Annotated in this window: 108 protein-coding genes, 1 tRNA gene and 1 other annotated feature (1 of these 110 running past the window's edge); of the genes, 65 read left to right on the top strand and 44 right to left on the bottom strand. The window is 51.2% G+C overall.

Annotated features, from left to right (window positions below):
* The 6 genes from opgB to ACLJRH_RS21495 form a co-directional block, all read right to left on the bottom strand.
* Positions 1-1,555, bottom strand: the 5' portion of a protein-coding gene (gene opgB, locus ACLJRH_RS21520; RefSeq protein WP_023137542.1) for a phosphatidylglycerol--membrane-oligosaccharide glycerophosphotransferase. It extends 737 nt beyond the left edge of the window; 1,555 of the gene's 2,292 nt are visible here — the first part of the coding sequence; its start codon is at positions 1,553-1,555; the stop codon falls past the left edge of the window.
* A gap of 282 nt (positions 1,556-1,837) precedes the next feature.
* Positions 1,838-2,329: a DUF2501 domain-containing protein gene (locus ACLJRH_RS21515; protein ID WP_023137541.1), complete on the bottom strand. Its 492-nt coding sequence runs from the start codon at positions 2,327-2,329 to the stop codon at positions 1,838-1,840.
* A 57-nt stretch (positions 2,330-2,386) separates the two neighbouring features.
* Positions 2,387-3,124 carry a DNA replication protein DnaC gene (dnaC, locus tag ACLJRH_RS21510; protein ID WP_000799924.1) on the bottom strand — a complete coding sequence of 246 codons (738 nt, stop codon included), beginning with the start codon at positions 3,122-3,124 and terminating at the stop codon, positions 2,387-2,389.
* A 2-nt stretch (positions 3,125-3,126) separates the two neighbouring features.
* The gene (dnaT, locus tag ACLJRH_RS21505) at positions 3,127-3,666 is read right to left on the bottom strand and encodes a primosomal protein DnaT (RefSeq protein WP_023137540.1); all 540 of its coding nucleotides are present in this window, start codon (positions 3,664-3,666) and stop codon (positions 3,127-3,129) included.
* A gap of 92 nt (positions 3,667-3,758) precedes the next feature.
* Positions 3,759-4,232, bottom strand: coding sequence for a threonine/serine exporter (locus tag ACLJRH_RS21500; RefSeq protein ID WP_000511329.1), 474 nt, complete (start codon positions 4,230-4,232; stop codon positions 3,759-3,761).
* A complete protein-coding gene (locus tag ACLJRH_RS21495; RefSeq protein WP_001674846.1) occupies positions 4,223-4,999 on the bottom strand; it encodes a threonine/serine exporter ThrE family protein in 777 nt (258 codons plus the stop codon). The genes ACLJRH_RS21500 and ACLJRH_RS21495 overlap by 10 nt, the downstream gene beginning before the upstream one ends.
* Before the next feature lie 711 nt (positions 5,000-5,710).
* On the opposite strand from ACLJRH_RS21495, the gene ACLJRH_RS21490 reads away from it, so the two are divergent.
* Positions 5,711-6,436 (top strand): response regulator transcription factor, encoded by a 726-nt coding sequence (locus tag ACLJRH_RS21490; protein ID WP_000936659.1) that lies wholly within the window; start codon positions 5,711-5,713, stop codon positions 6,434-6,436.
* Positions 6,397-7,071, top strand: a complete 675-nt coding sequence (bglJ, locus tag ACLJRH_RS21485) for a DNA-binding transcriptional activator BglJ (protein ID WP_000431546.1) — start codon at positions 6,397-6,399, stop codon at positions 7,069-7,071. The genes ACLJRH_RS21490 and bglJ overlap by 40 nt, the downstream gene beginning before the upstream one ends.
* 50 nt (positions 7,072-7,121) lie before the next feature.
* Here the strand turns inward: bglJ and ACLJRH_RS21480 are convergent, their stop codons facing one another.
* From ACLJRH_RS21480 to ACLJRH_RS21470, 3 genes are all read right to left on the bottom strand, one after another.
* On the bottom strand, positions 7,122-7,580 hold the full coding sequence (locus ACLJRH_RS21480; protein ID WP_000058269.1) for a YbaK/EbsC family protein: 459 nt from the start codon (positions 7,578-7,580) through the stop codon (positions 7,122-7,124).
* Positions 7,581-7,730: 150 nt separating this feature from the next.
* Positions 7,731-8,519 carry a siderophore-iron reductase FhuF gene (fhuF, locus tag ACLJRH_RS21475; protein WP_001645896.1) on the bottom strand — a complete coding sequence of 263 codons (789 nt, stop codon included), beginning with the start codon at positions 8,517-8,519 and terminating at the stop codon, positions 7,731-7,733.
* Positions 8,520-8,639: 120 nt separating this feature from the next.
* Entirely contained in the window at positions 8,640-9,704 is a 1,065-nt protein-coding gene (locus tag ACLJRH_RS21470; RefSeq protein WP_023137539.1) for a GGDEF domain-containing protein, read from the bottom strand.
* Between the two features lie 250 nt (positions 9,705-9,954).
* Here ACLJRH_RS21470 and ACLJRH_RS21465 point away from each other — a divergent pair, with 250 nt between their 5' ends.
* The gene (locus tag ACLJRH_RS21465) at positions 9,955-10,191 is read left to right on the top strand and encodes a DUF1435 domain-containing protein (protein WP_000941877.1); all 237 of its coding nucleotides are present in this window, start codon (positions 9,955-9,957) and stop codon (positions 10,189-10,191) included.
* A 31-nt stretch (positions 10,192-10,222) separates the two neighbouring features.
* Here ACLJRH_RS21465 and ACLJRH_RS21460 read toward each other — a convergent pair.
* Together ACLJRH_RS21460 and rsmC are read right to left on the bottom strand one after the other, a co-directional pair.
* Positions 10,223-10,309 (bottom strand) — tRNA-Leu (locus ACLJRH_RS21460).
* A 190-nt stretch (positions 10,310-10,499) separates the two neighbouring features.
* Positions 10,500-11,528 (bottom strand): 16S rRNA (guanine(1207)-N(2))-methyltransferase RsmC, encoded by a 1,029-nt coding sequence (rsmC, locus tag ACLJRH_RS21455; RefSeq protein WP_023137538.1) that lies wholly within the window; start codon positions 11,526-11,528, stop codon positions 10,500-10,502.
* A gap of 102 nt (positions 11,529-11,630) precedes the next feature.
* On the opposite strand from rsmC, the gene ACLJRH_RS21450 reads away from it, so the two are divergent.
* From ACLJRH_RS21450 to ACLJRH_RS21415, 8 genes are all read left to right on the top strand, one after another.
* Entirely contained in the window at positions 11,631-12,068 is a 438-nt protein-coding gene (locus ACLJRH_RS21450) for a DNA polymerase III subunit psi (protein WP_000203996.1), read from the top strand.
* Positions 12,013-12,459 carry a ribosomal protein S18-alanine N-acetyltransferase gene (gene rimI / locus ACLJRH_RS21445; protein ID WP_001092435.1) on the top strand — a complete coding sequence of 149 codons (447 nt, stop codon included), beginning with the start codon at positions 12,013-12,015 and terminating at the stop codon, positions 12,457-12,459. The genes ACLJRH_RS21450 and rimI overlap by 56 nt, the downstream gene beginning before the upstream one ends.
* A 21-nt stretch (positions 12,460-12,480) precedes the next feature.
* Positions 12,481-13,158 (top strand): pyrimidine 5'-nucleotidase, encoded by a 678-nt coding sequence (gene yjjG / locus ACLJRH_RS21440; protein WP_000870686.1) that lies wholly within the window; start codon positions 12,481-12,483, stop codon positions 13,156-13,158.
* Positions 13,159-13,249: 91 nt separating this feature from the next.
* Positions 13,250-14,839 (top strand): peptide chain release factor 3, encoded by a 1,590-nt coding sequence (gene prfC / locus ACLJRH_RS21435; RefSeq protein ID WP_000175965.1) that lies wholly within the window; start codon positions 13,250-13,252, stop codon positions 14,837-14,839.
* 401 nt (positions 14,840-15,240) lie between these two features.
* Entirely contained in the window at positions 15,241-15,858 is a 618-nt protein-coding gene (gene osmY / locus ACLJRH_RS21430) for a molecular chaperone OsmY (RefSeq protein WP_000178963.1), read from the top strand.
* A 128-nt stretch (positions 15,859-15,986) separates the two neighbouring features.
* Complete coding sequence (locus ACLJRH_RS21425; RefSeq protein WP_000490276.1) at positions 15,987-16,148, top strand: DUF1328 domain-containing protein; 162 nt, start codon at positions 15,987-15,989, stop codon at positions 16,146-16,148.
* 123 nt (positions 16,149-16,271) lie between these two features.
* Positions 16,272-17,345, top strand: a complete 1,074-nt coding sequence (locus ACLJRH_RS21420) for a patatin family protein (protein WP_000531540.1) — start codon at positions 16,272-16,274, stop codon at positions 17,343-17,345.
* Positions 17,342-18,115, top strand: coding sequence for a metal-dependent hydrolase (locus ACLJRH_RS21415; protein ID WP_000119005.1), 774 nt, complete (start codon positions 17,342-17,344; stop codon positions 18,113-18,115). The genes ACLJRH_RS21420 and ACLJRH_RS21415 overlap by 4 nt, the downstream gene beginning before the upstream one ends.
* Positions 18,116-18,147: 32 nt before the next feature.
* On the opposite strand, the gene ACLJRH_RS21410 is transcribed toward ACLJRH_RS21415, so the two are convergent.
* On the bottom strand, positions 18,148-19,011 hold the full coding sequence (locus tag ACLJRH_RS21410) for a YjjW family glycine radical enzyme activase (RefSeq protein ID WP_001064948.1): 864 nt from the start codon (positions 19,009-19,011) through the stop codon (positions 18,148-18,150).
* The gene (locus ACLJRH_RS21405) at positions 18,983-20,533 is read right to left on the bottom strand and encodes a YjjI family glycine radical enzyme (protein ID WP_023137534.1); all 1,551 of its coding nucleotides are present in this window, start codon (positions 20,531-20,533) and stop codon (positions 18,983-18,985) included. Before ACLJRH_RS21405 ends, ACLJRH_RS21410 begins: the two co-directional genes overlap by 29 nt.
* 259 nt (positions 20,534-20,792) lie before the next feature.
* On the opposite strand from ACLJRH_RS21405, the gene deoC reads away from it, so the two are divergent.
* From deoC to deoD, 4 genes are all read left to right on the top strand, one after another.
* Entirely contained in the window at positions 20,793-21,572 is a 780-nt protein-coding gene (gene deoC / locus ACLJRH_RS21400; protein ID WP_001519713.1) for a deoxyribose-phosphate aldolase, read from the top strand.
* A gap of 123 nt (positions 21,573-21,695) precedes the next feature.
* Positions 21,696-23,018, top strand: a complete 1,323-nt coding sequence (gene deoA / locus ACLJRH_RS21395) for a thymidine phosphorylase (protein ID WP_000477840.1) — start codon at positions 21,696-21,698, stop codon at positions 23,016-23,018.
* Positions 23,019-23,069: 51 nt separating this feature from the next.
* Positions 23,070-24,293, top strand: a complete 1,224-nt coding sequence (gene deoB / locus ACLJRH_RS21390; RefSeq protein WP_000816454.1) for a phosphopentomutase — start codon at positions 23,070-23,072, stop codon at positions 24,291-24,293.
* Positions 24,294-24,502: 209 nt separating this feature from the next.
* Complete coding sequence (gene deoD / locus ACLJRH_RS21385) at positions 24,503-25,222, top strand: purine-nucleoside phosphorylase (RefSeq protein WP_000224864.1); 720 nt, start codon at positions 24,503-24,505, stop codon at positions 25,220-25,222.
* A gap of 160 nt (positions 25,223-25,382) precedes the next feature.
* On the opposite strand, the gene ACLJRH_RS21380 is transcribed toward deoD, so the two are convergent.
* Genes ACLJRH_RS21380 through ACLJRH_RS21370 form a run of 3 tightly spaced genes read right to left on the bottom strand, consistent with a single transcriptional unit; the run spans position 25,383 to position 27,372 of the window.
* The gene (locus tag ACLJRH_RS21380) at positions 25,383-25,646 is read right to left on the bottom strand and encodes a helix-turn-helix domain-containing protein (protein WP_000018735.1); all 264 of its coding nucleotides are present in this window, start codon (positions 25,644-25,646) and stop codon (positions 25,383-25,385) included.
* A gap of 31 nt (positions 25,647-25,677) precedes the next feature.
* Entirely contained in the window at positions 25,678-26,694 is a 1,017-nt protein-coding gene (lplA, locus tag ACLJRH_RS21375) for a lipoate--protein ligase LplA (protein ID WP_000209778.1), read from the bottom strand.
* 33 nt (positions 26,695-26,727) lie between these two features.
* On the bottom strand, positions 26,728-27,372 hold the full coding sequence (locus ACLJRH_RS21370; protein ID WP_000090067.1) for a YtjB family periplasmic protein: 645 nt from the start codon (positions 27,370-27,372) through the stop codon (positions 26,728-26,730).
* A gap of 116 nt (positions 27,373-27,488) precedes the next feature.
* On the opposite strand from ACLJRH_RS21370, the gene serB reads away from it, so the two are divergent.
* The 3 genes from serB to nadR all read left to right on the top strand — a co-directional run bounded on the left by serB (position 27,489) and on the right by nadR (position 31,306).
* On the top strand, positions 27,489-28,457 hold the full coding sequence (gene serB / locus ACLJRH_RS21365) for a phosphoserine phosphatase (RefSeq protein WP_001132983.1): 969 nt from the start codon (positions 27,489-27,491) through the stop codon (positions 28,455-28,457).
* Between the two features lie 83 nt (positions 28,458-28,540).
* Positions 28,541-29,923, top strand: coding sequence for a DNA repair protein RadA (radA, locus tag ACLJRH_RS21360; protein ID WP_001029710.1), 1,383 nt, complete (start codon positions 28,541-28,543; stop codon positions 29,921-29,923).
* A gap of 150 nt (positions 29,924-30,073) precedes the next feature.
* Positions 30,074-31,306 carry a multifunctional transcriptional regulator/nicotinamide-nucleotide adenylyltransferase/ribosylnicotinamide kinase NadR gene (nadR, locus tag ACLJRH_RS21355; RefSeq protein WP_000093829.1) on the top strand — a complete coding sequence of 411 codons (1,233 nt, stop codon included), beginning with the start codon at positions 30,074-30,076 and terminating at the stop codon, positions 31,304-31,306.
* Positions 31,307-31,423: 117 nt separating this feature from the next.
* On the opposite strand, the gene ettA is transcribed toward nadR, so the two are convergent.
* Complete coding sequence (gene ettA / locus ACLJRH_RS21350) at positions 31,424-33,091, bottom strand: energy-dependent translational throttle protein EttA (protein ID WP_000046773.1); 1,668 nt, start codon at positions 33,089-33,091, stop codon at positions 31,424-31,426.
* Between the two features lie 208 nt (positions 33,092-33,299).
* Between ettA and sltY the strand changes: the two genes are divergently transcribed.
* A complete protein-coding gene (gene sltY / locus ACLJRH_RS21345; RefSeq protein WP_023137532.1) occupies positions 33,300-35,237 on the top strand; it encodes a murein transglycosylase in 1,938 nt (645 codons plus the stop codon).
* A 57-nt stretch (positions 35,238-35,294) separates the two neighbouring features.
* The gene (gene trpR / locus ACLJRH_RS21340; RefSeq protein WP_000192003.1) at positions 35,295-35,621 is read left to right on the top strand and encodes a trp operon repressor; all 327 of its coding nucleotides are present in this window, start codon (positions 35,295-35,297) and stop codon (positions 35,619-35,621) included.
* 101 nt (positions 35,622-35,722) lie between these two features.
* Here the strand turns inward: trpR and yjjX are convergent, their stop codons facing one another.
* Positions 35,723-36,238, bottom strand: coding sequence for an inosine/xanthosine triphosphatase (gene yjjX / locus ACLJRH_RS21335; protein WP_000554308.1), 516 nt, complete (start codon positions 36,236-36,238; stop codon positions 35,723-35,725).
* Positions 36,239-36,286: 48 nt separating this feature from the next.
* Between yjjX and gpmB the strand changes: the two genes are divergently transcribed.
* Positions 36,287-36,934 carry a 2,3-diphosphoglycerate-dependent phosphoglycerate mutase GpmB gene (gene gpmB, locus ACLJRH_RS21330; protein ID WP_000942363.1) on the top strand — a complete coding sequence of 216 codons (648 nt, stop codon included), beginning with the start codon at positions 36,287-36,289 and terminating at the stop codon, positions 36,932-36,934.
* Here the strand turns inward: gpmB and robA are convergent.
* Positions 36,931-37,800, bottom strand: coding sequence for an MDR efflux pump AcrAB transcriptional activator RobA (gene robA, locus ACLJRH_RS21325; protein ID WP_000371685.1), 870 nt, complete (start codon positions 37,798-37,800; stop codon positions 36,931-36,933). The genes gpmB and robA overlap by 4 nt on opposite strands.
* A gap of 211 nt (positions 37,801-38,011) precedes the next feature.
* Between robA and creA the strand changes: the two genes are divergently transcribed.
* From creA to creD, 4 genes are read left to right on the top strand one after another with little or no spacing between them, the layout of a single operon-like run.
* Positions 38,012-38,485 (top strand): protein CreA, encoded by a 474-nt coding sequence (creA, locus tag ACLJRH_RS21320; protein ID WP_000875811.1) that lies wholly within the window; start codon positions 38,012-38,014, stop codon positions 38,483-38,485.
* 12 nt (positions 38,486-38,497) lie between these two features.
* The gene (creB, locus tag ACLJRH_RS21315) at positions 38,498-39,187 is read left to right on the top strand and encodes a two-component system response regulator CreB (protein WP_001187046.1); all 690 of its coding nucleotides are present in this window, start codon (positions 38,498-38,500) and stop codon (positions 39,185-39,187) included.
* On the top strand, positions 39,187-40,611 hold the full coding sequence (gene creC / locus ACLJRH_RS21310; protein WP_023137531.1) for a two-component system sensor histidine kinase CreC: 1,425 nt from the start codon (positions 39,187-39,189) through the stop codon (positions 40,609-40,611). The genes creB and creC overlap by 1 nt, the downstream gene beginning before the upstream one ends.
* 57 nt (positions 40,612-40,668) lie before the next feature.
* Positions 40,669-42,018: a cell envelope integrity protein CreD gene (gene creD / locus ACLJRH_RS21305; RefSeq protein ID WP_023137530.1), complete on the top strand. Its 1,350-nt coding sequence runs from the start codon at positions 40,669-40,671 to the stop codon at positions 42,016-42,018.
* A 57-nt stretch (positions 42,019-42,075) separates the two neighbouring features.
* On the opposite strand, the gene sthE is transcribed toward creD, so the two are convergent.
* The 8 genes from sthE to arcA all read right to left on the bottom strand — a co-directional run bounded on the left by sthE (position 42,076) and on the right by arcA (position 50,351).
* Positions 42,076-43,161, bottom strand: coding sequence for a fimbrial major subunit SthE (gene sthE / locus ACLJRH_RS21300; protein WP_023137529.1), 1,086 nt, complete (start codon positions 43,159-43,161; stop codon positions 42,076-42,078).
* Between the two features lie 40 nt (positions 43,162-43,201).
* Positions 43,202-43,759 (bottom strand): fimbrial protein, encoded by a 558-nt coding sequence (locus tag ACLJRH_RS21295; protein WP_001056984.1) that lies wholly within the window; start codon positions 43,757-43,759, stop codon positions 43,202-43,204.
* Between the two features lie 17 nt (positions 43,760-43,776).
* Positions 43,777-46,314 carry a fimbrial outer membrane usher protein gene (locus ACLJRH_RS21290; protein WP_001160701.1) on the bottom strand — a complete coding sequence of 846 codons (2,538 nt, stop codon included), beginning with the start codon at positions 46,312-46,314 and terminating at the stop codon, positions 43,777-43,779.
* 45 nt (positions 46,315-46,359) lie between these two features.
* On the bottom strand, positions 46,360-47,043 hold the full coding sequence (gene sthA / locus ACLJRH_RS21285; RefSeq protein WP_000680526.1) for a fimbrial biogenesis chaperone SthA: 684 nt from the start codon (positions 47,041-47,043) through the stop codon (positions 46,360-46,362).
* A gap of 70 nt (positions 47,044-47,113) precedes the next feature.
* Complete coding sequence (locus ACLJRH_RS21280; RefSeq protein ID WP_000482239.1) at positions 47,114-47,659, bottom strand: fimbrial protein; 546 nt, start codon at positions 47,657-47,659, stop codon at positions 47,114-47,116.
* A gap of 338 nt (positions 47,660-47,997) precedes the next feature.
* The gene (locus ACLJRH_RS21275; RefSeq protein WP_000811635.1) at positions 47,998-48,669 is read right to left on the bottom strand and encodes a winged helix-turn-helix transcriptional regulator; all 672 of its coding nucleotides are present in this window, start codon (positions 48,667-48,669) and stop codon (positions 47,998-48,000) included.
* Positions 48,670-49,053: 384 nt separating this feature from the next.
* Positions 49,054-49,368, bottom strand: a complete 315-nt coding sequence (locus ACLJRH_RS21270) for a hypothetical protein (protein WP_000749517.1) — start codon at positions 49,366-49,368, stop codon at positions 49,054-49,056.
* A gap of 266 nt (positions 49,369-49,634) precedes the next feature.
* Positions 49,635-50,351, bottom strand: a complete 717-nt coding sequence (arcA, locus tag ACLJRH_RS21265; protein ID WP_001194359.1) for a two-component system response regulator ArcA — start codon at positions 50,349-50,351, stop codon at positions 49,635-49,637.
* A 95-nt stretch (positions 50,352-50,446) separates the two neighbouring features.
* Here arcA and yjjY point away from each other — a divergent pair, with 95 nt between their 5' ends.
* From yjjY to thrC, 6 genes are all read left to right on the top strand, one after another.
* Positions 50,447-50,587 carry a protein YjjY gene (gene yjjY / locus ACLJRH_RS21260; protein ID WP_001541509.1) on the top strand — a complete coding sequence of 47 codons (141 nt, stop codon included), beginning with the start codon at positions 50,447-50,449 and terminating at the stop codon, positions 50,585-50,587.
* A gap of 399 nt (positions 50,588-50,986) precedes the next feature.
* Positions 50,987-51,673 carry a tRNA/rRNA methyltransferase gene (locus ACLJRH_RS21255; RefSeq protein ID WP_001266769.1) on the top strand — a complete coding sequence of 229 codons (687 nt, stop codon included), beginning with the start codon at positions 50,987-50,989 and terminating at the stop codon, positions 51,671-51,673.
* A 213-nt stretch (positions 51,674-51,886) separates the two neighbouring features.
* Positions 51,887-51,952, top strand: a complete 66-nt coding sequence (gene thrL / locus ACLJRH_RS21250; RefSeq protein ID WP_001575544.1) for a thr operon leader peptide — start codon at positions 51,887-51,889, stop codon at positions 51,950-51,952.
* Positions 51,888-52,008: a sequence feature (Thr leader region), on the top strand. It overlaps the preceding gene by 65 nt.
* Before the next feature lie 25 nt (positions 52,009-52,033).
* Positions 52,034-54,496 carry a bifunctional aspartate kinase/homoserine dehydrogenase I gene (thrA, locus tag ACLJRH_RS21245; RefSeq protein WP_001264678.1) on the top strand — a complete coding sequence of 821 codons (2,463 nt, stop codon included), beginning with the start codon at positions 52,034-52,036 and terminating at the stop codon, positions 54,494-54,496.
* A gap of 1 nt (position 54,497) precedes the next feature.
* A complete protein-coding gene (gene thrB / locus ACLJRH_RS21240; protein WP_000241685.1) occupies positions 54,498-55,427 on the top strand; it encodes a homoserine kinase in 930 nt (309 codons plus the stop codon).
* Between the two features lie 3 nt (positions 55,428-55,430).
* Positions 55,431-56,717, top strand: a complete 1,287-nt coding sequence (gene thrC, locus ACLJRH_RS21235) for a threonine synthase (RefSeq protein ID WP_000781100.1) — start codon at positions 55,431-55,433, stop codon at positions 56,715-56,717.
* Positions 56,718-56,810: 93 nt separating this feature from the next.
* On the opposite strand, the gene yaaA is transcribed toward thrC, so the two are convergent.
* Entirely contained in the window at positions 56,811-57,584 is a 774-nt protein-coding gene (gene yaaA, locus ACLJRH_RS21230) for a peroxide stress protein YaaA (RefSeq protein WP_000906175.1), read from the bottom strand.
* Positions 57,585-57,662: 78 nt separating this feature from the next.
* Positions 57,663-59,093: an alanine/glycine:cation symporter family protein gene (locus tag ACLJRH_RS21225; protein ID WP_001642372.1), complete on the bottom strand. Its 1,431-nt coding sequence runs from the start codon at positions 59,091-59,093 to the stop codon at positions 57,663-57,665.
* Between the two features lie 268 nt (positions 59,094-59,361).
* Here ACLJRH_RS21225 and tal point away from each other — a divergent pair, with 268 nt between their 5' ends.
* A complete protein-coding gene (gene tal, locus ACLJRH_RS21220) occupies positions 59,362-60,315 on the top strand; it encodes a transaldolase (RefSeq protein ID WP_000130179.1) in 954 nt (317 codons plus the stop codon).
* Between the two features lie 110 nt (positions 60,316-60,425).
* Entirely contained in the window at positions 60,426-61,016 is a 591-nt protein-coding gene (gene mog / locus ACLJRH_RS21215; protein ID WP_000380373.1) for a molybdopterin adenylyltransferase, read from the top strand.
* A 55-nt stretch (positions 61,017-61,071) separates the two neighbouring features.
* Here the strand turns inward: mog and satP are convergent, their stop codons facing one another.
* The 3 genes from satP to ACLJRH_RS21200 form a co-directional block, all read right to left on the bottom strand.
* On the bottom strand, positions 61,072-61,638 hold the full coding sequence (gene satP / locus ACLJRH_RS21210) for an acetate uptake transporter (RefSeq protein ID WP_000528525.1): 567 nt from the start codon (positions 61,636-61,638) through the stop codon (positions 61,072-61,074).
* A 149-nt stretch (positions 61,639-61,787) separates the two neighbouring features.
* Positions 61,788-62,501 carry an acidic protein MsyB gene (msyB, locus tag ACLJRH_RS21205; RefSeq protein WP_023137528.1) on the bottom strand — a complete coding sequence of 238 codons (714 nt, stop codon included), beginning with the start codon at positions 62,499-62,501 and terminating at the stop codon, positions 61,788-61,790.
* 35 nt (positions 62,502-62,536) lie between these two features.
* Positions 62,537-62,941 (bottom strand): DUF2541 family protein, encoded by a 405-nt coding sequence (locus ACLJRH_RS21200; protein WP_001258082.1) that lies wholly within the window; start codon positions 62,939-62,941, stop codon positions 62,537-62,539.
* Positions 62,942-63,289: 348 nt separating this feature from the next.
* Here ACLJRH_RS21200 and dnaK point away from each other — a divergent pair, with 348 nt between their 5' ends.
* The 4 genes from dnaK to ACLJRH_RS21180 all read left to right on the top strand — a co-directional run bounded on the left by dnaK (position 63,290) and on the right by ACLJRH_RS21180 (position 68,130).
* On the top strand, positions 63,290-65,206 hold the full coding sequence (gene dnaK / locus ACLJRH_RS21195) for a molecular chaperone DnaK (protein ID WP_000516126.1): 1,917 nt from the start codon (positions 63,290-63,292) through the stop codon (positions 65,204-65,206).
* 85 nt (positions 65,207-65,291) lie between these two features.
* Positions 65,292-66,431: a molecular chaperone DnaJ gene (gene dnaJ / locus ACLJRH_RS21190; RefSeq protein ID WP_001119009.1), complete on the top strand. Its 1,140-nt coding sequence runs from the start codon at positions 65,292-65,294 to the stop codon at positions 66,429-66,431.
* Positions 66,432-66,711: 280 nt separating this feature from the next.
* Positions 66,712-67,659 (top strand): LysR family transcriptional regulator, encoded by a 948-nt coding sequence (locus ACLJRH_RS21185; protein ID WP_000534916.1) that lies wholly within the window; start codon positions 66,712-66,714, stop codon positions 67,657-67,659.
* A 126-nt stretch (positions 67,660-67,785) separates the two neighbouring features.
* A complete protein-coding gene (locus ACLJRH_RS21180) occupies positions 67,786-68,130 on the top strand; it encodes a phage holin family protein (protein ID WP_000026889.1) in 345 nt (114 codons plus the stop codon).
* Positions 68,131-68,190: 60 nt separating this feature from the next.
* On the opposite strand, the gene ACLJRH_RS21175 is transcribed toward ACLJRH_RS21180, so the two are convergent.
* Both ACLJRH_RS21175 and ACLJRH_RS21170 read right to left on the bottom strand, forming a co-directional pair.
* Entirely contained in the window at positions 68,191-68,724 is a 534-nt protein-coding gene (locus ACLJRH_RS21175) for a glycoside hydrolase family 108 protein (protein ID WP_001527317.1), read from the bottom strand.
* A gap of 16 nt (positions 68,725-68,740) precedes the next feature.
* Positions 68,741-69,184, bottom strand: coding sequence for a transcriptional regulator (locus ACLJRH_RS21170; protein WP_000860681.1), 444 nt, complete (start codon positions 69,182-69,184; stop codon positions 68,741-68,743).
* 380 nt (positions 69,185-69,564) lie between these two features.
* On the opposite strand from ACLJRH_RS21170, the gene ACLJRH_RS21165 reads away from it, so the two are divergent.
* The 12 genes from ACLJRH_RS21165 (at position 69,565) to ACLJRH_RS21110 (ending at position 84,142) form a co-directional block, all read left to right on the top strand.
* Positions 69,565-71,664 carry a glycosyl hydrolase family 18 protein gene (locus ACLJRH_RS21165; RefSeq protein WP_000235809.1) on the top strand — a complete coding sequence of 700 codons (2,100 nt, stop codon included), beginning with the start codon at positions 69,565-69,567 and terminating at the stop codon, positions 71,662-71,664.
* 92 nt (positions 71,665-71,756) lie between these two features.
* Entirely contained in the window at positions 71,757-74,753 is a 2,997-nt protein-coding gene (locus ACLJRH_RS21160; protein ID WP_023137527.1) for a hypothetical protein, read from the top strand.
* Positions 74,754-75,033: 280 nt separating this feature from the next.
* Positions 75,034-75,738: a winged helix-turn-helix transcriptional regulator gene (locus tag ACLJRH_RS21155; protein WP_000738619.1), complete on the top strand. Its 705-nt coding sequence runs from the start codon at positions 75,034-75,036 to the stop codon at positions 75,736-75,738.
* Between the two features lie 428 nt (positions 75,739-76,166).
* Positions 76,167-76,709, top strand: a complete 543-nt coding sequence (locus ACLJRH_RS21150; RefSeq protein WP_000743357.1) for a fimbrial protein BcfA — start codon at positions 76,167-76,169, stop codon at positions 76,707-76,709.
* A gap of 99 nt (positions 76,710-76,808) precedes the next feature.
* Positions 76,809-77,495, top strand: coding sequence for a fimbrial biogenesis chaperone BcfB (gene bcfB / locus ACLJRH_RS21145; protein ID WP_023137526.1), 687 nt, complete (start codon positions 76,809-76,811; stop codon positions 77,493-77,495).
* A 4-nt stretch (positions 77,496-77,499) separates the two neighbouring features.
* On the top strand, positions 77,500-80,121 hold the full coding sequence (gene bcfC, locus ACLJRH_RS21140) for a fimbrial usher BcfC (RefSeq protein ID WP_023137525.1): 2,622 nt from the start codon (positions 77,500-77,502) through the stop codon (positions 80,119-80,121).
* The gene (locus ACLJRH_RS21135; protein WP_000701256.1) at positions 80,122-81,129 is read left to right on the top strand and encodes a fimbrial protein BcfD; all 1,008 of its coding nucleotides are present in this window, start codon (positions 80,122-80,124) and stop codon (positions 81,127-81,129) included.
* Positions 81,130-81,675 (top strand): fimbrial protein BcfE, encoded by a 546-nt coding sequence (locus tag ACLJRH_RS21130; RefSeq protein ID WP_001082038.1) that lies wholly within the window; start codon positions 81,130-81,132, stop codon positions 81,673-81,675.
* Positions 81,676-81,690: 15 nt separating this feature from the next.
* On the top strand, positions 81,691-82,209 hold the full coding sequence (locus tag ACLJRH_RS21125; protein WP_001632109.1) for a fimbrial protein BcfF: 519 nt from the start codon (positions 81,691-81,693) through the stop codon (positions 82,207-82,209).
* A complete protein-coding gene (gene bcfG / locus ACLJRH_RS21120; protein ID WP_077909935.1) occupies positions 82,175-82,906 on the top strand; it encodes a fimbrial chaperone BcfG in 732 nt (243 codons plus the stop codon). The genes ACLJRH_RS21125 and bcfG overlap by 35 nt, the downstream gene beginning before the upstream one ends.
* Before the next feature lie 64 nt (positions 82,907-82,970).
* Positions 82,971-83,816 carry a DsbA family protein gene (locus tag ACLJRH_RS21115; protein WP_023223267.1) on the top strand — a complete coding sequence of 282 codons (846 nt, stop codon included), beginning with the start codon at positions 82,971-82,973 and terminating at the stop codon, positions 83,814-83,816.
* Between the two features lie 38 nt (positions 83,817-83,854).
* Entirely contained in the window at positions 83,855-84,142 is a 288-nt protein-coding gene (locus tag ACLJRH_RS21110) for a hypothetical protein (RefSeq protein ID WP_000839834.1), read from the top strand.
* Positions 84,143-84,241: 99 nt separating this feature from the next.
* Here ACLJRH_RS21110 and ACLJRH_RS21105 read toward each other — a convergent pair whose 3' ends face one another.
* Positions 84,242-84,691, bottom strand: a complete 450-nt coding sequence (locus ACLJRH_RS21105; protein ID WP_001601508.1) for a transcriptional regulator — start codon at positions 84,689-84,691, stop codon at positions 84,242-84,244.
* A gap of 369 nt (positions 84,692-85,060) precedes the next feature.
* On the opposite strand from ACLJRH_RS21105, the gene ACLJRH_RS21100 reads away from it, so the two are divergent.
* Entirely contained in the window at positions 85,061-86,065 is a 1,005-nt protein-coding gene (locus ACLJRH_RS21100; protein WP_001247389.1) for a LysR family transcriptional regulator, read from the top strand.
* 7 nt (positions 86,066-86,072) lie between these two features.
* Here ACLJRH_RS21100 and ACLJRH_RS21095 read toward each other — a convergent pair whose 3' ends face one another.
* Positions 86,073-86,510 (bottom strand): transcriptional regulator, encoded by a 438-nt coding sequence (locus ACLJRH_RS21095; protein ID WP_000158343.1) that lies wholly within the window; start codon positions 86,508-86,510, stop codon positions 86,073-86,075.
* Between the two features lie 522 nt (positions 86,511-87,032).
* Between ACLJRH_RS21095 and ACLJRH_RS21090 the strand changes: the two genes are divergently transcribed.
* Positions 87,033-88,751 (top strand): aryl-sulfate sulfotransferase, encoded by a 1,719-nt coding sequence (locus tag ACLJRH_RS21090; protein ID WP_023137522.1) that lies wholly within the window; start codon positions 87,033-87,035, stop codon positions 88,749-88,751.
* A gap of 45 nt (positions 88,752-88,796) precedes the next feature.
* On the opposite strand, the gene ACLJRH_RS21085 is transcribed toward ACLJRH_RS21090, so the two are convergent.
* Both ACLJRH_RS21085 and ACLJRH_RS21080 read right to left on the bottom strand, forming a co-directional pair.
* The gene (locus ACLJRH_RS21085; RefSeq protein ID WP_000262866.1) at positions 88,797-90,368 is read right to left on the bottom strand and encodes a bifunctional metallophosphatase/5'-nucleotidase; all 1,572 of its coding nucleotides are present in this window, start codon (positions 90,366-90,368) and stop codon (positions 88,797-88,799) included.
* A gap of 98 nt (positions 90,369-90,466) precedes the next feature.
* On the bottom strand, positions 90,467-91,228 hold the full coding sequence (locus ACLJRH_RS21080; RefSeq protein ID WP_000791534.1) for an outer membrane protein OmpK: 762 nt from the start codon (positions 91,226-91,228) through the stop codon (positions 90,467-90,469).
* 594 nt (positions 91,229-91,822) lie between these two features.
* Between ACLJRH_RS21080 and ACLJRH_RS21075 the strand changes: the two genes are divergently transcribed.
* From ACLJRH_RS21075 to nhaR, 6 genes are all read left to right on the top strand, one after another.
* Positions 91,823-93,316, top strand: a complete 1,494-nt coding sequence (locus tag ACLJRH_RS21075) for a sulfatase (protein WP_000831886.1) — start codon at positions 91,823-91,825, stop codon at positions 93,314-93,316.
* Between the two features lie 98 nt (positions 93,317-93,414).
* Entirely contained in the window at positions 93,415-94,605 is a 1,191-nt protein-coding gene (locus tag ACLJRH_RS21070) for an anaerobic sulfatase maturase (RefSeq protein WP_001601528.1), read from the top strand.
* 18 nt (positions 94,606-94,623) lie between these two features.
* The gene (locus ACLJRH_RS21065; RefSeq protein ID WP_001601530.1) at positions 94,624-95,877 is read left to right on the top strand and encodes a hypothetical protein; all 1,254 of its coding nucleotides are present in this window, start codon (positions 94,624-94,626) and stop codon (positions 95,875-95,877) included.
* A 126-nt stretch (positions 95,878-96,003) separates the two neighbouring features.
* On the top strand, positions 96,004-97,719 hold the full coding sequence (locus ACLJRH_RS21060) for an aryl-sulfate sulfotransferase (protein WP_023137520.1): 1,716 nt from the start codon (positions 96,004-96,006) through the stop codon (positions 97,717-97,719).
* Positions 97,720-97,881: 162 nt separating this feature from the next.
* Positions 97,882-99,048 (top strand): Na+/H+ antiporter NhaA, encoded by a 1,167-nt coding sequence (nhaA, locus tag ACLJRH_RS21055; RefSeq protein WP_023137519.1) that lies wholly within the window; start codon positions 97,882-97,884, stop codon positions 99,046-99,048.
* A gap of 61 nt (positions 99,049-99,109) precedes the next feature.
* Positions 99,110-100,009 carry a transcriptional activator NhaR gene (nhaR, locus tag ACLJRH_RS21050; protein WP_000062872.1) on the top strand — a complete coding sequence of 300 codons (900 nt, stop codon included), beginning with the start codon at positions 99,110-99,112 and terminating at the stop codon, positions 100,007-100,009.
* 54 nt (positions 100,010-100,063) lie between these two features.
* Here nhaR and ACLJRH_RS21045 read toward each other — a convergent pair whose 3' ends face one another.
* The 3 genes from ACLJRH_RS21045 to rpsT form a co-directional block, all read right to left on the bottom strand.
* Entirely contained in the window at positions 100,064-102,103 is a 2,040-nt protein-coding gene (locus ACLJRH_RS21045; RefSeq protein WP_001116451.1) for a TIM-barrel domain-containing protein, read from the bottom strand.
* Between the two features lie 39 nt (positions 102,104-102,142).
* Positions 102,143-103,516, bottom strand: coding sequence for an MFS transporter (locus ACLJRH_RS21040; RefSeq protein WP_000099988.1), 1,374 nt, complete (start codon positions 103,514-103,516; stop codon positions 102,143-102,145).
* Positions 103,517-103,976: 460 nt separating this feature from the next.
* On the bottom strand, positions 103,977-104,240 hold the full coding sequence (gene rpsT, locus ACLJRH_RS21035) for a 30S ribosomal protein S20 (protein WP_001518655.1): 264 nt from the start codon (positions 104,238-104,240) through the stop codon (positions 103,977-103,979).
* A gap of 105 nt (positions 104,241-104,345) precedes the next feature.
* Between rpsT and ACLJRH_RS21030 the strand changes: the two genes are divergently transcribed.
* From ACLJRH_RS21030 to rihC, 8 genes are all read left to right on the top strand, one after another.
* The gene (locus ACLJRH_RS21030) at positions 104,346-104,561 is read left to right on the top strand and encodes a DUF2575 family protein (protein WP_001538903.1); all 216 of its coding nucleotides are present in this window, start codon (positions 104,346-104,348) and stop codon (positions 104,559-104,561) included.
* Between the two features lie 7 nt (positions 104,562-104,568).
* Positions 104,569-105,507 carry a bifunctional riboflavin kinase/FAD synthetase gene (gene ribF, locus ACLJRH_RS21025; protein ID WP_000767311.1) on the top strand — a complete coding sequence of 313 codons (939 nt, stop codon included), beginning with the start codon at positions 104,569-104,571 and terminating at the stop codon, positions 105,505-105,507.
* Between the two features lie 44 nt (positions 105,508-105,551).
* The gene (gene ileS / locus ACLJRH_RS21020; protein ID WP_001670710.1) at positions 105,552-108,386 is read left to right on the top strand and encodes an isoleucine--tRNA ligase; all 2,835 of its coding nucleotides are present in this window, start codon (positions 105,552-105,554) and stop codon (positions 108,384-108,386) included.
* On the top strand, positions 108,386-108,886 hold the full coding sequence (gene lspA, locus ACLJRH_RS21015) for a signal peptidase II (protein ID WP_000042736.1): 501 nt from the start codon (positions 108,386-108,388) through the stop codon (positions 108,884-108,886). Before ileS ends, lspA begins: the two co-directional genes overlap by 1 nt.
* Before the next feature lie 154 nt (positions 108,887-109,040).
* Positions 109,041-109,490: an FKBP-type peptidyl-prolyl cis-trans isomerase gene (gene fkpB, locus ACLJRH_RS21010; protein ID WP_023137518.1), complete on the top strand. Its 450-nt coding sequence runs from the start codon at positions 109,041-109,043 to the stop codon at positions 109,488-109,490.
* A gap of 2 nt (positions 109,491-109,492) precedes the next feature.
* Positions 109,493-110,443, top strand: coding sequence for a 4-hydroxy-3-methylbut-2-enyl diphosphate reductase (gene ispH, locus ACLJRH_RS21005; protein ID WP_001166426.1), 951 nt, complete (start codon positions 109,493-109,495; stop codon positions 110,441-110,443).
* 199 nt (positions 110,444-110,642) lie between these two features.
* Entirely contained in the window at positions 110,643-111,845 is a 1,203-nt protein-coding gene (locus ACLJRH_RS21000; protein WP_000516311.1) for an XAC2610-related protein, read from the top strand.
* 15 nt (positions 111,846-111,860) lie between these two features.
* Positions 111,861-112,781 carry a ribonucleoside hydrolase RihC gene (rihC, locus tag ACLJRH_RS20995; protein WP_000741408.1) on the top strand — a complete coding sequence of 307 codons (921 nt, stop codon included), beginning with the start codon at positions 111,861-111,863 and terminating at the stop codon, positions 112,779-112,781.
* A gap of 21 nt (positions 112,782-112,802) precedes the next feature.
* On the opposite strand, the gene ACLJRH_RS20990 is transcribed toward rihC, so the two are convergent.
* The 3 genes from ACLJRH_RS20990 to ACLJRH_RS20980 form a co-directional block, all read right to left on the bottom strand.
* Positions 112,803-113,489, bottom strand: a complete 687-nt coding sequence (locus ACLJRH_RS20990) for a response regulator (protein WP_000377415.1) — start codon at positions 113,487-113,489, stop codon at positions 112,803-112,805.
* Position 113,490: 1 nt separating this feature from the next.
* A complete protein-coding gene (locus tag ACLJRH_RS20985; protein ID WP_001563099.1) occupies positions 113,491-115,110 on the bottom strand; it encodes a sensor histidine kinase in 1,620 nt (539 codons plus the stop codon).
* Positions 115,111-115,244: 134 nt separating this feature from the next.
* Positions 115,245-115,343 (bottom strand): sodium ion-translocating decarboxylase subunit beta (locus tag ACLJRH_RS20980; RefSeq protein ID WP_023198761.1); only part of this gene is annotated, 99 nt, incomplete at its 5' end.

Below are 115,343 nucleotides of genomic sequence, written 5' to 3'. Positions count from 1 at the left end.
ATACGCGCAGTAGTAACGGCAGGCGGAAGTGGCTCCCGGAAAACGCGATCATGTTTTTGTCCCGATCGACGGTAAAATCTTTTATCTCTTTCGGGAAATTCCACAGGCGAATGATATCCGGCTTCATCGCCAGCACTTTCTCTTTTACATTCAGGAACACTTCCGACAGCGACTGCCCGGAAAGGCTGCTACGTCCCAGACCGATAAAATTATCGCCGCCGAGAATATCCAGCACCGTTGCGCCGTTGTCCATCGTGTTGCGTTTGACCGCCAGCGTCTCCTGCTGTGGTTTATCGCCGCGCAGAATGAAAAACAGATTGTTGCGATCTTGCTTATTCAGGTATTTCCAGGCGGTATTGTTCATCGCCAGATGGTCGGAAGAGACGACGATAACGGTATCTTTAAACCACGGTGACGCTTTGATTTTGTTGATAAACTCGGCGATGTTTTCCTGGCTGCAACTTACGGCGCTAAAGGACTGGTTGGGCTTGCCGTCGTAATCGTAGCGTTTGCGGTTGCAGGTGCGTGAGATAAACCCGTCCGGGTGGTGAGTATCTACGGTCAGCGTAAACAGCGAAAAACGCTGGCCTGAGCGGGAAAGCGCTTCAAATTTCTTCCATGCCTCATCAAGCACCGTATCGTCGTAGAAGCCCCAGTCGTTACGATAAGACGGGTCTGCCACCACCGTTTTCAGCTCTTCAGCGCCGTACAGATGATCAAATCCGTGTGATTTCAGGAACACGTCTTTCCCGGCAAAACGCAGGTTAGCGCCCTGCACGAAATAGTTCTGGTAGCCGGAGTTTTTCAGAATATCGCCGAGGCAGATATTCTGCGGGAAGAAGCTGGAAACCGACGCTGAGGCATTGCCCTCAAACGGCGCAAACAGCGGAATACCGCACTGGGAAGCCACCATCCCGGCGATGGTGTAATCCGTTCCCGGCAGTTGCATGGTATGGCTGAAATCCAGCCCTTCATTTTTAAGCGCGCCCAACTCTGGCGTGAGATTGGGGAAAGCGTCATTATCAAAATAGGTCCGTTCCAGGCTCTCGCCGTAGATATAGACCAGATTGAGCTTCGGATGAGGAATGGTTTTTGCTGGTTCTTTATAATAAACGGCAAAATCCGGATCGCCATCGCGCATTTGTGATTTTACCAGTTCGGTAATCTGGCGAAACGCCGGACTGGCGTCGACCGAACCCAACGCCAGCAGTAACGCCAGCAGGCTGTAACCGACATGATGCGGATGGTGACGGCGGCGGCGTAGTACCCATCCCAGCGCGCCGAATACCGCCACTAACGCCAGGGCAATGCCGATTCCCGGCAGAATATATTTGCCGACTCCCGCTCCCGTCAGACTATTCGTGAGCGTATAAAGCACTGCGTCGTTGATCCCGTCGCCGGTAAAATAGTCGCTGGCATACAGGGTAATATTCAGAATGACAAAAAGTCCCAGCACCGTGAGAGTGGCGGCAAACCACCAGGTGTTACGGCCCGCCTTCCAGGCATATATCAGCACAGAGGCGAGAAACAGAGCGACAGAGAGCAACTCGGACAACTGACGATCCTCAATAAACCAGGCTTATCGCTGGCAGGAAAAAATTTCTAACAATGTAATAGCGATGTCACATTGCTGCAATTCTAATGACTTTACACGGCGCTATTATTTAGAATGAGTTTAGAAAGTTGTTTTTTTGATCGTCATCACTTCCTGACATAGCGGTTAATAACAGGAAAAGACGAAAGGAAAAGTCGGGTTAATGCCGTGCTGGCGGGTAAAGGGCCAAAACACGGCTTTTATCAGGACGTCCCAGCGTGGCGCACGGTCAGAAAAACGCAGTCAGGAAAGGAAATTCAGCCCTTGCTGCAACACCAGATCGCAAGCTTTGGTTTTCACCTTTTCCGCCAGCGGCGTACTGCCGATATTATTGAGGTTCAACTGCTGGCCGTCCTTCGTCTTGAGCAACCCTTGCAGGCCGTTCAGGTAGTTAGTGTCCTGCTCCTGCTGTGTAGTATCCAACCCCAACTTGTTCAGAATCTGATTTTTAACGTTTTCCACATTGGTGGCGGACGCCAGCTTCTGTTTGGCGCAGTACTGCAAAATACCGGCGGCATTATTCATATTATCGGCGCTGAGCGACTGGGTGCCGTTGCTGAGCAGACCGGTTAGCGCCGAAAGCGACATCCCGCCCTGCTGTGAGTTCGCGCCCTGAGCGCTTAACTGACTGGCGGCGCTGGAAAGCGAATCCTGCCAGGAGGCGGCGATACCGCTGGTGGAAATCAGTACGCAGGCGACCGCCGCGCAGCACAGAACATGTTTCGCTGTATTCATGGTAATCACCTGTGTTATGCCAGCCAGGCGTAGTATCGCCCTGGCGCACGTTGCAATTTAATACTCTTTACCCGTCACCCGGCTGCGGTAACTGTCCCAGGTAAAATTAACCCATAAACTGTTGCCGAGGCGCATACGGTCCATGACGCGTTCGCCAAGCATTTTCGTCATCTCTTCCATATTGCTGTTCGTCAACATGCCGGTGGGACGTTTTGACGAGGAACGACGATCGACAATTTGATTGATGATCACTTTTTCATAGCGGGATTCGGTCTGCACGCCGATCTCGTCGATCACCAGCAGATCAACGTTACTCAGATCGTTAAGCAACTGCTCTTCGCTGGTTTCCCGATTGCTGAACGTGTCTTTCATCGCTGACATAATATCCGCTACGGTGATAATCAGTACCGACTTTCCGCGCAGCAGCAGCTCATTACAAATAGCCGCGGCGAGATGATTTTTACCGGTTCCCGGCTTGCCGGAAAAGACAAAGCTGGCGATATTGCCGTCAAATTCATCAACGTATTGTCGGGCTTTACTTAACGCGTTCATTTGTCCGTCGCACTCAACCCGATAGTTATCAAACGAGCAGTTTTGATGCAGCGGTCGAATGCCGGAACGGTTAAAGGTGCGCTGCATTTTCATCGCCCGATTTTCCCGCGCCAGCGCCGCCGCCCGGATCTCGCCTTGCTCTTTCTGCCACGCCAGCAGTTCTTCGCCCGTTTTAAACGCCGGTGTAATATGCGCAGGCATCATTTTTTGTAGACGCTGCATCAGGTCGCCAACATTTTTCATCGTTACCCCCTAAAACCTGGTGGAATATGATTGTCAGGTTCGCTGACGCTATTGATGTCGCGCTGCGGCATTCCGCCATTGCTGGAACGGCTGATTTGCACGCTGCGCGCCAGCTTTTGCTGCCACTGGATATGGTGAAAAACCTTACCTTCCGCCTGCCAGTAGGCGATAAACGCCGCTAGCTCTTCTGCGGTGACCGGCTCCCGAAGCGCCACGCCCCAAAGGGCAGCCTGACGCTGAAAATCCGCATCCGGTTGCCAGGCGGGATACATGGCGAATTTTCCGCAGGGAATCGCAACGGGGGCGGCTTCGGGTTCTTCGTAAAATTGCGCGTCTAACACCACATCGCTTCCCGGACGTGATAACTTTTCTTCAAGCGCCAGCAGTTCAGCCATGCGTGCAGGCGTCACGGCATAAAAGGCAGGCGCATTATTAGCGAATACCGCCACTGCGCCGCCCGTTGACTTCGCCAGCACAGCATGATGATCGTGTAAAAGGACGTCAATACCGATGACGTCCGACGTTAAAATTCTGGAAGACATAATGTTTCTCAATATGGAACAACAACCGAGAAGGGCGACTGTTTTTATAGTACCACACAGACCCGTAAGAACAGCAGGAGGCGTTCCACCGATCACACGCGGGGGCGTTTGCGGTACAGCCATAATCCCGGTACAGAGAGGCCAATTGAGAGCGCGCCAACAATGGAAGAGGCTTTCAGAAAATTGGTTAGCAGCGTAATCATCATCGGTTCGCTATAGCCCAGATGGCTAATTTTTACTGCGGAAATCATCGCGGTATAGGCGGAAATCCCCGGAAACATCGGGATCACGGCCGCGACGGTAAACACTTTAGGGTGAGCGAGATACCAGCGTGACCACTGAATACCAATACTGCCGACCAGCAGCGAAGCCATAAACGTCGACCATTCGATATTAAAGCCAGCGCTCATCATCAGCATACGCGAGCCATGACCCAGCGCCCCCAGTAGCGCGCACCACGGAAGTGCCCGGTGGGGAACATTAAAGACCATCGCAAACCCGACGGCGGGGATCGCAGACAAGATCATGTCCTGCATTAGCGCCAGTAAAAAGTCGATTATACCCATCCTCGTAGCCCCCATACTGTCATTGACATCACTACGCCCACACAGGTGGCCAGTGTCAACAGGCTGGCGATAGCCCAGCGCGCCAGCCCGGTATTAATATGTCCTTTAAACATATCTGCGACGGAATTAATCAGCGGAAAGCCCGGCACCAGTAGCAGTACGCTCGCCGCCATGGCGATAGTGGGCGTCTGGCTAAAGGCGGGGAGGGTGAGCATCAGCCCGGAAATCGTGGTAGCGACAAAGGCGGTAATGCAAAAATTGATCTGCGGATGTAAATGCCGCTGCGCCAGCATCTGGCGAATATACATGGCTATCATACTGGCGAAAAAGGTGATAACCGCGCCATCCCAGCCGCCATTATTCAGCTTACAAAAGCAGGAGCAGGAAAGACCGACCATAAACGCCACCAGCCAGCGCGGATAACGCAGCGGGCGGAGCTGGCTAAAACGTTTTTCCACGCCTTTGTAATCCAGCAGACGATGTTCCGCGAGGATAACGATATGCTGAACCTCCGTGACGACGTGCATATTAATGCCGCGATCCTGGTTTTTACGTGTCGATGTCAGACATTGTCCGTCTTTAATGGTCGTCAGTACAATGGCGTTAGAGGAGATCGCGCTTTCGACGCTATCCATACCGAGCGCCAAACCGAGGCGGGTGGAAAGCTCATCAACCAGTGCGCTTTCCGCCCCGTGCTGCAATAAAAACAGCCCGCATTGAATACATAACCGTGTTACTGCTCGTTGAATTGATTGCTCTTCTTGCATGACTCGTCCTGTCCGAAAAGACATTCTATGCGCCGCCACTATGACAGAGGCTTTCTTTTTAACACGAAGCGCAGGCATGGTGGCGTTGGTTAAGATCAATTTCTTGTTGATAAAAACGTCAACCGCCAGACGCAACGCATAAGCTTTCTGAGACGTGCGCTTCGTCACAGGCAGGATATCCTTATGGGCGACGGTTCTCGTATGTCCGTTTCCAGAATAGAGACATTATGCCAGCCTGGCCGTTCATTTTTGAATCAATGATGTGGTGAATTTTATCAACTACATGCATTAATCGTTTTACAACAATGGCGTGAGCAGCAGGTGTAAAAATAGGCGTGACTTAGTGTAATTTGCAGATATTACATGGATTTTATGGGTGACAGTCAGTATTGTTGGGCTTTTATTTCAGGATTCAGTAATATGAATGAAGGACGAACTCATATTTTAAATTTATTAATATGATGAGTTTCGTTAGAATTACTAATGTGCAAATTTAGTTAATTTAATTGTCTTGCTTCTGGTTTTATGAGTAACTATGCGATAGTGATTTCATGTTTTTGTGCTATGTGGATTGTAGCGCAATCAATGTTATATTTTTAAAAATAAAACAAGGATAATTAATCCACTCGGCTTATATTTCTTTGCGCTCATTGTTAATAGTATTTTTATTAATGGGACAATGAAAAGGGGCGGCGTGGGTGCGGAGGAATTATGCTGCCAGGATGCTGCAAAAATGGACTTATTATCAGTAAAACCCCCCTTATACAGGAAGGCCTTAAAGGGGCTATAACAGGTAATTTCCCCGATTATAAACTGGCGTATTGCCGTACGATAGAAGAGCTAACGCTGCTACAACTACGTCGAAGTAATTTAGTTATTGCTGATTTAGCAGTTAACAATGCCTCTCCCCGTGCTATCTGCGAATATTTTTATAGCTTACTCTCGCAATATCGCGACATACATTGGGTATTTCTGGTTCCTAAATCCAGCTATCCACATGCGGTTGATCTCCTGATGGGCCCCGTCAGCACCTTGCTTTCAGACGAAGAGCCAATCGAGAATCTTATTAGCGTTATCCATGCGGGAAACGCTCGTTCAGAAAGAATAAGCAAAACGTTATTATCGCCTCAGGTACCGTCTGAAATTCAGCAGTCCCACGACAGGCCGATTGTCCTTACGCTGTCTGAACGAAAAGTATTACGCCTTTTAGGAAAAGGGTGGGGCATTAACCAAATTGCGGCATTACTTAAAAAAAGTAATAAAACAATTAGCGCCCAAAAAAATAGCGCCATGCGACGCTTATCAATACACAGTAATGCAGAGATGTATGCATGGATAAACAGTTCTCAGGGAGCCAGAGAATTGAACCTACCTTCGGTATATGGAGAAACCATGGAATGGAAAACAGAATCAGCAAGAGAAATGTTGCGCTCGTAGAAAAATGCGTGATGAGCACCATTGGTATTAAAGGGCTATTTGATGCAATGCCGGATTGCCGACATACGCTTCATATTTTTTCAAAACCATCCGCGTTTTATAAGGCTGCGCTAAAGACGCCGTTTTCTGCCGTTATTTTTTCTCTTTCTGCGTTAAGAACTGAACGCCGGACAGGATTATCCAGCCTGACGGAACTGGCGATAAATTATCCCCATATGCGGCGTCTGGTGATTGCAGATGATGATGCTGAAGCCCGCTTAATCAGCGCGCTATCCCCGCTGCCGCTGGATGGGGTCATCAGCAAAGCGTCGCCGTTGGATGTTTTACAGGATGCCTTATTTACATCGCTTAATAGCGCCCGGCGGACAACGGAGCGTACAGATAATCTTTGGGAACTTCACCAGAATTGTATGCTTAGTCCAACCGAGCGGGAGATTCTGCGTTTTATGTCGAACGGCTACTCAATGCCGCAAATTGCCGTCCAGTTAGAACGTAACATTAAGACTATCCGGGCGCATAAGTTTAATGTGATGTCCAAGCTGGGCGTGAGTTCTGATGCCGGGTTACTCGATGCGGCGGATATTCTGTTATATCTGCGCGCCGGAGATGCTACCGCGCTCCAGCATCGGGTATAGCCCGCGCCGGATGCGCCGTGCTTGTTCGGGGAATCCGGGGGTCAGGCACGTTATTGGCACACGTCTACCCAGGTCGCCGATGTCAGTTCAGCCATTCTTTCCGGCGCGATGCGTACTGCGCTGTGCGTGGCGCCTGCGGCAGGCAATACTTCGTTATACCCCTTCAGAGAGATGTCGCAATAAACGGGCAGCGGGTGCTCCAGCCCAAAGGGACATACGCCGCCGACAGGATGTCCGGTTGCATTGACCACTTCATCGCTGCTCAACATACGGGCTTTTGCGCCGAAAGTGCTTTTAAGCTTCTTATTATCCAGGCGGGCATCGCCTTTGGCGACCACCAGGATAATAGTGTCTTTTACTTTAAGCGAGAGCGTTTTAGCTATCTGCCCTGGCTCTACATTGTGCGCTTTGGCTGCCAGTTCGACTGTCGCTGTACTTTGATTTAATTCGATAATTTCAATATCGGGAGCATGATCGGCCAGAAATTGCCGTACAGATTGCAGACTCATTCTTCTCTCCTGAGACCTTACCAATAGCCACGGTAGACCCAAAAATGGCAAAACGTAATTTGGCATACGGAGAGCGCAGCTGTAAATATAATAATGTGACAGGCCAGCAGCAGTAAGCCGTGACGATAACTGAAGGCAACGTAACGCAGTTTACTTTAGCGTGCAGTCGCCGCACTGCTGTACGTCAGGTAAGCGGTAACGTTGGCAGCAGGTTCTGCGTACCAGAAGACCGTCGCGCATTACGACGGTCCGCCACAGCGGGTTATCCTGACCGTCGGATAGCTGCTTTTCAAAAAAACAGCGCTGGCGTAGCGTTGCCAGCAGGGCTTCGCCAAGCAGCGGTTTCATCTCAGTCAGATACCAGTTGATTAAATAACCGGTATTGTTCCAGATAAGTTTCGCGTTGATGTCGCCAGTCGCCTCCAGCGCCTGAATGACCGGCTGTAGTGCGGAGACTACCAGCGTTTCCATTCGTTCTTCCGGGGAACGCCCCGTTGTCAGGTTATCCTGATGCACATCAAGCCAGAAACATGCGGCGCGCCCGGTTTCATGAAATTCAACGTGAATATGTTCTGCCGAGACATTGATAGCGCGCGCTTGCGTCAGTAATGCCAGCATCAGCGGCGGCGTCATCAGCCCGATATACCATTGCGCCCACAGGGAGAGTAACGGCTTATTTTCACGTGGCAGGCCTGGCGTGTGGCGATAGATGTGATCGGAATAGGCGGCCAGCAATGAACGAAACGTCGCGGGGCGCGTCCACTGGGCAAGAGTCATCGCCGTTGGCGGCGGCGTTTCATCCAGCCGAATGAAGTCCAACAGGTGCTCACGGGTAGAGGCGATCGTCTCGCGTACTGCGTCCGCCAGCGAGGCGTCTTCCGGCTGGGGAGCGGCTCGCCAGATAATATCGTCAGCAATCGGTGCGGAACGGTAGGCCATAGCGCAGTTTAATGATGTTAATCTAAATGATAATGATTGCTAATCCTATCGATAGCGATAAACGATGGCAAGCGGTTTATGGTTAACGCTGTTGGCGTAGCACGATTACGCCAGCAGGATTCATAGGGCGCGCATGTCGTCGCTGACCAGAATGTGGTTACGTCCAAGATGCTTGGCTTCGTAGAGCGCTTTATCCGCTTTTTCGATAGCGTCTCCGATATTGCGATCCGTCAGGGGCGCAATGCCGATACTGACAGTGACATTGGTGGCGACGCTTTCGTTAAACATATGCGGGATTTTAAGATCGTATACTTCCTGTCGGATACGTTCTGCGGTAGCGCGGGCTTGCTGTGGTTCGGCGGTGGTCAGCAACACCAGAAATTCTTCCCCGCCAAAACGGCAGACGACATCGCGCGATCGCACGGCGTCCCGAATTGCCGCTGAGACGCGAATTAACGCCTGATCGCCCATCATATGACCGTAGTGATCGTTGTACGCTTTGAAATGATCGATATCCAATAGCAGGACGTAGTGTTCATGGCTGCCCGGCGCCTGTAACGTATCCAGCCGATTTTGCAGGCCACGGCGGTTATATAAGCCGGTTAATGGATCAAGCATACTCAGGCCATTGAGGGTTTCCCGCTCGGCCAGCAGCTTAAACATGAGCTGTTGGGCAAAATTATCGTAGCGTTTCTGGATAACATGTTGAATAGCGATTCCCACCATTGGCAGGACCAGCAAATAGAGAATTCGCAAACCTTGTTCATTACCGTTCAGCCACAGGCAGACCGCGACTGGCGGTAGCGAATAGAGCGTAAACGCGACGATATTCGCGGCAAAGGCTATCGAGCCGATAAACAGAACGCTAAGCAGGGAAATCAGTAAAAAAGAGAAATCATAATGGCCTAACGCCGGATACTTTAGCGCAATATGCGCCGCCCATATTCCCCCAAAGAGTAGGGAGATAAAGGGGAGATTAATTCTTTTTTGCCCATATTTCCCATGCCATATCAACAGTAATACGCTCAGGACCACTATCCCGATCATTGGCGTGCAAAATACATTGATCTGATAAAGGGGGAAAACGAGAGTAAATAGCGCCGACACGGCGTTGAGAAACAAGAAAAGACGTAAAGAAAACTGATACTTCTTAATACGAAGCGACCGCCAGGATGGTGTTGTCATGGGTAATTGTCGTTATTTATCGGTGATATACACGGAATCGGGCGCCAACATGAAAATAACGTATGAGAAAAGGTCGCCTAAAGCGAGGTGTTGTTGTTTTTACGTTAACAGTCGGACAATTTATCACCTTACTGAATACGTGTCATCAACCGTTAAGTAAAACTCATCTCTTTAGCTTTCTCCCTGGCTGACAAATGAGAAAATATATCATATGATATTGGTTATCATTATCAATTCCAGAGGTGAAACCATGTTGCAGCGGACGTTAGGCAGCGGATGGGGCGTATTATTGCCTGGAGTGATTATCGTTGGACTGGCGTTTATCGGCCTGTCAGCTGATGCGCTGAAGCTGTTGATTGTATCAGGATTGCTACTGTCTGCGCTGATGTTGTATCACAAACAATTACGGCATTTTGTACTGCTGCCATCGTGTATGGCGCTTATTGGCGGCATGATGTTGGCAATGATGAACTGGAATCAGGGATGAAAATGAAGAGACAAAGGAAGGATAAGATAATTGGTGCGAGGGGGGGGACTTGAACCCCCACGTCCGTAAGGACACTAACACCTGAAGCTAGCGCGTCTACCAATTCCGCCACCTTCGCATACCATCGATTCTTGAAAAGAATCACTACCACGGAGGCGCATTCTAGTGGTTTTCAGCTATTCGTCAATAGTTAATTGCATGGGACAGATTGATTGCTGCAAAAATGGGCGCGAGACGTAGGTTGGATAAGACGCCTGGCGTCGCCATCCGGCACATGCAACCAGATGGCGCTGCGCTTATCAGGCCAACTATTTCTTCGCCTGACGGGTCATCACGGTACGATAAACCTTAAAGCGCCCGGTTTGCGCGATGACTTCATGGAAGCCAAAAGTCTCATCCAGAATCTTAGGATAGGGCAGAAAGGCGTTCGCCACGATGCGTAACTCTCCGCCGCTGTTCAGATGGCGCACTGCGCCACGAATGAGCGTTTGCGCCGCATCGAGGCTGGTTTGCATTCCGTCGTGGAACGGCGGGTTGGAGATGATCATGTCAAAACGTCCTTTGACTTCCGAAAAGACGTTGCTGGCGAATACCTCGCCTTCAAGGCCATTAGCGGCAAGCGTGGCGCGGCTGGCTTCCACCGCCGGAGCGCTGACGTCACACAGCGTCAGGCGCACTTTCGGCGAATGGCTGGCCAGCGCGGCGGAAAGCACGCCAGCGCCGCAGCCGACATCCAGCACTTTACCTTTGGTGTGCGGCGTCAGCGTAGACAGCAGCAGTTGGCTACCGACATCCAGTCCGTCGCGGCTGAATACGCCCGGCAACGTTTTGATAGTCAGCCCGTCGATGTTGTACTCGGCCCACCAGGATTCAAGACTAAACTGCGGCTGCTTTTCCAGACGACCATGGTAAAGGCCGCAACGTCGCGCGCTATCTACTTTGTTCAGCGGCGCATAGTCCGCCAGCATCGGTTCGGCGCTACGCACGCCGCTGCGGTTTTCCCCCACGACGAAAACATCGCTGCCCGACGGCATCAGCGACAAAATATTCATCAACTGGAACTGCGCTTCGGGTTTATTTTTCGGCCAGTAGTAGATCAGCGTATCGCAGTCAGCGACATCGCTGGCTTGCGCGACCAGGCTAAAACGGACGTTATCGCCCATCTGGCGGCTTAACGCCTGCCAGTGGTGAAACTGTTGCGTATGCGCGCGGCTGGCGGCGCATTCAAAGCGCGCGGGCAGGTCATCCTGCAAATCTCCGGCAAAAAGAATACGGCTTTGTTCGAAATCATCACTGTGGCGCAGCAAGACTTCACTTGCCGGGGTAAAAGCAGACATGGAATGCTCCTTAATTCAGACTGGCGGCGATTATAGTAGTTTGATGGCGGAGATTCGACAGATTTGCTATATTTGCGCCCCTGATTACAGGAGCGTTTCGCTATGACATCCCGACGAGACTGGCAGTTACAGCAACTGGGTATTACGCAGTGGGCGCTGCGACGTCCTGGCGCGCTACAGGGCGAGATTGCGATTTCCCTTCCCGCGCACGTTCGTCTGATCGTGGTTGCAGAGGAATTACCCGCGCTGAACGAGCCGCTAATGCGCGATATTTTACGCGCGTTGACCGTGAGTCCCGATCAGGTTTTACCCCTGGCGCCTGAGCGCGTCGCCATGCTGCCGCAGGGCAGCCGTTGTAATAGCTGGCGGTTAGGAACTGACGCGCCGCTCCAACTCGAAGGCGCTCAGGTCACGACGCCGGCGTTTAATGAACTCCGGGCAAACCCGGCGGCACGCGCCGCACTATGGCAACAAATCTGCGAACATGAACACGATTTCTATCCTCAGCACGACCGATCTCCCCGCAGCCTGGCAGATTGAGCAACGCGCTCATGCGTTTCCGTGGAGCGAAAAAACGTTTTTCGGCAACCAGGGCGAACGGTATCTCAACCTTAAGCTGACCGCTGATGACAGAATGGCCGCGTTTGCCATTACACAGGTGGTGCTGGACGAAGCGACGCTGTTCAATATTGCCGTCGATCCGGATTTTCAGCGTCGGGGGCTGGGGCGTATGCTGCTTGAGCATCTGATTGATGAACTGGAAAAACGCGGTGTTGTAACGCTATGGCTGGAGGTACGCGCCTCTAACGCTGCCGCCATCGCGCTGTATGAAAGTCTGGGGTTTAACGAGGCGACGATTCGCCGCAATTACTATCCCACGGCACAAGGGCATGAGGACGCCATCATCATGGCGTTACCGATAAGCATGTAATAAAAGAGGCAAGGTGTAATGATGAAGTGGGACTGGATTTTCTTTGATGCCGATGAAACGCTGTTTACGTTTGATTCTTTTACCGGCTTACAGCGGATGTTCCTTGACTATAGCGTCACCTTTACCGCTGAGGATTTCCAGGATTACCAGGCCGTGAATAAGCCGCTATGGGTGGATTATCAGAACGGCGCGATTACCTCATTACAATTGCAGCACGCGCGCTTTCAAAGTTGGGCTGAACGGCTAAACGTTGCGCCGGGGCTGCTGAATGACGCTTTTATTAGTGCGATGGCGGAGATCTGTTCTCCTTTGCCGGGCGCCGTTTCGCTACTTAATGCGATTCGCGGGCAGGCTAAAATCGGTATTATTACTAACGGTTTTACCGCGCTACAACAAACTCGTCTGGAGCGCACCGGGCTGCGTGAGTATTTCGATCTGCTGGTGATTTCCGAGCAGGTTGGCGTCGCGAAGCCCGATCCGAAAATCTTTAACTACGCCCTGGAGCAGGCGGGGAATCCTGACCGCTCGCGCGTATTAATGGTTGGCGATACCGCGGAGTCCGATATTCTTGGCGGCATTAACGCCGGGCTGTCGACCTGCTGGCTTAACGCGCATCATCGCGAGCAGCCCGCGGGTATTCATCCAACCTGGACTGTGGCGTCATTAAGCGAACTGGAGCAGCTCCTGTGTAAACACTGATTGCCTCCCCCTGGTTGATGGGTAAAATAGCCGCATTTTTCGTATTCAACATGCGTGGTCAAACGCCGCGCTTACTCAAGAAGATTTGACTATGACGTTGTCTCCTTATTTGCAAGAGGTGGCCAAACGCCGCACTTTTGCCATTATTTCTCACCCGGACGCCGGTAAAACCACCATTACCGAAAAAGTGTTGCTGTTCGGACAGGCGATTCAGACTGCCGGTACGGTAAAAGGCCGTGGCTCCAGCCAACATGCAAAATCTGACTGGATGGAGATGGAAAAACAGCGTGGTATCTCTATCACCACCTCGGTGATGCAGTTCCCGTATCACGACTGTCTGGTGAACCTGCTGGACACCCCGGGGCACGAAGACTTCTCCGAAGATACCTACCGTACCCTGACGGCGGTGGACTGCTGTCTGATGGTGATCGACGCCGCAAAAGGCGTTGAGGACAGGACTCGTAAGCTGATGGAAGTTACCCGTCTGCGTGATACGCCAATCCTGACCTTTATGAACAAACTCGACCGTGATATCCGCGACCCGATGGAGCTGCTGGATGAAGTCGAGAATGAGCTGAAAATCGGCTGCGCGCCGATCACCTGGCCGATTGGCTGCGGCAAGCTGTTTAAGGGCGTTTATCACCTTTATAAAGATGAAACTTATCTGTATCAGACCGGTAAGGGCCACACCATTCAGGAAGTGCGCATCGTTAAAGGGCTGAATAACCCGGATCTGGACGCCGCCGTGGGTGAAGACCTGGCGCAACAGCTGCGCGACGAGCTGGAACTGGTGCAGGGCGCGTCTAACGAGTTTGATGAAGAGCTATTCCTGGCAGGGGAAATTACCCCGGTATTTTTCGGTACCGCGCTGGGTAACTTTGGTGTTGACCATATGCTGGATGGTTTAGTGGCGTGGGCACCCGCGCCGATGCCGCGTCAAACCGATACCCGCACAGTGGAAGCCTCGGAAGAGAAGTTCACCGGTTTTGTCTTTAAAATTCAGGCCAATATGGACCCGAAACACCGCGACCGCGTGGCGTTTATGCGCGTGGTTTCCGGTAAGTATGAGAAGGGCATGAAGCTACGCCAGGTCCGTACCGGCAAAGATGTGGTGATTTCCGACGCGTTAACATTTATGGCGGGCGATCGTTCGCACGTTGAAGAAGCGTACCCGGGCGATATTTTGGGTCTGCATAACCACGGCACCATTCAGATCGGCGATACCTTCACTCAGGGCGAGATGATGAAGTTTACCGGTATCCCGAACTTTGCGCCGGAACTGTTCCGTCGTATTCGCCTGAAAGATCCGCTCAAGCAGAAGCAGCTACTGAAAGGGCTGGTGCAGCTTTCTGAAGAGGGGGCGGTTCAGGTATTCCGTCCCATCTCCAACAACGATCTGATTGTCGGCGCCGTGGGCGTTTTGCAGTTTGACGTTGTTGTCGCGCGTCTGAAAAGCGAATACAACGTTGAGGCGATTTATGAATCCGTCAACGTGGCGACGGCGCGCTGGGTGGAAAGCGCCGATGCGAAGAAATTCGAAGAGTTTAAGCGTAAGAATGAAACGCAGCTGGCGCTGGATGGCGGCGACAACCTCACCTATATCGCCCCCACGATGGTTAACCTGAACCTGACCCAGGAACGTTACCCTGACGTTCAGTTCCGTAAAACGCGCGAACACTGATCCCTTTCCGGGCGCGGCATCCGCCGCGCCTTCGTACTTTCCCTGCCTTTTTAACCGCTTACGGAATGTTCTTAAATCCCGCGTTTTTTCTCCGATCTGCCTGTTTTTTATACGCACCGACAAGCGATTTTAAAATTGTGATCTATATTTAACAAAGTGATGACATAAATGTCGGCTTTAATGCCTGTTCAATGCGTGAATATGAGAGCTTAAAGCTGAGATTTGTTTCAGTCACGATATTAATAACTGAAACGGAAGGGTGGCAGGCGACGCGTCGTTACAAATTCACGAATGTGATGCCAGTCATTGACTTCAGAAACCGGTGAGTTTCACCGCATTCAGCAATGCAACCTCGTGTTGCCTGAGCTCAAATTACGAGCAAACTATACAGGACAAAATCGATGACTATGACAAGACTGAAGATTTCTAAAACTCTGCTGGCCGTAATGTTGACCTCTGCCGTTGCGACAGGTTCTGCCTTTGCAGAAAACGCAACAACGGACAAGGCGCAAAGCGGAACCGAAACCGCAGGGCAAAAAGTCGATAGCTCTATGAATAAAGTCGGTAACTTCATGGATGACAGCGCTATCACTGCGAAAGTCAAAGCTGCGCTGGTAGACCATGACAATATTAAAAGCACCGATATTTCTGTCGAAACCAATCAGAAAGTCGTCACCCTGAGCGGCTTTGTAGAAAGCCAGGCGCAGGCTGAAGCCGCCGTGAAAGTGGCGAAAGGCGTAGAAGGCGTGACCTCCGTTAGCGACAAACTTCACGTTCGCGACAATAAAGAAGGTTCCGTGAAAGGTTATGCCGGCGATACGGCCACGACCAGTGAAGTCAAAGCCAAGTTGCTGGCGGACGATCTCGTCCCTTCCCGTAAAGTAAAAGTGGAAACGACCGATGGCGTCGTACAGCTCTCCGGTACTGTTGAAACTCAGGAACAAAGCGACCGCGCTGAAAGCATCGCGAAAGCCGTTGATGGCGTAAAAAGTGTTAAAAACGATCTGAAAGTTCAGTAATTCGTCGTAATTCGTCCTCCCGACGTTTGTCGGGAGGCGTAATGTGCACCACACTAAAAATATCGCGAATGAGTAGCCTGAGCGCTCATATTTAGCGGTCGACATTAACTATGGTAAAGGAGAGGCTTATGTTTCGTTGGGGCATTATATTTCTGGTTATCGCGTTAATTGCCGCCGCATTGGGTTTTGGTGGACTGGCTGGTACGGCTGCCGGCGCGGCGAAAATCGTCTTCGTCGTCGGGATCGTGCTCTTCCTGGTCAGCCTGTTCATGGGCCGTAAACGACCCTAGCAGGCAGCTGTAAAGATATATTGCTATCAAGCCAGTCCAGCGGACTGGCTTTTACGGTTTTAGCCGTTAACGTTTTGCGTTACCTTGTCAGCCTGGAAAAAAATGAAAAACAGGAAGGCAGAGGTGGGCCAGCGAATACCGGTTACGCTCGGCAATATTGCGCCGTTATCATTAACACCGTTCCGGCCAGGCCGTATGGCGCTGGTCTGCGAGGGCGGGGGGCAGCGGGGCATCTTTACCGCAGGCGTGCTGGATGAGTTTATGCGTGCGCAGTTTAATCCTTTCCATCTCTACTTCGGCACATCAGCCGGTGCGCAAAATCTCTCGGCGTATCTCTGCAACCAGCCCGGCTACGGGCGTAAAGTCATTATGCGCTATACCACCAGGCGCGAATTTTTTGATCCGCTGCGATTTGTACGCGGAGGAAACCTTATTGACCTCGACTGGCTGGTGGAATCCACCGCCGCCCGAATGCCGCTGCAGATGGATACCGCAGCGCGCCTGTTCGACAGCGGAAAATCCTTTTATATGTGCGCCTGCCGGGGGGATGATTACACGCCGGGCTATTTCTCGCCGACAAAACAAAACTGGCTTGATATCATTCGCGCCTCCAGCGCCATACCGGGTTTCTACCGTACCGGCGTTACGTTAGAGGGCATCAACTATCTGGACGGTGGCATTAGCGACGCCATTCCGGTTCAGGAGGCGGCAAAGCGGGGGGCGAAAACCATTGTGGTGATCCGCACCGTACCCTCGCAAATGTATTACACGCCGCAGTGGTTTAAGCGTATGGAGCGCTGGCTGGGGGAGAGCAGTCTACAGCCGTTGGTCAACCTGGTGCAGCATCATGAAACGTCCTACAGCGCGATCCAACAATTTATTGAAAAGCCGCCGGGTAAGCTGCGGATCATTGAAATTTATCCGCCGAAACCGCTGCACAGCATGGCGCTGGGCAGCCGTATCCCGGCGCTGCGTGAGGATTACAAAACCGGGCAATTATGCGGGCGTTATTTCCTTGCCACCGTTGGTAAATTGCTCGCCGCAACGCCGCCTCTCCTGCGCCATACGTCGCGGATTGCCGTGCCGGAAACGGTGGTCGTGCCTCCGGCGCCGGTGGCCAATGATACGCATGTGGCGGAGGTCATTAGCGCGCCGCAGGCAAACGACACCACATTTACCGACGAGGATCTGGCGTGAGCTGGCGCTTTATTGATACGCATTGCCATTTTGATTTCCCGCCCTTTACGGGCGATGAGCGCGCCAGTATTCAGCGTGCCTGTGAGGCGGGCGTTGAAAAAATCATCGTGCCGGCGACCGAGGCGGCGCACTTTCCCCGCGTGCTGGCGCTGGCGGCGCGTTTCCCGTCGCTTTATGCTGCGCTGGGATTGCACCCCATTGTGATTGAGCGTCATGCCGATGACGATCCTGATAAGCTGCAACAAGCGCTGGCGCAACAACAGAACGTCGTGGCGGTAGGCGAGATCGGTCTCGATCTTTATCGCGACGATCCGCAGTTCGCCAGGCAAGAGCGATTTTTAGACGCGCAGCTGCAACTGGCAAAACGCTACGATCTGCCGGTGATCCTGCACTCGCGGCGCACGCATGACAAACTGGCGATGCACTTAAAGCGCCAGGATCTGCCGCGAACCGGTGTGGTGCATGGTTTTGCCGGCAGTCTGCAACAGGCCGAACGCTTTGTGCGACTGGGCTATAAAATCGGCGTCGGCGGCACCATCACCTACCCGCGCGCCAGTAAAACCCGTGATGTTATGGCGCGGTTGCCGCTGGACGCGCTGTTGCTGGAGACCGATGCGCCGGATATGCCGCTAAAGGGGTTTCAGGGGCAGCCGAATCGCCCGGAGCAGGCGGCGCGAGTATTTGATGCGCTCTGCGAATTACGTCCGGAGCCCGCAGAGGTGATAGCCGATACGCTGTATCGCAATACCATTACCTTGTTTCGGCTCTGAGGGCATCGCAGCCGCTGTCCGGTAGGTGACGCTTACAAATATAGCGCCGGCAAAATCAGTTTCGCCACCCCACGCGCGCGCAATCCGTCAGCCAGCTGTTCCACCTCTTGCGGCGTCGCGCCTGGCCAGGCTTTCGCTTCGCCATAGACGCCATGCGCATGAAAGGCATTCAAACGCACCGGAACCTCGCCCAGCGAAGTAATAAACGCCGCCAGTGAATCGATATGCGCCGCATAGTCCACCTGACCCGGGATAACCAGCAACCGCAGCTCCGCCAGTTTTCCCCGCGCAGCAAGAAAGCGGATACTGCGCTTAATATGCGTGTTATCACGTCCGGTCAGACGGTGATGACACTCGCTCTTCCAGGCTTTCAGATCGAGCATTACGCCGTCGCAAACCGGCAGTAGTTTTTGCCAGCCGGTCTCGCTTAACTGACCATTACTGTCCACCAGGCAGGTCAGCCGTTGTAACTGCGGATCGGCTTTGATCGCCGTAAATAGCGCCACAATAAACGGTAATTGCGTGGTCGCCTCTCCGCCGCTGACGGTAATACCTTCAATAAACAGCGATGCTTTACGAATATGACGCAGCACATCGTCAACGCTCATGGTCTGCGCCATTGGCGTTGCCTGCTGTGGGCACATTTTCAGGCAGGTATCGCACTGCTCGCAGACGTCCGACCGCCATACCACTTTCCCGCCATCAACGCTGAGGGCGTGATGCGGACACTGCGATACGCATTCCCCGCAGTCGTTACAGCGACCCATCGTCCACGGGTTATGGCAATTCTTACAGCGCAAATTGCAGCCCTGTAAGAATAATGCCAGGCGGCTGCCTGGCCCATCGACGCAGGAAAACGCAATGATCTTACTGACTAAAGCGCATCTGTTGTTCATGGCTGACTACGCGTGGCTGTCGTTCCAGGATGCGGGTATTACGTGCGGCTTCTTCTCCCAGCCAGGTGGTATTCGTGCGCGAGCCTTCGGCGCGAAATTTCGCCAGATCCGACAGGCGCACCATATAACCGGTGACGCGCACCAGATCGTTGCCGCTGACATTGGCGGTAAATTCCCGCATCCCGGCTTTGAACGCGCCAAGACAAAGCTGGACCAACGCCTGCGGATTACGCTTGATGGTTTCGTCCAGCGTCAGAATGTCGCTGATCCCGGCATGATAAAAGGCATGGTGCGGTGCGACGGTTTGCAAATGGGTGATAGGGTCCGGTTCATCGCCATACGGCAGACGCGCGCCCGGCGTAGTGCCGATATCGGAACTTATGCCAGACTGGGCATGGAGCAGCGCCCGTTGCTTCCAGCCATACTTCACTGGCGTATTTTCGACGAAATCCGCCAGTTGGGCGCTAATACGGTAGCCCAGCTCGTTCGCCGTTTCATTCTTGCCGTAACGGGCGGTCAGGCCCGCGTTTTCGCACAGCAGATTCACGGCTTCCGCCAGCCCGTACATACCGAACATCGGCGCAAAACGTTCGGGATCGATCAAACCTTCCTGTACAAGAAAGCTATTCTCAAAGAAATGTGACTTTTCATAGAGGAATTCACATCGTGAATTAATGATGGCGATCTGCTGTCGGCAGTAGTGCGGTAGCGTACGTGAAAAGAAGTCATCGACAGACGTACTGCGTTCTGCCACGGCTTTCAGGTTGAGACGTACCAGCGTACTGCCGCCGCCGCCAAGCGGTAGCGAGTTATAACAACTGACGATGCCATAATGGCCTTTTGTGAAAATTTTATCATTTACAGGGCCGTTGGAAATGTGTGGCTTACTGCATTCGCAAATGTTTTTGGCGACTTCCAGCAGCAGATCGTCCGGCGTAATTTCCGCATCGTAGATAAACGTCAGGTTAGGCACCACCTGCTTTAGCTCGGCATCAGCGCGCAAAATCGCTCGTGTGACAGGCGTATCGGCAGGGCCAATATTGGCATGCATAAAGGCGTCTGGCAGCGTTCTGTCGAGATAACGCCAGAAACGTTTTATTCGAATATCGATCGCATCTTGTGTTAGAATTCTAACATACGGTTGCAGCAACGCATCAAGCTGGCCGAGATAAACCGGCATGGACGTCACGGAAGGTACGTGATGATACAGAATGGTGAGTAGTGATAACGCATCATCCAGATCTTTCGCGCCTTCCAGTTCCAGCCACTGTGAACCGTTAGCCAGAAATCGGGCGTAATCGGGCAACACGTAGCGCGGTTTGAAGGGGGCGTGCCCCTCAAACATATCGCAAATGACGCCTTCATCCAGCGCCTGGCGGGCATCTTCCGGCAGGGTGGGATAAGGCAGGGCGTTTTCAGCTTCCAGCGCCAGAAAATGGCGTTTTTGTTCAGGCGTGAGCACCGGGCTGGTCACAATTTGCTGGCAACGCTGCTGGAGCGCAGTTTCGCATGAGGCAGGCATCTTCGTTTCCTCTTTATGCCGGGACGATGCGCTATTGTAGAAAATGGCGGCAAACCGACTTTGATCCTGATGCGCTTATCGCTCGAAGAACAGACGGTGACGGCGGGATAATTTGATTCAGATCTCATTACAGTAATGCAAATTTGTACGTAGTTTTCATTAACTGTGATGTATATCGAAGTGTAATCGCGAGTGAATGTTAGAATATTAACAGACTCGCAAGGTGAAATTTTATACGGCAATGCCGTTGGAGAATGTCATGACTGATTTAAAAGCAAGCAGCCTGCGTGCGCTCAAACTGATGGATCTGACCACTCTGAACGATGACGACACCAATGAAAAAGTGATCGCGTTGTGTCATCAGGCAAAAACCCCGGTCGGGAATACGGCGGCGATTTGTATTTACCCGCGTTTTATCCCGATTGCGCGTAAGACTCTGAAAGAACAAGGTACGCCGGACATCCGCATTGCAACGGTGACTAACTTCCCGCATGGCAATGATGACATCGATATTGCGCTGGCGGAAACCCGTGCGGCGATCGCCTACGGCGCTGACGAAGTGGACGTGGTATTCCCGTACCGTGCGTTGATCGCCGGTAACGAGCAGGTGGGTTTTGACCTGGTAAAAGCCTGTAAAGACGCTTGTGCCGCAGCGAACGTATTGCTGAAAGTGATTATCGAAACCGGCGAGCTGAAAGAAGAGGCGCTGATTCGTAAAGCCTCTGAAATCTCCATTAAAGCCGGTGCGGATTTCATCAAAACCTCTACCGGTAAAGTGCCGGTAAACGCTACGCCGGAAAGCGCGCGCATCATGATGGAAGTGATCCGCGACATGGGCGTTTCCAAAACCGTTGGCTTCAAACCGGCGGGCGGCGTACGTACGGCGGAAGACGCGCAGAAATTCCTCGCGATTGCAGACGAACTGTTTGGCGCTGACTGGGCAGATTCTCGTCACTACCGCTTTGGCGCATCCAGCCTGCTGGCAAGCCTGCTGAAAGCGCTGGGTCACGGCGACGGTAAGAGCGCCAGCAGCTACTAAGCTCTGATTTGCCGGATGGCGCTGCGCTTATCCGGCCTACAAATCCAGGCCTGTAGGCCGGATAAGGCGTTAACCGCCATCCGGCGATGTAAGCCTTCTACTCTTTTCCCTCAGGAGGGTACCGTGTTTCTCGCACAAGAAATTATTCGTAAAAAGCGTGATGGTCATGCGTTGAGTGACGAAGAAATTCGTTTCTTTATCAATGGTATTCGTGACAATACTATCTCTGAAGGGCAGATTGCCGCCCTGGCGATGACCATCTTCTTCCACGATATGACCATGCCGGAGCGTGTTTCGCTGACCATGGCGATGCGGGATTCCGGTACTGTCCTTGACTGGAAAAGCCTGAATCTCAATGGCCCGATTGTCGATAAGCATTCGACCGGTGGCGTAGGGGACGTGACGTCTCTGATGCTGGGGCCAATGGTAGCGGCCTGCGGCGGTTATGTACCGATGATCTCCGGTCGCGGCCTCGGACATACCGGCGGTACGCTCGATAAACTGGAAGCGATCCCGGGCTTCGACATCTTCCCGGACGACAACCGTTTCCGCGAAATTATTCAAGACGTGGGTGTGGCGATTATTGGGCAAACCAGCTCGCTTGCACCGGCGGACAAACGTTTTTACGCCACCCGCGATATTACCGCGACGGTGGACTCTATTCCGCTGATCACTGGTTCCATCCTCGCCAAGAAACTGGCCGAAGGGCTGGATGCGCTGGTAATGGACGTAAAAGTCGGCAGCGGCGCGTTTATGCCAACCTATGAACTTTCTGAAGCCCTTGCTGAAGCGATTGTCGGCGTGGCAAACGGCGCGGGAGTTCGCACTACGGCGTTGTTAACCGATATGAACCAGGTGCTGGCTTCGAGCGCCGGTAACGCGGTGGAAGTGCGTGAAGCCGTGCAGTTCCTGACCGGTGAATACCGCAATCCGCGCTTGTTTGACGTTACCATGGCGCTATGCGTGGAGATGCTGATCTCCGGTCAGCTGGCGAAAGACGACGCCGAAGCGCGTGCCAAACTGCAGGCGGTGCTGGATAACGGTAAAGCGGCAGAAGTCTTTGGTCGTATGGTGGCCGCGCAGAAAGGGCCGAGCGATTTCGTTGAGAACTACGATAAATACCTGCCGACTGCCATGTTGAGCAAAGCGGTATATGCTGATACCGAAGGGTTTATCAGCGCAATGGATACGCGTGCGCTGGGGATGGCGGTCGTCTCGATGGGCGGTGGGCGTCGTCAGGCGTCTGATACCATTGATTACAGCGTTGGCTTTACCGACATGGCCCGTCTGGGCGACAGCATCGACGGGCAGCGCCCGCTGGCGGTGATTCATGCCAAAGACGAAACCAGTTGGCAGGAAGCGGCGAAGGCCGTCAAAGCGGCAATTATCCTTGACGATAAAGCGCCAGCAAGCACACCTTCGGTCTATCGTCGAATTACTGAATAGTTGTATACTGATCTGATCAATTATTTTTGAAGCACTAAGTACGGAGAAGATATGAAACGTGCATTTATTATGGTGCTGGACTCATTCGGCATCGGCGCTACTGAAGACGCGGATCGTTTTGGCGACGTAGGTTCCGACACTCTGGGCCACATCGCAGAAGCTTGCGCCAAAGGCGAAGCTGACAATGGCCGTAAGGGCCCGTTGAATCTGCCTAACCTGACTCGTCTGGGGCTGGTGAAAGCGCATGAAGGCTCTACCGGTAAAATTGCCGCTGGCATGGACGGCAACGCGGACGTTATTGGCGCATACGCATGGGCGCACGAACTGTCTTCCGGCAAAGATACGCCGTCCGGCCACTGGGAAATCGCTGGCGTGCCGGTGCTGTTCGACTGGGGCTATTTCAGCGATCACGAAAACAGCTTCCCGCAGGAACTGCTGGATAAGCTGGTAAAACGCGCCAACCTGCCGGGCTATCTCGGTAACTGCCACTCTTCCGGCACCGTTATTCTGGACCAGCTCGGCGAAGAGCACATGAAAACCGGCAAGCCGATTTTCTACACCTCCGCTGACTCCGTGTTCCAGATTGCCTGCCACGAAGAGACCTTTGGCCTGGATAAACTCTACGAGCTGTGCGAAATCGCCCGTGAAGAGCTGACCGAAGGCGGCTACAACATTGGCCGCGTGATCGCGCGTCCGTTTATCGGCGACAAGGCCGGTAACTTCCAGCGTACCGGCAACCGTCACGACCTGGCCGTAGAACCGCCAGCGCCGACCGTGCTGCAGAAACTGGTCGATGAAAAACAGGGCCACGTGGTGTCCGTCGGTAAGATTGCCGACATCTACGCCAACTGCGGCATCACTAAGAAAGTGAAAGCGACCGGTCTGGACGCGCTGTTCGACGCGACCCTCAAAGAGATGAAAGAAGCGGGCGATAAAACCATCGTCTTCACCAACTTTGTTGACTTCGACTCTTCCTGGGGCCACCGTCGCGACATCGCGGGCTACGCCGCAGGTCTGGAGCTGTTTGACCGCCGTCTGCCGGAGCTGATGGAGCTGGTGGGTGAAGATGACATTCTGATCCTGACCGCTGACCACGGCTGTGACCCGAGCTGGACCGGTACTGACCATACCCGTGAGCACATTCCGGTGCTGATCTACGGTCCAAAAGTCAAACCGGGCTCTTTAGGTCACCGTGAAACCTTCGCGGATATCGGCCAGACGCTGGCGACCTACTTTGGTACATCGCCAATGGATTACGGTAAAAACATGCTGTGATACCCGTTGTCTTTCGCGCTGTAGATGCGTTGACTTCATTCGCTCACCCCGGTCACATAGTTTATCTATGCTCCCGGGGATTCACGAATTCGTCGCCTTCCTACAACGCGAAATCCTTAGGGTATTTCACTGTTTTTACAGACGTTTTGTAGGCCTGATAAGGCGTAGCCGCCATCAGGCAATAACAACAAATTTAAAGGGAACTGAAGATGGCAACTCCACATATTAATGCAGAAATGGGTGATTTCGCTGACGTCGTATTGATGCCGGGCGACCCGCTGCGCGCGAAGCACATTGCTGAGACTTTCCTCGAAGATGTTCGCGAAGTGAACAACGTTCGCGGCATGTTAGGTTTCACCGGGACTTACAAAGGCCGTAAGATCTCCGTGATGGGTCACGGTATGGGTATCCCGTCCTGCTCCATCTACACCAAAGAGCTGATCACCGATTTCGGCGTGAAGAAAATCATTCGCGTCGGCTCCTGCGGCGCTGTGCGTATGGACGTCAAACTGCGCGACGTGGTGATCGGTATGGGTGCCTGCACCGACTCCAAAGTGAACCGTATCCGTTTTAAAGATCATGACTTCGCGGCTATTGCTGACTTCGACATGGTACGTAACGCAGTTGATGCGGCAAAAGCGCTGGGCGTTGACGCGCGCGTGGGCAACCTGTTCTCTGCAGACCTGTTCTACTCTCCGGACGGCGAAATGTTCGACGTGATGGAAAAATACGGCGTACTGGGCGTAGAGATGGAAGCGGCGGGCATCTACGGCGTTGCGGCTGAGTTTGGCGCGAAAGCGCTGACTATCTGCACCGTGTCCGACCACATCCGTACCCACGAGCAGACCACTGCCGCTGAACGTCAGACGACCTTCAACGATATGATCAAAATCGCGCTGGAATCTGTGCTGCTGGGCGATAAAGAGTAAGTGTGTTTCGCTGAAAGGCGATTGTCGTGTTAAGCCGGAGCGGGAGACCGCTCCGGCTTTTTAGTATCTATTCATCAATAGTGACTGATTTATAGATTTACTATTATTTTTCATATGGATAGGAAATTAAATCCATTCAAGTATCTATTCACGAATCTATTCATTTATGTTCAGCCCTCATCCAGTAAGGGCATATCAGCAACTCTGGCGGACAACCATAAATTCCTGCCATTTTGTTTTTAATGTTTGAGTCAAGCCGTTCCGTCTTTTCGATCCGTTTTAGAGAATTAATAGAGATACCTAACATTTCACTTACTTCAGCAAGCGATAATTTATGCCTGATACGCACGGCGGCTAGCCAGGAAATACGCTGGCTGAACATTAAATTGATAATCTCCCGTTCCTGGTTTTCCAGATGGCTCATATTCCCTTCCTTTGGTATTTTAAACGGTGAGCTACCGCACCGCCCCCGCCATCCACGCCGATAATTCCCGCAGTTCTTTTTCCTGCTCCGGGAAATCAACCAGTAACGCCTCGCACTCCTGTTGCAGCATATCCGCGCGGTATAAACACCCTTGCAGTCGCCCCGCCAGTGCTTCCAGCGGGGCCGGATTCAGGCTATCGGTAAACACCTGAGTGCGGGTAATCACGCCTTTCTCAACGTCGAAATGTAGCTCGACGCCACCCCAGGTAAAACGTTCATCCAGCAGATGGCTGAACGCCGGCGCCTGGCCGAAATTCCACTCCCAACTGCTTTGTCGGGCAAAGGTTTCGGCGAAGTTGGGCAGGTCTGGCACGTTATCCGGCGAGATAATTTCAGCTTCGACGCGCTCACCGTAGTGGCGGAAAAACGCTTCGGTTACGGCTTCGCAAATTTGCTGGTGGGTAATATCCGGCAGCAGTTCAACCAGGTTCGCCACGCGCCCACGCACGGAGGTAATCCCCTTTGCCTGGAGCTTTTTCTTGTCTGGATTCAGATAATTGGCCAGTCGGCTGAGGTCTGCATTCAGCAGTAGCGTGCCGTGATGGAAGCCGCGATCTTTGGTTTCGCGATAGGCTGAACCGGAGACTTTGCGATCGCCGTCCGGCGTTTTTACGACCAGATCGTTGCGTCCTGAAGCATCGGCCATGACGCCCAGCGAATTCAGCGCCGCGAGCACAATATGGGTGGAGATGGTTTTATCGTACTCCGGTTTACCCGCCATAAAGGTAAAGCAGGTGTTGCCAAGGTCGTGGAACACCGCGCCGCCGCCGCTGCTGCGACGCGCCAGGCGGACGTTATCTTCTTCCATACGTCGGGTATTGCACTCTTTCCACGGATTCTGCGCGCGGCCGATAACGACCGTGTCCGCGTTACGCCACAGGAACAGCACGCGCTGGGTGGCGGGCATCTGGCGGAAAATGCACTCCTCGACCGCCAGGTTAAACCAGGGATCGTAAGAGTCAGAAATAAGCAGGCGTAATGTAGTCATGGTGGTTTTCCTTACCTTTATTAAGCCGTCATTTTACTCTTTTTCCTCACGCTCTTCCTCTTCCGGAACAGGCTTGCTGGCCGTTAGCAGGAAGGGCGACTGCTGCCAGCGGGTGCGTTTACCTTGTAGCAAGGTGCGCGTCAGCACCACGCCTATCGCCAGCGAGAGTAGCAGCATCAGGCGTAGAATGTTGGTGGTGTTATCGACCTGCTTTGCTTCGGTGGCCAGCGTGTGGGTATCCAGCGTCAGACGCAGGTAACCCAAGGGGCCGTTTTTCCCCTGGATAGGCTCGACAATTTGTTGGTTAAAATAGCTGCCCGCTTTTTTGCCATCCAGCGCCAGCCTGTCGCGCACATTGACGCTTTCGCCAGCGCGAGTAATAAGATCGCCCTGTTCATCATAGACGCCGGCATCCAGAATACGGCTCTCTTGCGTGAGCTGACGCAGCACGGCGTTGATGCGATTTTCATCCGGTGTTTCGCTGCGCATCAGCGGGGCGATGTTGAGCGTCACCTGGCGCGCCAGCGTGCGGGCCAGCTCTTCCAGCTGCGGATTGCGCTGTCGCTGGTGGTTTTGACTAAACCAGGACGCGCCCTGCATGAGCGCGACGAGCAGTGTGAGACAGAACAATACAATGACTGCACGATGCAGCCGAAATTTCAGTTTTGCGCGAGCCATATTCCACCTGCTGAAAATTTGAGGCTTAATGTTGCCAGAAGCGATGGTTACAAGGTAGCCTCATGCGTTATTTTCCGCGGGGCGGTTACCGGCCTGAACGATTTACAGGAGCTTTAATGCCTAACATTACCTGGTGCGATCTGCCTGAAGATGTCTCTTTATGGCCTGGTTTGCCTCTTTCTTTAAGCGGCGACGAGGTGATGCCTCTGGATTACCATGCAGGCCGCAGCGGTTGGCTGCTGTATGGGCGCGGGCTGGATAAGCAGCGTTTAACTCAATATCAGACCAAACTGGGCGCCGCAATGGTGATTGTCGCCGCCTGGTGCGTGGAGGATTATCAGGTCATTCGTCTGGCGGGGTCGCTGACGCCGCGTGCGACGCGGCTGGCGCATGAGGCGCAACTGGATGTCGCGCCGCTGGGTAAAATTCCGCATCTGCGCACGCCGGGGCTGCTGGTCATGGATATGGATTCAACGGCGATCCAGATTGAGTGTATCGATGAAATCGCTAAGCTGGCCGGTACCGGTGAGAAGGTGGCTGAAGTGACGGAGCGCGCGATGCGCGGCGAGCTTGATTTTACCGCCAGCCTGCGTAGCCGCGTGGCGACGCTGAAAGGCGCGGATGCCGATATTTTGCGTCAGGTGCGCGGGAATCTGCCGCTAATGCCAGGATTAACGCAGTTGGTGCTAAAACTGGAAGCGCTTGGCTGGAAAATCGCTATCGCCTCCGGCGGCTTCACTTTCTTTGCCGACTATCTGCGTGACCAGCTACGTCTGACGGCGGCGGTCGCCAATGAGCTGGAGATCATGGACGGTAAATTTACCGGTCACGTTATCGGCGATATTGTGGATGCTGAGTATAAAGCCAATACCTTGCTTCGTCTGGCGCAAGAGCATGATATCCCGCTGGCGCAGACGGTGGCGATTGGCGACGGCGCTAACGATCTGCCAATGATCAAAGCGGCAGGGTTAGGTATTGCCTTCCATGCCAAGCCAAAAGTAAACGAAAAGACGGAGATTACGATCCGCCACGCTGACCTGATGGGCGTGTTTTGCATTCTCTCCGGCAGCATGAACCAGAAATGATTAACCTGCCCAATGGCAAGGCGACCGTAGGCCGGATAAGCGTCAGCGCCATCCGGCAACAGCGTTAACGAAAGAGGTAAAACGTGGCAAAAGCTCCAAAACGCGCCTTTGTTTGTAATGAATGTGGTGCCGATTACCCGCGCTGGCAGGGGCAATGCAGCGCCTGCCATGCCTGGAACACCATTACCGAGGTGCGCCTTGCCGCATCGCCGACGGTGGCGCGTAACGAACGTCTGAGCGGATACGCCGGCAGTGCGGGCGTATCAAAAGTGCAGAAACTGTCTGACATCAGTCTTGAGGAACTGCCGCGCTTTTCTACCGGTTTTAAAGAGTTTGACCGCGTGCTGGGCGGCGGGGTGGTACCCGGCAGCGCCATTTTGATTGGCGGTAACCCCGGCGCGGGCAAATCAACGTTGCTGCTGCAAACGCTGTGCAAGCTTGCCGAGCAGATGAAAACGCTGTACGTCACCGGCGAAGAGTCGCTACAGCAGGTGGCGATGCGCGCGCATCGGCTTGGCCTGCCGACGGCGAATCTGAATATGCTGTCGGAAACCAGCATCGAACAAATTTGCCTGATTGCCGAAGAAGAACAGCCGAAACTGATGGTGATCGACTCCATACAGGTGATGCATATGGCGGACATCCAGTCGTCGCCGGGCAGTGTCGCTCAGGTCCGCGAAACGGCAGCCTACCTGACGCGCTTCGCCAAAACGCGCGGCGTGGCGATCGTGATGGTCGGCCACGTCACCAAAGACGGGTCGCTGGCGGGGCCGAAAGTGCTGGAACACTGTATCGATTGCTCAGTATTGCTCGACGGCGACGCCGATTCTCGTTTCCGCACGCTGCGCAGCCACAAAAACCGCTTTGGCGCAGTCAATGAGCTGGGCGTCTTCGCCATGACCGAACAGGGGTTGCGCGAAGTGAGCAATCCGTCCGCCATCTTTTTAAGCCGTGGCGATGAGGTCACTTCCGGCAGTTCAGTGATGGTCGTCTGGGAAGGTACGCGACCGTTGCTGGTGGAGATTCAGGCGCTGGTCGATCACTCGATGATGGCGAACCCCAGGCGCGTGGCGGTCGGTCTGGAACAAAACCGTCTGGCAATCCTGCTGGCGGTGCTGCACCGACACGGCGGTCTGCAAATGTCGGATCAGGACGTCTTCGTCAACGTGGTCGGCGGCGTGAAAGTCACCGAAACCAGCGCGGATCTGGCTTTACTGCTGGCGATGGTCTCCAGCCTGCGTGACAGGCCGTTGCCGCAGGATCTGGTGGTGTTTGGCGAAGTGGGGCTGGCAGGCGAGATTCGTCCGGTGCCGAGCGGGCAGGAGCGTATTTCCGAGGCGGCGAAACACGGTTTTCGTCGGGCGATTGTGCCTGCCGCCAACGTACCGAAAAAGCCGCCGGAAGGAATGCAGGTGTTCGGTGTTAAAAAGCTCGCAGATGCGTTAAGCGTGTTTGACGACTTATAATTCGCTGTATGCAGCGATGTTGTATAATTTGCCGGATGGCGATGCAATGCGTCTTATCCGGCCTACGGATTGATACGGATTGATGTTGTAGGCCTGATAAGCGAAGCGCCATCAGGCAGTGTTATGCGATTTTTCCAGCAGGAGGCTCTTGTGTCATCGTTCGACTATCTCAAAACCGCGATTAAGCAGCAAGGTTGCACTCTGCAACAGGTGGCTGACGCCAGCGGTATGACCAAGGGGTATCTGAGTCAGTTACTTAACGCCAAAATCAAAAGCCCCAGCGCGCAAAAACTGGAGGCGCTACACCGTTTTCTCGGGCTGGAGTTTCCCCGCCGACAGAAAAACATTGGCGTGGTGTTCGGTAAATTTTATCCATTGCATACCGGACACATCTACTTGATCCAGCGGGCCTGTAGCCAGGTGGATGAGCTGCACATCATTATGGGATATGACGATACGCGCGACCGCGGGCTGTTTGAGGATAGCGCCATGTCGCAGCAGCCCACCGTGTCGGATCGCCTGCGCTGGTTATTGCAAACCTTCAAATACCAAAAAAATATTCGCATCCACGCCTTTAATGAAGAGGGGATGGAGCCTTATCCGCATGGCTGGGACGTCTGGAGCAACGGCATTAAAGCGTTTATGGCAGAGAAGGGAATACAGCCGAGCTGGATCTACACTTCCGAAGAGGCTGATGCGCCGCAGTATCTTGAGCATTTAGGGATTGAGACGGTGCTGGTCGATCCTGAACGCACGTTTATGAATATCAGCGGGGCGCAAATCCGCGAAAATCCGTTTCGTTACTGGGAATATATTCCTACCGAAGTGAAGCCGTTTTTCGTGCGTACCGTCGCTATACTGGGCGGGGAATCAAGCGGCAAGTCTACGCTGGTCAATAAGCTCGCCAATATTTTTAATACCACCAGCGCCTGGGAATATGGCCGCGACTATGTCTTTTCGCATCTGGGCGGCGATGAGATGGCGTTACAGTATTCCGATTACGATAAAATCGCGCTGGGTCATGCACAATATATTGATTTTGCAGTGAAATATGCGAATAAAGTGGCGTTTATCGATACCGATTTCGTCACCACCCAGGCATTTTGCAAAAAATACGAAGGGCGCGAGCATCCCTTTGTCCAGGCGCTGATCGACGAGTATCGCTTCGACCTGGTGATTTTGCTGGAGAATAATACGCCGTGGGTAGCTGACGGACTGCGAAGTCTGGGCAGTTCAGTGGATCGCAAAGCGTTCCAGAACCTGCTGGTCGAGATGCTGAAAGAGAACAACATTGAGTTCGTTCACGTTAAAGAGGCTGATTACGATGGCCGCTTTTTGCGCTGTGTGGAACTGGTGAAAGAGATGATGGGCGAGCAGGGATAAGAACCAATGCCTGATGCGACGCTTACCGCGTCTTATCAGGCCTACAGTTTCACAACGTACTGGAATCGCTGGGTTTGTAGGCCGGGTAAGCGCAAGCGCCACCCGGCATTCAGACATTTATTTGGCAATACGCTTGTACTTGATACGCTTCGGCTCCAGCGCCTCGGCGCCCAGCGTGCGTTTCTTGTACTCTTCGTATTCGGTAAAGTTACCTTCGAAGAATTCCACCTTACCTTCATCCTGATAATCCAGAATGTGGGTGGCGATACGGTCAAGGAACCAACGGTCGTGCGAGATAACCATCGCGCAGCCAGGGAACTCCAGCAGGGCGTTTTCCAGCGCGCGCAGGGTTTCGATATCCAGGTCGTTCGTCGGTTCGTCGAGCAGCAGGACGTTGCCGCCCACCTGCAGCAGCTTCGCCAGGTGCAAACGACCGCGCTCACCGCCGGACAGTTCGCCAACGCGTTTGCCCTGATCGACGCCTTTGAAGTTGAAGCGGCCTACATAGGCGCGGCTTGGCATTTCAGTGTTGCCGATCTTCATGATATCCAGCCCGCCGGACACTTCTTCCCAGACGGTTTTGCTGTTGTCCATCGCGTCGCGGAACTGATCGACCGAGGCCAGCTTGACGGTTTCACCCAGCGTAATGGTGCCGCTATCAGGCTGCTCCTGACCGGACATCATGCGGAACAGGGTCGATTTACCCGCGCCGTTTGGCCCGATGATCCCGACGATAGCGCCTTTCGGCACCGAGAAGCTCAGGTCATCGATCAGTACGCGGTCGCCGTAGGATTTACGCAGGTTGCTGACTTCAATGACTTTGTCGCCCAGACGCGGTCCTGGTGGAATAAACAGTTCGTTGGTTTCGTTACGTTTCTGATACTCAACGCTGTTCAGTTCTTCAAAGCGAGCCAGACGCGCCTTACCTTTCGACTGACGGCCTTTCGCGCCCTGACGCACCCACTCCAGCTCTTTCTCAATGGATTTACGGCGAGCTGCTTCCTGAGACGCTTCCTGCGCCAGACGCTGATCTTTCTGCTCCAGCCAGGAGGAGTAGTTGCCTTCCCACGGAATACCTTCGCCGCGGTCAAGTTCCAGAATCCAACCGGCGACGTTATCGAGGAAGTAACGGTCGTGGGTAATCGCCACGACCGTGCCTTCGAAGTCGTGCAGGAAACGTTCCAGCCATGCAACAGATTCGGCATCCAGGTGGTTGGTGGGTTCGTCGAGCAGCAGCATATCCGGCTTTTCCAGCAACAGACGGCACAGCGCCACGCGGCGGCGCTCGCCGCCGGACAGTTTTTCGACTTTGGCATCCCAGTCCGGCAGACGCAGAGCGTCAGCTGCGCGCTCAAGCTGCACGTTCAGGTTATGACCGTCGTGCGCCTGGATAATCTCTTCAAGCCGGCCCTGCTCTGCGGCCAGCTTGTCGAAGTCGGCATCCGGATCGGCATACAGCGCGTACACTTCATCCAGACGTTTGAGGGCGTTAACCACTTCCGAAACGGCCTCTTCAATCGACTCGCGTACCGTGTGTTCCGGGTTTAGCTGAGGTTCCTGCGGCAGGTAGCCAATCTTAATGCCGGGCTGCGGGCGCGCTTCGCCCTCGATATCTTTATCGAGACCCGCCATGATGCGCAGCAGGGTAGACTTACCGGCGCCGTTAAGGCCCAGCACGCCGATTTTGGCGCCAGGGAAGAAGCTCAGCGAGATGTTTTTCAGAATATGACGTTTCGGCGGAACCACTTTGCCGACACGATGCATGGTATAAACGAATTGAGCCACGTTGGACTTCGCCTCTATGTTTATCGTGATGGTGAATAGATGTCAAAGGCGAAGTGTAGCCTTTTTCCCTGCCTAAGCCCAGCCAGCAGATCGCACTCGCAATAAAAGTAAAAAAGTGTCCGTAACGTGGCGCAAATGGCTATGACTGGTTAGCATAAATTCATTACGCGGCATGATGCTGCATTGGATAACAATTGAGGAAGTGCTTGTGGATAGAGCCAAACCATTTGTCTGGCGTCTCGTCGCCGCCAGCGTATGCCTGCTGACCTTTTGTCACCTCGCGCGGGCCGACTCACTGGAAGAGCAGCGTAACCGCTATGCGCAGATTAAGCAGGCCTGGGACAACCGCCAGATGGATGTGGTAGAGCAGATGATGCCGGGTCTGAAAGATTATCCGCTCTACCCGTATCTGGAATACCGTAAGATCACCGACGATTTGATGAACCAACCGGCGATTGCTGTCACGCAGTTTGTGCGCGCCAATCCTACGCTTCCGCCTGCGCGTACGCTGCAATCACGCTTCGTCAATGAGCTGGCGCGTCGTGAAGACTGGCGCGGCTTGCTGGCGTTTAGCCCGGAGAAACCCGGCACCACGGAAGCGCAATGTAACTATTACTACGCGAAATGGAGTACCGGGCAAACGGAAGCGGCCTGGCAGGGCGCGAAAGACCTTTGGCTGACCGGCAAAAGCCAGCCGAATGCCTGCGATAAACTGTTCAGCGTCTGGCGGGCCTCCGGCAAGCAAGACCCGCTGGCGTACCTGGAACGTATTCGGCTGGCGATGAAAGCCGGGAATACGGGGCTGGTTACGGTGCTGGCCGGACAGATGCCGGCGGAATATCAAACGATCGCCTCAGCGATCATTACCCTGGCTAATGACCCTAATAACGTATTGACCTTCGCACGCACCACCGGCGCCACCGATTTTACCCGCCAGATGGCGGAAGTCGCGTTTGCCAGCGTCGCCCGCCAGGACGCGGAAAATGCGCGTCTGATGATCCCCTCGCTGGTACAGGCGCAGAAACTTAATGAGGAACAAACGCAGGCGCTGCGCGATATCGTTGCCTGGCGACTGATGGGCAACGATGTGACCGATGCGCAGGCGAAATGGCGCGATGACGCGATTATGCGCTCGCAATCGACGTCGCTTATCGAGCGGCGCGTGCGTATGGCGCTGGGGATGGGCGATCGTCGCGGTCTCAATACCTGGCTTGCCCGACTGCCGATGGAGGCGAAAGAGAAAGACGAGTGGCGTTACTGGCAGGCGGATTTATTGCTGGAGCGCGGTCGTGACGCCGAAGCGAAAGAGATCCTTCATGCTTTAATGCAGAAGCGCGGTTTTTATCCGATGGTCGCGGCGCAGCGTTTAGGCGAAGAGTACACGCTTAAAATCGATAAAGCGCCCGCCAACGTAAACAGCGCGTTGACGCAGGGGCCGGAGATGGCGCGTGTACGGGAGCTGATGTACTGGAACCTGGATAACACGGCGCGCAGCGAATGGGCGAATCTGGTAAAAAGCCGTAGTAAATCTGAACAGGCGCAGCTGGCGCGCTATGCGTTTAACCAGCACTGGTGGGATCTGTGCGTACAGGCGACGATCGCCGGAAAACTGTGGGATCATCTGGAGGAGCGTTTTCCGCTGGCGTATAACGATCTTTTTACCCGCTATACCCGCGGAAAAGATATCTCACAAAGCTATGCCATGGCGATTGCCCGCCAGGAGAGCGCCTGGAACCCGAAAGTAAAATCGCCGGTAGGGGCCAGCGGCTTAATGCAGATTATGCCGGGAACGGCCACCCATACGGTGAAAATGTTTTCGATTCCGGACTACCGCGGCCCCGGCCAACTGCTGGAGCCGGAGACCAACATCAACATTGGCACCAGCTATTTGCAGTATGTCTATCAGCAGTTTGGTAATAACCGTATTTTCGCCTCGGCGGCGTATAACGCTGGGCCGGGGCGCGTGCGCACCTGGCTTGGCAATAGCGCCGGGCGTATCGATGCCGTAGCGTTTGTCGAAAGCATTCCCTTTTCGGAAACGCGCGGCTACGTGAAAAACGTTCTGGCCTATGACGCTTACTATCGCCACTTTATGGGGCAGAAAGAGGCCTTAATGAGCGACTCTGAGTGGCAGCGGCGGTATTAATGCAGACGGGTTATGTTATCATTTGTACTCGTGTAACAGTACAAACGGCGGTATAACATGACCCAGCATTCCCCTTATTCATCGGCTATCGCCGAACAACGTAATCAGGAGTGGCTTCGTTTTGTGGAGTTACTCCGTCAGGCATATGCAGAGGATCTGCATCTGCCTTTATTACAACTGATGCTTACGCCGGACGAGCGTGAAGCGCTGGGAACGCGCGTGCGCATTATTGAGGAGTTGCTGCGTGGCGAAATGAGCCAGCGCGAGTTGAAAACCGAGCTGGGGGCGGGCATCGCCACCATCACGCGCGGGTCAAACAGCCTGAAATCCGCGCCGGTTGAACTGCGTCATTGGCTTGAGAATGTACTGCTGAAAAACGCCTGATTTGCTCGTAGGCCGGATAAGGCGAAGCGGCCATCCGGCGACATCGCCGCGAAATGCCTGATGGCGCTGTGCTTATCAGGCCTACAACATAGCGCAAATAATTATCGATACACCGCGTTATGAAACGGGCTTAACGCCAGGATCACCGCCTGGTAGTAAACGCTGGAGCGCGTTAATTTTCCGGCGGTAAATACGCCAATGGCGCCCTCTTTGCGACCAATCTCGTCAATACCTGTGTACTGCGACATCACCGGGCCAAGCGCTTCCCCCTGGTGGACTCTGTCGAGAATGACGGCGGGCAGCGGCAGCGTGGCCGATCGCGCTTCACCGCGCTGAACGCCGTTATCAATCACCACCCAACTGAAGGTGGCGTCATCGTCAATTCCGGCTTCAATGGCTACCCAGAAATCAGCTTGTGGATGCAGGCGTCGCGCATTATCCACGCGATTTCGTGCGCCAGCACGCGTTTCCTCGCTTCCGAAGGGCTGCTCCGGTACGCCGCTCTCGACGGCGACGGGCGTAATATGGCACGATCCTTCGCCGAAAATCTCTTCAAATGCCTGTAGAATTGCCTGAATTTTGGCAGGATTGGTGGTCGCAGAGATAACCTGGTGCATAATTAAGCTCAGTTTTAAAAATTTATCGCAGTATAACGGAAAAAAAACATGTTACAGGTATACCTTGTTCGCCACGGTGAAACGCAGTGGAACGCCGAGCGACGTATTCAGGGCCAATCGGACAGTCCCCTGACAGCAAAAGGCGAGCAGCAGGCCATGCAGGTAGGAGAACGCGCCCGCAGCCTCGGCATCACCCATATCATCAGCAGCGATTTAGGCCGCACAAAACGCACGGCGGAGATTATCGCCCAGGCGTGCGGGTGTGATATCACCTTTGACTCCCGCCTGCGCGAGCTGGATATGGGCGTGCTGGAAAAGCGCCAGATCGATTCGCTGACGGAAGAAGAAGAGGGCTGGCGTCGTCAGTTAGTCAACGGCACGCAGGATGGCCGCATTCCCGGCGGGGAATCGATGCAGGAGTTGAGCGATCGCGTTCATGCCGCGCTGGCGTCCTGTCTGGAGCTACCGCAGGGCAGCCGACCTTTATTGGTCAGTCACGGTATCGCGTTGGGCTGTCTGGTCAGTACTATACTGGGACTACCCGCCTGGGCGGAACGCCGGTTACGTTTGCGCAACTGCTCTATTTCCCGCATCGATTACCAGGAAAGTCAGTGGCTGGCGTCTGGGTGGGTGGTAGAAACCGCAGGGGACGTTTCGCATCTGGACGCCCCTGCATTGGATGAGCTACAGCGTTAACGGCGAATCGGGATCAGAAATTCGCAGCGCAGGTTGATAGGGCGATCGCCGGTTTTGGTATCTTCTGACGGGTAGTATCGCTCTATATCCTGCCCTTTACGACGGGTCAGATTCAGCATTGGCATACAGGTGCCGTAAACGGTCAGGATAAAATCCTGCACGCCGGTTCCTAACCCTTCATAGGTGAACATGACGTATTCACCACCCTGCAACAGCACAGGATGCGCCGACTGAACATAGCCATCGGCCTGCTCTTGCGGCAGTGCGGTGGTATAGAATACTTCCTGCTCATCGTCTTTCTCCATGCTGGGGCGCGTTTCATTAAGCCCATAAAGCACTGGCGGAATAGTTGGCGAATGACCGAGGAAATCATGCCAGAATTGCACGCGCATTTCGTGGCGGAAGTCGGAAATCTGTTCTAGTGAGCAGGAATAGCTCTGCGTGACGCCAAGGAGCGGCGTATCTTCCAGCGTAACGAACTGATGTTCCGGCACGGTAAACTCGCCCAGCCGTAATGGCGGGCGAATGCCAAAGGCGCTCCATTCCGAGGAGCGACGATACAGCGCTGGCGTCTGGGAAAACTGTTTCTTAAAGGCGCGCGTGAAGGTTTGCTGAGAATCGAAGCGGTACTGAAGAGCAATATCCAGAATTGGACGCGCGGTCAAACGCAGCGCCACTGCTGATTTCGATAAACGACGGGCGCGGATGTAAGCGCCAATGGCGTGGCCCGTCACGTCCTTAAACATTCTCTGCAGGTGCCACTTGGAATAGCCTGCTTTTGCCGCCACATTGTCAAGTGACAGCGGCTGATCCAGATGACCTTCCAGCCAGATTAACAGGTCGCGAATTATGCCAGCCTGATCCATAAAATATCCCCATCCTTTCAACAACGAGCACCCGATATAAGGTAAGAGGATAATAGCATTTTTTGTTCTTTTAGCATTCAGTGTTTTTTTTGAGCTTAAATGCTTTTTTTAGGCAACGTGACAGGTAATTATTCTAATCCTGTGATCTATAACCATTTTATTTTAGAATGTCTAATAATTACGCAACGTAACTTTTATGAATGGTAACAATATGAAATACAAGAGCTTAGTACTTTTCTCAATTTTGTTGCTGCTGGGGCAGAGCGCCCGCGCGGAACAAATTGGTTCAGTCGATACGGTATTTAAAATGTTCGGTCCTGACCATAAAATCGTGGTGGAAGCTTTTGACGATCCTGATGTCAAAAACGTGACGTGCTATGTTAGCCGGGCGAAAACGGGCGGCATAAAAGGCGGATTGGGGCTGGCGGAAGATACGTCTGACGCCGCTATCTCTTGCCAGCAGGTCGGGCCTATTGAACTGAGCGACAAAATTAAGAACGGCAAGGCGCAGGGAGAGGTGGTTTTCAAAAAACGCACCTCATTGATATTTAAGTCATTGCAGGTCGTGCGTTTCTATGATGAGAAACGCAACACGCTGGCGTATCTGGCCTACTCCGACAAAGTAGTCGACGGGTCGCCGAAGAACGCCATCAGCGCGGTGCCGGTCATGCCGTGGCGACAATAACAGGGAAAGAGTATGCAGCAACCGCAGGTCTGGTTAGTCGAGGATGAACAGGGAATCGCCGATACGCTCATCTACACCCTGCAACTGGAAGGGTTTACCGTTGAGCTATTCGCTCGCGGGCTGCCCGCGCTGGAAAAAGCGCGTCAGCAACGGCCGGATGCGGTGATTCTCGATGTGGGACTACCGGATATCAGCGGCTTTGAGCTGTGTCGGCAGTTGCTGGAACGCCATCCTGCGCTGCCGATTCTTTTCCTGACTGCCCGTAGCGATGAAGTGGATCGATTGCTTGGTCTGGAGATCGGCGCAGATGATTATGTCGCCAAGCCGTTCTCGCCGCGCGAAGTGAGCGCCCGCGTGCGCACGCTGCTGCGCCGGGTGAAAAAGTTTGCTGCGCCGTCGCCGGTGGTGCGTACCGGACATTTTGAACTCAATGAACCGGCGGCGCAGATCGCCTGGTTTGGTACGCCGCTCTCGCTGACGCGTTATGAGTTTCTGCTCCTTAAAACCCTGCTGCTGTCGCCGGAGCGCGTGTACTCGCGCCAGCAATTGATGGATATTGTTTGGTCTGATGCCCAGGAGACCTTCGATCGGACGGTCGATACACACATCAAAACCCTGCGCGCTAAGCTACGCGCGATCAACCCGGATCTCTCGCCAATTAACACGCATCGTGGGATGGGATACAGCCTGAGGAGCGTCTGATGCGCATCGGAATGCGTTTGCTACTGGGCTACTTTCTTATTGTCGCCGTCGCCGCCGTGTTTGTGCTGTCTATCTTCGTTCAGGAGATAAAGCCGGGCGTCCGCCGCGCGACGGAAGGGACGCTGATTGACACAGCGACGCTGCTGGCGGCGCTGGCCCGCGACGATCTCCTTTCCGGCAACCCGACTAACGGCCAGTTGGCGAAGGCATTCGCCCAACTGCAACATCGCCCGTTTCGCGCCAATATCAGCGGGATCGTCAAAGTGCGCAATGAATACCATGTCTACATGACGGATGCGCAGGGTAAGGTGTTGTTTGATTCGGAAAACAGAGCTGTGGGGCAGGATTATTCTCGTTGGAATGACGTCTGGCTTACGCTGCACGGACAGTATGGCGCCCGCAGCACGGCAAAAGATTCTGCCGATCCCAATAGCACCGTGATGTACGTAGCCGCGCCGATAATCAGCGATGGACGGATTATCGGCGTCCTGACTGTCGGCAAACCGAATGCGGCAATGGCGCCGGTGATTAAGCGCAGCGAACGGCGCATTCTGTGGGCCAGCGCCGTTTTACTGGGGATTGCGCTGGCGATTGGCGCGGGGATGGTCTGGTGGATTAACCGCTCCATCGCCCGGTTGACGCGCTATGCGGATTCTGTCACCGAAAACCGCCCGCTTGCGTTACCTGCATTAGGCAGCAGCGAGCTGCGTAAACTGGCGCAGGCGCTGGAGAGTATGCGCATTAAGCTGGAAGGCAAGAATGACATTGAGCAGTACGTGTATGCGTTGACTCATGAGCTGAAAAGTCCGCTGGCGGCGATACGCGGCGCGGCGGAGATTCTGCGTGAAGGACCGCCCGCGGATGTGGTTACCCGCTTTACAGAGAATATACTGGCGCAAAATACGCGAATGCAGGCGCTGGTAGAAACCCTGCTGCGCCAGGCGCGGCTGGAAAACCGACAGGATATCCCTCTCGCGCCGGTTGCTGTTGATGAGCTATTTACGCAGCTTAGCGAGGCGCGCAGTATTCAGTTGGCGGCAAAAAATATCACCCTTACTCTACGGCCTTCCTCGCTGGTTGTCGTCGCCGACTCGGAGCTTCTGGCGCAGGCGCTGGGCAATGTGTTGGACAATGCCATCGACTTTACGCCTGAAAATGGCGTTATCACATTAAGCGCTCAGCCGATGGGGGAGAAAGCGATCCTGCAGGTGACGGATTCCGGCTGTGGTATTCCTGATTTTGCGCTGCCGCGCATTTTCGACCGGTTCTATTCGTTGCCCCGTGAAAATGGACGTAAAAGCAGCGGGCTTGGGCTGGCGTTTGTCAGCGAGGCGGCGCGGCTCCTCAACGGTGAGGTGACGTTGTGCAATCGTCCCGAAGGCGGCGTGCTGGCCTCGTTGACACTTCACCGTCACTTCACATAACTTCAAATTCTCCCCACATCGCGTTCTTACACTGCTGGCATTGCAAAGGAGAACGCTATGTTGAAATCCCCCCTGTTGTGGAAAATGATTACGTTAGGCGGCGCCATGATCCTGCTGTTAATTCCCCTGATGATGGTACGGCACACCATCGTGGAACGTGCTGATTATCGAAGCCATGTAGAAGCCGCTATTCGTCAGAGTACCAGCGGCCCGCAAAAGGTTGTCGGCCCGCTGGTGGCGGTTCCGGTGACAGAGCTCTATACCGTGCTGGAAGAGGAGAAAGAGGTCCAGTATAAGCGCAGCTATCTCTATTTTTGGCTGCCAGAGTCGCTATTGGTTGAAGGCAATCAAAACGTTGAAGCGCGAAAAATAGGTATTTATCAGGGGCAGGTGTGGCATACCGATATGGCGATAAAGGCAGAGTTTGATGTGGCCCGTCTGCATGAGCTGAACAGACCGAACATTACCCTTGGAAAGCCCTTTATCGTCGTAGGCGTCGGCGATGCGCGCGGTATCAGCGTAGTAAAAGCGCCGCAGGTGAATGGTGAAACGCTCACTGTAGAACCGGGGACCGGCTTACCGGAAAGTAGAGAGGGCATTCATATCCCGCTGCCGGACAGTCAGTGGGCGACGCGCAACCTGACGTTGGCGATGTCGCTAAATTTAAGCGGAACCGGCAGCTTTTCACTGGTTCCCGTCGGGCGTAGCAGTGAAATGACCCTGACCAGCAACTGGCCGCACCCAAATTTTGTGGGGGATTTTCTTCCCGGTAAACGCGAAATCAGCGGTTCAGGATTTCAGGCCCAGTGGCAAACCAGCCGGTTTGCCACGAATCTCGGCGAACGGTTTGCTGATGTGCAAAAGGTGGATTGGGACAACTTACCGGCGTTTAGCGTCGCTGTATCGACGCCAGCCGATCAGTATCAACTGACGGACAGAGCGACGAAATATGCCATTTTGTTGATTGCGCTAACGTTTATGGCTTTCTTTGTCTTCGAAACCCTGACGGGACAGCGGTTACACCCGATGCAGTATCTGCTGGTGGGGTTATCGCTGGTGATGTTCTACCTGCTGTTGCTGGCACTGTCGGAACATATCGGTTTCACGCCAGCCTGGATCGCCGCAAGCCTGGTGGGCGCGTTGATGAATAGCGTTTATTTGCAGGCGGTGCTGAAAGGATGGCGCAATAGCGTGCTGTTTACGTTAGCGTTATTGGCGCTGGATGGCGTGATGTGGGGATTGCTGCGTTCGGAAGATAGCTCGTTGCTTCTGGGTACCGGCGTTCTGCTACTGGCGCTTGGCGGCGTGATGTTCCTGACGCGCCATCTGGACTGGTATTCGCTCTCTTGTCAGCAACGTAAGTCATTACCGCCAGTAAAAGATGACGAATTACGTTTGTGGAAATAAATCTAACGGGCGCGCGCGTTAACGTTTTCCCGCGCAGCGCCAGAAACTGTGATGCCGTTAGTTATAGGTCAGGTTTAATGTTGCCGTGGCATTCGCTTGCCCGGCCGTTACCGTGGCGGCGGTTTTATAGTAGCGCGCGCTAATTTTCAGGGTGGTCGACATATTCATGGTTCCGCCGCTAACCGTCTGGCTGCCATCGGCATTGGTGGTAATAGCGTGAGTAAAGAGATCAATTTTTTGATTGATTGGCAAACTGTCGGTAAAGAAACCAGCGTCCGGCGCCTGAATACCCAACTGTACGCCAACGCCGGTTGCGCTGGTTGGCGCGCTTGCATTGCTCAACTGGATGACTGAATTATCAGGGTTATTTCCGCTGGCAGGTTGGGCGCTTAACGATGCGGAAATAGCGGTGCCTTGTTCGCAGGTCAATAAGATATCCTGCTCGCCTGTGCCCGCGGTTTGACTATTAGTGAAACTGCCTAAATTGACGCTGCCTAAATCCACGGTGATGGCAGGTGTTTCTACCCGACATCCCATTGCTTTCATAATCAATTGCGTATTCCCCAAATACAGATGGGTCAGGATATCGCCGCCGGAGTCTTCCGTTGCGCTATCGCGAAAAGATACGCGCGCCAGTGGACTTTGGAATGTCGCGGTACCGGAGGTGATCGGACCGCCTAAGGCGACCAGTTCAACATTGTAGGCGGGAGCCATCGCATGGTGTGTTTTATTGCCATCGCCATTATGGTAGGTATTATCGATTGGCATGACATTATCGTAAGGGCCAGCATTCGTTTGGGTTTTAATCGCAATGCCCACGCCGGAAATACCGGTGCTAAATACCGGCGTGTTGTTCCCGTCATTCGCATTGATTGTCGCCGATGTATTTGACTGCGCGCTACCGGGTTCATATAAAAAACCGACCTTATAATCGCGACTACAGCCATCCATTGTGACTTCGGAGGTGGAAACCCAGCCCGATTGCCACAACACTTCGCCTGCGGTATAGGCGTGGCTATCCACCACAAGCTGCGACGGCGGGGTGATAGTGATCGCGCCTTCATTTCCGGAACGTTTACAGGAGGCGTAACCATGACCGGAATACGCGAACAGCAGAATAAGCGCCAGATATAACCTTCTCATGAAAAATTCCTGCTTTTATACCAGGTGAAATAGAAAGATGTTATTGCCATGCGATAGTGATCGTCACAACGGACGTGAAATCCCCTGCCGTGACTTTTCCATACGGGGTATACATCCTTGCGGCGACAGGCAAATTGGCTTCATGGGTATTACTGTTGATATCCACCGTGTAAGTGACGTTGTTGGCCAGATTGACCAGACTTTTACCGTCCAGGTTAAAAAGCTGTAATCCTAAATCCTGCGCCGGATTGGCCGCGCTGTTTGCATAAATCGCAGAAGCATAATTTGGATCGGGATAAGGTACGCCGTTAAATGAAATCGCGGCTTTTGTGGTCGTTGCCGGGCAATTCGTCATTTTTATGGTGAAAGGAATGGTGGCGGTATTGCCACCGGCCACGGCGATATCCGCCCGGGCATATTGTCCAAGAGAGAGCGTGTCGGGGACCGTCACGGTACACGGATCGGCATAAATTAATCCCGTAACGTTAATGTCTACGGCATCTGCGGTATTGTATGCCGCGCTGATCGAGGGCGACCATAATGCCAGACCCGTGAACGTTAACAGGGCGGCTAATGCAGCAAATCTGTTCATATTCATCTTTTATCCCACCAGAATCACTGGCATTGCTCGTGTAAGATTTCTACGCCAGAAGCGGAGGGGGAGCTCGGTATACGGTAAGAGACCTGACACCGGTCTGCTGCTGTTGGTCCCCACTTCACTAATAACCGCCCTTGTTTTTCCAGTCCGGTTAACCAGGCTTGCCCCGCATCACCAACAAAACTGCTGTGATTGTCTGGTTTTGTTAAAGACGAGACGGTCGCGCCAAAAGGAACAGGCAGATTGTTTATGCGGGTTAATACCATCAATGCCTTGTAACCAATATTGGTTTTATATTCGGCCCTGACCACCGCGCCACGGGTAGGCACCAGCGTTTTACTGGTATCAATGAGCTCAATATTTTTTCTAATGCCTGTCGTATCTAAAGACACTTCATTACGATGGTAAGGCGAAGCATAAGGTACGACGGCATAGCCCCGAAAATCGGTGTCCACGCCCGTTTCGTTATTCACGGGGACACCCGCTGCGCCAGGGGCTTTAACCAATATGATGGTGTCGTCCATTGGCTGGGATAGTGTCAGGCCATTTCGATGTAACAGTACGCCGCCCTGAACGCCATAATTCAGGCGACGCATATGATTATCGTAGCTATACCCGCCGTTAATATCCGCATACGTCCCGTTATAGGTTGCGCTCACATTACCGCTGGTGGCTTTCTCTTGAGAGGAATAACCTTCCTGAACGCTCCATGAGAGATTTTTCTGTGCCAGCGCTGTGCCGTTTAAACCGACAGTATGCGTGGTATCGCCGTCTTTCGCGGAGTTCATATTGTAGGTGACATACGTTGACGGCATAAAAGCCTCTAACGGAATACTAATATTGATTGAAATTTGCTGGTCATTACTGTCTTCCGTATCGTCGTCTTCATCCTGAGAATTATCGGCGTTCAGCGTATAAGAATAGTTAATGCCATAGCTTACGTTATGCCATGTGTTGTTATAGCCAATACCTAATGATGTGGTATGAGTGTCATTCCAGTAATCTTCATTATATAAAGTGAGTGAAATGGAACCGTAGATAATGTCTTGCGACAACGACAGGTCGGTGCGATTACGTACATGATCATAGTGACTATTATCGCTATAGGTATCCAGTACATCCTCAAGAGCATAGTAATCTTTGGTCGAATAACGGTAGCCGGCGACAGTGAAGTTGGTGCCTGTTGACTGAATATCTTTGCTGTAACGAATACGCCAGGATTGTCCGGTAAGCGTATCGCTAACCACATCGCCTGCTTTAATTTTTGACCATGAGTTGGTGACGTCTAAAGACAATGCGCCCAGATCGCCAAGGTTTAAACCTGTCCCGATGAGCGCCGCATGATAAACATCATTGCTCAGCGTACTCTCTATTCCGCCATAGGCGGTTATGCCGCCTGCTAATCCGTATAAGGCCGTCAGTTCTGCGAAATTCTGTTGCGCGGAATGCGTATCTGATGAACGCGTGCGGCCTACCGTCAGGTCGTATTTCAGGTGGCCTTCACGCTGTAATACCGGAACGCTGGCGTAGGGCACAATGAAATGCTGCTCAGAACCATCGGATTCTTTGATGGTGACGTACAGGTCGCCCGAACCGCCGGTTGGATAAAGATCATTGATGGCGAATGGACCCGCCGGAACGTTAGTTTTGTAGATGGTATAACCGTTTTGTTCAACGGTTACCTGCGCGCTGCTTTTGGCCACCCCGCGAATGACCGGGGCGAACCCTTTCATACTGTCCGGCAACATATCGTCATCAGAAGAGATCTGTACGCCCTTAAATGAAATACTGTCAAAGACGTCCGCGGGCGTGTTATTTTCCCCGGCGATCAGCTGTCCTTTTAAAAATTCGATATCGCGAGAAACATAGGTGTAGGCAGAATCCCAGCTATTTTGCCCATCGCTATCATGATTCCAGGTTGAGTAGTTACGAAAACGCCATGCGCCAATGTTAATACCTGGGCGCAGGTTAGCGTATTCGCTATTTTCCGTCCGGTTTTCATCAATATCGTGATCCTGCGATCCGGTAAAACTGTAGTTCAGCAAAAAAGCATTAATGCCTTCATCCCATTCGCTGGTAGGGACGAATTCTCGCGGGGCGGCGATCAACGCGATTTGAGGGATCGCTAAATCCAGCCGGTTACCGATGACATTAAACTTTGCTACAGCGCCAGCCAGCAGACTAAGATCGGTACACCCGTTTGGGGCATTTTTAAGCTCGGGGAAGTTTTCTGTTTTTACGCCCCACTGCTTGAGTTGTTCAACGCTAAGACACGGCTGTAGGGAGAGCTTATTATCTGCTGATTTTTTATTTTTAAAGGCAATATTTTTTGTTTCAATACTGGTGTTATTAATATAAATATCAACATTATAGGTGCCTTCTGCCTGCCCCCCCTTTTCGAAAACAGATAGATCGACATTCTCCACGCCCGGTTCATCATTTTCCAACGATAATGGATTAAAATGATCATGCGCTAACGCTGGTTTTATGGAACAGCATATAAAGAGAAACGATAACGCTAATTGAGAACGGGGCTCTACTCTGGAGAATTGCACAGTAAAAGTCCTGAAAGGGTAAAAGTAAAGTGAAGTCGTTAATGGCTAGAATGAACCGGAATGCGGCTCTAAACTCATCCCATAATCGCTGATTAATCGCCACGTTACCGTGCCATGAGGGGCGGCAGTAGAACTCAATTTAAATGACGCTGATGATTTTGGTGGAACGAAGGTCGCTGATTTCACTTCATGGCTGTTAAGCGTCACACTGGCAAAGTTCATATAATAGGGCGTGGGGTTATTTACGGTAATAACATCACCTGCCGTCTGCCATTTTAATTGTTGGCTCTGGCTATCAGGCGTCGATTTTGTTAATGCTGGCGGCCGATATATAAGCTTTATTTGGGTATTAATGGAGATTTCCACGCGGTTCGCGGAGGCATTATCATCAATAGAAGGAATACCCTTAATATTGAGCCAGTACATAGATTCTCGATCTGTAGGTAGAGGGGCGCCAGAGCGAATAACTCGAATGCTGTTCTTTTGCCCGGCATCAAGGCGAAAAAGAGGCGGGGTGATAATAAACGCCTGCTTATTTGTGACCTGGGGATCGGCAACCGATAACCATGACTGAACAAGATTCGCTTTGCTGTCTTTATTCTCTACATTGATTGACGACTCATCATTATTGCCGTCGAAAACCAGTCGGGTTCCGCCAACAACAATGCTGGCATGGGCAACATGGCTTGTCAGTAATACGACCAACACGGATTTCTTTATGTGTTTCATTTTTTACTCTGTAAAGATGTTTTACGCTATGGACTGGCATCCTGCCTGTCCATATCAGGATGAGAATGCCTTACTGATACGAAACGGTATACGTAACCTGAGTGCTAACATCTCCACCGGTTACGGTTGCGGAACCATCGTTTGCCATGGCGGCGTAATAGGTAAAGTCTGCTGTCGAGCCGTCGGTTGGCAGGTTTACTGCGGCATCATCCGTGTTATCTGTCACATCGCTATGTGAAGCGTTCTGAATAGAAATACCGACACCCGCGGCGCCCGTTTCCGATCCTTCGTCCGCGTTTTTGAAGTACGTTGGGTTAGAATCATCTGTTGCGCCGTGGAAGCGGAACATGGCCTGGGTTGGTACGCCAGTCCCTGCTTCCGGGCAGCTAACCAGGCTTACGGTAAACGGCACGTAATCGGTTGTGGCGCCTTTTTCCGCGATGCGTTCTTTGCTGTAATTACCTAAATCAATGGTGGTATCCGTGGAGCCATTAACCTGAACCGTACACGCCTGATCGTAAATTTTGCCATTGAACGTAATCGTGTTCTGGGCAAATACCGGTGTGGATGCTACGGCAGTTAACATTGCCAGGATGATAATTTTCTTATTAAACATATTAATTGTTGCCTGATTCTATTCGCTGAAAAATAAAGATAGCTATATAAAATAAAATATTATATTTTACTCTGTATGCGCTTCTTTCTGTTCTGTAGATAAGCAGGCGGCTATTCTACGTATATCAACTATGAACTCAATAAAAATTCTGATGCAATATTGAACGGCAGTCCAGTTTCGGACCCGGTAACAAAGTTTAATAAAATACCACTAAAGAAGTACGGTTGATGACTGGATTTATAGAGCAAGATCTCTTTTTTGATAATAGTTATTATTTCCTGGAGGGTTTATTTAACTCTATATTGCTTTATTTTTAAGAATATACGACGCTTGTCCGTTTAAAATGAAACCGGCAGGTTTCGAAGCTCTAACAGTCTTCCATGCAGTATTTTTATATAGTCCCCCGCTTTTAGTTCTGAAAGTACCTGCATGATACGGCTGCGTGAAAGCCCGGTTCTCTGCTGTATGAAGTTCTGTGCGTTGATCTCAAATCGTGAGCTTTCAGGATACGACCACAGTTCAAGTAACAGCGCTTTTATCTGGCTATAGGCGTCCTGCCCGATAAGGTTTCTGTCACGGTTAGTCATGAAAGCAATGCGGTACATCAGGATGTTCGAAATGTCACGCCAGAGATGCTTTTCATCGGCTATTTCCACAAAATCTTTTACTGGGACAGGATAATATTCACAGGTGGTTTCGGCGATAAAAAAGACGTCTGAATTCTCTTCTAACTGGTATAAGTCAGCATAGGCATCTACAAGGCCTAAAATCATTGGTGAGACACCGCAGCCCATTACAATGCTGTCGATACGCCGACATACTTTAATAGCGCCTTTAGTGATTAACAGGATGTGGGATTGATTATCAATCTTGATATCCAGTGTTTTACCGGCCGTAATAGTGACAGGAGAGATGTTTTGAATAACGTGCCGATGAATATTTAAAATGGCTTGCAGGTTTTTTTCTTTCCCTGTGGGACGATACACATTCCCGCCGTTTAACTGCTTCATATCTTCCCCATTATTATGGCTGATAAAGTGGTTGACTATTAAAAGGTAAACATAAATTTAATATTCACTTAAAATTATAATTAAGTAAATTAAAATAGCCAACAAGAATATTTAAGTCAATGTATTCACCTTATCAATGCATGAGCGACAACGCTGTTTGTAAGGTTAACCATAGTAAATGTGATGATTTTATTTGCAATCATTTTATGACAGCTATCATAGGTACCGTGCTTAACGAGCGCGTAGAGCGTACAGGATAGCGAAGCGATGTTCATCGCTGTTGTAGGATACGAATGAGAGAAAAGTACAAAATGCAGGCGGGCGGCGTTTTACTGAGCGAAATCGCCGCCTGCCGGAACTCCTCCCGGCGGGAGCCATAAGCGGTTAGCGGTACTGGACGATCAAACTTTGAATCTCCGGATGATCTTTTAACGACACGTGCCATACCGTGGCGATTCCATTCATCAACGAAATAGCGTTTCCAGACGGTGTGGCGACTGTCTGCAAATGGGGGATATTATTCCGCGAACATGATACCTCGATATTGCGATCGTGAGGCGCAAGGTTACAACCATATTCGACAATCTGGCCTTTGAAATGAATAACGCCTGCGGAGACCGGCGCGGTAGCAGCCAGCGCGGCTGATGAAGCTGACATCGCTGCACAAAACAGGTAGCAGCATAATGGTGATTTTTTCATCCTTTGAAACCTCACGTCCTGTGAGCATCCCCTTATTTTTTGGGGACCAACAAATCCCGTGTATTACTCTTTAATGTTAATACACAAACTACCTTAACTTTCGCAAGCTGAGATAAACAGCGCTACATGACAATTTTTATGTAAAAGAGTACGTCATAACGGCAGGTCAGGAGGGAAAGCGGGGCCGCTTAGCGGAAGGGGAGCATAAGAAACAGCCAGTAAGAATAACTTACCGGCTGTTTTTACAGTTTGGCACCTGGGCCGAATTAATCCTGCAGGTCGCCGCAGAAGCGATAACCTTCGCCGTGAATGGTGGCGATGATTTCCGGCGTATCCGGCGTGGATTCGAAATGCTTACGAATACGACGAATGGTAACGTCAACAGTACGGTCATGCGGCTTCAGCTCGCGCCCGGTCATTTTCTTCAACAGCTCTGCGCGCGACTGAATTTTGCCAGGGTTTTCGCAGAAGTGAAGCATCGCGCGGAACTCGCTGCGCGGTAGTTTATACTGCTCGCCGTCCGGGCCGATCAGTGAACGACTGTTGATATCCAGTTCCCAACCGTTGAACTTGTAGCTTTCAACGCTACGACGCTCTTCGCTGACGGTACCCAGGTTCATGGTACGGGACAGCAGGTTGCGGGCACGGATGGTCAATTCGCGTGGGTTAAACGGTTTGGTGATGTAATCATCCGCGCCGATTTCGAGGCCGAGAATTTTGTCGACTTCGTTATCGCGGCCCGTCAGGAACATCAGCGCAACGTTAGCCTGTTCACGCAGTTCACGCGCTAACAGGAGACCGTTTTTCCCTGGCAGATTGATATCCATGATCACCAGGTTGATGTCATATTCAGAGAGGATCTGATGCATTTCCGCGCCATCTGTCGCTTCGAATACATCATAGCCTTCCGCTTCGAAAATACTTTTCAACGTGTTGCGTGTTACCAACTCGTCTTCAACGATAAGAATGTGCGGGGTCTGCATGTTTGCTACCTAAATTGCCAACTAAATCGAAACAGGAAGTACAAAAGTCCCTGACCTGCCTGATGCATGTCGCAAATTAACATGATCGGCGTAACATGACTAAAGTACGTAATTGCGTTCTTGATGCACTTTCCATCAACGTCAACAACATCATTAGCTTGGTCGTGGGTACTTTCCCTCTGGACCCGACAGTGTCAAAAACGGCTGTCATCCTAACCATTTTAACAGCAACATAACAGGCTAAGACGTACCGGACACCTAATAAAACTACGCTTCGTTGACATATATCAAGTTCAATTGTAGCACGTTAACAGTTTGATGAAATCATCGTAGCTAAATGCTAGCTTTCATCACAAATTTGCAATATTCCAACTAGTTACGTAAGCCAACTAATAAATGCGATGAATCCAAAGAGCAGGATCTATTTTAAATTAAATTATCCTAAATAAACAGCAGGATAACGATGTTCTGTTAACATAAACAGCAATAGTACAGATACGCAATAGTGTAGCGTCTTTTACGAAATCAAAAATGCTTTTTCAGTGATATCCGTTAAAATTTTGTAAATTTGCGAAGCGTAATATGCTTACAAACGCCAGCTAATTTCCTGTAAATTAGTCAAAAAGAGTAATGAAATGCGTGTAACAATCGTTCTTGTCGCTCCCGCCAGAGCGGAAAATATCGGCGCAGCCGCCCGGGCTATGAAGACCATGGGATTTACTGACCTGCGTATTGTCGACAGCCAGGCGCACCTGGAGCCCGCTACCCGTTGGGTCGCACATGGATCTGGAGATATTATTGATAATATTGAGGTTTTCCACACCCTTGCCGACGCGCTCCACGATGTGGATTTTACCGTCGCGACGACAGCCCGCAGCCGGGCAAAATTTCATTACTACGCTTCGCCCGCTGAACTGGTTCCCTTATTACAGGAAAAATCACGCTGGATGCGTCATGCCGCGCTGGTTTTTGGCCGTGAGGATTCCGGTTTGACCAATGACGAGCTGGCGCTGGCGGATGTATTGACCGGCGTGCCGATGGCGGCGGATTACCCTTCGCTCAATCTGGGTCAGGCAGTCATGGTGTATTGCTATCAATTAGCAGGTTTAATGCAACAGACCACTGAATCCGTTGATATTGCTGATGAATCGCAGTTACAGGCGTTACGCGCGCGCCTTTTACGTCTGTTAACGACTCTGGAGGCGGCCGATGACCACAAATTAACCGACTGGCTACAACAGCGAATCGGCCTGCTGGGACAGCGAGATACGGTAATGTTGCACCGTTTGGTTCATGATATTGAAAAAAAACTAACAAAATAACGTGCTGTAATTTTTAAAATAATAAGAGATTACGTCTGGTTGCAAGAGATCATAACAGGGGGAATTGGTTGAAAATAAATATATCGCCAGCAGCACATGAACAAGTTTCGGAATGTGATCAATTTAAAAATTTATTGACTTAGGCGGGCAGATACTTTAACCAATATAGGAATACAAGACAGACAAATAAAAATGACAGAGTACACAACATCCATGAACCGCATCAGCACCACCACCATTACCACCATCACCATTACCACAGGTAACGGTGCGGGCTGACGCGTACAGGAAACACAGAAAAAAGCCCGCACCTGAACAGTGCGGGCTTTTTTTTCGACCAGAGATCACGAGGTAACAACCATGCGAGTGTTGAAGTTCGGCGGTACATCAGTGGCAAATGCAGAACGTTTTCTGCGTGTTGCCGATATTCTGGAAAGCAATGCCAGGCAAGGGCAGGTAGCGACCGTACTTTCCGCCCCCGCGAAAATTACCAACCATCTGGTGGCGATGATTGAAAAAACTATCGGCGGCCAGGATGCTTTGCCGAATATCAGCGATGCCGAACGTATTTTTTCTGACCTGCTCGCAGGACTTGCCAGCGCGCAGCCGGGATTCCCGCTTGCACGGTTGAAAATGGTTGTCGAACAAGAATTCGCTCAGATCAAACATGTTCTGCATGGTATCAGCCTGCTGGGTCAGTGCCCGGATAGCATCAACGCCGCGCTGATTTGCCGTGGCGAAAAAATGTCGATCGCGATTATGGCGGGACTCCTGGAGGCGCGTGGACATCGCGTCACGGTGATTGATCCGGTAGAAAAATTGCTGGCGGTGGGCCATTACCTTGAATCTACCGTCGATATCGCGGAATCGACTCGCCGTATCGCCGCCAGCCAGATCCCAGCCGATCACATGATCCTGATGGCGGGCTTTACCGCCGGTAATGAAAAGGGTGAACTGGTGGTGCTGGGCCGTAATGGTTCCGACTATTCCGCCGCCGTGCTGGCCGCCTGTTTACGCGCTGACTGCTGTGAAATCTGGACTGACGTCGATGGCGTGTATACCTGTGACCCACGTCAGGTGCCGGACGCCAGGCTGCTGAAATCGATGTCCTACCAGGAAGCGATGGAACTCTCTTACTTCGGCGCCAAAGTCCTTCACCCTCGCACCATTACGCCTATCGCCCAGTTCCAGATCCCCTGTCTGATTAAAAATACCGGCAATCCGCAGGCGCCAGGAACGCTGATCGGCGCATCCAGCGACGATGATAATCTGCCGGTTAAAGGGATCTCTAACCTTAACAACATGGCGATGTTTAGCGTCTCCGGCCCGGGAATGAAAGGGATGATTGGGATGGCGGCGCGTGTTTTCGCCGCCATGTCTCGCGCCGGGATCTCGGTGGTGCTCATTACCCAGTCCTCCTCTGAGTACAGCATCAGCTTCTGTGTGCCGCAGAGTGACTGCGCGCGTGCCCGACGTGCGATGCAGGATGAGTTCTATCTGGAGCTGAAAGAGGGGCTGCTGGAGCCGCTGGCGGTTACTGAGCGGTTGGCGATTATCTCTGTTGTCGGCGACGGTATGCGCACGCTACGCGGCATTTCAGCGAAATTCTTCGCCGCGCTGGCGCGGGCTAATATCAATATCGTGGCGATCGCTCAGGGATCTTCTGAGCGTTCCATTTCTGTGGTGGTGAATAACGACGATGCCACCACCGGCGTGCGGGTAACGCACCAGATGCTGTTCAATACCGATCAGGTGATTGAAGTGTTTGTCATTGGCGTCGGCGGCGTCGGCGGCGCGCTACTGGAACAGCTTAAACGTCAGCAAACCTGGCTGAAGAACAAGCACATCGATCTACGCGTGTGCGGCGTGGCAAACTCAAAGGCGTTGCTAACCAATGTGCATGGCCTGAATCTGGACAACTGGCAGGCGGAACTGGCGCAAGCGAACGCGCCGTTCAATCTGGGACGCTTAATTCGCCTGGTGAAAGAATATCATCTACTCAATCCGGTGATTGTTGATTGTACCTCCAGTCAGGCGGTGGCCGACCAGTATGCCGACTTCCTGCGTGAAGGATTCCATGTGGTGACGCCAAACAAGAAAGCGAACACCTCGTCGATGGACTACTACCATCAGCTACGTTTCGCCGCCGCGCAATCACGGCGCAAATTCTTGTATGACACCAACGTCGGCGCCGGTTTGCCGGTAATCGAAAACCTGCAAAACCTGCTGAATGCGGGTGATGAACTGCAAAAATTTTCCGGCATTCTTTCCGGGTCGCTCTCTTTTATTTTCGGTAAACTGGAAGAGGGGATGAGTCTCTCACAGGCGACCGCGCTGGCGCGCGAGATGGGCTATACCGAACCCGATCCGCGCGACGATCTTTCCGGTATGGATGTGGCGCGTAAACTGTTGATCCTTGCCCGCGAGACGGGTCGCGAGCTGGAGCTTTCCGATATCGTGATTGAACCGGTGTTGCCGGACGAGTTTGACGCCTCCGGCGATGTGACCACCTTTATGGCGCATCTGCCGCAGCTTGACGATGCGTTTGCCGCCCGTGTGGCAAAAGCTCGTGATGAAGGTAAGGTATTGCGCTATGTGGGCAATATCGAAGAGGATGGCGTGTGCCGCGTGAAGATTGCCGAAGTTGATGGTAACGATCCGCTCTTCAAAGTGAAAAACGGTGAAAACGCACTGGCGTTCTACAGCCACTATTATCAGCCCTTGCCGTTGGTGCTGCGCGGCTACGGCGCAGGTAATGATGTGACGGCGGCGGGCGTGTTTGCCGATCTGTTACGGACCCTCTCATGGAAGTTAGGAGTTTAACATGGTGAAAGTGTATGCCCCGGCTTCCAGCGCGAACATGAGCGTCGGTTTCGACGTGTTGGGCGCGGCCGTCACACCCGTTGACGGCACGTTGCTGGGCGATGTGGTATCCGTTGAAGCAGCGGACCATTTCCGTCTGCATAACCTGGGGCGATTTGCCGATAAACTGCCGCCGGAGCCGCGTGAAAACATTGTTTATCAGTGCTGGGAACGTTTTTGCCAGGCATTGGGGAAAACCATCCCGGTGGCGATGACGCTGGAAAAAAATATGCCGATTGGTTCCGGGTTAGGGTCCAGCGCCTGTTCCGTCGTTGCTGCGCTGGTCGCGATGAATGAGCACTGCGGCAAACCGTTAAACGACACGCGTCTGTTGGCGCTGATGGGCGAGCTGGAAGGCCGTATCTCCGGCAGCATCCATTACGATAACGTCGCGCCGTGCTTTCTTGGCGGTATGCAGCTGATGATTGAAGAAAACGGCATTATTAGTCAGCAGGTGCCGGGCTTTGATGAGTGGCTATGGGTACTGGCTTATCCGGGCATTAAAGTTTCCACCGCAGAAGCACGGGCCATTTTGCCTGCGCAGTATCGCCGTCAGGATTGCATTGCGCATGGACGGCATCTGGCCGGTTTTATTCACGCCTGTTACTCGCGGCAGCCGCAGCTTGCCGCCGCGCTGATGAAAGATGTTATTGCCGAACCATACCGCGCGCGTTTACTGCCGGGCTTTAGCCAGGCGCGGCAGGCGGTATCGGAGATCGGCGCGCTGGCGAGCGGGATTTCCGGGTCGGGGCCGACGCTGTTTGCGCTATGCGATAAACCGGAGACGGCGCAGCGCGTCGCGGACTGGCTGAGCAAACATTATCTGCAAAATCAGGAAGGCTTCGTTCATATTTGCCGGCTGGATACGGCGGGCGCACGAGTAGTGGGATAATCAATGAAACTCTATAATCTGAAAGACCATAATGAGCAGGTCAGCTTTGCGCAGGCCGTCACGCAAGGACTGGGCAAACAGCAGGGACTTTTTTTTCCGCACGATCTGCCGGAGTTTAGCCTGACGGAAATTGATGAGATGCTCAACCAGGACTTTGTCAGCCGTAGCGCAAAGATCCTCTCGGCATTTATTGGCGATGAAATACCGCAGCAAATTCTGGAAGAGCGCGTCCGCGCGGCGTTTGCGTTCCCGGCGCCGGTAGCGCAGGTAGAAAGCGATGTCGGCTGCCTGGAGCTGTTCCATGGTCCGACGCTGGCCTTTAAAGACTTCGGCGGGCGTTTTATGGCGCAAATGCTGACGCATATCAGCGGCGACAAACCGGTGACGATTCTGACCGCAACGTCAGGCGATACCGGCGCGGCGGTGGCTCACGCGTTCTATGGCCTGGAAAATGTGCGGGTCGTCATTCTCTACCCGCGCGGTAAAATCAGTCCGTTGCAGGAAAAACTGTTCTGTACGCTGGGCGGCAACATTGAAACCGTGGCGATCGACGGCGATTTCGACGCTTGCCAGGCGCTGGTGAAACAGGCATTTGATGACGAAGAACTGAAAATGGCGCTGGGGCTGAATTCGGCTAATTCAATTAATATCAGCCGCCTGTTGGCGCAAATTTGCTACTACTTTGAAGCCGTGGCGCAACTGCCGCAGGAGGCGCGTAACCAACTGGTGATCTCAGTACCCAGCGGCAACTTTGGCGATTTGACGGCAGGACTGCTGGCGAAGTCGTTAGGCCTACCGGTGAAACGCTTTATCGCCGCTACCAACGTCAACGACACGGTGCCGCGTTTTCTGCATGACGGGAAGTGGGCACCGAAAGCGACGCAGGCGACCCTGTCGAATGCGATGGATGTCAGCCAGCCGAATAACTGGCCGCGCGTGGAGGAGCTGTTCCGCCGTAAAATCTGGCGTCTGACTGAGCTGGGCTATGCGGCGGTAGATGATACTACGACACAGCAGACGATGCGCGAGCTGAAAGCGAAAGGTTATATCTCGGAACCTCATGCGGCGGTAGCGTATCGGGCATTACGCGACCAGTTAAACCCTGGCGAGTATGGCTTGTTTCTCGGAACGGCGCATCCGGCGAAGTTTAAAGAAAGCGTGGAGTCCATTCTGGGAGAAACGCTGGCCTTGCCTGAAGCGCTCGCCGAACGCGCCGACCTGCCGCTGCTTTCACATCATCTGCCTGCGGATTTTGCCGCCCTGCGTAAGCTGATGATGACCCGCCAGTAACCATTGCGCCCGGTGGCGCTGTCGCTTACCGGGCCTATGGGGTGGTGTCGATTTGTAGGCCGGATAAGGCGTAACCGTCATCCGGCGATGCCGTTACTGCTCGTAGCGTTTAAAGACCAGCTCGTCTTGTGTGGAGGTTTCTTCATCAAAGAAATACCCTTCACGGTCAAACGCGGTAAGCTGTTCCGGCTTCGTTAAGCGGTTTTCAATAATAAAACGACTCATCAGTCCGCGCGCTTTTTTGGCGTAGAAGCTTACCACCTTAAACTTGCCGTTTTTCTCATCAAGGAACACGGGCTTAATCAGTTCGGCATTCAGTTTCTTCGGCTTCACCGATTTAAAATATTCCTCGGAGGCCAGATTCACCACCACCCGATCGCCCTGCGCCTCAAGCGCTTCGTTGAGCTTATCGGTAATGATATCGCCCCAGAATTGATAAAGATCTTTGCCGCGCGGATTCTCCAGGCGAATCCCCATCTCCAGACGATAAGGCTGCATTAAATCCAGCGGGCGCAATACGCCATACAAGCCAGAGAGCATACGCAGATGTTGTTGAGCAAAATCAAAATCCGCGTCGTTGAACGTTTCCGCCTGTAGGCCAGTATAAACATCGCCTTTGAACGCCAGAATCGCCTGGCGTGCATTATCCGGCGTAAAATGAGGCTGCCAGTCATGAAAACGCGTGGCGTTGAGATCCGCCAGTTTGTCGCTAATTCCCATCAGCCTGGAAATTTGCGGCGCCGAAAGCTGGCGGGCCTGTTGAATAAGCTGCTGGCTGTGATCCAACAGCTCCGGCTGGGTATAGCGGGTCGTGGCCAGCGGGCTTTGATAATCAAGCGTTTTTGCAGGTGAAATCAGAATCAGCATATCCAGTCCTTGCAGGGAATTTTCTGCGACTTTAGCAAAAAAACGCCGCAGAGTTGACCGATGGCTGCGATTGTCGGCTTAATCGCGCGATGCCGCATCCCAGGTATCTGGCGCCAGTTGTGGTTCGATATCCGGGAAGCGCCGCGGATCGAACTGCGGTCTTACGCCCAGTTTCCGTTGTCGCAGATAATCGCTGGCGAGGGTATACACCACCGGTGAGAGCAACAAAATCGCCGTCAGATTGGTAATGGCCATACAGGCCATGATCATGTCAGCGAGCTGCCATATCAGCGGAAAACTGATAAGCGTACCGGCGATAACCATGCCAAGCGTCGCAAGGCGTAATAGCCAGATGGCCTTTGCGTTATGTAACCGCAGAAAAAACAGATTGTTCTCGGCGTAAATATAGTTGGCGACGATAGAACTGAACGCGAACAGAATGACGATAAGCGCGACAAAACTGGCGCCCCATTCACCGGTCAACGAAACCATTGCATGTTGGAGAAGCTGAATGCCTTCTGTTGACGAGTGGGACGCGTGATTCCCCGCCAGCAGGATAATCATCGCGCTGGCGGTACAGATGATAATGGTGTCACTGAATACGCCAATCATTTGCACAATCCCCTGCGCGACTGGGTGAGGGGGATACGACGTTGCCGCCGCGGCCGCATTAGGCGTTGACCCCATACCCGCTTCATTAGAGAACATCCCACGCTGAAAACCGCTGGTAATAGCCTGAGTGAGCGTATATCCGGCTGCGCCTGCCGCGGCTTCCTGCCAGCCAAATGCGCTTTTGACTATCGAGGCGATAACGCCAGGCATTTGCTCAATATGCCAGAGGCAAATGAACACGCTGCCGGCGACCCACAATAACGCGATGAGGGGAATCAGCCATTGCATCAGGCGGGCGACGCCTTTTATGCCGCGAATGATAATTAACAGGGCACAGAACGCCAGAGCAATGCCGGAGATAAGTGGCGGAATGTTGAAGGCGAAATGGAACGCGCGTGAGACGGCATTCGCCTGCACGCTATTAAAAATCAACCCGTAGGCGACGAGCAGAAAGAGGGCGAAAACCACGCCCATCCAGCGCATTCCCAGCCCGCGCGCCATATACCACGCCGGGCCGCCGCGGAACTGGCCTGTCGGGTCACGTTCTTTATAAAGCTGGGCAAGCGAACACTCGGCGAAGGAGGTCGCCATGCCAATGATGGCCGAGACCCACATCCAGAATACCGCGCCGGGACCGCCTGCGGCGATAGCCAGCGCCACGCCGGCCAGATTACCGCTGCCAATCCGCGCCGCGAGGCTGGTACACAGCGCCTGAAATGACGTCAGGCCGCCTGGCTGCGGGCTAAGGCTGCCTTTCAGACTGCGGCCAAATTGGCGAATATAACGAAACTGAATGAATCCGGTACGCCAGGTAAACCAACATCCTGCGCCGAGCAGCAGGTAAATCATTACCGAGCCCCAGAGTATTTCGTTAATAAAACTGAAAAACTCAGGCATTAACGTCCCTCTTGTTGATGCCGGCACGCTTTGATAATCCTGTATAAGCGTGACCCATGATGTAGATGACCTTGTCAGACTAATATTAACGGCAGTTTACCATAAATACGGCGGTATCCTTTAATTGCGCATCAACCGTCGGCAGATACGCAAACAGTGCACAAGGGCAGCCAGGTGCATGTAGGCGGTTGCGCTGTGAGTGCGTCGTGTTATCATCAGGGTAGACCGGTTACATCCCCTAACAAGCTGTTTAAAGAGAAACTCTATCATGACGGACAAATTGACCTCCCTTCGTCAGTTCACCACCGTAGTGGCTGATACCGGAGATATCGCGGCAATGAAGCTGTATCAGCCGCAGGATGCTACAACTAACCCTTCTCTCATTCTTAACGCAGCGCAAATCCCGGAATATCGTAAGCTGATTGACGATGCTGTCGCCTGGGCGAAACAGCAGAGCAGCAACCGCGCGCAGCAGGTTGTTGACGCGACCGATAAGCTGGCGGTGAATATTGGCCTGGAAATCCTGAAGCTGGTGCCGGGGCGTATTTCTACCGAAGTTGACGCGCGTCTGTCTTATGACACTGAAGCGTCTATCGCCAAAGCAAAACGTATCATTAAACTCTACAATGATGCGGGTATCAGCAACGATCGTATCCTGATCAAGCTGGCGTCCACCTGGCAGGGCATTCGCGCAGCCGAACAGCTGGAAAAAGAAGGCATCAACTGTAACCTGACGCTGCTGTTCTCCTTCGCGCAGGCGCGTGCGTGCGCCGAAGCGGGCGTCTACCTGATCTCGCCGTTCGTAGGTCGTATTCTTGACTGGTATAAAGCCAATACCGACAAGAAAGACTATGCGCCAGCTGAAGATCCGGGCGTGGTTTCCGTAACGGAAATCTACGAGTACTACAAACAGCATGGTTACGAAACCGTCGTTATGGGCGCAAGCTTCCGTAACGTAGGCGAAATTCTGGAGCTGGCGGGCTGCGACCGTCTGACTATCGCGCCGGCATTGCTGAAAGAACTGGCGGAAAGCGAAGGGGCGATTGAGCGTAAGCTCTCTTTCTCCGGCGAAGTCAAAGCGCGTCCGGAACGCATTACCGAAGCCGAGTTCCTGTGGCAGCATCACCAGGATCCGATGGCGGTTGACAAACTGGCGGATGGTATCCGTAAGTTTGCGGTAGACCAGGAAAAACTGGAAAAAATGATCGGCGATCTGCTGTAATCATTAACGCGTGGCCCTGATATGGGTCACGCTACCTCTTCTGAAACCTGTCTGTCCTTCCCTTCGCAGTGTATCATTCTGTTTAACGAGACTGTTTTAACGGAATAATTATGGATACCTTACGTATTGGCTTAGTTTCTATCTCCGACCGCGCTTCAAGCGGCGTTTACCAGGATAAAGGCATTCCTGCGCTTGAGGAGTGGCTCGCTTCTGCACTGACCACGCCTTTCGAGGTCCAACGGCGCTTAATTCCTGATGAACAGGAAATTATCGAGCAAACGTTGTGTGAACTGGTCGATGAGATGAGCTGTCATCTGGTGCTGACCACTGGCGGTACCGGTCCGGCACGTCGCGACGTCACGCCGGACGCGACCCTTGCCATCGCTGACCGTGAAATGCCAGGTTTTGGCGAGCAGATGCGCCAGATCAGCCTGCGCTTTGTGCCGACCGCCATTCTTTCCCGCCAGGTGGGCGTTATCCGTAAACAGGCGTTAATTCTTAATCTGCCTGGACAGCCAAAATCGATCAAAGAAACGCTGGAAGGCGTAAAAGCGGACGATGGCAGCGTTAGCGTGCCGGGCATTTTTGCGAGCGTGCCGTATTGCATACAGCTGCTTGACGGGCCGTATGTCGAAACCGCGCCGGAAGTGGTTGCCGCTTTCCGTCCGAAGAGCGCCAGACGTGAGAATATGTCATCCTGACCGGAAGATACTGATAGTAGGGTTATTCCTCCCGGTGCGGGAGGAATAAAGAGATTTAGTGCGCTTCGCCGATTGGCAGAATAGTGCGGCCAAATTGCTCGTTTAGCACTTCACCCATCGCCAGATAAATAGCGCTGGCACCGCAAACCAGACCAACCCAGCCTGCGATATGGATAATGGCTTCGTTACCGGTGATATTGCCGACCGCCAGCAGAGCGAACAGTACGGTCAGGCTCAGGAAAACAAATTGCAGCGCGCGGGCGGCTTTCAGCGTACCAAAGAACATAAACAGCGTGAACACGCCCCACAGACCTAAATAAGCGCCGAGTAGCTGAGCGTCAGGCGCATCCGTCAGGCCCATTTTCGGCATCAGCAGGATAGCGACCAGCGTCAGCCAGAACGAACCGTAAGAGGTAAAGGCCGTTAAACCAAAGGTATTGCCTTTTTTGTACTCCAGCAGACCGGCAAAAATTTGCGCGATACCGCCGTAGAAAATCCCCATCGCCAGAATAATACCGTCCAGGGCGAAAAAACCGGCATTGTGCAGGTTAAGCAGAATGGTGGTCATGCCGAAGCCCATCAGGCCCAGCGGTGCCGGATTAGCCAACTTAGTGTTGCCCATAATTCCTCAAAATCATCATAATTGAATGGTGAAATAGTTTCCCAGAATAACGAGTTCCGTATTCGGGGCGCGGCATAATAATCAGGGGGAAGAGGACTGTCTATGATCTAATAAGGGGGAAAAGAAAATATTTCCCCCTGTGAGGGCATTCACGCCTGAACGGCTGCCATCATTCGTCGCAGGCAGGCTATTTGCAACACCGCCGGAATAGTCACGCGATACGCGCTGCCGCTCATCGCTTTGACGCCGTTTAACGCCGCGCCGACCGGGCCGCCAAGACCTGCGCCGCGCAGCAATCCGTGGCCCAGGATGCTCATTGCGGCATGGGTACGCAAAATGCGGGTAAGCTGGGTGGAAAGCAGGTGGGAGACCCCTTTTGCCAGACTGCGATCTTTCATGAGCAGCGGCAGCAGTTCTTCCAGTTCAGAAACTTTGGCGTCTACGGCTTGCAGAAATTCCTGCTTATGCGCCGCGTCCATCTTCTGCCAGGTATGACGTAAAAAATGCTCCAGCAGTTGCTGTTCTATTTCAAACGTCGATATGCTTTTATCTGCTTTGAGTTTTAGCCGCTTTGCGACATCCAGCAGAATCGCGCGGTACTGTTTTCCGTGTCCGCGCAATTTGTTGGCGATACTGTCGCCGCCGTAATGCTGAAACTCGCCGGCAATGAGCTGCCAGTTACGGCGGTGTTGCTCCGGGTGACCTTCCATCGCTTTGAACAGCTCGTTATGACTAAGGACGCTCGACAAGCGAGCTTTGCCCTTTTCGTTATGCGTCAGCAAACGGGCGAAATCGGCGAGTTGTTCTTCGCTACAATGCTGAAGAAAGTCTAAATCCTCGTCGTGTAAATAAGTGACGTTCATTTTCAGTCTGGCTTTTGGAATAGAAATAACAGCGATTAATCGTCGCCAATGACTTTAAGTCTCGCCATATCGGAAGAATTTACCGTATGGCCTGAGAAGGTAATCTTTGATACGCAGCGTTTGTTGTCGTTATCGCTATTAATATTGATCCAGCCTGTCGTCTGGCCCTCTTTGATTGAGGAAGGGACGTTCAGGTTTTGGCTGGCGCTACGCGCAGTTTTAAAATAGACGGATGCGCCGCTAAGTTCGATGTCGCCGTGATCCGCCGTGAGTTGAATGCGCTTCACGATGCGGCAGACGGGAATTTTCAGCGCGAGATCGTTCGTTTCATTTCTGGGCATGGCAATAACACCCAGTATTTTATGGTCGTTCGCGTGCGCGACGCTACTTAACGCCAGGCCGAAAAGCAGGCCGGCGGAAATCGTTAACACAGATCGCATGGAATTTCTCTTTGACGGGTTCAATAAGCAATTACCGTCTATCATACTCTGCTCATGGCAACGATTCAGTTTTGTAATCTTTTCTTTTTATTACAATTTTTCCGTGAATGGTATTCGTTGTTTAATTTATTTCATGAATATTTATCTGTCTGGTTTTCCATCGCGCCCTCTCGTCACTAAAAAATTTTTTCATCTCCCCCTTGATGACGTGGGTTACGACCCCATCTTGTAGTCAACCGCAGTGGTGAGTCTGAAAAAAAACGATTCAGGGTAGTTGAAACCGCACGTTTCGCCCTTATTACAGATTCACAACCACATGATGACCGAATTTTTAGTGGAGACGTTTAGATGGGTAAAATTATTGGTATCGACCTGGGTACTACCAACTCTTGTGTAGCGATTATGGATGGAACGCAGGCACGCGTGCTGGAGAACGCCGAGGGCGATCGCACTACGCCTTCTATCATTGCTTATACCCAGGATGGTGAAACTCTGGTTGGTCAGCCGGCTAAACGTCAGGCAGTGACAAACCCGCAAAACACCCTGTTTGCGATTAAACGCCTGATTGGCCGCCGCTTCCAGGACGAAGAAGTTCAACGTGACGTTTCTATCATGCCGTACAAAATCATCGGCGCCGACAACGGCGACGCATGGCTTGATGTGAAAGGTCAGAAAATGGCGCCGCCGCAGATTTCTGCCGAAGTGCTGAAGAAAATGAAGAAAACGGCTGAAGATTATCTGGGCGAACCGGTAACTGAAGCGGTTATCACCGTACCGGCTTACTTTAACGATGCTCAGCGTCAGGCTACCAAAGACGCCGGCCGTATCGCAGGTCTGGAAGTCAAACGTATCATCAACGAACCGACTGCCGCAGCGCTGGCTTACGGTCTGGATAAAGAAGTCGGCAACCGTACTATCGCGGTTTACGACCTCGGTGGTGGTACTTTCGATATCTCTATTATCGAAATCGACGAAGTTGATGGCGAAAAAACCTTTGAAGTTCTGGCAACCAACGGTGATACCCACCTGGGTGGTGAAGACTTCGATACCCGCCTGATCAACTACCTCGTTGACGAGTTTAAGAAAGATCAGGGCATTGACCTGCGTAACGATCCGCTGGCAATGCAGCGCCTGAAAGAAGCCGCAGAAAAAGCCAAAATCGAGCTGTCTTCTGCGCAGCAGACCGACGTGAACCTGCCGTACATTACCGCAGATGCCACCGGTCCGAAACACATGAACATCAAAGTGACTCGTGCGAAACTGGAAAGCCTGGTTGAAGATCTGGTGAACCGTTCTATCGAGCCGCTGAAAGTCGCACTGCAGGACGCTGGCCTGTCCGTGTCTGATATCAACGACGTGATCCTCGTCGGCGGTCAGACCCGTATGCCAATGGTGCAGAAAAAAGTGGCTGAGTTCTTTGGTAAAGAGCCGCGTAAAGACGTTAACCCGGACGAAGCTGTGGCTATCGGCGCAGCGGTTCAGGGCGGCGTTCTGACCGGCGACGTGAAAGACGTACTGCTGCTGGACGTTACCCCGCTGTCTCTGGGTATCGAAACGATGGGTGGCGTGATGACTCCGCTTATCACCAAAAACACCACCATCCCGACCAAGCACAGCCAGGTGTTCTCTACTGCGGAAGACAACCAGTCTGCGGTAACCATCCATGTGCTGCAGGGTGAGCGTAAACGTGCGTCTGATAACAAATCTCTGGGTCAGTTCAACCTGGATGGTATCAACCCGGCGCCGCGCGGTATGCCGCAGATCGAAGTTACCTTCGATATCGATGCTGACGGTATCCTGCACGTTTCCGCGAAAGACAAAAATAGCGGTAAAGAGCAGAAGATCACCATCAAGGCATCTTCTGGTCTGAACGAGGAAGAAATTCAGAAAATGGTTCGCGATGCAGAAGCGAACGCTGAATCCGACCGTAAGTTCGAAGAGCTGGTTCAGACCCGTAACCAGGGCGACCATCTGCTGCACAGCACCCGTAAGCAGGTTGAAGAAGCAGGCGATAAACTGCCGGCTGATGACAAAACCGCTATCGAGTCTGCCCTGAGCGCGCTGGAAACTGCCCTGAAAGGCGAAGATAAAGCCGCTATCGAAGCGAAAATGCAGGAACTGGCGCAGGTTTCCCAGAAACTGATGGAAATCGCTCAGCAGCAACATGCGCAGCAGCAGGCTGGCTCCGCTGACGCTTCTGCAAACAACGCGAAAGATGACGACGTTGTCGACGCTGAGTTTGAAGAAGTAAAAGATAAAAAATAATCGCCCTTTGAACGGGTAATTACTGGCACGGGCGAAGAGGTTTCCTCTCCGCCCGTGTATGCATGTTAAGGGCAGATAAAAAGAGATGGCGAAAAGAGATTACTACGAGATTTTAGGCGTTTCCAAAACAGCGGAAGAGCGTGAAATCAAAAAGGCGTATAAGCGCCTGGCCATGAAATATCATCCGGACCGCAATCAGGGTGATAAAGAGGCCGAAGCTAAATTTAAAGAGATTAAAGAAGCCTATGAAGTGCTGACCGATGCGCAAAAACGCGCAGCCTACGATCAGTATGGTCACGCCGCGTTTGAACAAGGCGGTATGGGCGGCGGATTTGGCGGCGGCTTCAATGGCGGCGCTGATTTCAGTGATATCTTTGGTGACGTTTTTGGCGATATCTTTGGCGGCGGGCGTGGTCGCCAACGTGCGGCGCGTGGGGCTGATTTGCGTTATAACATGGATCTCACCCTGGAAGAAGCGGTGCGTGGCGTGACCAAAGAGATCCGTATTCCGACGCTGGAGGAGTGCGACGTTTGCCACGGCAGCGGCGCGAAAGCTGGCACGCAACCGCAAACCTGTCCGACCTGTCATGGTTCTGGTCAGGTACAGATGCGCCAGGGATTCTTTGCTGTACAGCAGACCTGCCCACACTGTCAGGGACGCGGTACGCTGATCAAAGATCCGTGCCATAAATGTCACGGTCATGGGCGTGTTGAAAAGAGTAAAACTCTGTCCGTTAAAATCCCGGCGGGCGTGGATACCGGCGATCGTATTCGTCTGGCAGGCGAGGGCGAAGCGGGCGAGCATGGCGCACCGGCAGGCGACTTGTACGTTCAGGTCCAGGTGAAACAACACCCTATTTTCGAGCGTGAAGGCAATAATCTTTATTGCGAAGTGCCGATCAACTTTGCGATGGCGGCGCTGGGCGGTGAAATTGAAGTGCCGACGTTAGATGGTCGCGTGATGCTGAAAGTACCGAGCGAAACACAAACGGGCAAGTTGTTCCGTATGCGCGGCAAAGGCGTGAAGTCCGTACGCGGTGGCGCGCAGGGCGATTTGCTGTGCCGTGTGGTGGTTGAAACGCCGGTCGGTCTGAGCGAAAAACAGAAGCAATTGCTAAAAGATCTTCAGGAAAGTTTTGGCGGCCCGACGGGAGAGAAAAACAGCCCGCGTTCAAAAAGCTTCTTTGACGGCGTGAAAAAATTCTTTGACGATTTGACTCGCTAATCTTTTTCCCGTTGTATTTTTCTTCAGCCCGGGTGTTTATCCGGGCTTTTTTCTGCCTGTACGCGCCCAGGCTTCTGTTAAACGCATCGTATCCTCTCATTTGTTGATATTTTGTTTTTACTGATAAACAAATTGATGTTAATCAGCAGTTTTGTATACGCTTATTCTTTAAAAAAACGTGATGTGATGACATTAACGATTGCTTTTTTAGATGCTGTGAATTGATTTATCTTGAGTATTATCTATATTGCTTTTTTTAGTTTCCGGAGGCAGACAGCGAATGGGATCGAAAGGTGCCAACAAGAGCTTTGATTATAATTTAATCAAAATTCTTGACGCTGTTATTTTGTCAGGAAATGCGGCTATGGCGGCAAAAAAGCTAGGCATTACACCGGCTGCCGTCTCTATGGCGTTAAAGCGCCTGCAGAGTTATTACCCGGAAGAACTGTTTAGCAGAGGGAAAGGCGGGCTCATCCCCACAGCTAAGGCTGTCGACATTCACCAAAATTTCAGTCAGGTGATGAAACTGGTGGATGACACATTTCTCTGTAATAGCAAAAAAGATGAAGCGTTCCAGATAACGTTATTAGGCAGTGATATTGTTGAAAGCTATTATCTTTCTCAGCTCTATAACAGCGATATTTTTGACCGTATTTTGATAAATCATTTCTCTGTCAGAAATATGAATCGGGAGCGTATCAGCGAACTTCTGTTTACTGCGCAAGGCGATCTGTTGATTGGTGCCGAACCTTTGCTGGAGTCCGGCATAGAGAATCAAATTATTGATAGTTTTAAATCATTTGTTTGTATCTGTAGCAGTAAACACATGCTGAGTACCCTCTCACAGCTATCGCTACATCATTTTTATTCTTCGCGTCATGCGTTATATCAGCCGGGGATGGGGGCTTCAGTGATATATCATGATAGCGAGTTATTTAAGGATGAGCTTTACTATACTGGCAGGCGTATTGTCGGCTATCGCAGTGATTCGCTTAACGGTTTGATGAGCATGATCGAACGAACCTCATTGATTGCATTGATGCCTTTGAAATTAGCGCTTTTTTATAAAAACCATCGTAAATATGACATTAAATTTATTCAGCCTCCGCCCGAACTGGCTTTGAAGTCAGTTCAGGTCTATGCATCCTGGAATAAAAATAGTAGAAATATATCGACGATTAATGAGATGGTAAGTATGTTACAAACGCTTTCCTCCTTCCGTCGCTAATACACCTCATTTTTACGCTTTGATTTAATATGGTTTTAAATGATGTGCTTTGATTTTCACCCGCCTGACAGGGCGCTTACACTCCTTGTGTTAATTATTCATTTATAATGATTTCGGAGTGTTAAAATGTCTATTCCCAACCATGTGTCGACAACGGAAGTTGTGCTATTGGAGCTGGAGATCTTACTCACTATTATTTCGATTGGCGCGTGGGGAGGCTTTGTCAGCTATCTTTTACGCAAAGATAAGACAGAATATAATAGTTCTCATGAAAGTATAAAATATTGCTTAACGCAGATCGTGATTTCCTGCTTCACCAGTTTCTTGTTAAGCGCGATTGCGATCGAAAAAGAATGCAGTTTCAACATTGTTCTGTTGGCGGCAGGCTTAGGCGGTGTTTTCGCGAGTCCGATCTTAAAAATTCTTGGGCGGCGGATTAAAAAAATTATCGAAGGAAATAATTCAGATTAATTATCATTCACGGTATCAGGCTCATCCGTGAGCCTTTTACGCGTCTTTTTTCAGCCTGGTCTAGGTCACTCTATTCTTGATCCAGCCATAAATAAATTGTTCGTTATTGTGGTTTTTCTCAGCAACGTTTAAGTAGTACGTGCCCTGACTGCAATTGAGAGCTTTCACCAAAACGGCTTCCCCTTCCTGGCCTCGCCAGGCCAAATAATGTTCGAGAGCGGCAAGCGTCCGCGGACCAATATTGCCATCCACATGAACATCCGGGTAGCGTTTACCTTGGTGATTAAAGACGTTCAACCAGCGTTGCAGCCACGTGCTGGGGTGGTAAGCGCCTATGTTGACTGCCGCATCGCACAGCTCGAAGGAGACTGGCCACGATAGCGTCGAGATGACATCAAAGCCTGGTTTTATCCAGTAATCCTCTTCGAGAATCGCGTAGGCTTCGGCGCGGGTCAGATCCCGCATATCGCCAGCATAGCCATGCGCTCGCGCCGTGGCTTCGGTAATGCCCCAATGGGTGGCGCCGCCTTTATCTTTAGGGTTAAATACGTAACCGCCTTCAAGCGCAATAATTCCATCTATAATTGGATTCATCTTCCCTTTCCTTCGCTTAGTGAATATGCAGATACATGAGAGAACCTAACGTTACTGAAAATACGGTCGTCAGGGCAGCGATGGTTTGCCGTACAATCTGTTTTTTTCTTCCCTTTGTTTCGCTATCCGTCGCGATAATGGCGATATCACTATTAACTTTGAGGCCTTGTCTTGGAATGGTAATAAAAAGATCGTTAATACCAAGCGCTTTAAGGTCACGTCTGATTAAATAGAGAATCTGCGTTAGATTTGCATCATTAACATAGTGGCTTCGACTTCCCCATAACGCGGTGGTTATTTTTTGTCGCTCGATAATCTCCAGATGAGCATTCTCGATGATGAAACTGAGACATTTGGCTCTCATCGCAGTCATTTTAATAACCTGTGAATTCGAGACCGTCCTCAGTTCATATTTACCTTCATTGTAAATGCAGTTGCTATTAATGATATAAGTTTTCATAACGTCTTCCTTTAGAAATGTACATCCTGGTTGTCTGTGGTGACTATATTGTATGAGAAATGTCTTAATCCAATAAATGTCACTGGTTTTATTGTATTGTCATTGTCTATAGCGAGTGTAATCACATTATTTCATTGTAATTAAATGATATTTAATTACATGATAAATGATATTTACTATGTTCTCACCAGAACTGACTAAGCGGGCGCTGAGAGGTGTTGTTTTCTCTTCGACAGACGGTGTTGTTAACCTCATTTTTATGATTTTTATATCATCTAAAAAGATGATGTTTTGTGATTAGCTATTTTTTATGCCTGTAACGATTATGGACCCCGCAGAACGAGCTGCGACAATTTTGAAACGTAAAAGGAAATTTGAAAATGGCTACAAGCAAACTGATTCAAGGCGATACAATTACTGAAACTACCCATGCAGCGAATGGTTTTGACCCTGCAACAAGCGATGATAAAATAAGCTATACTTCCGCTCGTGTTGCGAAACCGGTATACAATAAATATAAAAACTCCACGACTAAACCGAAGGTATTCGGTTATTACACCGACTGGTCACAGTATGACAGCCGTCTGCAAGGCAATATGTCCCAACCGGGCCGTGGTTATGATTTAACCAATGTTTCACCGACGGCTTATGACAAACTGATTTTCGGCTTTGTTGGCATCACCGGTTTCAGAAAAATTGATAAAGAAAACCGCGACGTCGTAGCAGAAGCGGCAGCACAGTGCGGCAAAGTGAAATATGAGCCGACCTTCCTCGATCCGTGGGGCGATTTCCAGTCTTATATCAACCTGGGTTTTGAAACCAGCGGCTGGGATGTTGATCCGAAAACCGTGACCCAGGCTAACGCCAAAGGTATGCTGGGCGCACTGCGTGATATGCAGGCAAAAGCGAAAGCCGCAGGTCACACGCTGGCGCTCTCCATGAGTATCGGCGGCTGGAGCATGAGTAACGGGTTCCACGAAACCGCCGCTTCTGACTCTTCTCGTAAAATCTTCGCCAAAGGCGTGGTGAAACTGTTCAAACAGTTCCCGATGTTCAGCGAAGTGGATATTGACTGGGAATACCCGAACGATGAAGGGGCGGGCAACCCGTTTGGTCCGGAAGATGGCGCTAACTACGCGCTGCTGATTGCCGAACTGCGTAAACAGCTGGATTCCGCTGGTCTGAGCAATGTGAAGATCTCTATCGCTGCTTCCGCAGTGACCACGATTTTTGATCACGCTAAAGTAAAAGATCTGCTGGCTGCCGGCCTGTATGGCATCAACCTGATGACCTATGACTTCTTCGGTACGCCGTGGGCGGAAACGCTGGGCCACCACACCAACCGCAAAGCGCTGGAAGAGGGCGGCTGGGCTGTCGAAACCATCGTTGATCACCTGCTGGCGGAAGGTTTCTCCGCTGACCGTATCAACATCGGTTATGCCGGCTATACCCGTAACGCTCGTCAGGCAGAAATTGAATCCCTGTCGCCGCTGAAAGGTTCTTATAACCCGGGAACAGGTGACACTACAGGTTCTTTCGAATCCGGCACCAGCGAATGGTATGACGTCATTTATAGCTACCTGGATCTGGAAAACCAGAAAGGTCGTAACGGTTTCAACGTTTACACCGACCAGGTCGCTGACGCTGACTACCTGTATAGCCCGGAATCCAAACTGTTTTTATCCCTGGATACGCCGCGTACTGTCAAAGCAAAAGGCGAATATGCAGCGAAACTGGGCCTGGGCGGCGTGTTTACCTGGACTATCGATCAGGACAACGGCGTGCTGGTTAACGCCGTGCGTGAAGGTCTGGGTTATGAAATCGAATCTGAAGTTATTGATATGGAACCGTTCTACTTCGAAGGTATCAATGTAGAAAATGGTGAAGAACAGAGCGATAGCGACGACGCGCAGAAAGTCAACCACGCGCCGAAAGCGGCGATTGAACTGCTGGTCGTAGGCGGATCTACGGTACAGCTGTCTGGCGCAGGTTCTTCTGATGAAGATAGTGATGAATTGTCCTTTAGCTGGGGCGTGCCTTCTCAAATCGCTGTGGCAGACAAAACGGCAGAAATCATTGAGGTTGTGGTACCGGAAGTTAGCGAAAAAACAGCCTTTCAGTTCACCCTGTTTGTACGCGACTGCTACAACGAACCGTCCTCTCAACAGCGCTTTGTTCTGACGGCTGTGCCTGCGCTATCTCAGGTTCAACCGGAACCGGAAGAGGAAGAAGAGATTATCGTTCCTGTACCGGACGAGGAAGAAGATACCACGCCAGCTGAGGATGATACGCCAGCAGATGACAAAACGTCACCTTACGCACAGTGGGATGCTTTGACCGTTTATGGCGCAAACTGGGGTTCTTTCGAAATCGTTAGCTGGAAAGGCCATAACTATCAGGTGAAATGGTGGTCTATGGGCAACCAGCCTGACCTGAACTGCGGTGTCGGCGGTGCATGGACCGATCTTGGCGCTTACTAATACACGGCATTAAGCACGCTGTATTGGGCTTCATGATTCAAGCCCCGGTTTACCGGGGCTTTTCTCCACCAGGGACAGAGGAAGAGTAGACCATGACCATTTCCATCCATGCCAGCGCATTTGACGTCAACAGCTGGTATCAAAAAATCACCTTAACCTTTATTAATGAGAGCGGTAATGCGGTCGATATGAACCATGCCGCAATATCGTTCACGGCCTCCGGGCACATCGATCCATGGGGAAATAGCGGCGGTACGCTCAAAGGGAACCTGCCGCTTACGTTGAACGATAGTTCGTATGGCACGCTGGAAACTAACAACATCATCATTAATAACAGCGATGCATTACTTCTTCAGCCGGGCGAACGCGGGACGCTCTCTTTCAGCCTCGCGGCGACACAGGTGCCGGGAAAAATGTCCACCATCACCTTGATGCTGGCGTCATCGTCATCCGAAGACACAGAGTCTGAAACCTTATCCGATGAGGAGACGCCAGCGATACCCGCCGCAGATGAACACCCCGCCGAACCCGATGCGCCGGAAAAGGATAACAACCTTCAGGAACGCGGCCTTACGCTTAACGTTAGCGAGTTGAATACCGCGAGTTGGTATCAACGCGTCACCTTTACGCTGACCAACCTCTACGCCCAGGCGGTAGATCTCAATCAGCTTCAACTGAATTTTACGGCCAGCGCGCACCCCGACCCCTACAGTCCGTTTCAGGGAACAATGCTGGGGAATCAGGCCGTGACGCTGGCCAGCGATGGGGGATGGCCCATCGAGAAGAATACCATCACCATTAATCATGACGGCGCGCTGATGCTGGCGGCGGGGGATACCGCCGAATTACAGTGCTATCTGGCCGCCACGCAGACACCAGTTGCCATCAGCGATTTGAGCGCGACGTTGGCCCATGACCCTGCCCGTCAGGGAAAAATTTGCGTTCATTTTCCTGCCATGACGCAGACCGTGGCGCTTAAATCGGCGATTGAGCTGCTGTTTCCTGCCGGCGAAACCCGGCGCTTTGTCGGTGAGTGGGGAGAGGTGCTGACAATAGGCGATCTTAGCGCAGGAACGTATCGGCTTACCGTACCGGTACTGGCGAATGATGAGATGCAAATCGCGCCAGTCGAGTCCTCTTTTACCGTTCCGCTGCAAACCGGCGATGCCGCCGCGCAGGTCCAGGTATCCTGTCTGCCGATTGTCCGTTATGCCAGCGCGCGTCTGATGATTGACGCCCCTGCGCTTGGTAATGCGAAATTGACCGTTGAGATCGCCGATGCTACGCAAGCGGATGAGCGTACCGTCACGCTTATCGCCAACCAACCGCAGTTAATCACCCGGCTACTGGCGGGGCATCATTATACGGTCAATCTGCAGCCTGCGATGATTAATAACCGCTTTATATCGGCACCCATACAGCTTACGGGTTTTATCCCTGCCGCGGCGCAGGTTGCCGAGGTTGCTGTCGCTTACCAGCAGGCAGCGATCGACACGGCGAGTTTCGTGACGGTGGATGCCACTCTACTGGGCCTGCCTGATGGCGTCGCGCCACAGCGTTATCTGTTCAGCAGCGGTAAATATCAATACTCATTAATACTGGAGAGCGGTAGCGATCGGCAGACGTTGGCATTACGCTTTGCGCCCGGGCTGTATGATGTTCAGACGGACGATATTTTCATCGACAGCGTGCCGTGGCGTTGTGAACAGGCCGGGCCGCTACGGTTATTGCAAAAGGTCAACCATGTGGCGCTGGAGTTTCTGCCCGGCGTGACGCTACAGGTAAAAGGTTGGCCTGATTACCTTGCTCATGGCGGAGTGACGGTTAACGCGCCAGAGACGGTTTCTCTTTATCGCGATATACCGTTTAGCGCGTTGTTTAAATACGATGGTTTTGACGGCGGCGGCGATCCGGTTCCGGCCGCGGAGGTTGACGTGAACGGGGATGGTTTTCTGGATTACGCGACGTTACCGATCCATAAAACCGTTGCGTTGGTGCGCCAGATAGAAAAAGAAGCCGGGCGTAGCGTCATGCCGGTAATGGTTATTTATACCGCGAATGCCAGCGGCGGTAGCGCCCTGGCGGATTTACAGGATGCGCAAAAGCTACGTAACCATTTTGGTAACTTTATTACCCAGTGTCTGGCGGCGCAGTCATACAAAGATGAGACGCATCCTGTCCCGGCGACCTTTGTGCTCAACCCGGATTTTCTGGGGGCGCTACAGCAAGGACCGTATGGCTATACCGTAGTACGGCAAAAAAACAGTGTGCCGGTGAATGCCCAACTGGCGGCGGCGATACAAGCATTACCGGCGATGGCTGGCTTTATCGCGCCTTCGTTGCCGACGTTTAGCGACGATCTCTACGGCTATATTCAGGCGGTGAACTATCTTGTTCGTCAGTTTGCCCCGGATGTGGCTTTTGGCTGGCAGACGAATGTCTGGGCGACAGGAACGGCGGACTGGGTGCTGCGCGATACCGCTGATCCGGTAGCTGAAGGGCAGGCGATCGCCGAATTTATTCATGAACTGGGCGTTTATAGCGGAGAATATGCGCCGGACTTTATTGCGTTTGATAAATTTGAGCGTGACTGTTTCAGTCCTGATGCGCTTGCCCACTATGGCTGGAATGCGACATGCTGGCTTAATTATCTGGCGATGGTCAAACAGGTGACTAAAGCGCTGCTGACGCCCGCCATGCTGTGGCAAATCCCTGGCGGCCATATGCCTACAGTAGAAGAGGGCGTCAGTAAAATCAGCGCTGCGCACTTTGCATCCGGCGGAACCTTTTTTATGGGGGACGCCCGCATTGGCAGCGATCCTGACACGCTCTCTTTGCAGCTACTCAATACGGCCTTAAATAGCGCGACTTACGGCGTCCCGACCGTCGGCGACTTTTTACGTAAAGATAAAGGGTATGACTGGGGCCAGATGCAGGCGCTGAACCTACCGGACTTTAACGTCTTTTCGATCTTATGGGGCGGTGGTTCTACTATCAGTATTACGACAATCCATTCTAACGGTGAAGACGGCGGCTGGCTGGCGGATAAAATGGTAGAGTATTATGCTGCTCCACGCTATTTCAGATAATATCACTGCTTATTTGCATTAATCTGGACTATTAGTTTGAGATTCGAAGGCGCGTTCTTTCGAATCTCTTTTCTTGCGCCCCCTGACCTCTCATTCTTTATGCGTAATTCGTGATTAATTTTCTGTAATCATTTTGTATTAAGAATTGTCTTAATCTTAAAAATATTGCGTATTAGTGCCTTGTGAATACAGAAATACTGCATAGCGATGTTATTTATTATTAATTTAAGTACTTTTTGAGAGGTTATACTGTGACGCTACATTGAGTAGACAACCGTTAATGAAAAAAATGATGAACGACGCTTTTGCTAAAGATAATAATGAGAATTCATTACACTCTTTTCTTTTTTCTCAGCAGGCTAAACCTCACGCGGCGATTGATGCCTTATTTTCGGCCTTGTTGCCATTTGGCCAACCGTTTACGCTGGGTATCGGCGATGAGTTTTATTTACAGGCAAATGATGAACACTACATTGTATTACTGGAGTCAGGCGTTGTTTCTTTCTGTCATAATGACAAACGACTCCATATATCCTCATCGTTTGCGCCATCGGTCGTGGGTATGGTTGACAGCTATGGCGCTACCTATAACGTCCCCGCGCGACCGGAACACTTTTTGCTCGCAGAAACGGTTTGTACCGGTAGATTTGTTCGCCTGCCGGATTTTATAAAAATCGCCGATGAATGCGATTTGTGGCACGACGTGGCCCGTTGTCTGGCTTACCGTCTGATGGTGATGAGCGCGCGCGATCGTGAATTAGTCGGCGTCGATTCTTATCTGAAAGTTCGGGCGCTGCTGACTGAAATCTGGGCTTATCCACAGGCCTACCGGGAAAGCATTATCGTGTTGAATTTTATTCAACGGCGTACCGGGATATCGCGCAGTCGGACCATGAAGATTCTGTCTGAACTAAAAAAAGGCGGGTATATCCATATTGACAATGGGCGGCTGACGGCGCTCGGAAAACTGCCAGTGGCGTATTAATGTACTATACGCAACGATATATTTACATATCTCGACTGAATTTGCCTGTTATCGTTAATAGAATGTTTTACTGAAGGTTGTTATGAAGGCTATTTTTAAAAGTCAATATGGCTAAAGGAGATGGGCCGAACGACTGGTGTAAAGTTAATATAAAACAATAAGTTATGCTTAGTCCTATAAAACCAAATGTCGATGATTGCAACTTGCCGTTGGCTTGCTAATAATTAATAACATCGTTATCTCATTATAACGTAAAGATTAACTCACGACGTTGAGTGGCTGTTTTATTGCTTCTGATATTTATATCAGAACAAGAAGACACTTTTTTTCGCATAAGAAAAAGTCGTGATATTGCTGTGAAGAAATATCAGCAGCCGTTTCGTTAAAAAATCTGATTACCCTTATTTTTATATTTAAAAGGAGCTTGAATGAAAAAGCCTGTACTAGCATTAATGGTCTCTGCGATTGCCTTTGGCGGAATGTTGTCCACCGCGCAAGCGGATACTACAACCGTCACTGGCGGTACGGTAAATTTTGTCGGACAGGTCGTTGACGCTGCCTGTTCTGTTTCCGCTGACTCTGTCGATCAGACCGTGACATTAGGCCAGGTTCGCGCCAGTAAATTAACCGAGGCCGGTATGGTGGCGAATCAAAAAGAAGATTTCACCATTAAACTGGAAGACTGCGATACTCAGACCAGCCAGAATGCGGCGGTGATTTTTAATGGCCAGCAGGACGCAAACCAGCCGGGTTCGCTGGCGAATACCGCTGGGGCAGGTTCGGCGACGAATGTGGCATTACAACTTTATGGACCAGATGGCCAGGCGCTGAATATCGGTGAATCGTCCAGTACTGTTACTTTGAACGATGGCGAAAACGTTATTCCGCTTAGCGTGGATTATATAGCTACCGGTACGGCGACTGCCGGTAATGTTACCGCGACGGCGACATTTAGCATGGTTTATTCCTGATTCCTTATCGGGATTTTTTCTCGTCTGTTGGGAGGCGAGAAAGGGGCGTTACGCGCGTCACTGCGCGTAACAAACCGACGGCATCAGGATATTACGCAGATGAAAAAAAACGTACCGATTTTCCTTCGATTATTGCTACTGCTGTCGGCGGCCGGCCTGTCGTTTGCCGCGCAGGCGGGAGGCATTGCGCTGGGCGCGACCAGGGTGATTTATCCGCAGGGAAGTAAGCAAACCTCCTTGCCGATTATTAATTCTTCTGCCAGCAATGTTTTTTTAATTCAGTCATGGGTCGCCAATGCCGATGGTTCACGCTCGACGGATTTTATCATCACGCCGCCTCTCTTTGTGATCCAGCCTAAAAAAGAAAATATATTACGTATTATGTATGTCGGGCCGTCATTACCGACCGATCGCGAAAGCGTATTTTATTTAAACAGTAAAGCGATACCCTCTGTCGATAAAAATAAGCTGACCGGCAACTCCCTGCAAATTGCGACGCAAAGCGTGATTAAGCTATTTATTCGCCCGAAAAATCTGGCGGAGGCGCCAGCTCATGCCCCGTCGACGCTTCGCTGCCGTAACGAACGCGGCCAGCTAACGATTACTAACCCTTCGCCGTACTACGTTTCGATGGTTGAACTGTACAGCGCAGGGAAAAAGCTGCCGAATACTATGGTACCGCCGAAAGGCGCGATCACTCTCCCGGCGACGTCCGGCCAGGTATCTTTGCGCACGGTAAACGATTTTGGCGCAACGACGCCAGCACGCGTTTGTCCAGCTTCATGATGTTATGCGTAATCAGCTTTTCATGACGCGATATTACTCCAGCGTAGCTAAACCCGTATTAACCCCGCTGGCGTTGGCTATCGCATTGGCGCCTGCGCCGGGGTGGGCGGAAAACTATTTCAACCCGGCATTTCTGTCTGACGACCCGTCTGCGGTGGCCGACTTATCGACCTTTTCCCGTAATGCCCAGGCGGCGGGGATGTATCGCGTTGACGTTTACCTGAACAATACGTTTCTCGCGACCAGAGACATTGCCTTCCAGGCGGTGAAGACGACGGGAAAAAGCGCGCCCACTGATGACAGCGGATTACGCGCCTGCCTGACGCCTGAAATGCTTAAAAATATGGGGGTAAACACCGGGGCGTTTCCATTGTTGGCGAAGGCGGCGGCGGGAAGTTGCCCGGATCTCGCCAGTGCGATACCGGCCGCCCGGACCCGCTTTGATTTTGCGCAGCAACGTCTCGACATTAGCATCCCGCAGGCGGCGATGGTTGCCAGCGCCAGAGGCTATATCCCACCGCAATACTGGGATGAAGGTATTAACGCGTTGCTATTGAATTACACCTTTACCGGCGCGAATAGTCAGGATTGGAGCCCAGGCGGCAGTGCGGAGAACAGCTATTTTCTTGGATTGAATAGCGGCCTTAATCTGGGGGCCTGGCGGTTACGCGACTACTCCACATGGAACGCGAATAGCGGCGATCAGAATAGCGACAGCGACTGGCAGCACATCAGTACTTATCTGGAACGTGATGTGGTCTTTTTGCAGGGAGAACTGACGGCAGGCGATAGTTATACCCCCTCCGCATTATTCGACAGCATTCCTTTTCGCGGGCTACAACTGGCGTCTGACGACAATATGTTGCCAGACAGCATGAAAGGCTTCGCGCCGACCATTCACGGCATTGCCAGAAGCAACGCGCAAGTGACCATTCGGCAAAACGGCTACATCATCAATCAGCGCTATGTGCCGCCCGGGGCATTTACTATTAATGATCTCTATCCCACCGCCGCCAGCGGCGATTTGACTGTGGAAGTCAAAGAGTCTGACGGTTCTATTAATCGCTATAACGTGCCCTATTCCGCCGTGCCGATTCTACAACGAGAAGGGCGGCTGAAGTATGCGGCGACGGTGGCGGAGTATCGCAGCGATAGTAGTCAAAAAGAGAAGGTGAAATTCAGTCAGGCGACCTTGATATGGGGGTTACCGCATGGTTTTACGCTGTATGGCGGAACACAACTTTCCAGTCATTATCACGCGCTGGCGATCGGCAGCGGCGCAAATCTGGGCGACTGGGGCGCGGTGTCGCTGGATGTCACCCAGGCTACCAGTACGCTGGCGGATAATAACACCTACCAGGGGCAATCGCTGCGTTTCCTGTATGCCAAATCGCTTGCACAGTCAGGAACCAATTTACAGCTTATGGGCTATCGCTATTCAACCTCGGGCTTTTATACGCTGGATGATACCACGTGGAAACGGATGAGCGGCTATGACGATGACAGTCGGACTGACAGCGATAAAAGCAGGCCGGAATGGGCGGATTATTACAATCTTTATTATACCAGGAGGGGGAAAGTACAACTCGATATCAATCAACAGCTAGGCGGGTTGGGATCGCTTTTTATTACCGGCAGTCAGCAAAGTTACTGGCACACTGATGAAAAGGATTCTTTGTTGCAGGTGGGATACAGCGATACGCTGGCGGGTATTGCATGGAGTGTTTCTTATAACAATAACAAATCCGCAGGCGATGCGGAGCGCGATCAAATTTTCGCGCTGAATATCTCGGTGCCGCTAAGTCAATGGCTACAACACGACGATGAGGTCACGCGCCATCACAATGTTTACGCTACCTTTAGCACCAGTACGGATAAACAGCATAACGTTACGCAGAATGCGGGCCTTAGCGGCACACTGCTGGACGAAAACAATCTTAGTTACAACATACAACAAGGTTATCAGAATCACGGTATTGGCGAAAGCGGCTCCGCCAGCCTGGAATACGATGGGGCGAAAGGCAACGCCAACATTGGCTATAACGTTAGCGATAACGGCGATTACCAGCAGGTGAATTATGGCCTGAGCGGCGGCCTGGTGGCGCACGCGCATGGGGTGACGCTAAGCCAGCCGCTGGGCAATACCAATATTTTGATTGCCGCGCCGGGCGCAGCCAACGTCGGCGTTGTCGACCAGCCGGGTATTCATACGGACGCGCGTGGCTATGCGGTGGTGCCGTATGCGACGACATATCGCCAAAACCGTATGGCGCTGGACGTTAACGCGATGGCTGATGATGTCGATATTGATGACGCGGTGACTCGCGTTGTGCCGACCGAGGGCGCGCTGGTTCTGGCCCGCTTTAAAGCGCGAGTCGGCGCGCGTGCCCTGGTAACGCTGAATCATAACGGTAAGCCTGTCCCCTTTGGCGCAACGGTGACGGTGAATGAGCGTCATGCGGAGGCGATTGTTGACGAGGCCGGGGAGGTCTATCTTTCCGGGTTGTCAGCGCAAGGCGTTCTGCACGTTCGCTGGGGGAACCTGCCGGATCAACAGTGCGTCGCGTCCTATCATCTCTCTTCCTCCCGTCAGATTCTGAGCCGACAACATGCGGAGTGTCATTAAATGAAAATACCTCTTTTATTTGCTCTGCTGGTGGGAAGTGTCGTATCGCAGTACGCATTCGCAGACGTGTGTAAAAACGTTAACGGTGTACCTTCCAGTATTAATTACGATTTAACGACCACTCTGACGGCAGAACAAAACCAGGTGGGAAAGACGGTTCAACTGGAAAAAAGCCAGGAAGTTAATGTACAGGCGGTGTGTCCCGCCGGCGCGGCGACCAATAGCCAGACTTATCGCTCCTATGTGTCGCCATATCCGATCGTAGAAACGAGCGGTAACTGGAAATATTTAAAGCTGGACCCGGACTATCTTGAAGGCGGAATGCGAATTGAGGATTCTTCGGCGGGCGATATCTATCCGCCAATGAACAATGTCCTGATGGGATATGATGAAAATGTGAAAGCGGGTCAACCGTTTTACGTTCGTGACTCAAATCTGGAGTTTCAGCTCAAAATTGTTAAACCGTTCGTCGGCACGGTGAATATTAGTCCTAAGACTATGTTCAATGTTTATGTCATGACCGCCGCAGGCGATCCGCTGACAGATGTCGTGTACAGCATTCTTTATAGTGGAACGGTGACCGTACCGCAAAGTTGCGAAATCAACGCCGGACAAACGATTCTGGTGAATTTCGGCGCATTGTACAGTGGCAATTTCAACCATGCAGGCCAAAAGCCGGAGGGGGTACGAGCGAAAAAATTTAGCGTACCGGTAAAGTGCAGCGGCCTGGATTCGCAGGTCAATTTAACGATGCGTCTTATCGCTACGCCGGATAGCCACGTTCCCCAGGCTATCGCTTCGGATAATGCGGATGTCGGCGTAGTGGTCGAAACCGATGAAGGAAACGCGCTTATCCCCAATGATGCACAGAGCGTCGCGCCTTTTATCACCGATAGCGCCGGACGCGCTAACATCACATTGCAAGCCTACCCGGTGAGTACAACAGGCGAAACGCCAGCGGAAGGGGCGTTTACCGCGCTGGCCAGCCTGCGAGTGGACTTTGACTAAATGAACAGATCACACTGCGCTCTTTTTGCCATGGGACTGATGCTGTGTCCACAAATCAATGCCAGCGCTGACGACCTCGCTTATAACCTCGAATTTACCGGCACTATTGTGGCGCAAACCTGCGACATAGATATTTCCAGCCTCAGTCAAAGTATTGATTTAGGGCAGTTTGCGGTCGGCGATTTTCCTTCGACAGGAACAACGACAAAATTTAAGCCCTTTAATATCAACCTCAAAAATTGTTCCCGAGGAATTGCCGGGGCGAAGATCTGGTTTACCGGCGAACCCGATCCGGACAATCCCGCGCTACTGGCGATAACCGATACCGGGATGGGAAGCGGAAACATGTTAGCAAGCGGGGTAGGGGTGGAAATTCTGAATGATGATCAGGATACCATCAGTATCAATAATGCCGACTCAGTGGTCTATCCGTTGAAAGCCGGACGCAACACGCTGTCTTTTTATATTCGCTATAAATCGACCCGGCCTACGGTCACGTCCGGGAACGCGACGGCGGTCATGTATTTCGATATGCAGTATGAATGAGGAGCCATCGTAATTATGCGTAACGATATCCTGTACGGCATCGGGATGCTGCTGGCGGCATCCGGCGTCCAGGCGCACGATGGCCGGGTCTATGTCTCCGGAACCATCACGGACAATACGTGTTCGCTCTCTCCAGACTCGGAAAATATTAACGTGGTGATGGGCGAGGTTTCTCAACGGCAGTTTTATCGCGCAGGCGACGGTTCCGCATGGCAACCTTTTGCTATCGATTTACAAAACTGCGGCAGCACTGCCAGCGGCGTAACGGTCAGTTTTAGCGGTGCGGGGGACAGCCGTAATACGGATTTATTGGCGCTTACCGCAGGGGAAAGCGACGCTTCAGGCATTGGGATTGCGCTTTATGATCAAAATAAAACCTTAATCCCACTGGGGCAGGAGAGTGATGTAGTGACGCTCAGTCCGGGCCAGGCGTCGGCGCATCTGCAATTTTACGCGCGTTATCTTGCCGATGGCGGCACGGTAACGCCCGGGGATGCCAATGCCTCCGCAACCTTCATTCTTGCCTATGAATAAGTTCTTTTTACGCTGCGCAATATATTGGTGCTTGCTTCCCATATCATGGGCGCAGGCTGGCGTGGTGATTGGCGGTACTCGCTTTATCTATCATGCGGACGCCCCGGCATTAAGCGTACCGGTAAGTAACCATTCAGAAGCGTCCTGGTTAATTGATACGCATATTTTACCTGGCGGCCGCTGGCCCGGAACCAAAAACGAAGGGAATATCACGCCCTTCGTGGTCACGCCGCCATTATTTATGCTTTCAGCGCGCCAGGAAAACACGCTGCGGGTGGTTTATACCGGCGAACCGCTACCCGCCGACAGGGAAAGTCTGTTTACCTTGAGTATCGCCGCTATTCCCTCCGGTAAACCGGAAGCGAACCGTGTACAAATGGCGTTTCGTTCGGCTTTAAAATTGCTCTATCGCCCTGAGGGACTCGCCGGCAATCCGCAGCAGGCCTACCGGCATCTGAGCTGGTCGCTTACCCCTGATGGCGCGACGGTACGCAATCCGACACCCTATTACGTTACGCTCTTTTTATTACGCGCTAACGAGCGCGCCCAGGACAACGCCGGGGTCGTGGCTCCCTTTGCAACGCGTCAAACGGACTGGTGCCGGCACACGGTTCGCTGCACTGTGCGCTGGCAAAGTATTAATGACTATGGGCGGGTAATGCCAGCGCAAACCGTGGATCTGACGCGTATTCATTAACCTATTTTTCAGGCGTCTCCCGATAGCGGGAGGCTTTCCGATCTTATCGAACGAGACTTTTATTATGTATTATCACGCGTTAAAACTTTCCCGACTGTCGATGTTGACGTTGGCAGGCGTTGCCGTATCCGCCTCGGCAATCGCCGCCGATTCTGCCCCGACGTCGCAAATTGGTCCGACGGCGGAAGCCTACATCGTCAGTCATCCGGATAAAGTGGGAGAGGTGGTGGCAACGTATTTGGCCGAACATCCGGAATTTTTGGTCGCCGCCAGCGAGACATTGCATCAGCGTCAGCAGATTGCGCAACAACAGGCATATGTTCAACTGGCATTACAGTATCGTGCTGAGTTGCTCAGTAGCAGCAGTCCTTCCGTTGGGCCCAACGAGGCAAAAGCGGCGGTGGTGATGTTCTTTGATTACCAGTGCTCGTGGTGTAGCAAAATGGCGCCAGTGGTCGAAAACCTGATTAAGGCGAACCCGGATACCCGGTTTATTTTCAAAGAGTTTCCTATTTTTTCCTCCCGCTGGCCGGTATCCGGACTGGCGGCCAGAGTCGGCGAACAGGTATGGCTTACCCAGGGCGGGGCAAAATATCTCGACTGGCATAATGCCCTGTATGCTACCGGCAAAGTGGAAGGCGCGTTAACGGAACACGATGTCTATACCCTGGCGCAACATTATCTAACGCCGACGCAGTTGACCGCCGTAAAAGAAGCGCAAAGCAGCGGTGCAGTACATGATGCGCTCCTCACTAACCAGGCACTGGCGCAGCATATGGATTTTAGCGGCACGCCTGCTTTTGTCGTCATGCCTCAGACGCAAAACGGTGATGTAAAACGGGTGACCGTGATCCCGGGAAGCACGACTCAGGATATGTTGCAAATGGCAATTCAGAAAGCGAAGGGGTGATATTCGCTCAGAGGAGAACGCACAGGAGTGAAAGTAAAATGAAGTCTATGCGTTGCGTCATACCGGTGATTTTACTTTCCTTTATCGTTCATGAAGGGACAGCGAAACCGACCGCTCAGATTCATTTTATGGGATCGGTTGTTGAGGCAGGTTGCTGGAATGACGTGGGAACCTTAGAAATTCAATGCCATAATAAACAGGGAGTTGAACGTTATATTATTGTCGAGAATATTATCACGCCGATATCGTCTCCTCATGCAACGGTAAAACGAGATTATTTGGATGAAGATAAGCAATTAACAGTGCTACGCATTGTCTATGACTGAACCGCGTAGCAGACCGCAGATGGTGTCCCGTCAGTGTCGTGTGAGGATATTATGAAAAATGTTCTCACCTTCCCGGGACACGGTCTACAGACTTTATCTTCAGATAAACGGCGCTAAAAAGAAAAGTACGATCAATAAAAAAAGAGTGGGAATACCAATAGATATAATTTTATTACATCGGTGAGTATGATGTTGAATAGCTTGTGGCGGTATGTCAGCAGCGTCAATGATAAATCTTTCATCGATTTTTATTCCCTGCCTGGGGAGCGTAACGAACAGTTCGAAAAGCCCGATTTGTTGTAAATCTCGTCGCAGCAGATAAAGAAGTTGCGTCAAATTAGCATCGCTAACAAATTGACTTCGCTCTCCCCAAACTGCGTGTGAAATCATTTCTCGCGTAATCAACTTCCTGTAGGCGTTTTCAATAAGATAGCTTAAGCAGCGCGCACGCATTAACGTCATCTTTAGCACTTTTTTATCATGTAATGATATTATTTCTCTTAACGACTCATTATAAATAAATTCGTTATTAATAGAGTATTGTCTCATGAATTCACTCCATTTTGATATTCATAAGGTAAGTTTCACACTGTCAGTGTGTTCACTGGCGGTAAAGTACTTCTTGCATCAGCACGGATAAGCGTAGAGAATCTCAAAGAAATAAGAGAATCATTTGTGATTAAACAGGATAACATTATGCTTTTTTACTTTTTTATAAAGTGTGCCAGATGTTTTTGATGTTTTTTATAAAATAGTATCATGTGTTTTTATTTCATACAGGCTGAAATGATATCAATAAAACTATAATTTAATAACAAACAGGTAGAGGAAATGATTTACTTATTGAAATAAGTGTGGTGCAAGGTTAATCTGCGCTTTAAATGATGGTGCCAGATTATACCAGCCAGGATAACCTATATGCGGCCAATAAAAAATGCTAAAAAAATTGACTACAATCTGATCAAAGTATTCGATACGGTTATTACTGAAGGAAATGCAACCAGGGCGGCGAGGAAACTGGATGTCACGCCTGCGGCGATCTCTCAGGCTCTTCTTCGCTTACAAAATCTTTATGGCGAAGAGTTATTTATCAGAACCCGCAAAGGATTAGTCCCGTCCAGCAAAGGTAAATCGCTCCACCAGGTATTTCGCCAGGCAATTGAATCTATAGAAAACACACTTTGCGATAAAACAGATGCTCAGGAGAGTAATGAACTCATTGTTCTGGGGAGTGATATCACTGAAAATTACTATTTTCCGGCGTTGCTGGATATGATGTTGGTGAATCGATATATTATTAAACACTATGCGATTAAAAAAACAGGGGAATACTCGCCAGCCTCCATGCTGACGCATGGTTATGCGGATGTCATCATGGGAATTCTGGATATTAAGAGTGAGATGATCGAAAGTTATCTTATTGATAATTTATCTGATTTTGTTTGTGTTTGTGGTGAAAAAAGTCCATTGGTTGGGCTTGAAAAAATTTCTTTATATAATTTTTATGCTGCCAGACATGCTGTCTATCATTCAGATATGTTCTCTTCTTTCACCGCTGATAGCATTGATTTATTCAAGAGCAGTACGCCTTATGCGGGGCGCAGGGAAATAGGTTATTATAGTGATTCACTATTTGGAGTTATCGGTGTTGTTGAGAAAAGCGATATGGTTGCGATTTTGCCAGGAAAGATTGCTACTTATTTTAGAGATGTACGGCGTTATAATATAAAAATACTACGTATGCCTGATGAAATAATTTTTCGTACGTTACCCGTTTATGCTTATCTGGCTACAAACAGCATCCATTATAAAAATGCCAAAAAACTGATATCAACATTTCAGTCGACCTTTCTTTTTAGCCAGGAAAAGCAGCCTGACGCTTTGGTTGAAGGAAGCACATCCTTATGCGATTTGTCGGTTTAATATCAAATTATTGTATTAAATAAATAACCGTTATGACCATGGTCAGTAAAGCGAAAAGTAATGCCATATATTTATACCCTTCTTTTTTTAAAGAAGAGGGATGGTTTTTATTTTCATTGCTGATAATAATGTTAGCATCAACTTTAATACCAGTTCGGGGCACCGTGGAAAAAAACTGGCTCAGGCCAAAGCCTTTAAGGTCGCGCCGCAGTAGATATAAAATCTGGGTCAGATTGGCGTCGCTGATAAATTGACTTCTTTCCCCCCAAAGTTCATTAGTGAGCTGTTTTTTATAAATAATCTCTTGTTGTGCGTGATTTAGCATATATTCCAGACACTTTATACGCATTGCGGCAATTTTTATCATCTTTCCCGTTTTTATGTTTTTTAGCTCATTGGTCTTATCATTGTAAGTGTGCGTGCTGTTAATTAAATAAATAGTCATGATGTTATTTTATGGGTTTAATGGGGGTGGCGATAATAATATGCATATTAAATTTAGGGATCAACTGGCGTGACTGTAATAGCGCCTTTTTTCCAGAGAAAATCGTATCATGTCACAAAAATGATGGTTTTTTAGAAAAGCTAAAGTTTTATTTTTAGTTACTCTAAAAATAAAATGATAGTAGTGTTAATTTTTATCAGTAGATTGATGTGCTTTGATTGATTTATTGTTGGTATAAAATAATTTGAATTACGGCGTAAGGCCTATGCCAACCATTAAAAAGGTATAGGCTATTGGTCGCAAAGCATTAATGCTACATAATTGTTATGCTTTTATAGTAGCGCCAGGGAAATAAAATCTCCGGATGATAAAGAATAGTGTTAGTCTGGGTGTTATTTTATGGATGTTTTATTTTAAATTATTAAACCGATTTCTCTTGTTGACGTAGGGTTATTTGCTAAGCAACGGGCTGGCATGTTGTGGCCGCTCGTTGTCTATATCTGAATTAATAAGGAGAAACGTATGAATAAGAAAAGTTCGTCAATGGTTAACTTGCCCGCACCGCGTGAGCCGATTAACCAGAAAATCGATACCAATAACGCATTGGTGTTAAACCATAACGCCATATATGAACAACGATTAGCGGAGATCACGCAATCTAATACCTGTGACAAGGCCATTGTCACCGTAAATCCCTACGGGACCGCCCCGTTGAGTCTCTATCTGGGGATTTGGATTGATGAAGCTGCCGCGCTTGAGATCAATGTTGTTGATAGCGAAGCGACGACAGAGGCAGTGCGTTATCAATATGATGTACATCCGGGCGCTAACCTTATTCCTGTGTGTGGGATGGTATCCGCGGTGAATAATCAGATTACCCTACGCCTTGCCTCGCAAATTGTCGGGCAATATACAGTAATGACAGACGCATTACCGCCCACGGATTCGGCTAACGTGAGCCTCGCTTTCCCTATTATTAGCGTCTCCTGTCCTGCGCAGCAGGCCTCGCTGATGGAGGAAGGGCTTTATTTCTCCACTTATTTTGATCGGTATAATCTGGCTTTTGATCATAACGGGATTGTCCGGTGGTATGTAAGTCAGGAAATCCCTTCTTATAATTTTGTCAGAATGGATAACGGCCATTTCCTGGCGACGTCACAGGGAATAAACCATTGTCTGAATATGTATGAATTTGACATTATGGGACGGGTTTATACGGTTTATCTTCTCGACAATGAGTTCCATCACTCCATTCTTCCCATTGAGAACAATCTGGCGATTGCGCCTTCAGAATATAGCAATGGACGGCCAGATGGTTACTCAACCGGGAAAGATGGCGTTTCTATTATTAACTTATCTACCGGACTTGAAGTCGCCTATTACGATATGCTGTATGTGATGGATTATTCCAGATCGCCGCGTCCTTCCGGAAGCGCGCCAGGTCAGGACGTATCAATGGATGACTGGCTGCATATCAACCAAAGCTATATTAATGAACCCAACAATTTGCTGATCTGTTCCGGTCGACATCAGAGCGCGATTTTTGGCGTAAATGTGGATTCCGGCGAACTGCGCTTTATTATGGCGAACCATGAGGATTGGTCTGACGAATTCAGGCAATACTTATTAACCCCTGTCGATGATGATGGCGTCCCGCTGTATGATCTTACCTCGCCGGGAGGGATTGATGCGGCAGATAAGAATTTCTGGACCTGGGGGCAGCATAACATTGTTGAAATTCCAAATGATGAGCCTGGTATCCTGGAGTTTATGGTCTTTGATAATGGTAACTATCGTTCACGCGAAGATGCGAAAAGTCTGTTGCCTCTCGATAACTTCAGCCGGGTGGTGCAGTTTAAAATAAACCTAAACACGATGACCGTAACGCGTCCGTATGAATATGGTAAAACGGAAGTCGGGAACCGGGGCTATAGCAGTTTTGTGAGCGCTAAGCATTTATTGACTAATGGTCACCTGGTTATTCACTTCGGCGCGACGACGGTTGATGAGTTTGAACATACCATTACCGCGCAACCAGGTTCCAGCGATCTTGTCGATCCGGATGAAGGGCAACAGGCGTTAGGCCGACTGGTATTACAAGAAATCAATAAAGAGACGAAAGAGGTTTTATTCGAAGCGATGGTGACGTCGGGCTATTTCAAGAACGAAGAGACGAATGGCACGAATTATCGTTATGATATTTCTGCATTTCGGGTATACAAAATGCCGCTGTTTGCATAACTAAGTATGTTATGCGGCCGGTTATCGACCGCATAACATTATGGCTTATTTGCTAATATCATCCACGCGCATGGTGTGGTCAGGTTGAATATTGTTAACCTGCTTCATATAGTTAACCAACGCTGGTGCGGTTTGTATCCCTATATATTTGATATTTTTACCTTTAGTGAAGGTAAATCCGCCACCACCTTTACCGATAAAGGAATCCAGCGCGACGGTATAGAGTTTATTGTCTTCTACCGGTTTGCCTTTGATATCAAATTCAACAATACGCTGGCCCAGCGGTTTGGTGCTGTCATATTTAAACTGGACGGTTTTCGATACGTGCAGCATACCGTTTTTCAGATCGGCAGCGTGTGACATGATGGATTTCAGGTCCTTACCGCTGATTTCCATGCTCATGACATCGTTGGTGAACGGATACATACTCAGCACATCACCATAGGTGATATTACCTTTAGGCAATTCGGTACGGATGCCGCCAGCATTATAGAAGGATGCGTCGGCGCCAGGAACGGTAGCCATCAGGGCATCGGTGATTAAGTTGCCGGTTGGCGCGGATTCACCGTAAGAACGGGTCAGCACTTCCGGAGAGTGCGCGACCACCTCATCGGTAATTTTCTTAACCTTGTTATCCCATTCGTCAATTTTGGCCTGCGTGACCGGATCTGGCTTATAAGTATCCGCATACATGGTGATCAACTTACCATTGTAGCTGTCCACTTTTTTGGTTTCCGGGTTCCAGTCAAGCACCAGTTTACCTAATTCGATGGTGTACGCATCCGTGGAAACGACAAGGGTATCGCCCACTTTAATCGGTTCTGGCGTACCTTTATGCGCATGGCCGGTAATCAGGACGTTAAGTCCATAGCCTTCCAGCGATTTCGCCATATCAACGTCGGTTTTCAGCGCGCGTGCGACATCAGCCTCGCCCGCGCTGGACTGCATACCCGGCACGCCTTCGTGGGCCAGCAGCACGGTCAGGTCAACTTTCCCTTTTAACTCTTCCAGCTGTTTTTTCACATAAGGAATCGGATCGCGGCAGTCAACGCCTTCACGCACGCCTGCGGCAATCGCTTCATAGAATGCGGAAACGCCGTGCATACCGATGACGCCGATCTTGAATCCATCTTTTTCCACGATGGTATACGGTTCTTTAATTAATGGCGTATCTGTGCCGCTGTAAAAAACATTATCCAACAATACCGGGAATTGCAATTTGCTGAGTTGTTTAACCAGATTCTCATGGCCATGGTCAAATTCATGGTTACCGACAGAGACGGCGTCGTAAGGCATGGTATTTAAAATATCAATAATAGCCTCGCCTTTGGTCAGCGTACTGATAAAAGGTCCGGTGAAATAGTCGCCAGCATCAAAGAAAAAGACATCTTTCTCTTTCGCTTTTGCATCTTTGACAATTTTCGAGATGGGAGCAAAGCCTCCTACCGGACGTGTCTTGGATACATAGGGGATAATTTCCGGGGTCACATGGGCATGTAAATCGTTTGTATAATAAATTGTGATGTCACGCGCATCGGCTGAAAAGGAAATGGCTGAAGACAAACCAATGCACAGCGACAGTAGGGATATCGAAAACTTTTTGTTCATATAAACCATCCATTTACGCTACATTAAAGAAAAACAATGTCTGTAGTCGTATCATTCACGACTACAAACCGGGGAAATTAAGTAATATTCATCAAGTTTATTAATTATTAAAACTCGAAGCCGATCAGGTAATTCATACGGTCGCCGTAGCCGTCATACCCCAATTTATTATTGAAGTAACGGTAAGAGACGGAGGCGGTCCATCGCGGCATAAATTTCCATGTAAACGTTACCGCGCCGTTCAGGCCGGTCGTCCCACCCTGTTGTTCGGCGTAGGCGTCATTACGATCCATTTCAACTTCGTTCCAGTTTGAAATGACGAACTTTTCATTAAACATATCGAAGTTATAAGCCGCGACCCAACCGAGAACATAACCGTTAAAGCCTGTCGCCTGTCCATACTTTTTAGAGGTATAATCGTTCGATAAGTTATGAACAGCGAAATAGGGCTTAATAAAGCCTGATGGGCTGGTTAAACCCAGATAACCTACCCCGTACATCATGTTTAATTCATCACCGAATTTATTCTCCATCGACATATAGAGTTTCATCATTGCGGTAAAGTTAGAGCCTTCTACCACCCTATAATGTCCCAGAAATTGGGTAACATGGTTACGGCCTTCTACCGGATGGTTGAGCACGTTCATTTCATAAAATGATGCAAATTCGCCCCTGTCAAACACGGCGCCGAAATCGGCTACCGCTTTCCACACTTCGCCGCGATCGACATTGACAAAGCCTTTATTCCAGTCGCCATATCCGAAGCTAAGTTTACCGTATACGCGTTTCAATTCCGCTGCCTGGCCATTAAAGCAAGAGAAAAGAACACATGCGGCGAGTAGACTATTAATATATTTCTTATTTTTCATGCTCAACTCCATGAGGTAAAAACACAGTGAAATGTTGTGTAAAGAAGCGAATTCTAAGGAGTGTCTTTTTATACGTAGGTGATAGATGTCTCAAAAATATCAGCGACATATAATCGTCAAATATTCGTGTCAGATAATGTTGTTTATTACGCAATAACTATTTGATTTATAGTTTATGTCTCTGTTGTAAAAGTCACACCGGATAGCATGAAATTAATGAAACTTCGAATGGGAATAATCTCTCGTAAAGACAACTTACTGCCAGTAAATGAGGGTGTTACCGTTGAAACAGCAACATATATTGACATCACAATAGCGGTTCTGACATATGGGCCATATTTGAGATCTGCATCACTCGTTCGCGATTTCTTTTTTTATAGACTGCTTCAGGCGTGTTTTCTTTAGCACGAAATATATTTATGGTATTAATATTATAATGAGTGTGAATAATTTTCTACGATAAAATGATGTTAATGGAAGAAATATAAGACAAATCGAATATATATAGTGCAATTAATTCAGGCTGTATCCCGCAGCCGGGTCTATCGGCAAATATATCGTAATCAGACCGTGCGATAACTCAAAGGAGTTGAAATGAAAAGAACAGTCGTTGCCAGTATGATAGGGTTGGCGCTATGCGCTGGAAGCGTATTATCAACCGCGCAAGCGGCAACCGCAAAGCGTCCTAACTTAGTCATTATTCTGGCGGATGATTTAGGGTATGGCGATCTCGCCACCTACGGGCACCGCATCGTTAAAACACCTAACATAGACAAATTGGCGCAGGAGGGGGTGAAGTTTACCGACTATTATGCGCCAGCGCCTCTGTGTTCTCCTTCCCGCGCGGGCCTGTTAACCGGCCGTATGCCGTTCCGTACCGGAATCCGTTCCTGGATACCGGAAGGCAAAGATGTTGCGCTGGGGCGTAATGAACTGACTATCGCCAACCTGCTAAAACAGCAGGGCTACGATACGGCGATGATGGGGAAATTACACCTGAATGCGGGCGGCGATCGCACCGATCAGCCGCAGGCGAAAGACATGGGCTTTGACTATACGTTGGTTAATCCGGCGGGATTTGTCACCGATGCTACGCTGGACAACGCCAAGGAGCGCCCGCGCTATGGCGTGGTGCATCCTACGGGGTGGATTCGTAATGGCCAACATATTGGCCGCGCAGATAAGATGAGCGGCGAGTTTGTGAGCTCTGAAGTGGTGAACTGGCTGGATAATAAGAAAGACGATAATCCGTTCTTCTTATATGTCGCCTTTACCGAAGTCCATAGCCCGCTGGCGTCGCCGAAAAAATACCTTGATATGTATTCGCAGTACATGACCGACTACCAGAAGCAGCATCCGGATCTGTTCTACGGCGACTGGGCAGACAAACCGTGGCGCGGCACCGGCGAATATTACGCCAATATCAGCTACATGGATGAGCAGGTCGGTAAAGTGCTGGATAAAATTAAGGCGATGGGCGAGGAAGATAACACCATCGTCATCTTTACCAGCGACAACGGCCCTGTCACGCGTGAAGCGCGTAAGGTATACGAGCTGAACCTGGCCGGGGAAACCGACGGTCTGCGCGGGCGTAAAGACAACCTGTGGGAAGGCGGCATTCGCGTACCGGCAATCATCAAATACGGCAAGCACATTCCACAGGGGATGGTAACGGACACGCCGGTATATGGTCTTGACTGGCTGCCGACGCTGGCCAACATGATGGACTTTAAACTTCCGACCGATCGTACCTACGACGGTCAGTCTTTAGTTCCGCTCCTGAAGGACAAGACTTTAAAACGCCAGAAACCGCTGATCTTCGGTATCGATATGCCGTTCCAGGACGATCCGACGGATGAGTGGGCGATCCGCGACGGCGACTGGAAGATGATCATCGATCGCCAGAATAAACCTAAATATCTCTATAACCTGAAAACCGATCGTTTCGAGACGCTCAATCAAATTGGTAAACAGCCGCAGATTGAGAAACAGCTTTACGGTAAGTTCCTGAAGTATAAAAAGGATATTGATAACGATTCGCTGATGAAAGCCCGTGGCGATAAGCCGACGCCTGTCACCTGGGGCTAATGGAATAATTATAAAAAATTAAGTATGCCACTTAGGGCGATGCCCACCTGATCCGGTCACTCTGTGCCGGATCAGGTTCTTTTATTTCAGGGAAGGTAATGATGTTTGGGAAAAGTTGTCAGGTCATGGTTAAACCAACCGGATCGGTGTGTAACCTTGACTGCAAATACTGTTTTTATCTGGAGAAAGAAAAGCTCTATCCGGATCGAAAAAACCATTACAAAATGTCGGAAGAGACCCTCGACCTCTTCATCAGGCAGCAGATTGCCGCACAGGATATTGATGAGGTCATTTTTGCGTGGCAGGGCGGGGAACCCACATTAATGGGCATCCCGTTTTATCGTAAAGCCGTTGAATTTCAGCAGCGCTATTGTGGCGGCAAAACCATCGTCAATACCTTCCAGACTAACGGCATCCTGATCAACGACGACTGGGCGACCTTCTTCCGGGAGCATGATTTTCTGGTTGGCGTCTCTATTGATGGCGATGCCGCGTTACACGATGAATGGCGAGTGACGCGCTCCGGAAAGCCGACGCATGAAAAAGTAGAAAATGCGGTGCGTTGTCTGGCGCAGCACGACGTGGAATTTAATACCCTCACGGTGGTTAACCGTACCAATATGCACCATCCTGTTCAGGTCTATCGCTACCTGAAAAGCATTGGTAGTCGCTATATGCAATTTATCCCTTTAGTTGAACGCTGTGGGGAAAATGGGCTGGCGCAGCCGCAGGATAAACACATCGCGATGACGCCGTGGTCGGTCGATAGCCTGCAATTTGGTCAGTTTCTGAATGCGGTATTTGATATCTGGATCCGTGAGGATATCGGCGATATCGGCATCCAGCTATTTGAACAGACGCTGGCGGCCTGGTGCGGCCTGCCGCCGCAGGTTTGCGTTTTTGCTCCCACCTGCGGCAGCGCGTTTGCGATGGAAATGAACGGCGATGTTTATAACTGCGATCACTTCGTATATCCGCAATTTAAACTGGGGAATATCCACCAGAAGACGCTGCGTCAAATGAATCAGGGCGAACAAAATCGCCAGTTCGGCAGCGATAAACAGCGTTCAATGGCGCAGGAGTGCCATCGCTGTCAATGGAAGTTCGCCTGCTATGGCGGCTGTCCGAAACATCGTTTTTTACCCTCTGCGTCAGGCGCAACCAATCATAACTATCTGTGTGCAGGTTATCAGGCTTTTTTCTCGCATACCGCGACGGCGATGAGTGCCATGCGAACCCTGTATGAAAAAGGCATCTCACCTGCAGAAATAAAGTCAATATTTGTTTGAAGGTAGTATTCGCAGGGAGTGAATATGTTTTCTCACATTAATGTCGATGCTTGCAAAACGCCCGGCTGCAAAAATCTGGGGATTCTGGAGAGTCCAGACTATCTACCGCAAGGGAAAAATGTTCTCTGTCGAGCGTGCGGTTTTTTGTTCCCCATTATCTCAGCCAGATCGCTTAATCTTTTTCGCCAGGCGGCGAATCAATCCTGGAAAGGTCTGGTGAAGTCCTGTCCGCATTGTGGCGGGACGTCGCTGAAAAAATATGGTTTTTCCACTAAAGGTGAGCGGCGTATGTATTGCCGCCAGTGTAATAAAACGTTCATCTCCTATACCGCTATCAGAAGCGACGCCAGACAAGAGAACCTTGCCACGTTGATTGGCGAAGGAGCGTCGCTAGTTGAAATACGCGCGGCGCTGGCGATAGACAGCACGGGTTTTAGCCGCGAATTACAAAAACTGTCCCGTCGCGCTAATCAAGCGGAACGCGATTTTGTGTTTCCCGCGTTTGACATCGCTATGAGCACGCGGGCGTTTCGCGTGAAATTTAACGGCGGCGACAGCAGCTTATACGTGTTGGTGACGGCGGAAGAAGAGAGCGGTAAGGTCGTCGCGATCTCAACGAATTACTCTGCACAACCGGTGGAAGCGGATTATCAATATCATTCTGATTACGAAGAACGACTCCCGTCCGGCACGCTGGCGCATCTGGTGCAGCGAAAAGAGGCGATGACCATGCGCCGTAATGTATTATTTGATGTGGATTACGGCCCCGCCATTTTATATAAAAACGATCCGGGGATGTTAGTAAAACCCGTATTACCTGCTTATCGACATTTTGAGTTGGTTCAGGCGTTGACGGATGAGCGCTCCCTGAATGTCCAGCATTATCTCGATCACGAATGCTTCATTCTGGGCGGCTGTATGATGGCGAATTTTAGCTATCTTCGTCAGGGTCGCTGCCATATTTCGTTTGTGCGTGAAAGAGGCGTTACGCCGCCCAAACGCGATCTCCCTCCGCGGTTGTTTTTGAGCGGCGGAATTCGCAACAACGTCTGGCGTACATTTTCCACACGGGATTATGCGATGGCGGTATGCAATCTCACAGGAAATAAAAAGGTGAGTTTGTTACGCCATGCGACGTTAAATAGCGCGACGGCGTTTATTCGCTATGTTCACAACCATCCCTTCCTGCCGCATCTTAACCGGATGTCTCCTGGCAATGTTGTTGCCGTACTGGATTACCTAAAATTTGAATATAACGCTTCACGTAACTGAATTGCTAAAATAAAAAGTGTGATGAGGTGTTGTTGCGGTATTTTATTCGGACGGCTTAAAAATCCAGAGTATTAATTTTCGTGGTCCCCATGAGGGGCGATGAGATTAATACACTGGAGATTTATCATGAATACGTTAACTGCAACGTCTGTTGTCCTTCCTGCGCCGCGTCCGGCGATTAATCAGGGTATCGATATCAATAATGAAATGGTGCTTAACCATACTGCTATTTATGAAAATTGCCTTACGCAGGTCACGCAAGAGAATACGGTAGAAAATGCGCTGATGTTGTTAGACCCTTACGGCACGGCGCCTTTAAGCGCTTATGCCGGGGTCTGGAGTCTGGAATCAGCTGAGATCATAGTCACGGTCCAGGATGCGGCAAAAACGGCGATGCCGGTAGAACATCTTTATACCCTTACGCCAGGCGCAAATCTGTTGCCGGTTCTGGGGCTGGTAGCGGATACTGAAAACCGTATTGTCTTTTCTCAGGCAGATACGCCGCTTGCCGTCTATACGCTCATCACACAGCCATTACCGCCGGTAGATTCCGCGGAGGTCGTATTAGGTTTTCCGATTATCAACGTGACGCAACCTGCTACCGATGCGGACAAGATGGCGCCAGGGTTTTATTTTATTACGCATTTCGATCGCTATAATTACGCATTAGATCAGAATGGTCTGGTGCGCTGGTACGTTACTCAGGATTATCCGTCTTATAATTTTGTTCGAATTGATAATGGCCATTTCCTCACCACTTCAGAAGCGAAAAATACCTATCTGGATATGTATGAGTTCGACATGATGGGGCGTCTTCACACATTCTATAATCTCGATAATCAATTTCACCATTCTATCTGGCCGTGGGACAGCAATACCATTGTTGCGCCCTCTGAATATACCTCGGGTCGGCCCGACGATTTGAAAACCAATGAAGACGGCGTATCGGTTGTCGATCTGACTACCGGGCTGGAGACCGCTTACTACGATATGGCGAAGGTGCTGGATACGACGCGGGTTTCCCGTCCTTCAGGTACGGCGCCGGGAGAAGACCCGACGGTTAAAGACTGGCTGCATATAAACCAGAGCTACGTGAATGAGACGAATCAGTTGTTAATTGCGTCCGGGCGTCATCAGAGCGCGGTGTTTGGCGTCGATCTGCAAACGCAAGCGTTACGCTTTATTTTGTCAACGCATGAAGACTGGAACGATGCTTATCAGCCTTATCTTTTAACCCCGGTCGACAGTGAAGGTGTGGCGCTTTACGACTTTAGCAAACAGGAGGATATCGACGCGGCCGACCGTGACTTTTGGACGTGGGGCCAGCATAACGTCGTTGAAATCGCCAATAATACGCCGGGTATAGTGGAGTTTATGGTATTTGATAACGGTAATTACCGTTCGCGTGATGACAGCAAAAGCCTGTTACCGCCGGATAACTACAGCCGCATTGTCCATTTCGTGGTGAATATGAATGAGATGACCGTTATGCGGCCATTTGAATACGGCAAGGAGCTGGGCGCGCGTGGCTACAGTAGCTGCGTTAGCGCGAAAGCGATCCAGCAGAATGGCAATATTGTGGTGCATTTTGCCGACTGCACGTTTGATGAAAATGGCCGCGCCATCTCTTGCCAGCCTGGCGAGAGCGATATTATCGATCCGCAGGCGGGCAGTGAGGCGATGGGGCTGCTAATTTTACAGGAGATTGCGCCTACGGAGAAAACCGTGCTTTTTGAAGCGACTATGACGTCAGGTTACTACAAAAACGCGGAAACGAACGGGGAAGGCTATCGCTACGATATTACCAGTTTCCGGGTGTATAAAATGGATCTGTACGCGTAGCGGTCTATCATCAATAACTGACTGCACTAAAAAAGTCCGGCGTAAGTCGGACTTCATTTCGTAAAAAACGAGCTATTCATCATATATAATCTAATTTTAACGATGAGTCAGGCGAGGTAAGATAGTAGATTCGAAGAATTCACCTGATTGAGAGAATAAAAAGTGAAACATCTGCACCGATTTTTTAGCAGCGATGCCTCTGGGGGCATCATTCTCATCATCGCCGCTGCGCTGGCTATGCTGATGGCCAATATGGGCGCGACCAGTGGATGGTATCATGATTTTCTGGAGACGCCGGTTCAGCTACGGGTTGGGGCGCTTGAAATCAACAAAAACATGCTGTTGTGGATCAACGATGCGCTGATGGCTGTGTTTTTCCTGTTGATTGGTCTGGAAGTTAAGCGCGAACTAATGCAAGGCTCGTTAGCCAGTCTGCGCCAGGCCGCTTTTCCGGTGATTGCCGCCATCGGCGGGATGATTGTACCAGCATTGCTCTATCTGGCCTTTAACTACTCCGATCCGGTCACTCGCGAGGGCTGGGCTATTCCTGCCGCGACGGATATCGCCTTTGCGCTGGGCGTGTTGGCGCTGTTGGGCAGCCGGGTTCCGCTGGCGCTGAAAATATTCCTGATGGCGCTGGCGATCATCGATGATCTCGGCGCCATCGTTATTATCGCACTGTTTTATACCAGCGATCTTTCCATCGTCTCGCTGGGCGTGGCGGCGTTCGCGATTGCCGTGCTGGCGCTGCTGAACCTGTGCGGCGTCAGACGGACTGGGGTATATATTCTGGTCGGGGCAGTGCTGTGGACGGCGGTACTGAAGTCCGGCGTTCACGCGACGCTGGCTGGCGTCATTGTCGGTTTCTTTATTCCGCTGAAAGAAAAACACGGTCGCTCGCCGGCGAAGCGTCTGGAGCATGTTCTGCACCCGTGGGTCGCGTACCTGATCCTGCCGCTCTTCGCTTTTGCGAATGCCGGCGTTTCTCTTCAGGGCGTCACGATTGACGGTCTGACCTCCATGCTGCCGTTGGGAATTATTGCCGGTCTGCTGATTGGTAAGCCGCTGGGGATTAGCCTGTTTTGCTGGCTGGCGCTGCGTTTCAAGATGGCGCATCTGCCGCAGGGGACCACTTATCAGCAAATCATGGCGGTCGGCATTTTGTGTGGCATTGGCTTTACGATGTCCATCTTTATCGCCAGCCTGGCATTTGGCAATGTCGATCCGGAACTTATTAACTGGGCGAAATTGGGCATTTTGATTGGTTCATTGCTCTCCGCAGTGGTGGGGTATAGCTGGTTGCGCGCGCGTTTGAACGCGCCGGCATAACCAGTACGAAGGAAAGGGGGAGCGATGTATCGCTCCCTTGCGACATTGAACAGGGAGAGGAATGAGCATGTCTCATATTAACTACAACCATCTTTATTACTTCTGGCATGTCTATAAAGAAGGTTCTGTCGTGGGTGCCGCAGAGGCGCTTTTTCTGACGCCGCAAACCATTACTGGTCAAATTAAAGCCCTGGAAGAGCGTTTACAGGGGAAGCTATTTAAACGTAAGGGACGCGGTCTTGAGCCCAGCGAACTGGGCGAGCTGGTTTTTCGCTATGCGGACAAAATGTTTACGCTAAGCCAGGAGATGCTGGATATCGTCAATTACCGCAAAGAATCAAACCTGTTGTTTGATGTCGGCGTCGCCGATGCTTTATCCAAGCGTCTGGTCAGCAGCGTTCTGGATGCGGCGGTGGTGGTGGACGAACCCATACATCTGCGTTGCTTTGAGTCGACGCACGAAATGTTGCTCGAACAGCTCAGCCAGCACAAGCTGGATATGATTATCTCCGACTGCCCGATAGATTCCACGCAGCAGGAGGGGCTATTCTCAGTCAAAATCGGCGAATGCAGCGTCAGTTTCTGGTGTACGAATCCGCTTCCTGAAAAAGCGTTCCCTGCCTGCCTGGAAGAGCGACGGTTGCTGGTGCCGGGACGTCGCTCAATGCTGGGGCGTAAGTTGTTGAACTGGTTTAATTCGCAGGGGTTGCAGGTTGAGATCCTTGGTGAATTTGATGACGCGGCCTTAATGAAGGCGTTTGGCGCGACACACGATGCGATTTTTGTGGCGCCGAGCCTTTATTCGCTGGATTTTTATGCCGATGAGTCGGTAATAGAGATTGGGCGCGTGGAGAATGTCATGGAAGAATATCATGCGATTTTTGCCGAGAGAATGATCCAGCATCCGGCGGTGCAGCGTATTTGCAATGCGGACTACTCGGCATTGTTTAAGCTTCAGTAGACACACCTACCGTAATACTTCCGGCTGCGGAACTACCCCGCAGCCGGAGTCATTCTACAAATTCAGTAGGCTACGGTACTGCCCACCTTCGCGGATAAACACCGGAATTCTGTTCAGTGGCGTAGCGTACTGCAGCGTCTGCCCTCCTGAATAGCTTTCACCGGTCGCAAGATCCGTCCATGTTTCCCCTTCCGGTAGCCAGATATCACGTTCGCGCATACCTTCATGCATGACGGGGGCGATCAGCAGGTCAGGACCAAAACAATACTGGTCGGTGATTGCCCAACTTGTTTCCTGTTCGGGGAATTCAAAGAACAGGGGGCGCATCACTGGCGTATTGTGCTTATGGGTTTCCTCCATCAGCGCTTTGATATAGGGCTTGAGTTTTTCTCGCAACGCCAGGCAACCTGTCAGTACGTCGCATACTTCCTCACCGTAGCTCCAGACTTCGTTCGGCGCACCTGTAGGGCACTGGGCGATACCATCCCGGTACGGTTGTGCGGGTAAAATTTGCGGATCGCGGTTGCCGTGCAGACGCATCACCGGGCTAAAGACGCCCCACTGGAACCAGCGAATCAGCAATTCATGGAATTTCGGGTCGTGAATATTACCGCCATGAAAACCGCCGATATCCGTCGTCCACCACGGTATCCCCGCGATTCCCATATTGAGTCCGGCGGCAAACTGGTTGCGTAGCGATCTAAACGAGGAGTGAATATCACCTGACCAGACCAGCGCGCCGTACTTCTGACTGCCGGCCCAGGCGCAGCGTAGCAGGTTGATAACCTGGTCTTCGCCATCGGCTTTCATGCCGTCAAAAAAGGTTTTAGCGTACATACGTGGGTAGATATTGCCCACTTCCAGTACCGGCCCGGCGTGGTAGCGATAGTTGTCGTAGTCGTAAACGCTGAACTCAGGTTCGGCTTCATCTAACCAGAATAGCTTCACGCCTTTATCGTAATAGTTGCGTTTGGCTTTGCCCCAGACGTAGTCGCGCGCGCCCGGATGAGTCGCATCAAAGTAAGTGGTATTGCCGAGGAAATCCATATTGATCGGCAAGCCACGTTCCGTTTGTACCAGCCAGCCGTTTTCGCGCATCTCCCGATAGCTTTCGGTACGGTTATCTACCGTCGGCCAGACGGAGACCATCAGCTCAATTCCCAGCGATTTCAGCTCGGCAATCATGGCATCAGGATCGGGCCAGTCGCGCGCATCGAACATCCAGTCACCCTGATTCGGCCAGTGAAAGAAGTCGATAACGATCACTGAGATAGGCAGATTGCGACGCTTATATTCGCGGGCGACCTCCAGCAGCTCTTCCTGCGTGCGATAACGGAGTTTGCACTGCCAGAAGCCCATGGCGTAGTCCGGCATCATCGGCGGTGTGCCGGTAGCCAGCGCGTAAGCCCGGCTAATTTCTGCCGGGGTATCGCCAGCCGTGATCCAGTAGTCCAGCTGTTCGCTGACCTGCGCTTCCCATTCGGTAACGTTTTGGGCAAAGGTTACGCGTCCGACTGCCGGATTGTTCCATAAAAATCCGTAGCCCAGACTGGAGAGCATAAACGGTACTGAGGCCTGGGAGTTACGTTGCGCCAGCTCAAGCACGCATCCTTTGAGATCCAGGTTGGCCTGTTGATACTGCCCCATACCATAAATTTTTTCCCCTTCGGTGGCTTCGAAGCGGGCTTTCAGTGAATATTTCCCACCCTGAATCGGGCGGAACTCGCGTCCCTCAAGGTTGAGTGCGCTGACGTACTGGCCGTGAGATGATTCATCCTCGCCAATTTCGCCCCGCAGGCGCCAGAACTCCTGCAACAGGGGTTTGTGTGGATGGCGGTAAAAGGTAACCTGTCCTTTTTGATTGACGATAGCGATAATTTTGCCGTTGGTCAGCGTTGCCTGGTGGTGCTCATAATCAATGTGGCACTGACTTTCTGCGACTGGCTCAGTCAATGCCCAGTCTTCATTTCTCATTACCGGCAGATGACGGCCGCTGCGTACGCGCAGGCTGTTCTCGCCCCAGGGCTCAATCCATAAATAGCGATCGTTTTGCTGCCAGACCAGACGACGCGGGTCTTGTTGCATAAATGGCATGGTGGTGCCTCCCATATTCGAGGGTGAAGGTAAAGAACGTTATGAGTTGATGGTTTCCAGATCGTGGCGAATCTTCTCTTCCATCGCTTCGTATTTGCGAAAGAAAAGTAGTGGGATCGCTGCGAGCGCGAAGAGTAGGGCGGGTGCCCAGATAAAGGCCCAGATAATTCCCTCCAGACCCGCAGCACTCTGGGCATGGTTGGGGACATAGCCAAAACTGTTCATGATCCAGGCGGCGAAAGCGGTGCCGAGGCCACTACCCATCTTGATGCAGAAGGTGCTGCCGAAGGCGATAAGAATGCCGGTAGCCTTAATACCGGTCTTCCAGGCACCGAAATCGACGGCGAACCCCAGCATGGCAAACGGCATTGAGCAGGCGATACCGCTGCCGATATTGCCGAGTATCCAGGCGGCGATGAGGAAAGTAATGTTGTCCGCTGCCAGCCACATCATGACGCCGCCAAACGTGGCGACCAGCAGACCGCCTACCCATATCCAGGTTTTAGCCAGGTATTTGCTAAAGAAGGGGATAGCGATGATAAACAGGATCTGAATCGTCGCCAGGCTGTTAATCAGCGGTACCAGATCTTTACGGTCGAGGTTGTAGGTCAGATAATAGACAATGGTCGTGTTGCGCTGCTGTAGGGCAATCCAGAAGATCAGATTAGCCAGCACCATCAGGATCCACGGCCAGTTACCTTTCATCGCCGCGAAACTTTTTTTCATCGGCAACTTAGGTTCATGCTGTATTTTATCCGTATCCATTTCACGAATGTTTTTAAACGCAAAGAGCGTTAGCGCGCAGGATATAATGGCAAATGTAATTGCCGTATAAATAAAACCAGCGTGATCATCACCGTTACCTAAAAAAGCGACTAACGGCAAGGCGGTCGCGTTCATTAATAAAACCCCAATTTGCCCACCGGTCATTCGCCAGGAATTTAAAACCAGTCTTTCCTTGGGAGATAAGGTCATCAGGGGTAATATTGCACTGAGTGGTGTATTAAGTCCGGTAAATAGAATGCTGGCAATCATATAAGATATTGCTGCATAGATGGCTTTTCCTGTCATACTGATATCAGGAGACCAAAATGACAGCGCGCTGAATACCGCAAAAGGCAGCGGTAACCATAAAAACCAGGGACGACATTTACCGTAGCGTGAACGCGTTTTATCGATGATGATCCCCCATATGGGGGCGTCTATGCCATCGATAATACGCGCCAGCAGCAGGATAACGCCTGCTACGGCAAGGCTAATGCCCGCAACGTCTGTGTAGAAATATAAAATGTACGTTGAACCGAAGCAGTACAGCAGATTACCCGCCACATCCAAAGAGCCGTAGCTAATACGCTGTAGTAAAGACAATGATGCTGACCCGGAAGGCTGGGTATCCTCAATGACAGAACTCATAATGATAACTCCGATATTGGTACGATACGCCCAGAAAAACAACCTCTACTTTCTAAGCAAGTTTTAAATATTATTTTTATGTCGTTTCTGAATTTAACCTCAGATTAAAATGAGTGAGTAAGGTGTACATGAAAAGTAGTTAACCCGACGGCATCAATCAATTATCAAATCTTACATCAGGATTGCGTTTATTAGTTTTTGAATGAGCGATGTTTCTATTTGCTAAGGTGGTCACAGTTTTTTTAATAATGAAATAAAAAAAGGAAAACAGTGAAAGAAAATAACTTTCAAGTATTACGTGACGTGGCTAAGGGAGGAGTAGCTGAAAAAAGAGGCTGGTTAGTAAGAGCGTTAACGAGTGAGATCGGCGCCAGCGGTTGACGAGAAAAACGCCAGATAGCAGGCATAAAAAAACCCGCTTTACGCGGGTTTTTTTACAAAGCTGATAACAAGCAGGCGATTAAGCCAGTTTGTTGATCTGTGCAGTCAGGTTAGCTTTATGACGTGCAGCTTTGTTTTTGTGGATCAGACCTTTAGCAGCCTGACGGTCCACGATCGGTTGCATTTCGTTAAATGCTTTCAGTGCAGCAGCTTTGTCGCCAGCTTCGATAGCTGCGTATACTTTCTTGATGAAAGTACGCATCATAGAGCGACGGCTTGCGTTGTGCTTACGAGCCTTTTCAGACTGAACGGCGCGCTTCTTAGCTGATTTGATATTAGCCAAGGTCCAACTCCCAAATGTGTTCTATATGGACAATTCAAAGGCCGAGGAATATGCCCTTTTAGCCTTCTTTTGTCAATGGATTTGTGCAAATAAGCGCCGTTTAAATTGCAGCACTCGTTGCGTAGTGATGGCGCAGGATTCTACCAGCTTGCGTGCTGTGAATACAGCCTTTCCATGAGAAAAATTGCATTAAGCGGCGGGTTTTGGGGCGGAGTTTGCCGCATGGCGATGAAAAGCATCTTCTTTATGTTTCCTCAGGGCAATAGTCGGTTAACCTTGACCGCTGTACAAGGTATACTCTTGCGATTTTCACTGTTTTGAGTCAGACATGAAGCTGATACGCGGCATACATAATCTCAGTCAGGCCCCGCATGGGTGTGTGCTGACCATTGGTAATTTCGACGGCGTACATCGGGGGCATCGCGCTCTACTGCAGGGTTTGCAGGAAGAAGGACGCAGACGCGGTCTGCCGGTGGTGGTCATGATTTTCGAACCGCAGCCGCTGGAGCTGTTCGCGACGGATAAAGCGCCCGCTCGCCTGACGCGCCTGCGTGAAAAACTGCATTACCTTGCGCAGTGCGGCGTGGACTATGTGCTGTGCGTGAAATTCGATCGCCGCTTTGCCGCTTTGACGGCGCAAACGTTTATCAGCGAACTGCTGGTGGAGCGACTTGGCGTGCAATTTCTTGCCGTCGGCGATGATTTCCGCTTTGGTGCTAGCCGCGCGGGCGATTTCTTGTTATTACAGAAGGCGGGGGCGGAGTATGGTTTTGCGGTTTCCAGCACCCAAACCTTTTGTGAAGGCGGCGTGCGTATCAGTAGTACCGCAGTGAGACAGGCGCTGGCGGAAGATAACCTGGCGCTTGCCGAAAGCCTGCTGGGACATCCCTTTACTATTTCCGGGCGTGTCGTTCATGGCGACGAGCTGGGACGTACCATTGGCTTCCCGACGGCGAACTTACCGCTGCGCCGTCAGGTCTCCCCGGTAAAAGGGGTCTATGCGGTGGAAGTCACCGGGCTTGGCGATAAGCCGTTACCCGGCGTAGCGAACATTGGCACTCGTCCAACGGTGGCTGGCGTGCGTCAACAACTGGAAGTGCACCTGCTGGACGTTGTAATGGACCTCTACGGTCGCCATATAGATGTAATACTGCGTAAAAAGATACGTAATGAGCAGCGATTTGCGTCGCTTGATGAGCTAAAAGCGCAAATCGCACGCGATGAGTTAACGGCCCGCAAGTTTTTTGGGCTAGCCGGGCAGGTGTAACCCTGACGGTGTTTATCAAACCGAAATACGGAACCGAGAATCTGATGAGTGACTATAAATCGACCCTGAATTTGCCGGAAACAGGGTTCCCGATGCGCGGCGACCTCGCCAAGCGTGAACCGGGAATGCTGGCGCGTTGGACCGATGATGATCTGTACGGCATCATTCGTGCGGCCAAAAAAGGCAAAAAAACCTTCATTCTGCATGATGGCCCTCCATATGCGAATGGCAGCATTCATATTGGTCACTCAGTTAACAAGATTCTGAAAGACATTATCGTGAAGTCCAAAGGACTGTCGGGATTTGACTCGCCTTACGTGCCGGGCTGGGACTGTCACGGTCTGCCTATCGAGCTGAAAGTCGAGCAGGAGTTCGGTAAGCCGGGCGAGAAATTTACTGCCGCTGAATTCCGCGCCAAGTGCCGCGAATATGCCGCTACGCAGGTTGACGGCCAGCGTAAGGACTTCATTCGTCTGGGCGTGTTGGGCGACTGGTCGCATCCGTACCTGACCATGGACTTCAAAACCGAAGCCAACATCATCCGCGCGCTGGGCAGAATTATCAAAAACGGTCATCTGCACAAAGGCGCTAAGCCGGTGCACTGGTGCGTTGACTGCCGTTCCGCGCTGGCGGAAGCGGAAGTTGAATATTACGACAAAACGTCGCCGTCTATCGACGTGGCGTTCCGCGCCGTCGATCAGGATGCGGTGAAAGCGAAGTTTGGTTTGCCGGGCGTGAGCGGCCCTGTGTCGCTGGTTATCTGGACCACCACGCCGTGGACGCTGCCGGCTAACCGCGCCATCTCCCTGGCGCCGGACTTTGATTATGCGCTGGTGCAGATTGACGGCCAGGCGGTGATTCTGGCGAAAGATCTGGTTGAAAGCGTCATGCAGCGTATTGGCGCGGCTGAATACACCATTCTCGGCACCGTTAAAGGCGCGGAGCTGGAACTGCTGCGCTTTACCCATCCGTTTATGGGCTTTGACGTGCCGGCGATCCTCGGCGATCACGTCACCCTGGACGCCGGTACCGGCGCGGTACATACCGCCCCTGGTCACGGCCCGGACGACTATGTGATTGGTCAGAAATACGGTCTGGAAACCGCTAACCCGGTTGGCCCGGACGGCACTTATCTGCCAGGCACATATCCAACGCTTGACGGTGTTAACGTCTTCAAAGCGAACGATATCGTTATTGAACTGCTGAAAGAAAAAGGCGCGCTACTGCATGTCGAAAAAATGCAGCACAGCTATCCGTGCTGTTGGCGTCACAAAACGCCGATCATTTTCCGCGCGACCCCGCAGTGGTTCGTCAGCATGGATAAAGAAGGGCTTCGTCAACAGTCCCTGAAAGAGATCAAAGGCGTTCAGTGGATCCCGGACTGGGGTCAGGCGCGTATTGAATCAATGGTCGCTAACCGTCCTGACTGGTGTATCTCACGTCAGCGTACCTGGGGCGTACCGATGTCGCTGTTCGTGCATAAAGAAACGCAGGAGCTACTGCCGATTGAGCGTACTCTGGCGGCGATGGAAGAGGTGGCGAAACGCGTCGAAGTTGACGGTATCCAGGCATGGTGGGATCTCGACCCGAAAGAGATCCTCGGCGAAGATGCTGATCAATACGAGAAAGTTCCGGATACGTTGGACGTTTGGTTTGATTCCGGTTCCACCAGTTACTCCGTGGTTGACGCACGTCCGGAATTCGCCGGTCACGCTGCCGATATGTATCTGGAAGGCTCTGACCAGCATCGCGGCTGGTTTATGTCCTCCCTGATGATTAGCGTGGCGATGAAAGGCAAAGCGCCATACCGCCAGGTACTGACTCACGGCTTCACCGTCGATGGTCAGGGGCGCAAAATGTCCAAGTCCATCGGTAACACCGTATCGCCGCAGGATGTGATGAATAAACTGGGCGCGGATATCCTGCGTCTGTGGGTGGCGTCTACTGACTATACCGGCGAAATGGCGGTCTCTGACGAGATCCTCAAACGCGCCGCCGACAGCTATCGTCGTATCCGTAATACCGCGCGCTTCCTGCTGGCGAACCTCAATGGCTTCAATCCGGCCACCGATATGGTCAAACCAGAAGAGATGGTGGTGCTGGACAGGTGGGCGGTGGGCTGCGCGAAAACGGCGCAGCAAGAGATTCTGAAGGCATACGAAGCTTACGACTTCCATGAAGTGGTACAGCGCCTGATGCGCTTCTGCTCCGTTGAAATGGGCTCGTTCTACCTCGACATCATCAAAGACCGCCAGTACACCGCGAAGGCTGATAGCGTCGCGCGTCGTAGCTGCCAGACTGCGCTGTATCATATCGCAGAAGCTCTGGTTCGCTGGATGGCGCCGATCATGTCCTTCACGGCTGATGAAATCTGGGGCTACCTGCCGGGCGAGCGTGAAAAATATGTCTTCACCGGCGAATGGTACGACGGGTTGTTTGGCCTGGAAGAGAATGAAGAATTTAATGACGCATTCTGGGACGATGTCCGCTATATCAAGGACCAGGTCAACAAAGAGCTGGAAAATCAGAAAGCCAATGGCATCAAATCGAACCTGGAAGCAAAAGTGACGCTGAAATATGCTGACGATGCTAACGGTACGATCAAGAAGCTGAAACTGTTGGGTGAAGAGGTCAGATTTATCTTCATTACTTCCCAGTTCGTGATTTCTGAGCAAGCGGGGGGTATTGATGATGAAAATATTCAGTACAATGCTGGTAATACGACAGTTCAGGCAGTGGTAACGCGTGCCGAGGGTGACAAGTGTCCGCGCTGCTGGCACTACACTACTGATGTCGGCAAGGTGGCGGAACATGCAGATATCTGCGGACGCTGTGTCAGCAACATCGCCGGTAATGGCGAACAACGTAAATTTGCCTGATGAGTAAACCACTCTGTTCAACAGGACTACGCTGGCTATGGCTGGTAGTAGTCGTGCTGATTATCGATTTGGGCAGCAAATACCTGATCCTCCAGAATTTCGCTCTGGGGGATACGGTAGGGCTGTTCCCGTCGCTTAATCTGCATTATGCGCGTAACTACGGCGCGGCTTTTAGCTTCCTGGCGGATAGCGGCGGCTGGCAGCGCTGGTTCTTTGCCGGGATTGCGATAGGGATCTGCGTAATTCTTTTGGTGATGATGTATCGCTCGAAAGCAACGCAGAAGCTGAATAACATCGCTTATGCGTTAATCATCGGCGGCGCGCTGGGTAACCTGTTCGACCGCCTGTGGCACGGCTTTGTTGTCGATATGATCGATTTTTACGTCGGCGACTGGCATTTCGCGACGTTCAACCTTGCCGATAGCGCGATCTGTATCGGTGCGGCGCTGATTGTACTGGAAGGCTTTTTGCCGAAGCCGACAGCGAAAGAACAGGCATAAGCGTAAATACCGGGTGGCGCTTATCCGGTTTTGTAGGCCTGATAAGCGCAGCGCCATCAGGCAAACGTGGTGCCGGATGGCGGTGAAAACGCCTTATCCGGCCTACGGTTTTATCGTTCTTTGTGCCTCCGGGCAAAACACGTGAGCAATTTGCATGTCTAAATCCGTACAGAGCAACAGCGCGATCCTCGTTCACTTCACCCTGAAACTGGATGATGGCTCAACGGCGGAATCTACCCGCAATAACGGCAAGCCAGCCCTGTTCCGTCTTGGCGATACCTCGCTTTCCGAAGGTCTGGAGCAGCAGCTTCTGGGGTTGAAAGAAGGGGAAAAGAAAGCGTTTTCGCTGGAGCCTGACGCCGCGTTTGGCGTCCCCAGTCCGGACTTGATCCAGTATTTCTCGCGCCGTGAGTTTATGGCGGCGGGCGAACCGGAAGTCGGGGCGATTATGCTTTTTACCGCAATGGATGGCAGCGAAATGCCTGGCGTGATTCGCGAAATCAACGGCGACTCGATTACCGTTGATTTTAACCATCCGCTGGCCGGGCATACCGTTCACTTTGATATTGAAGTGCTGGAAATCGATCCGGCGCTGGAGACATAAACATGCAGATCCTGTTGGCCAACCCACGCGGTTTTTGCGCCGGGGTAGACCGCGCTATCAGCATTGTTGAAAATGCGCTCGCTATTTACGGCGCGCCAATTTACGTTCGGCACGAAGTCGTGCATAACCGCTATGTAGTGGACAGCCTGCGCCAGCGCGGGGCAATCTTTATAGAGCAAATTAGCGAAGTGCCGGATGGCGCCATTCTGATTTTCTCCGCTCATGGGGTTTCCCAGGCGGTGCGTAACGAGGCGAAAAGCCGCGATCTTACCGTTTTTGACGCCACCTGCCCGCTGGTGACGAAAGTCCATATGGAAGTGGCGCGCGCCAGCCGTCGCGGTGAAGAGTCTATTCTCATCGGCCACGCTGGGCACCCGGAAGTGGAAGGCACCATGGGCCAGTACAGCAACCCGGAAGGGGGGATGTACCTGGTTGAGTCGCCAGAGGACGTCTGGACGCTGAATGTCAAAAATGAAGGCAAGCTCTCCTTCATGACGCAAACCACGCTTTCCGTGGACGATACGTCCGATGTGATTGATGCGCTGCGTAAACGCTTTCCGAAAATCGTCGGCCCGCGCAAAGACGATATTTGCTATGCCACTACTAATCGTCAGGAAGCGGTGCGGGCGCTGGCGGAGCAGGCTGACGTGGTGCTGGTGGTCGGCTCGAAAAACTCTTCTAACTCTAACCGATTGGCGGAACTGGCCCAACGGATGGGAAGAACCGCGTTTCTTATCGACGATGCGGCGGATATCCAGGAGGCGTGGGTGAAAGACGCCGCCTGCGTCGGCGTCACCGCTGGCGCTTCCGCGCCGGATATTCTGGTGCAGAATGTTATTGCGCGTCTGCGCGAGTTTGGCGGCGGCGAAGCCGTCACGCTTGAGGGGCGCGAAGAAAATATTGTTTTTGAAGTGCCGAAAGAGCTGCGTGTGGATGTTCGTGAGGTCGAATAAGATTTCATAATTCAGAAATCTGCCTGATGACGTTACGTTGACCAGATCTTAAGAATTTCTTTTGATATTCAATGGGCGACAGGAAGAATAAGGCGTAGTCGTCATCCGTTGCTAATGCCCCACCTTTTTGCTATTCATCTGAAAAACCAGCACAATCGTTGCTGGTTTTTGGGGTGTAATGCCTACAGGGATAAGGGAAATGGGCAAAATAAAATATGGATTGGCAACGTTACTCGCCATCGGCTTTTGGATGGACGCGACAAGCGCCACGGTGCTGGAGCTACCCGCCTGGGAGCGAAACTATACCGGAACTATCGCGGGGAAACCGGTAAACGTTAATATCACGCGATTTGGTAACACGCTTTATGGGTATTACTGCTATGAACCTTGCAATCAGCACAAGGCAGCGATTGCTCTACGCGGCTCACTCCAGGATAAAGAGGTGCATCTTGAAGAACGCGTAAAGGCGCTTTCGGGTTACTGGAATGCGGAAATCTCCAGCAGTGAGATTAAAGGCGAATGGACTTCCGCAGATAAAAAACGACATTTTCCTGTTGCCCTTATCTACCTCAAACCTAAAAACTCCCCTGATATTGTGCTGGTCACGAACACGAATGATGCAGGGGGTTACGACCCTTCCAAAGAGATTGATTGCGGCAATACGCCGGCCATTTCGGCGATAAAATTATACCGTGATGGTAAACTCATACAGACCTTAGATACCGCCTCGGTGGGCACTTGTAGCCCGTTTATGCCTCAATGGGGGGATGTCAATTTTGATGGCTACCCGGATCTGTCGATTGTAACAGAGCTACTTGCAGGGCCGAATGCTCCAGAACAAACATGGCTCTATGACCCCGCCAAACAGCGTTATGTTGATGCGCCAGCGTCTTATCAGGAAATCACTTCACCAGAGATCGATGCTGAACATAAACAGATTGTTAGCTATTGGCGCGGTGGTTGCTGCAGTCATGGCGTCAATGTGTATCGCTGGAAAGGAAAAACGATTGAACTGATCGATCGCGGTGAAAGCTATTTTCAGCCTGTGATCAGTAAAGGCAAAATGTATAACTGCTACATGATACCTTCCTACGCTGATGGGCGTATTATTTATCCGCTAGTACGTAAAAATGGTCATTTGACGCCGCCTTTTAGCCTTGATGAGACGTGTCAACCTTTTTGGCTAACCGGTAATGTTCGTACCGTGATTCAGGCAGAAAAACCCGGCGCTGAGCCCGAATCGCTTGAGATTCAGTGGCAGGAAAACAAAGCATCGCCAGGGCGTTTTTGCCCATTAGTTCCGTTTGTCGAAGGTAATAAGCTAAGTCCGCGTCTGGTGACGGATGACGATGTGCCTGATACCTGTATCAGTCGCGCTGAGTATGAAGATATAAAACAATAGGTCAGGAGAGCGTTAATGGCAGCATCCCTACACATTATTCTTGATACCGATCCAGGCATTGATGACGCCGCCGCGATTGCCGCTGCGCTGTTTGCCCCCGAGCTGGATCTGCAACTGATGACCACCGTTGCCGGCAACGTTTCGGTCGAAAAAACCACCCGTAACGGCTTACAGCTCCTGCATTTCTGGGACGCCGATGTGCCACTTGCCCAGGGGGCCGCGACGCCGCTGCTGCGTCCGTTACGCGATGCGGCATACGTCCACGGCGAATCCGGCATGGAAGGCTATGATTTTGTCGACCATCAGCGCCAACCGTTGGCGAAGCCAGCGTTTATCGCTATCCGGGATGTGCTGATGAACGCCCCGGAGCCCATGACATTGGTGGCGATAGGGCCATTGACCAATATTGCGTTGCTACTGATGCACTATCCGGAGTGCCGCTTCAACATTCACCGGCTGGTGATTATGGGCGGTTCCGCAGGGCGCGGCAATTTTACGCCTAATGCTGAATTTAACATTGCTGTCGATCCGGAAGCCGCCGCCCACGTATTTCGTAGCGGCATTGAGATTGTGATGTGTGGGCTGGACGTCACCAATCAGGCCGTGTTGACGCCGGAGTACCTGGCTACGCTTCCTGCGCTTAATAAAACCGGCGGCATGCTGCATGCATTGTTCAGCCATTACCGCAGCGGCAGTATGCAAAGCGGTCTGCGGATGCACGATCTCTGCGCTATCGCCTGGCTGGTGCGTCCGGAGCTTTTTACCCTGCAATCCTGTTTTGTGGCCGTAGAAACGCAGGGGCAATATACCGCCGGTACCACGGTGGTGGATATTGAAGGGCGTCTGGGGCAGCCCGCCAACGCGCAGGTGGCGCTGGCGCTGGATGTGGACGGTTTTCGTCAGTGGGTGGCTGAGGTGTTTGCCTGTGCGCCGTAATTACATGTTGGCGCCATAATCTCATACTTTGCCGCGATAGAGTCTCTCCGGCCTGCCCACTTTCCCGTAGCTGATCTCCGCTTCGAGAAAGTTATTTTTCACGCCTTGTTCCAGATAGCGTCGGGCAGTGGTTTTACTGCTGCCCAGAATTTGCGCCAGAGTGTCTGCTGTATGTACTGCCTGCGGGTCGGCGAATATTTGTCGTACCCGGTTGAAGGTGTTTTCATCAATTCCTCGCAGTCCGCTATTCGGTTCTGCGGTTTGTTCTTTGGCCTGGATATTAAATAAGGCATCAACGTGCGTCTGGTTTGCCTGCTCACTGGAACGTAACGAACTGCGGTAACGGGTGAACCGCTCCAGGGTATGCTGCAGGCGCTGATAATGTACCGGCTTAATCAGATAATCGAATACGCCCATGCGTAAGGCATCGCTGATGGTATCCATATGATTGTCGGCGGTAATGAAAATAATTCGCCCCGTGTAGTTGGTGCTGATGGTATGACGAATTAAATCGATCCCTTTGCCATCGGGTAAAAAATTATCCAATAGAATTAACTGTGGTTGATAGAGGCGTATTTGCTTCTTTGCACTTTCCAGTTTGTCTGCGATGCCGACGATTGAAAACTGGGGAAAAAGCTTGATGGTGTCCACCAGGATTTCCGCTAGCATCGGTTCGTCTTCAACGATGAGTGTCGTAATGCTATCCATGTTATTCTTCTCTGGTAAAAGGGATATAGAGGGTAAAAATGGTGCCAAAAGGATTATTGTTATCGACGATAATGTCACCATTGGCCTGCTTGACGTAGCTGTGCACCAACCATAATCCAATTCCGTGATCGCCGTTGTTGTGGGTGGTCACTCCACGCTCGAAAATATGCTGGCGGATATTTTCGTCAATACCACATCCCTGATCGGCAACTTCAATAATGACTTCATTACCTTCGCTGTTGATCAGGCACTCAATCTGTCGCGAGCCTTCGCGATTGAGCAGGGTGGCGTTATAGGCGTTGTCCAATAAATTGCCAACAATCGAAATCCATTCATTATGCGAGAGCGATGACGGCAGGTGTTCAACAAAGCTTGAAGGATCGAAAATCAGCTCCAGCCCCAGCTCTTTTGCCCGATAATATTTACCGATTAATAGCCCCGCAAGGTGGTGGTCGCGGAAATTATGGGAAATAAAATCGAGTACTTTCTGGTGGCTTTCCGATTGCTGCTGAATCAGCGCCAGCGCATTATCGTAGCGCTTCAGGAACAGCAGTCCGGCAATGGTGGAAATAAGGTTGCGATGTTCATGCTGCACGGCGCGCAGGTTATCGGCGTATTGCCGCACCTGACTTAACTGCAGGCTGAGTGTATTGATATCGTCTTTGTTGCGAAAGCTAATAACCCAGCCCTGAGGCTGGTTGTCAATAATGACCGCCATGCGACTGGCGATGACTTTCATTTGGTTAAAGGTGACGATCTCATCTTTTTTGTTTTTTTGCGGCGCATCGTAAAAAAAAGCCTCCGGCAACACGATATGGTGGATTGCATAGCCAATGAGTTCAGACTCCGGTTGGCTCAGATTCAGTAAGCGGCGAGCCGTTTGGTTAATGGCGGTAATACGGTGATGGGAGTCAATGGCGATCAACCCTTCAAATACCGACTCAAACAACACGCTTTGCTGAATTAATAGTTGTGAAAGCTGCTGCGGCTCCATGTTAAGCATCTGCTTTTTAATATGCAGCGAGAAGCGGCGGGCGCAGTACAACAGCACCAGCAACAGTATCGCCATCGGGAACAGCAACGAGCTGATTTGTAAGTTAAGCCAGCTCTCCAACTGTTCCAGAGTATAGCCGACGGAAACAATACCGATGACTTTACCGGTACTGTCCTGAATCGGGGATTTACCACGTAAGGAAGAGCCTAATGAACCTTTACGCACCGATACGTAGCTTTTAGCGTTATACAGCGCGTCGTCGCTATCGCCGCCCTCCATATATTTGCCGATCTCATTCGGGTTGACGTGATACAGTCGCTGACCTTTTTCGTTGCCAACGGTAATGTAAGTCGCGTCCGAAAACGAGCGCATTGGGTCAATCAGCGCTTTGATGCGTGGCAAATCATGCGCCTCTACGGCTTCAACTAATTCTGGCATAGCGGATATTTGCATTGCCTGAATAAGCGCACGTTGGCCCACCTGATAATGCAGGCGCTCTTTCGTGATATCGGTCAGATACCAGGTGATTGCCAGCATCACGATGGTGGATGTAAACAGGATCAGTAGAAATATCCGGTTTTGAAACGAGCGTCTGGCAAACCAGTGTGTAATTTCCCGTATAAACATATTGGTATTTAGATATTTAATTACGGTATTTTCTTGCATTCGGCATCACCGGAACCTGAACCAGTTCATACTTACTTTTCTTTCAGAAAAAATTTGGATGAAAATGGGATACGACATGCGTATCCCATCCACTATTACATCGCCAGCACGTATTTCAGCATCACGCCCGCCGCAATCGCCGAACCGATAACACCCGCCACGTTCGGGCCCATCGCGTGCATCAGCAGGAAGTT

Origin of the sequence: Salmonella sp. SAL04162, from assembly GCF_046551535.1 — a bacterium.
GTDB classification, from domain to species: domain Bacteria; phylum Pseudomonadota; class Gammaproteobacteria; order Enterobacterales; family Enterobacteriaceae; genus Salmonella; species Salmonella enterica.
The sequence above is the reverse complement of the archived record's forward strand: the minus strand, read 5'-3'. Positions and strand labels throughout refer to the sequence as shown.

What these genes read in the sequence shown, in the direction of transcription:
- ACLJRH_RS21085 (WP_000262866.1), bottom strand. Translation starts at nt 90,368, where the DNA reads ATGGTTTATATGAACAAAAAGTTTTCGATATCCCTACTGTCGCTGTGC.
- thrB (WP_000241685.1), top strand. Translation starts at nt 54,498, where the DNA reads ATGGTGAAAGTGTATGCCCCGGCTTCCAGCGCGAACATGAGCGTCGGT.
- ACLJRH_RS21295 (WP_001056984.1), bottom strand. Translation starts at nt 43,759, where the DNA reads ATGAATATGAACAGATTTGCTGCATTAGCCGCCCTGTTAACGTTCACG.
- ACLJRH_RS21380 (WP_000018735.1), bottom strand. Translation starts at nt 25,646, where the DNA reads ATGAGCCATCTGGAAAACCAGGAACGGGAGATTATCAATTTAATGTTC.
- ACLJRH_RS21115 (WP_023223267.1), top strand. Translation starts at nt 82,971, where the DNA reads ATGTATTATCACGCGTTAAAACTTTCCCGACTGTCGATGTTGACGTTG.
- ACLJRH_RS21490 (WP_000936659.1), top strand. Translation starts at nt 5,711, where the DNA reads ATGCTGCCAGGATGCTGCAAAAATGGACTTATTATCAGTAAAACCCCC.
- trpR (WP_000192003.1), top strand. Translation starts at nt 35,295, where the DNA reads ATGACCCAGCATTCCCCTTATTCATCGGCTATCGCCGAACAACGTAAT.
- ACLJRH_RS21070 (WP_001601528.1), top strand. Translation starts at nt 93,415, where the DNA reads ATGATGTTTGGGAAAAGTTGTCAGGTCATGGTTAAACCAACCGGATCG.
- ACLJRH_RS21160 (WP_023137527.1), top strand. Translation starts at nt 71,757, where the DNA reads ATGACCATTTCCATCCATGCCAGCGCATTTGACGTCAACAGCTGGTAT.
- creB (WP_001187046.1), top strand. Translation starts at nt 38,498, where the DNA reads ATGCAGCAACCGCAGGTCTGGTTAGTCGAGGATGAACAGGGAATCGCC.
- ACLJRH_RS21405 (WP_023137534.1), bottom strand. Translation starts at nt 20,533, where the DNA reads ATGCCTGCCTCATGCGAAACTGCGCTCCAGCAGCGTTGCCAGCAAATT.
- deoD (WP_000224864.1), top strand. Translation starts at nt 24,503, where the DNA reads ATGGCAACTCCACATATTAATGCAGAAATGGGTGATTTCGCTGACGTC.
- ACLJRH_RS21200 (WP_001258082.1), bottom strand. Translation starts at nt 62,941, where the DNA reads ATGCGATCTGTGTTAACGATTTCCGCCGGCCTGCTTTTCGGCCTGGCG.
- gpmB (WP_000942363.1), top strand. Translation starts at nt 36,287, where the DNA reads ATGTTACAGGTATACCTTGTTCGCCACGGTGAAACGCAGTGGAACGCC.
- ACLJRH_RS21060 (WP_023137520.1), top strand. Translation starts at nt 96,004, where the DNA reads ATGAATACGTTAACTGCAACGTCTGTTGTCCTTCCTGCGCCGCGTCCG.
- ACLJRH_RS20985 (WP_001563099.1), bottom strand. Translation starts at nt 115,110, where the DNA reads ATGTTTATACGGGAAATTACACACTGGTTTGCCAGACGCTCGTTTCAA.
- ACLJRH_RS21040 (WP_000099988.1), bottom strand. Translation starts at nt 103,516, where the DNA reads ATGAGTTCTGTCATTGAGGATACCCAGCCTTCCGGGTCAGCATCATTG.
- rimI (WP_001092435.1), top strand. Translation starts at nt 12,013, where the DNA reads ATGAACACGATTTCTATCCTCAGCACGACCGATCTCCCCGCAGCCTGG.
- ACLJRH_RS21185 (WP_000534916.1), top strand. Translation starts at nt 66,712, where the DNA reads ATGGGATCGAAAGGTGCCAACAAGAGCTTTGATTATAATTTAATCAAA.
- sthE (WP_023137529.1), bottom strand. Translation starts at nt 43,161, where the DNA reads ATGAGAAGGTTATATCTGGCGCTTATTCTGCTGTTCGCGTATTCCGGT.
- sthA (WP_000680526.1), bottom strand. Translation starts at nt 47,043, where the DNA reads ATGAAACACATAAAGAAATCCGTGTTGGTCGTATTACTGACAAGCCAT.
- ACLJRH_RS21465 (WP_000941877.1), top strand. Translation starts at nt 9,955, where the DNA reads ATGTTGCAGCGGACGTTAGGCAGCGGATGGGGCGTATTATTGCCTGGA.
- ACLJRH_RS21125 (WP_001632109.1), top strand. Translation starts at nt 81,691, where the DNA reads ATGCGTAACGATATCCTGTACGGCATCGGGATGCTGCTGGCGGCATCC.
- ileS (WP_001670710.1), top strand. Translation starts at nt 105,552, where the DNA reads ATGAGTGACTATAAATCGACCCTGAATTTGCCGGAAACAGGGTTCCCG.
- ACLJRH_RS21255 (WP_001266769.1), top strand. Translation starts at nt 50,987, where the DNA reads ATGCGTGTAACAATCGTTCTTGTCGCTCCCGCCAGAGCGGAAAATATC.
- ribF (WP_000767311.1), top strand. Translation starts at nt 104,569, where the DNA reads ATGAAGCTGATACGCGGCATACATAATCTCAGTCAGGCCCCGCATGGG.
- ACLJRH_RS20990 (WP_000377415.1), bottom strand. Translation starts at nt 113,489, where the DNA reads ATGGATAGCATTACGACACTCATCGTTGAAGACGAACCGATGCTAGCG.
- dnaK (WP_000516126.1), top strand. Translation starts at nt 63,290, where the DNA reads ATGGGTAAAATTATTGGTATCGACCTGGGTACTACCAACTCTTGTGTA.
- ACLJRH_RS21470 (WP_023137539.1), bottom strand. Translation starts at nt 9,704, where the DNA reads ATGACAACACCATCCTGGCGGTCGCTTCGTATTAAGAAGTATCAGTTT.
- arcA (WP_001194359.1), bottom strand. Translation starts at nt 50,351, where the DNA reads ATGCAGACCCCGCACATTCTTATCGTTGAAGACGAGTTGGTAACACGC.
- deoC (WP_001519713.1), top strand. Translation starts at nt 20,793, where the DNA reads ATGACTGATTTAAAAGCAAGCAGCCTGCGTGCGCTCAAACTGATGGAT.
- ACLJRH_RS21080 (WP_000791534.1), bottom strand. Translation starts at nt 91,228, where the DNA reads ATGAAAAATAAGAAATATATTAATAGTCTACTCGCCGCATGTGTTCTT.
- ACLJRH_RS21410 (WP_001064948.1), bottom strand. Translation starts at nt 19,011, where the DNA reads ATGAACAACAGATGCGCTTTAGTCAGTAAGATCATTGCGTTTTCCTGC.
- ACLJRH_RS21275 (WP_000811635.1), bottom strand. Translation starts at nt 48,669, where the DNA reads ATGAAGCAGTTAAACGGCGGGAATGTGTATCGTCCCACAGGGAAAGAA.
- yjjG (WP_000870686.1), top strand. Translation starts at nt 12,481, where the DNA reads ATGAAGTGGGACTGGATTTTCTTTGATGCCGATGAAACGCTGTTTACG.
- creA (WP_000875811.1), top strand. Translation starts at nt 38,012, where the DNA reads ATGAAATACAAGAGCTTAGTACTTTTCTCAATTTTGTTGCTGCTGGGG.
- ACLJRH_RS21280 (WP_000482239.1), bottom strand. Translation starts at nt 47,659, where the DNA reads ATGTTTAATAAGAAAATTATCATCCTGGCAATGTTAACTGCCGTAGCA.
- lspA (WP_000042736.1), top strand. Translation starts at nt 108,386, where the DNA reads ATGAGTAAACCACTCTGTTCAACAGGACTACGCTGGCTATGGCTGGTA.
- ACLJRH_RS21370 (WP_000090067.1), bottom strand. Translation starts at nt 27,372, where the DNA reads ATGGCTCGCGCAAAACTGAAATTTCGGCTGCATCGTGCAGTCATTGTA.
- robA (WP_000371685.1), bottom strand. Translation starts at nt 37,800, where the DNA reads ATGGATCAGGCTGGCATAATTCGCGACCTGTTAATCTGGCTGGAAGGT.
- ACLJRH_RS21045 (WP_001116451.1), bottom strand. Translation starts at nt 102,103, where the DNA reads ATGCCATTTATGCAACAAGACCCGCGTCGTCTGGTCTGGCAGCAAAAC.
- yaaA (WP_000906175.1), bottom strand. Translation starts at nt 57,584, where the DNA reads ATGCTGATTCTGATTTCACCTGCAAAAACGCTTGATTATCAAAGCCCG.
- ACLJRH_RS21270 (WP_000749517.1), bottom strand. Translation starts at nt 49,368, where the DNA reads ATGAAAAAATCACCATTATGCTGCTACCTGTTTTGTGCAGCGATGTCA.
- creD (WP_023137530.1), top strand. Translation starts at nt 40,669, where the DNA reads ATGTTGAAATCCCCCCTGTTGTGGAAAATGATTACGTTAGGCGGCGCC.
- prfC (WP_000175965.1), top strand. Translation starts at nt 13,250, where the DNA reads ATGACGTTGTCTCCTTATTTGCAAGAGGTGGCCAAACGCCGCACTTTT.
- dnaC (WP_000799924.1), bottom strand. Translation starts at nt 3,124, where the DNA reads ATGAAAAATGTTGGCGACCTGATGCAGCGTCTACAAAAAATGATGCCT.
- lplA (WP_000209778.1), bottom strand. Translation starts at nt 26,694, where the DNA reads ATGACTACATTACGCCTGCTTATTTCTGACTCTTACGATCCCTGGTTT.
- ACLJRH_RS21500 (WP_000511329.1), bottom strand. Translation starts at nt 4,232, where the DNA reads ATGGGTATAATCGACTTTTTACTGGCGCTAATGCAGGACATGATCTTG.
- ACLJRH_RS21000 (WP_000516311.1), top strand. Translation starts at nt 110,643, where the DNA reads ATGGGCAAAATAAAATATGGATTGGCAACGTTACTCGCCATCGGCTTT.
- osmY (WP_000178963.1), top strand. Translation starts at nt 15,241, where the DNA reads ATGACTATGACAAGACTGAAGATTTCTAAAACTCTGCTGGCCGTAATG.
- ACLJRH_RS21110 (WP_000839834.1), top strand. Translation starts at nt 83,855, where the DNA reads ATGAAGTCTATGCGTTGCGTCATACCGGTGATTTTACTTTCCTTTATC.
- mog (WP_000380373.1), top strand. Translation starts at nt 60,426, where the DNA reads ATGGATACCTTACGTATTGGCTTAGTTTCTATCTCCGACCGCGCTTCA.
- rsmC (WP_023137538.1), bottom strand. Translation starts at nt 11,528, where the DNA reads ATGTCTGCTTTTACCCCGGCAAGTGAAGTCTTGCTGCGCCACAGTGAT.
- rihC (WP_000741408.1), top strand. Translation starts at nt 111,861, where the DNA reads ATGGCAGCATCCCTACACATTATTCTTGATACCGATCCAGGCATTGAT.
- thrC (WP_000781100.1), top strand. Translation starts at nt 55,431, where the DNA reads ATGAAACTCTATAATCTGAAAGACCATAATGAGCAGGTCAGCTTTGCG.
- ACLJRH_RS21480 (WP_000058269.1), bottom strand. Translation starts at nt 7,580, where the DNA reads ATGAGTCTGCAATCTGTACGGCAATTTCTGGCCGATCATGCTCCCGAT.
- deoB (WP_000816454.1), top strand. Translation starts at nt 23,070, where the DNA reads ATGAAACGTGCATTTATTATGGTGCTGGACTCATTCGGCATCGGCGCT.
- fkpB (WP_023137518.1), top strand. Translation starts at nt 109,041, where the DNA reads ATGTCTAAATCCGTACAGAGCAACAGCGCGATCCTCGTTCACTTCACC.
- bcfG (WP_077909935.1), top strand. Translation starts at nt 82,175, where the DNA reads ATGCCTCCGCAACCTTCATTCTTGCCTATGAATAAGTTCTTTTTACGC.
- ACLJRH_RS21170 (WP_000860681.1), bottom strand. Translation starts at nt 69,184, where the DNA reads ATGAAAACTTATATCATTAATAGCAACTGCATTTACAATGAAGGTAAA.
- ACLJRH_RS21175 (WP_001527317.1), bottom strand. Translation starts at nt 68,724, where the DNA reads ATGAATCCAATTATAGATGGAATTATTGCGCTTGAAGGCGGTTACGTA.
- serB (WP_001132983.1), top strand. Translation starts at nt 27,489, where the DNA reads ATGCCTAACATTACCTGGTGCGATCTGCCTGAAGATGTCTCTTTATGG.
- ACLJRH_RS21515 (WP_023137541.1), bottom strand. Translation starts at nt 2,329, where the DNA reads ATGAATACAGCGAAACATGTTCTGTGCTGCGCGGCGGTCGCCTGCGTA.
- ACLJRH_RS21150 (WP_000743357.1), top strand. Translation starts at nt 76,167, where the DNA reads ATGAAAAAGCCTGTACTAGCATTAATGGTCTCTGCGATTGCCTTTGGC.
- ACLJRH_RS21100 (WP_001247389.1), top strand. Translation starts at nt 85,061, where the DNA reads ATGCGGCCAATAAAAAATGCTAAAAAAATTGACTACAATCTGATCAAA.
- ispH (WP_001166426.1), top strand. Translation starts at nt 109,493, where the DNA reads ATGCAGATCCTGTTGGCCAACCCACGCGGTTTTTGCGCCGGGGTAGAC.
- msyB (WP_023137528.1), bottom strand. Translation starts at nt 62,501, where the DNA reads ATGAACGTCACTTATTTACACGACGAGGATTTAGACTTTCTTCAGCAT.
- satP (WP_000528525.1), bottom strand. Translation starts at nt 61,638, where the DNA reads ATGGGCAACACTAAGTTGGCTAATCCGGCACCGCTGGGCCTGATGGGC.
- dnaJ (WP_001119009.1), top strand. Translation starts at nt 65,292, where the DNA reads ATGGCGAAAAGAGATTACTACGAGATTTTAGGCGTTTCCAAAACAGCG.
- yjjX (WP_000554308.1), bottom strand. Translation starts at nt 36,238, where the DNA reads ATGCACCAGGTTATCTCTGCGACCACCAATCCTGCCAAAATTCAGGCA.
- ACLJRH_RS21495 (WP_001674846.1), bottom strand. Translation starts at nt 4,999, where the DNA reads ATGCAAGAAGAGCAATCAATTCAACGAGCAGTAACACGGTTATGTATT.
- ACLJRH_RS21090 (WP_023137522.1), top strand. Translation starts at nt 87,033, where the DNA reads ATGAATAAGAAAAGTTCGTCAATGGTTAACTTGCCCGCACCGCGTGAG.
- yjjY (WP_001541509.1), top strand. Translation starts at nt 50,447, where the DNA reads ATGACTAAAGTACGTAATTGCGTTCTTGATGCACTTTCCATCAACGTC.
- ACLJRH_RS21105 (WP_001601508.1), bottom strand. Translation starts at nt 84,691, where the DNA reads ATGAGACAATACTCTATTAATAACGAATTTATTTATAATGAGTCGTTA.
- ACLJRH_RS21225 (WP_001642372.1), bottom strand. Translation starts at nt 59,093, where the DNA reads ATGCCTGAGTTTTTCAGTTTTATTAACGAAATACTCTGGGGCTCGGTA.
- bcfC (WP_023137525.1), top strand. Translation starts at nt 77,500, where the DNA reads ATGCGTAATCAGCTTTTCATGACGCGATATTACTCCAGCGTAGCTAAA.
- nhaR (WP_000062872.1), top strand. Translation starts at nt 99,110, where the DNA reads ATGAGCATGTCTCATATTAACTACAACCATCTTTATTACTTCTGGCAT.
- tal (WP_000130179.1), top strand. Translation starts at nt 59,362, where the DNA reads ATGACGGACAAATTGACCTCCCTTCGTCAGTTCACCACCGTAGTGGCT.
- bglJ (WP_000431546.1), top strand. Translation starts at nt 6,397, where the DNA reads ATGGAAAACAGAATCAGCAAGAGAAATGTTGCGCTCGTAGAAAAATGC.
- ACLJRH_RS21075 (WP_000831886.1), top strand. Translation starts at nt 91,823, where the DNA reads ATGAAAAGAACAGTCGTTGCCAGTATGATAGGGTTGGCGCTATGCGCT.
- ACLJRH_RS21425 (WP_000490276.1), top strand. Translation starts at nt 15,987, where the DNA reads ATGTTTCGTTGGGGCATTATATTTCTGGTTATCGCGTTAATTGCCGCC.
- creC (WP_023137531.1), top strand. Translation starts at nt 39,187, where the DNA reads ATGCGCATCGGAATGCGTTTGCTACTGGGCTACTTTCTTATTGTCGCC.
- dnaT (WP_023137540.1), bottom strand. Translation starts at nt 3,666, where the DNA reads ATGTCTTCCAGAATTTTAACGTCGGACGTCATCGGTATTGACGTCCTT.
- ACLJRH_RS21095 (WP_000158343.1), bottom strand. Translation starts at nt 86,510, where the DNA reads ATGACTATTTATTTAATTAACAGCACGCACACTTACAATGATAAGACC.
- fhuF (WP_001645896.1), bottom strand. Translation starts at nt 8,519, where the DNA reads ATGGCCTACCGTTCCGCACCGATTGCTGACGATATTATCTGGCGAGCC.
- ACLJRH_RS21165 (WP_000235809.1), top strand. Translation starts at nt 69,565, where the DNA reads ATGGCTACAAGCAAACTGATTCAAGGCGATACAATTACTGAAACTACC.
- ACLJRH_RS21180 (WP_000026889.1), top strand. Translation starts at nt 67,786, where the DNA reads ATGTCTATTCCCAACCATGTGTCGACAACGGAAGTTGTGCTATTGGAG.
- ACLJRH_RS21130 (WP_001082038.1), top strand. Translation starts at nt 81,130, where the DNA reads ATGAACAGATCACACTGCGCTCTTTTTGCCATGGGACTGATGCTGTGT.
- ACLJRH_RS21155 (WP_000738619.1), top strand. Translation starts at nt 75,034, where the DNA reads ATGAAAAAAATGATGAACGACGCTTTTGCTAAAGATAATAATGAGAAT.
- bcfB (WP_023137526.1), top strand. Translation starts at nt 76,809, where the DNA reads ATGAAAAAAAACGTACCGATTTTCCTTCGATTATTGCTACTGCTGTCG.
- ACLJRH_RS21450 (WP_000203996.1), top strand. Translation starts at nt 11,631, where the DNA reads ATGACATCCCGACGAGACTGGCAGTTACAGCAACTGGGTATTACGCAG.
- ACLJRH_RS21135 (WP_000701256.1), top strand. Translation starts at nt 80,122, where the DNA reads ATGAAAATACCTCTTTTATTTGCTCTGCTGGTGGGAAGTGTCGTATCG.
- thrA (WP_001264678.1), top strand. Translation starts at nt 52,034, where the DNA reads ATGCGAGTGTTGAAGTTCGGCGGTACATCAGTGGCAAATGCAGAACGT.